The sequence below is a fragment of the Azospirillum sp. TSH58 genome (assembly GCF_003119115.1).
Classification (GTDB): Bacteria; Pseudomonadota; Alphaproteobacteria; order Azospirillales; family Azospirillaceae; genus Azospirillum.
In genome coordinates, this window is record NZ_CP022364.1 from 111,238 (window position 1) to 221,120 (window position 109,883).

114 protein-coding genes, 4 tRNA genes and 1 pseudogene (2 of these 119 only partly in view) are annotated in these 109,883 nt (G+C 67.4%); 64 read left to right on the forward strand and 55 right to left on the reverse strand.

The features are described from left to right. On the forward strand, positions 1-73 hold the 3' end of the coding sequence (locus TSH58p_RS04015; protein WP_247874140.1) for an ATP-binding protein. It extends 1,406 nt beyond the left edge of the window; the window shows 73 of its 1,479 coding nt (coding positions 1,407-1,479); its start codon lies beyond the left edge, outside the window; the stop codon is at positions 71-73. A 95-nt stretch (positions 74-168) separates the two neighbouring features. Here the strand turns inward: TSH58p_RS04015 and TSH58p_RS33560 are convergent, their stop codons facing one another. Next, positions 169-339 carry a hypothetical protein gene (locus tag TSH58p_RS33560; protein ID WP_199230171.1) on the reverse strand — a complete coding sequence of 57 codons (171 nt, stop codon included), beginning with the start codon at positions 337-339 and terminating at the stop codon, positions 169-171. Positions 340-841: 502 nt separating this feature from the next. Here TSH58p_RS33560 and TSH58p_RS04020 point away from each other — a divergent pair. Next, positions 842-1,534 carry a response regulator transcription factor gene (locus TSH58p_RS04020; RefSeq protein ID WP_109071138.1) on the forward strand — a complete coding sequence of 231 codons (693 nt, stop codon included), beginning with the start codon at positions 842-844 and terminating at the stop codon, positions 1,532-1,534. Positions 1,535-1,728: 194 nt separating this feature from the next. Here TSH58p_RS04020 and TSH58p_RS04025 read toward each other — a convergent pair whose 3' ends face one another. Then, a complete protein-coding gene (locus TSH58p_RS04025) occupies positions 1,729-2,472 on the reverse strand; it encodes a LuxR C-terminal-related transcriptional regulator (RefSeq protein ID WP_247874139.1) in 744 nt (247 codons plus the stop codon). A gap of 780 nt (positions 2,473-3,252) precedes the next feature. Here TSH58p_RS04025 and TSH58p_RS04030 point away from each other — a divergent pair. The 5 genes from TSH58p_RS04030 (at position 3,253) to der (ending at position 8,283) form a co-directional block, all read left to right on the forward strand. Then, positions 3,253-3,900 carry a response regulator transcription factor gene (locus TSH58p_RS04030; RefSeq protein ID WP_109071137.1) on the forward strand — a complete coding sequence of 216 codons (648 nt, stop codon included), beginning with the start codon at positions 3,253-3,255 and terminating at the stop codon, positions 3,898-3,900. A gap of 190 nt (positions 3,901-4,090) precedes the next feature. Beyond that, positions 4,091-4,645 (forward strand): thioredoxin family protein, encoded by a 555-nt coding sequence (locus tag TSH58p_RS04035; RefSeq protein ID WP_109071136.1) that lies wholly within the window; start codon positions 4,091-4,093, stop codon positions 4,643-4,645. Positions 4,646-4,816: 171 nt separating this feature from the next. Next, the gene (locus tag TSH58p_RS04040; RefSeq protein WP_109071135.1) at positions 4,817-5,461 is read left to right on the forward strand and encodes a tetratricopeptide repeat protein; all 645 of its coding nucleotides are present in this window, start codon (positions 4,817-4,819) and stop codon (positions 5,459-5,461) included. Further along, on the forward strand, positions 5,461-6,843 hold the full coding sequence (locus tag TSH58p_RS04045) for a PQQ-like beta-propeller repeat protein (protein WP_247874138.1): 1,383 nt from the start codon (positions 5,461-5,463) through the stop codon (positions 6,841-6,843). The genes TSH58p_RS04040 and TSH58p_RS04045 overlap by 1 nt, the downstream gene beginning before the upstream one ends. Positions 6,844-6,879: 36 nt before the next feature. Further along, a complete protein-coding gene (gene der, locus TSH58p_RS04050) occupies positions 6,880-8,283 on the forward strand; it encodes a ribosome biogenesis GTPase Der (protein WP_109071134.1) in 1,404 nt (467 codons plus the stop codon). 48 nt (positions 8,284-8,331) lie between these two features. On the opposite strand, the gene TSH58p_RS04055 is transcribed toward der, so the two are convergent. From TSH58p_RS04055 to radA, 4 genes are all read right to left on the reverse strand, one after another. Next, the gene (locus TSH58p_RS04055) at positions 8,332-9,042 is read right to left on the reverse strand and encodes an SDR family NAD(P)-dependent oxidoreductase (RefSeq protein WP_109071133.1); all 711 of its coding nucleotides are present in this window, start codon (positions 9,040-9,042) and stop codon (positions 8,332-8,334) included. Between the two features lie 90 nt (positions 9,043-9,132). Next, positions 9,133-10,581 (reverse strand): amidophosphoribosyltransferase, encoded by a 1,449-nt coding sequence (purF, locus tag TSH58p_RS04060; protein ID WP_109071132.1) that lies wholly within the window; start codon positions 10,579-10,581, stop codon positions 9,133-9,135. Between the two features lie 99 nt (positions 10,582-10,680). Then, positions 10,681-11,367: a CvpA family protein gene (locus TSH58p_RS04065; protein WP_109071131.1), complete on the reverse strand. Its 687-nt coding sequence runs from the start codon at positions 11,365-11,367 to the stop codon at positions 10,681-10,683. A gap of 42 nt (positions 11,368-11,409) precedes the next feature. After that, positions 11,410-12,810, reverse strand: coding sequence for a DNA repair protein RadA (gene radA / locus TSH58p_RS04070; RefSeq protein ID WP_109071130.1), 1,401 nt, complete (start codon positions 12,808-12,810; stop codon positions 11,410-11,412). A 158-nt stretch (positions 12,811-12,968) separates the two neighbouring features. Here radA and map point away from each other — a divergent pair, with 158 nt between their 5' ends. After that, positions 12,969-13,796, forward strand: a complete 828-nt coding sequence (gene map / locus TSH58p_RS04075) for a type I methionyl aminopeptidase (RefSeq protein WP_109071129.1) — start codon at positions 12,969-12,971, stop codon at positions 13,794-13,796. After that, positions 13,793-14,383: an NUDIX hydrolase gene (locus TSH58p_RS04080; protein ID WP_109071128.1), complete on the forward strand. Its 591-nt coding sequence runs from the start codon at positions 13,793-13,795 to the stop codon at positions 14,381-14,383. Before map ends, TSH58p_RS04080 begins: the two co-directional genes overlap by 4 nt. 3 nt (positions 14,384-14,386) lie before the next feature. On the opposite strand, the gene TSH58p_RS04085 is transcribed toward TSH58p_RS04080, so the two are convergent. From TSH58p_RS04085 to rpsF, 10 genes are all read right to left on the reverse strand, one after another. Further along, entirely contained in the window at positions 14,387-14,605 is a 219-nt protein-coding gene (locus TSH58p_RS04085; RefSeq protein WP_109071127.1) for a hypothetical protein, read from the reverse strand. A gap of 103 nt (positions 14,606-14,708) precedes the next feature. Next, positions 14,709-15,500: an ABC transporter ATP-binding protein gene (locus TSH58p_RS04090; RefSeq protein WP_109071166.1), complete on the reverse strand. Its 792-nt coding sequence runs from the start codon at positions 15,498-15,500 to the stop codon at positions 14,709-14,711. 8 nt (positions 15,501-15,508) lie between these two features. After that, positions 15,509-16,285, reverse strand: a complete 777-nt coding sequence (locus tag TSH58p_RS04095; RefSeq protein WP_014240372.1) for an ABC transporter permease — start codon at positions 16,283-16,285, stop codon at positions 15,509-15,511. Beyond that, positions 16,285-17,421 (reverse strand): alanine racemase, encoded by a 1,137-nt coding sequence (alr, locus tag TSH58p_RS04100; RefSeq protein ID WP_109071126.1) that lies wholly within the window; start codon positions 17,419-17,421, stop codon positions 16,285-16,287. The genes TSH58p_RS04095 and alr overlap by 1 nt, the downstream gene beginning before the upstream one ends. After that, complete coding sequence (locus TSH58p_RS04105) at positions 17,399-18,931, reverse strand: replicative DNA helicase (RefSeq protein ID WP_109071125.1); 1,533 nt, start codon at positions 18,929-18,931, stop codon at positions 17,399-17,401. The genes alr and TSH58p_RS04105 overlap by 23 nt, the downstream gene beginning before the upstream one ends. 182 nt (positions 18,932-19,113) lie before the next feature. Further along, complete coding sequence (locus TSH58p_RS04110) at positions 19,114-20,367, reverse strand: cyclopropane-fatty-acyl-phospholipid synthase family protein (protein WP_109071124.1); 1,254 nt, start codon at positions 20,365-20,367, stop codon at positions 19,114-19,116. 242 nt (positions 20,368-20,609) lie between these two features. Continuing rightward, positions 20,610-21,176, reverse strand: a complete 567-nt coding sequence (gene rplI, locus TSH58p_RS04115) for a 50S ribosomal protein L9 (protein WP_109071123.1) — start codon at positions 21,174-21,176, stop codon at positions 20,610-20,612. Then, complete coding sequence (locus TSH58p_RS04120) at positions 21,176-22,132, reverse strand: DUF2232 domain-containing protein (RefSeq protein WP_109071122.1); 957 nt, start codon at positions 22,130-22,132, stop codon at positions 21,176-21,178. The genes rplI and TSH58p_RS04120 overlap by 1 nt, the downstream gene beginning before the upstream one ends. 34 nt (positions 22,133-22,166) lie before the next feature. Continuing rightward, positions 22,167-22,439: a 30S ribosomal protein S18 gene (rpsR, locus tag TSH58p_RS04125; protein WP_014240379.1), complete on the reverse strand. Its 273-nt coding sequence runs from the start codon at positions 22,437-22,439 to the stop codon at positions 22,167-22,169. Beyond that, positions 22,440-22,877, reverse strand: a complete 438-nt coding sequence (rpsF, locus tag TSH58p_RS04130) for a 30S ribosomal protein S6 (protein WP_014240380.1) — start codon at positions 22,875-22,877, stop codon at positions 22,440-22,442. Positions 22,878-23,270: 393 nt separating this feature from the next. On the opposite strand from rpsF, the gene fabD reads away from it, so the two are divergent. The 5 genes from fabD (at position 23,271) to mltG (ending at position 27,759) form a co-directional block, all read left to right on the forward strand. Beyond that, entirely contained in the window at positions 23,271-24,227 is a 957-nt protein-coding gene (fabD, locus tag TSH58p_RS04135; protein ID WP_109071121.1) for an ACP S-malonyltransferase, read from the forward strand. Between the two features lie 8 nt (positions 24,228-24,235). Beyond that, positions 24,236-24,973 carry a 3-oxoacyl-[acyl-carrier-protein] reductase gene (gene fabG / locus TSH58p_RS04140; protein WP_109071120.1) on the forward strand — a complete coding sequence of 246 codons (738 nt, stop codon included), beginning with the start codon at positions 24,236-24,238 and terminating at the stop codon, positions 24,971-24,973. Positions 24,974-25,142: 169 nt separating this feature from the next. Further along, entirely contained in the window at positions 25,143-25,382 is a 240-nt protein-coding gene (locus tag TSH58p_RS04145; protein WP_014240383.1) for an acyl carrier protein, read from the forward strand. An 86-nt stretch (positions 25,383-25,468) separates the two neighbouring features. After that, entirely contained in the window at positions 25,469-26,731 is a 1,263-nt protein-coding gene (gene fabF / locus TSH58p_RS04150; RefSeq protein ID WP_109071119.1) for a beta-ketoacyl-ACP synthase II, read from the forward strand. Between the two features lie 26 nt (positions 26,732-26,757). After that, complete coding sequence (mltG, locus tag TSH58p_RS04155) at positions 26,758-27,759, forward strand: endolytic transglycosylase MltG (RefSeq protein WP_109071118.1); 1,002 nt, start codon at positions 26,758-26,760, stop codon at positions 27,757-27,759. 33 nt (positions 27,760-27,792) lie between these two features. Here the strand turns inward: mltG and TSH58p_RS04160 are convergent, their stop codons facing one another. Both TSH58p_RS04160 and TSH58p_RS04165 read right to left on the reverse strand, forming a co-directional pair. Further along, entirely contained in the window at positions 27,793-28,020 is a 228-nt protein-coding gene (locus TSH58p_RS04160) for a hypothetical protein (protein ID WP_109071117.1), read from the reverse strand. Between the two features lie 263 nt (positions 28,021-28,283). Beyond that, entirely contained in the window at positions 28,284-30,260 is a 1,977-nt protein-coding gene (locus tag TSH58p_RS04165) for a lytic transglycosylase domain-containing protein (RefSeq protein ID WP_109071116.1), read from the reverse strand. Positions 30,261-30,338: 78 nt separating this feature from the next. On the opposite strand from TSH58p_RS04165, the gene dapA reads away from it, so the two are divergent. The 3 genes from dapA to TSH58p_RS04180 all read left to right on the forward strand — a co-directional run bounded on the left by dapA (position 30,339) and on the right by TSH58p_RS04180 (position 32,784). Continuing rightward, entirely contained in the window at positions 30,339-31,214 is an 876-nt protein-coding gene (gene dapA / locus TSH58p_RS04170) for a 4-hydroxy-tetrahydrodipicolinate synthase (RefSeq protein ID WP_109071115.1), read from the forward strand. Positions 31,215-31,280: 66 nt separating this feature from the next. Beyond that, positions 31,281-31,727, forward strand: coding sequence for an SsrA-binding protein SmpB (smpB, locus tag TSH58p_RS04175; protein WP_035673712.1), 447 nt, complete (start codon positions 31,281-31,283; stop codon positions 31,725-31,727). 28 nt (positions 31,728-31,755) lie between these two features. Beyond that, positions 31,756-32,784, forward strand: coding sequence for a methyltransferase (locus TSH58p_RS04180; protein WP_109071114.1), 1,029 nt, complete (start codon positions 31,756-31,758; stop codon positions 32,782-32,784). A 49-nt stretch (positions 32,785-32,833) separates the two neighbouring features. Here the strand turns inward: TSH58p_RS04180 and hemB are convergent, their stop codons facing one another. The 3 genes from hemB to TSH58p_RS04195 form a co-directional block, all read right to left on the reverse strand. Continuing rightward, positions 32,834-33,847 (reverse strand): porphobilinogen synthase, encoded by a 1,014-nt coding sequence (hemB, locus tag TSH58p_RS04185; RefSeq protein WP_109071113.1) that lies wholly within the window; start codon positions 33,845-33,847, stop codon positions 32,834-32,836. A gap of 62 nt (positions 33,848-33,909) precedes the next feature. Next, positions 33,910-34,758: a metallophosphoesterase gene (locus TSH58p_RS04190; RefSeq protein ID WP_109071112.1), complete on the reverse strand. Its 849-nt coding sequence runs from the start codon at positions 34,756-34,758 to the stop codon at positions 33,910-33,912. A gap of 25 nt (positions 34,759-34,783) precedes the next feature. Further along, positions 34,784-35,764: a diacylglycerol kinase family protein gene (locus TSH58p_RS04195; protein ID WP_109071111.1), complete on the reverse strand. Its 981-nt coding sequence runs from the start codon at positions 35,762-35,764 to the stop codon at positions 34,784-34,786. 167 nt (positions 35,765-35,931) lie between these two features. Between TSH58p_RS04195 and TSH58p_RS04200 the strand changes: the two genes are divergently transcribed. From TSH58p_RS04200 to TSH58p_RS04235, 8 genes are all read left to right on the forward strand, one after another. Next, on the forward strand, positions 35,932-37,008 hold the full coding sequence (locus TSH58p_RS04200) for an enoyl-CoA hydratase/isomerase family protein (RefSeq protein ID WP_109071165.1): 1,077 nt from the start codon (positions 35,932-35,934) through the stop codon (positions 37,006-37,008). Between the two features lie 405 nt (positions 37,009-37,413). Next, positions 37,414-37,887: a MarR family winged helix-turn-helix transcriptional regulator gene (locus tag TSH58p_RS04205; RefSeq protein WP_014240398.1), complete on the forward strand. Its 474-nt coding sequence runs from the start codon at positions 37,414-37,416 to the stop codon at positions 37,885-37,887. A 345-nt stretch (positions 37,888-38,232) separates the two neighbouring features. After that, positions 38,233-38,988, forward strand: coding sequence for an ABC transporter ATP-binding protein (locus TSH58p_RS04210; protein WP_109071110.1), 756 nt, complete (start codon positions 38,233-38,235; stop codon positions 38,986-38,988). Beyond that, positions 38,981-39,703, forward strand: coding sequence for an ABC transporter ATP-binding protein (locus TSH58p_RS04215; protein WP_109071109.1), 723 nt, complete (start codon positions 38,981-38,983; stop codon positions 39,701-39,703). Before TSH58p_RS04210 ends, TSH58p_RS04215 begins: the two co-directional genes overlap by 8 nt. Positions 39,704-39,746: 43 nt before the next feature. After that, a complete protein-coding gene (locus TSH58p_RS04220) occupies positions 39,747-40,961 on the forward strand; it encodes an ABC transporter substrate-binding protein (protein ID WP_038527750.1) in 1,215 nt (404 codons plus the stop codon). Positions 40,962-41,068: 107 nt separating this feature from the next. Further along, positions 41,069-41,956, forward strand: a complete 888-nt coding sequence (locus TSH58p_RS04225; protein WP_038527753.1) for a branched-chain amino acid ABC transporter permease — start codon at positions 41,069-41,071, stop codon at positions 41,954-41,956. A gap of 3 nt (positions 41,957-41,959) precedes the next feature. Further along, positions 41,960-42,943, forward strand: coding sequence for a branched-chain amino acid ABC transporter permease (locus tag TSH58p_RS04230; protein ID WP_109469134.1), 984 nt, complete (start codon positions 41,960-41,962; stop codon positions 42,941-42,943). 39 nt (positions 42,944-42,982) lie between these two features. Next, complete coding sequence (locus TSH58p_RS04235; RefSeq protein ID WP_109067834.1) at positions 42,983-43,675, forward strand: L-2-amino-thiazoline-4-carboxylic acid hydrolase; 693 nt, start codon at positions 42,983-42,985, stop codon at positions 43,673-43,675. Here the strand turns inward: TSH58p_RS04235 and ald are convergent. Then, entirely contained in the window at positions 43,672-44,790 is a 1,119-nt protein-coding gene (gene ald, locus TSH58p_RS04240) for an alanine dehydrogenase (protein ID WP_109067833.1), read from the reverse strand. The two genes, TSH58p_RS04235 and ald, sit on opposite strands and share 4 nt — an antisense overlap. A 365-nt stretch (positions 44,791-45,155) precedes the next feature. Between ald and TSH58p_RS04245 the strand changes: the two genes are divergently transcribed. Then, the gene (locus tag TSH58p_RS04245) at positions 45,156-45,722 is read left to right on the forward strand and encodes a phasin family protein (RefSeq protein ID WP_109067832.1); all 567 of its coding nucleotides are present in this window, start codon (positions 45,156-45,158) and stop codon (positions 45,720-45,722) included. Between the two features lie 78 nt (positions 45,723-45,800). Here the strand turns inward: TSH58p_RS04245 and TSH58p_RS04250 are convergent, their stop codons facing one another. Then, positions 45,801-47,318 carry a bifunctional UDP-sugar hydrolase/5'-nucleotidase gene (locus tag TSH58p_RS04250; RefSeq protein ID WP_109067831.1) on the reverse strand — a complete coding sequence of 506 codons (1,518 nt, stop codon included), beginning with the start codon at positions 47,316-47,318 and terminating at the stop codon, positions 45,801-45,803. Positions 47,319-47,487: 169 nt separating this feature from the next. Here TSH58p_RS04250 and TSH58p_RS04255 point away from each other — a divergent pair, with 169 nt between their 5' ends. Then, positions 47,488-48,201, forward strand: a complete 714-nt coding sequence (locus TSH58p_RS04255; protein WP_109067830.1) for a type 1 glutamine amidotransferase — start codon at positions 47,488-47,490, stop codon at positions 48,199-48,201. Positions 48,202-48,204: 3 nt separating this feature from the next. Here TSH58p_RS04255 and TSH58p_RS04260 read toward each other — a convergent pair whose 3' ends face one another. From TSH58p_RS04260 to TSH58p_RS04295, 8 genes are all read right to left on the reverse strand, one after another. Further along, the gene (locus tag TSH58p_RS04260; protein WP_109067829.1) at positions 48,205-49,815 is read right to left on the reverse strand and encodes an NTP transferase domain-containing protein; all 1,611 of its coding nucleotides are present in this window, start codon (positions 49,813-49,815) and stop codon (positions 48,205-48,207) included. Positions 49,816-49,830: 15 nt separating this feature from the next. Continuing rightward, positions 49,831-50,547: an XdhC family protein gene (locus tag TSH58p_RS04265; protein ID WP_109067828.1), complete on the reverse strand. Its 717-nt coding sequence runs from the start codon at positions 50,545-50,547 to the stop codon at positions 49,831-49,833. Further along, positions 50,544-50,858, reverse strand: a complete 315-nt coding sequence (locus tag TSH58p_RS04270) for an XdhC family protein (protein ID WP_035673760.1) — start codon at positions 50,856-50,858, stop codon at positions 50,544-50,546. Before TSH58p_RS04270 ends, TSH58p_RS04265 begins: the two co-directional genes overlap by 4 nt. Beyond that, complete coding sequence (locus TSH58p_RS04275; RefSeq protein ID WP_109067827.1) at positions 50,855-52,054, reverse strand: VWA domain-containing protein; 1,200 nt, start codon at positions 52,052-52,054, stop codon at positions 50,855-50,857. Before TSH58p_RS04275 ends, TSH58p_RS04270 begins: the two co-directional genes overlap by 4 nt. Positions 52,055-52,061: 7 nt before the next feature. After that, positions 52,062-52,985: a MoxR family ATPase gene (locus tag TSH58p_RS04280; RefSeq protein ID WP_109067826.1), complete on the reverse strand. Its 924-nt coding sequence runs from the start codon at positions 52,983-52,985 to the stop codon at positions 52,062-52,064. 251 nt (positions 52,986-53,236) lie between these two features. Then, positions 53,237-54,031 carry a xanthine dehydrogenase family protein subunit M gene (locus TSH58p_RS04285; RefSeq protein ID WP_109067825.1) on the reverse strand — a complete coding sequence of 265 codons (795 nt, stop codon included), beginning with the start codon at positions 54,029-54,031 and terminating at the stop codon, positions 53,237-53,239. Positions 54,032-54,046: 15 nt separating this feature from the next. Next, entirely contained in the window at positions 54,047-56,437 is a 2,391-nt protein-coding gene (locus TSH58p_RS04290; RefSeq protein ID WP_109067824.1) for a xanthine dehydrogenase family protein molybdopterin-binding subunit, read from the reverse strand. Between the two features lie 37 nt (positions 56,438-56,474). After that, the gene (locus TSH58p_RS04295) at positions 56,475-56,972 is read right to left on the reverse strand and encodes a (2Fe-2S)-binding protein (RefSeq protein ID WP_109067823.1); all 498 of its coding nucleotides are present in this window, start codon (positions 56,970-56,972) and stop codon (positions 56,475-56,477) included. Positions 56,973-57,292: 320 nt separating this feature from the next. On the opposite strand from TSH58p_RS04295, the gene TSH58p_RS04300 reads away from it, so the two are divergent. The 4 genes from TSH58p_RS04300 to TSH58p_RS04315 all read left to right on the forward strand — a co-directional run bounded on the left by TSH58p_RS04300 (position 57,293) and on the right by TSH58p_RS04315 (position 62,345). Beyond that, the gene (locus TSH58p_RS04300) at positions 57,293-58,231 is read left to right on the forward strand and encodes a TAXI family TRAP transporter solute-binding subunit (RefSeq protein WP_109067822.1); all 939 of its coding nucleotides are present in this window, start codon (positions 57,293-57,295) and stop codon (positions 58,229-58,231) included. Between the two features lie 31 nt (positions 58,232-58,262). Continuing rightward, positions 58,263-60,368 (forward strand): TRAP transporter permease, encoded by a 2,106-nt coding sequence (locus tag TSH58p_RS04305; protein WP_109067821.1) that lies wholly within the window; start codon positions 58,263-58,265, stop codon positions 60,366-60,368. Positions 60,369-60,392: 24 nt separating this feature from the next. Then, entirely contained in the window at positions 60,393-60,773 is a 381-nt protein-coding gene (locus tag TSH58p_RS04310) for a DUF1850 domain-containing protein (RefSeq protein ID WP_109067820.1), read from the forward strand. A 111-nt stretch (positions 60,774-60,884) separates the two neighbouring features. Next, positions 60,885-62,345: a sodium:proton antiporter gene (locus tag TSH58p_RS04315; RefSeq protein WP_109067819.1), complete on the forward strand. Its 1,461-nt coding sequence runs from the start codon at positions 60,885-60,887 to the stop codon at positions 62,343-62,345. 9 nt (positions 62,346-62,354) lie between these two features. Here TSH58p_RS04315 and TSH58p_RS04320 read toward each other — a convergent pair. The 3 genes and pseudogenes from TSH58p_RS04320 to TSH58p_RS04330 all read right to left on the reverse strand — a co-directional run bounded on the left by TSH58p_RS04320 (position 62,355) and on the right by TSH58p_RS04330 (position 64,929). Continuing rightward, positions 62,355-63,163, reverse strand: a pseudogene (locus TSH58p_RS04320) (IS5 family transposase). A 103-nt stretch (positions 63,164-63,266) separates the two neighbouring features. Continuing rightward, positions 63,267-64,091, reverse strand: coding sequence for a universal stress protein (locus TSH58p_RS04325; protein WP_109469135.1), 825 nt, complete (start codon positions 64,089-64,091; stop codon positions 63,267-63,269). Between the two features lie 79 nt (positions 64,092-64,170). Continuing rightward, entirely contained in the window at positions 64,171-64,929 is a 759-nt protein-coding gene (locus TSH58p_RS04330) for a DUF1194 domain-containing protein (RefSeq protein ID WP_109469136.1), read from the reverse strand. A gap of 139 nt (positions 64,930-65,068) precedes the next feature. Between TSH58p_RS04330 and TSH58p_RS04335 the strand changes: the two genes are divergently transcribed. From TSH58p_RS04335 to TSH58p_RS04350, 4 genes are all read left to right on the forward strand, one after another. Continuing rightward, positions 65,069-66,220 (forward strand): acetoin utilization protein AcuC, encoded by a 1,152-nt coding sequence (locus TSH58p_RS04335; RefSeq protein WP_199230263.1) that lies wholly within the window; start codon positions 65,069-65,071, stop codon positions 66,218-66,220. 160 nt (positions 66,221-66,380) lie between these two features. Next, a complete protein-coding gene (locus tag TSH58p_RS04340; RefSeq protein WP_109469138.1) occupies positions 66,381-66,938 on the forward strand; it encodes a hypothetical protein in 558 nt (185 codons plus the stop codon). After that, positions 66,935-67,489: a hypothetical protein gene (locus TSH58p_RS04345; RefSeq protein WP_109469139.1), complete on the forward strand. Its 555-nt coding sequence runs from the start codon at positions 66,935-66,937 to the stop codon at positions 67,487-67,489. Before TSH58p_RS04340 ends, TSH58p_RS04345 begins: the two co-directional genes overlap by 4 nt. A gap of 127 nt (positions 67,490-67,616) precedes the next feature. Then, the gene (locus TSH58p_RS04350; protein ID WP_247874333.1) at positions 67,617-68,057 is read left to right on the forward strand and encodes a DUF192 domain-containing protein; all 441 of its coding nucleotides are present in this window, start codon (positions 67,617-67,619) and stop codon (positions 68,055-68,057) included. Between the two features lie 186 nt (positions 68,058-68,243). Here TSH58p_RS04350 and TSH58p_RS04355 read toward each other — a convergent pair whose 3' ends face one another. Continuing rightward, positions 68,244-68,729 (reverse strand): hypothetical protein, encoded by a 486-nt coding sequence (locus tag TSH58p_RS04355; RefSeq protein WP_109469141.1) that lies wholly within the window; start codon positions 68,727-68,729, stop codon positions 68,244-68,246. A 131-nt stretch (positions 68,730-68,860) separates the two neighbouring features. On the opposite strand from TSH58p_RS04355, the gene TSH58p_RS04360 reads away from it, so the two are divergent. The 4 genes from TSH58p_RS04360 (at position 68,861) to TSH58p_RS04375 (ending at position 70,059) form a co-directional block, all read left to right on the forward strand. Beyond that, positions 68,861-68,938, forward strand: a tRNA-Pro gene (locus tag TSH58p_RS04360). A gap of 49 nt (positions 68,939-68,987) precedes the next feature. Next, positions 68,988-69,284: an ETC complex I subunit gene (locus TSH58p_RS04365; protein WP_014240426.1), complete on the forward strand. Its 297-nt coding sequence runs from the start codon at positions 68,988-68,990 to the stop codon at positions 69,282-69,284. 10 nt (positions 69,285-69,294) lie between these two features. Continuing rightward, a tRNA-Arg gene (locus TSH58p_RS04370) sits at positions 69,295-69,371 on the forward strand. A gap of 445 nt (positions 69,372-69,816) precedes the next feature. Further along, entirely contained in the window at positions 69,817-70,059 is a 243-nt protein-coding gene (locus TSH58p_RS04375) for a DUF6460 domain-containing protein (protein ID WP_237903589.1), read from the forward strand. Positions 70,060-70,390: 331 nt separating this feature from the next. On the opposite strand, the gene hisI is transcribed toward TSH58p_RS04375, so the two are convergent. Both hisI and metC read right to left on the reverse strand, forming a co-directional pair. After that, a complete protein-coding gene (gene hisI, locus TSH58p_RS04380; protein WP_109469293.1) occupies positions 70,391-70,825 on the reverse strand; it encodes a phosphoribosyl-AMP cyclohydrolase in 435 nt (144 codons plus the stop codon). A gap of 44 nt (positions 70,826-70,869) precedes the next feature. Next, positions 70,870-72,048 carry a cystathionine beta-lyase gene (gene metC / locus TSH58p_RS04385; protein ID WP_109469143.1) on the reverse strand — a complete coding sequence of 393 codons (1,179 nt, stop codon included), beginning with the start codon at positions 72,046-72,048 and terminating at the stop codon, positions 70,870-70,872. A gap of 240 nt (positions 72,049-72,288) precedes the next feature. Between metC and TSH58p_RS04390 the strand changes: the two genes are divergently transcribed. From TSH58p_RS04390 to TSH58p_RS04410, 5 genes are all read left to right on the forward strand, one after another. Continuing rightward, on the forward strand, positions 72,289-73,311 hold the full coding sequence (locus tag TSH58p_RS04390) for an amino acid ABC transporter substrate-binding protein (protein WP_109469144.1): 1,023 nt from the start codon (positions 72,289-72,291) through the stop codon (positions 73,309-73,311). Between the two features lie 199 nt (positions 73,312-73,510). Then, entirely contained in the window at positions 73,511-74,710 is a 1,200-nt protein-coding gene (locus TSH58p_RS04395; protein WP_109469145.1) for an amino acid ABC transporter permease, read from the forward strand. A 5-nt stretch (positions 74,711-74,715) separates the two neighbouring features. Further along, positions 74,716-75,834 (forward strand): amino acid ABC transporter permease, encoded by a 1,119-nt coding sequence (locus TSH58p_RS04400; RefSeq protein WP_109469146.1) that lies wholly within the window; start codon positions 74,716-74,718, stop codon positions 75,832-75,834. 22 nt (positions 75,835-75,856) lie between these two features. After that, a complete protein-coding gene (locus tag TSH58p_RS04405; protein WP_109469294.1) occupies positions 75,857-76,633 on the forward strand; it encodes an amino acid ABC transporter ATP-binding protein in 777 nt (258 codons plus the stop codon). A 142-nt stretch (positions 76,634-76,775) separates the two neighbouring features. After that, entirely contained in the window at positions 76,776-77,861 is a 1,086-nt protein-coding gene (locus tag TSH58p_RS04410) for a histidinol-phosphate transaminase (RefSeq protein WP_109072500.1), read from the forward strand. On the opposite strand, the gene TSH58p_RS04415 is transcribed toward TSH58p_RS04410, so the two are convergent. The 8 genes from TSH58p_RS04415 to TSH58p_RS04450 all read right to left on the reverse strand — a co-directional run bounded on the left by TSH58p_RS04415 (position 77,797) and on the right by TSH58p_RS04450 (position 84,313). Beyond that, positions 77,797-78,750, reverse strand: a complete 954-nt coding sequence (locus TSH58p_RS04415; RefSeq protein ID WP_109072501.1) for an EamA family transporter — start codon at positions 78,748-78,750, stop codon at positions 77,797-77,799. The genes TSH58p_RS04410 and TSH58p_RS04415 overlap by 65 nt on opposite strands. 52 nt (positions 78,751-78,802) lie before the next feature. Then, positions 78,803-79,444, reverse strand: coding sequence for a GNAT family N-acetyltransferase (locus TSH58p_RS04420; RefSeq protein ID WP_109072502.1), 642 nt, complete (start codon positions 79,442-79,444; stop codon positions 78,803-78,805). Then, positions 79,420-79,854 carry a GNAT family acetyltransferase gene (locus tag TSH58p_RS04425; RefSeq protein WP_109072503.1) on the reverse strand — a complete coding sequence of 145 codons (435 nt, stop codon included), beginning with the start codon at positions 79,852-79,854 and terminating at the stop codon, positions 79,420-79,422. Before TSH58p_RS04425 ends, TSH58p_RS04420 begins: the two co-directional genes overlap by 25 nt. Further along, positions 79,851-80,738 (reverse strand): 3-mercaptopyruvate sulfurtransferase, encoded by an 888-nt coding sequence (sseA, locus tag TSH58p_RS04430; protein ID WP_109072504.1) that lies wholly within the window; start codon positions 80,736-80,738, stop codon positions 79,851-79,853. The genes TSH58p_RS04425 and sseA overlap by 4 nt, the downstream gene beginning before the upstream one ends. A gap of 15 nt (positions 80,739-80,753) precedes the next feature. Next, positions 80,754-81,461 (reverse strand): alanyl-tRNA editing protein, encoded by a 708-nt coding sequence (locus tag TSH58p_RS04435; RefSeq protein WP_109072505.1) that lies wholly within the window; start codon positions 81,459-81,461, stop codon positions 80,754-80,756. 16 nt (positions 81,462-81,477) lie between these two features. After that, positions 81,478-82,482 carry a cysteine synthase A gene (locus TSH58p_RS04440; RefSeq protein WP_109072506.1) on the reverse strand — a complete coding sequence of 335 codons (1,005 nt, stop codon included), beginning with the start codon at positions 82,480-82,482 and terminating at the stop codon, positions 81,478-81,480. A 111-nt stretch (positions 82,483-82,593) separates the two neighbouring features. Continuing rightward, positions 82,594-83,202: an NUDIX domain-containing protein gene (locus TSH58p_RS04445; RefSeq protein WP_109072507.1), complete on the reverse strand. Its 609-nt coding sequence runs from the start codon at positions 83,200-83,202 to the stop codon at positions 82,594-82,596. Positions 83,203-83,290: 88 nt separating this feature from the next. Beyond that, entirely contained in the window at positions 83,291-84,313 is a 1,023-nt protein-coding gene (locus TSH58p_RS04450; RefSeq protein ID WP_109072508.1) for a S1C family serine protease, read from the reverse strand. A gap of 191 nt (positions 84,314-84,504) precedes the next feature. Here TSH58p_RS04450 and TSH58p_RS33565 point away from each other — a divergent pair, with 191 nt between their 5' ends. Continuing rightward, a complete protein-coding gene (locus TSH58p_RS33565) occupies positions 84,505-84,681 on the forward strand; it encodes a hypothetical protein (protein WP_199230238.1) in 177 nt (58 codons plus the stop codon). Positions 84,682-84,810: 129 nt separating this feature from the next. After that, positions 84,811-85,050, forward strand: a complete 240-nt coding sequence (locus TSH58p_RS04455) for a hypothetical protein (RefSeq protein ID WP_014240444.1) — start codon at positions 84,811-84,813, stop codon at positions 85,048-85,050. Positions 85,051-85,101: 51 nt separating this feature from the next. Here the strand turns inward: TSH58p_RS04455 and TSH58p_RS33000 are convergent, their stop codons facing one another. The 3 genes from TSH58p_RS33000 to TSH58p_RS04465 form a co-directional block, all read right to left on the reverse strand. Further along, positions 85,102-85,332 carry a hypothetical protein gene (locus tag TSH58p_RS33000; protein ID WP_146205968.1) on the reverse strand — a complete coding sequence of 77 codons (231 nt, stop codon included), beginning with the start codon at positions 85,330-85,332 and terminating at the stop codon, positions 85,102-85,104. Between the two features lie 196 nt (positions 85,333-85,528). Then, positions 85,529-85,604: transfer RNA gene (locus tag TSH58p_RS04460), tRNA-Asn, on the reverse strand. A 329-nt stretch (positions 85,605-85,933) separates the two neighbouring features. After that, positions 85,934-87,046, reverse strand: coding sequence for a site-specific integrase (locus TSH58p_RS04465; RefSeq protein WP_109072509.1), 1,113 nt, complete (start codon positions 87,044-87,046; stop codon positions 85,934-85,936). 136 nt (positions 87,047-87,182) lie between these two features. Here TSH58p_RS04465 and TSH58p_RS33005 point away from each other — a divergent pair, with 136 nt between their 5' ends. The 6 genes from TSH58p_RS33005 to TSH58p_RS04495 all read left to right on the forward strand — a co-directional run bounded on the left by TSH58p_RS33005 (position 87,183) and on the right by TSH58p_RS04495 (position 90,995). Continuing rightward, entirely contained in the window at positions 87,183-87,731 is a 549-nt protein-coding gene (locus TSH58p_RS33005) for a MerR family transcriptional regulator (RefSeq protein ID WP_146205969.1), read from the forward strand. Between the two features lie 80 nt (positions 87,732-87,811). Next, positions 87,812-88,078 (forward strand): hypothetical protein, encoded by a 267-nt coding sequence (locus TSH58p_RS04470; protein ID WP_199230239.1) that lies wholly within the window; start codon positions 87,812-87,814, stop codon positions 88,076-88,078. Positions 88,079-88,167: 89 nt separating this feature from the next. Further along, positions 88,168-88,368, forward strand: coding sequence for an AlpA family transcriptional regulator (locus tag TSH58p_RS04475; RefSeq protein ID WP_109072510.1), 201 nt, complete (start codon positions 88,168-88,170; stop codon positions 88,366-88,368). Beyond that, a complete protein-coding gene (locus TSH58p_RS04480; protein WP_109072511.1) occupies positions 88,368-88,601 on the forward strand; it encodes a hypothetical protein in 234 nt (77 codons plus the stop codon). The genes TSH58p_RS04475 and TSH58p_RS04480 overlap by 1 nt, the downstream gene beginning before the upstream one ends. 244 nt (positions 88,602-88,845) lie before the next feature. After that, positions 88,846-89,802 carry a toprim domain-containing protein gene (locus tag TSH58p_RS04490; RefSeq protein ID WP_109072513.1) on the forward strand — a complete coding sequence of 319 codons (957 nt, stop codon included), beginning with the start codon at positions 88,846-88,848 and terminating at the stop codon, positions 89,800-89,802. Then, entirely contained in the window at positions 89,799-90,995 is a 1,197-nt protein-coding gene (locus tag TSH58p_RS04495; protein ID WP_158282663.1) for an AAA family ATPase, read from the forward strand. Before TSH58p_RS04490 ends, TSH58p_RS04495 begins: the two co-directional genes overlap by 4 nt. Positions 90,996-91,767: 772 nt before the next feature. Here the strand turns inward: TSH58p_RS04495 and TSH58p_RS04500 are convergent. Together TSH58p_RS04500 and TSH58p_RS04505 are read right to left on the reverse strand one after the other, a co-directional pair. Next, positions 91,768-92,262, reverse strand: coding sequence for a hypothetical protein (locus tag TSH58p_RS04500; protein WP_109072515.1), 495 nt, complete (start codon positions 92,260-92,262; stop codon positions 91,768-91,770). Further along, complete coding sequence (locus TSH58p_RS04505) at positions 92,249-92,662, reverse strand: hypothetical protein (RefSeq protein ID WP_146205970.1); 414 nt, start codon at positions 92,660-92,662, stop codon at positions 92,249-92,251. The genes TSH58p_RS04500 and TSH58p_RS04505 overlap by 14 nt, the downstream gene beginning before the upstream one ends. Before the next feature lie 114 nt (positions 92,663-92,776). Here TSH58p_RS04505 and TSH58p_RS04510 point away from each other — a divergent pair, with 114 nt between their 5' ends. From TSH58p_RS04510 to TSH58p_RS04530, 5 genes are read left to right on the forward strand one after another with little or no spacing between them, the layout of a single operon-like run. Continuing rightward, positions 92,777-93,436 carry a hypothetical protein gene (locus tag TSH58p_RS04510; protein WP_109072517.1) on the forward strand — a complete coding sequence of 220 codons (660 nt, stop codon included), beginning with the start codon at positions 92,777-92,779 and terminating at the stop codon, positions 93,434-93,436. Positions 93,437-93,449: 13 nt separating this feature from the next. Continuing rightward, positions 93,450-94,118: a hypothetical protein gene (locus TSH58p_RS04515; RefSeq protein ID WP_109072518.1), complete on the forward strand. Its 669-nt coding sequence runs from the start codon at positions 93,450-93,452 to the stop codon at positions 94,116-94,118. A 6-nt stretch (positions 94,119-94,124) separates the two neighbouring features. Next, complete coding sequence (locus TSH58p_RS04520; RefSeq protein WP_109072519.1) at positions 94,125-94,361, forward strand: hypothetical protein; 237 nt, start codon at positions 94,125-94,127, stop codon at positions 94,359-94,361. Then, positions 94,358-96,550, forward strand: coding sequence for a hypothetical protein (locus tag TSH58p_RS04525; RefSeq protein ID WP_146205971.1), 2,193 nt, complete (start codon positions 94,358-94,360; stop codon positions 96,548-96,550). The genes TSH58p_RS04520 and TSH58p_RS04525 overlap by 4 nt, the downstream gene beginning before the upstream one ends. 2 nt (positions 96,551-96,552) lie before the next feature. After that, entirely contained in the window at positions 96,553-99,942 is a 3,390-nt protein-coding gene (locus tag TSH58p_RS04530) for a hypothetical protein (protein WP_109072521.1), read from the forward strand. 109 nt (positions 99,943-100,051) lie between these two features. On the opposite strand, the gene TSH58p_RS04535 is transcribed toward TSH58p_RS04530, so the two are convergent. The 3 genes from TSH58p_RS04535 to TSH58p_RS04540 all read right to left on the reverse strand — a co-directional run bounded on the left by TSH58p_RS04535 (position 100,052) and on the right by TSH58p_RS04540 (position 101,543). Beyond that, positions 100,052-100,888 carry a DUF2971 domain-containing protein gene (locus TSH58p_RS04535; RefSeq protein WP_109072522.1) on the reverse strand — a complete coding sequence of 279 codons (837 nt, stop codon included), beginning with the start codon at positions 100,886-100,888 and terminating at the stop codon, positions 100,052-100,054. Between the two features lie 144 nt (positions 100,889-101,032). Next, on the reverse strand, positions 101,033-101,239 hold the full coding sequence (locus tag TSH58p_RS33010; RefSeq protein WP_146205972.1) for a hypothetical protein: 207 nt from the start codon (positions 101,237-101,239) through the stop codon (positions 101,033-101,035). A 31-nt stretch (positions 101,240-101,270) separates the two neighbouring features. Next, positions 101,271-101,543, reverse strand: a complete 273-nt coding sequence (locus TSH58p_RS04540; RefSeq protein WP_247874284.1) for a helix-turn-helix transcriptional regulator — start codon at positions 101,541-101,543, stop codon at positions 101,271-101,273. A 384-nt stretch (positions 101,544-101,927) separates the two neighbouring features. On the opposite strand from TSH58p_RS04540, the gene TSH58p_RS33570 reads away from it, so the two are divergent. Both TSH58p_RS33570 and TSH58p_RS04550 read left to right on the forward strand, forming a co-directional pair. Next, positions 101,928-102,266 (forward strand): hypothetical protein, encoded by a 339-nt coding sequence (locus TSH58p_RS33570; RefSeq protein ID WP_199230240.1) that lies wholly within the window; start codon positions 101,928-101,930, stop codon positions 102,264-102,266. Continuing rightward, positions 102,266-102,706, forward strand: coding sequence for a hypothetical protein (locus TSH58p_RS04550; protein ID WP_109072523.1), 441 nt, complete (start codon positions 102,266-102,268; stop codon positions 102,704-102,706). The genes TSH58p_RS33570 and TSH58p_RS04550 overlap by 1 nt, the downstream gene beginning before the upstream one ends. A 280-nt stretch (positions 102,707-102,986) precedes the next feature. On the opposite strand, the gene TSH58p_RS04555 is transcribed toward TSH58p_RS04550, so the two are convergent. Next, positions 102,987-103,060 (reverse strand) — tRNA-Cys (locus TSH58p_RS04555). A 218-nt stretch (positions 103,061-103,278) separates the two neighbouring features. Here TSH58p_RS04555 and TSH58p_RS04560 point away from each other — a divergent pair. From TSH58p_RS04560 to TSH58p_RS04580, 5 genes are all read left to right on the forward strand, one after another. Beyond that, complete coding sequence (locus TSH58p_RS04560; protein ID WP_109072524.1) at positions 103,279-103,935, forward strand: protein-L-isoaspartate O-methyltransferase; 657 nt, start codon at positions 103,279-103,281, stop codon at positions 103,933-103,935. Between the two features lie 110 nt (positions 103,936-104,045). After that, positions 104,046-104,372: a rhodanese-like domain-containing protein gene (locus tag TSH58p_RS04565; protein WP_094302098.1), complete on the forward strand. Its 327-nt coding sequence runs from the start codon at positions 104,046-104,048 to the stop codon at positions 104,370-104,372. A 35-nt stretch (positions 104,373-104,407) separates the two neighbouring features. Further along, positions 104,408-105,766: a TolC family outer membrane protein gene (locus tag TSH58p_RS04570; protein ID WP_247874285.1), complete on the forward strand. Its 1,359-nt coding sequence runs from the start codon at positions 104,408-104,410 to the stop codon at positions 105,764-105,766. Positions 105,767-105,907: 141 nt separating this feature from the next. Further along, entirely contained in the window at positions 105,908-106,594 is a 687-nt protein-coding gene (locus TSH58p_RS34520) for a DUF2497 domain-containing protein (protein ID WP_109469148.1), read from the forward strand. Positions 106,595-106,650: 56 nt separating this feature from the next. Further along, positions 106,651-109,302 (forward strand): valine--tRNA ligase, encoded by a 2,652-nt coding sequence (locus TSH58p_RS04580; RefSeq protein ID WP_199230179.1) that lies wholly within the window; start codon positions 106,651-106,653, stop codon positions 109,300-109,302. A 92-nt stretch (positions 109,303-109,394) separates the two neighbouring features. Here the strand turns inward: TSH58p_RS04580 and TSH58p_RS04585 are convergent, their stop codons facing one another. Then, positions 109,395-109,883 carry the final stretch of a methyl-accepting chemotaxis protein gene (locus TSH58p_RS04585; protein WP_109071209.1) on the reverse strand. Its footprint extends 1,470 nt past the window's final position, so 489 of the gene's 1,959 nt are visible here — the last part of the coding sequence; its start codon lies off the right edge, out of view — the gene reads right to left on this strand; the stop codon is at positions 109,395-109,397.

A 109,883-nucleotide genomic window follows, 5' to 3' on the forward strand; every position in this document is an offset into this window, starting at 1 on the left:
CTACCGCTTCCGCAACCAGATGATGCGCCAGTATGTGCTGATGCGGCAGGCCCACGAGCGCGGCCAGATCTGACCGTCCATCCACGGGCAGACCGGTCCGGGGAGGCCCCTTTCCGCCGTCACGCGGGGAGGGGCCTTCGTGCGTTCAGGCCTCCGGTCTCCCTGCGGTCAGCGCGAATCGAGCAGCATCGCGGCGAGGACCGCGCCGGCGACCAGCCCGCACAGGGCCGCCACGATGGCGAGGCTGCGCAGGAACTGGCGCATCTCCCCCTGTTTCCAGGCGCTTCGGGCGAGAAGCAGCAGATAGCCGGCCGCCGCCGCACCGATCATCGTCCACATTGAACCGTGCACCGCATCTGTCGAGAACGCTCCCTCCGCATGGTGTTATGACCTACGGTGAAGGGTCGACTGCGATCATAGGACGCGGTCGGCAAGGGGTGGATGCGCTTCTTCGGCATGAGTGCCTCCTGACCGTTTGGGGTCGGGAACTTTCGGCAACCCACATGAATCGGGAACTATCCCTCCGCATCCAAAACGTGCGCTTCCGTGCAAGAAAGTGGTAGAAAAGACGGAAAGTATCCATTCGATTGGGGATGGTAAGTACTTTAAAAGAGAAGCAGTAATCCATGATTAAAAGTAGCTTTGCGCATATGCCTAATGCGTTCTTCTTTTAATCCCACAGAGTGGTACCGTGTTGCACGACACAGGGGTAAGGTCATCCAAAATATCGGCACGTCAATGCCATCGGTGGGGCACGGGTGGGGAAACCTCGGGTGATTGGTAGCCTACAAGATTGCCCAGGGAGTCAGAGCAATTTTCCAAAAATCGCGGGAGCTGACCAATGGAACCAGTGCGTGCTTTTCTGATCGACTCCAATAAGCTGTTCCGCGAAGGCCTGAAGAGGCTTCTCGACGATTCACCCTTTCAGATCGCCGCCGAGGCGGGGAACCTGCGCGAGGCGCTGAACTCCGTCGACAACGGCTTGCGTCCGCAGCTCATCCTGCTCGATCTGGTGAATGGGGGCGAGGAGGAGGCCGACGGCATGCGGCGCCTGCGCGCCCAGCTTCCCGAGGCGCGCATGGTCATCCTGACCAGCGACCTGTGCACGCGCCGCCTTGCCAACGCGTTGGAGGCCGGGGCCGACGGCTACCTGATGAAGGACCTGTCGTCCGACGCGCTGGCCCAGTCGCTGCGCCTCGTGATGATGGGCGAGAAGGTGTTTCCGACCCACCTCGCCGCCCTGCTGATCTCCGGCCGCGTGAACGGGAACGGCACCGACATGCCGGTGTCGCGCAAGGGTCTGTCGCAGCGGGAGGTGCAGATCCTGCGCTGCCTGCTGAACGGCGACAGCAACAAGATGATCGCCAACCACCTGAACATCACCGAGGCGACGGTGAAGGTTCACCTGAAGAGCCTGCTGCGCAAGATCAACGCCTCCAACCGCACCCAGGCGGCGATCTGGGCGCTGAACAACGGCATCGGCGGAGAGTTGGCCGGAGCCGGGGCGGTGACCGCGGCGGCGGCCCACCAGTAACCGCTCTCCCGCGATCATCCCACCGGTGCAGACGCCGGACCGGCCGGCCACACCCCTTTAAGGTGTGGCCGGCCGGTCCGGCGTTTCCGCATGTGGCTTCCGATGGGAAGCTGGTGCGCAAACGAAAATATCCCGGCACGGTGGCCGGGATTCTTTCGGTTGGTTGATCAGGGGTGAAGGGCGTCCGACAGACGTCAGGACGTGCCGGTCCGGTGGGCCGGGGCCGCGTGCATGTGCGGCGGCACCATGCCTTCCCGGGCGGACTGCAACGCGCCCTGCTGTCGCGCGGCGAAGACGCCGGCTTCCGTTCTGTTGCGGAAGTGCAGCTTGGACAGGACGCTTCGCACCATCGACTTGATGACCGCCTCGGACAGATCGAGCTGGTTGGCGATCGTCCGGTTGTTCAATCCCTGGCCAAGCAGGCGCAGGGTTTCGAACTCCGGTTCCGACAGCCGCGGCAGCAGGGTCAGCCGGATCTCATCGACGCCCAGCCGGGACAGGAACTGCTTGGGCATCAGACAGTGCCCCTCCAGCCCCAGGTCCAGCAGTTCGTTGATGCGGTCCACGTTGATGTCCTCGAACACCCACGCATCGGCGAAGGCCAGGATGTGTGCGGCGTCCAGCAATTCCCGCGACGACAGCACCACGACGATCCGCGACCGGCGTGACAGCCGCAGATACACCATCGGTTCGTTCTCGCGCAGCGCGGTGAACTGCTGAAGGCCGATCAGGATCGCGTCGGGCGTCAGCGTGCTCTGCGTCAGTTCCGATATGTCGTGGAAGACGGTCACACGATGGCGACCGGCCCGGTCGAGCGCCTGCACCACGGTGTCGGTCAGGGAATTGTTGTCGAGAATCAGGCAGACGTGCATGGGGGTCACCGCGTTGCGGGTCGAGTGCGATGCTTTCTCTTGGGCGTACTCATGGTTCATGTGCATGGGTCAGCTCTGTTTGGAGGAGGCATCCACGGCAGGCCCTTGTCGGGCGTTATCGCCGCCTGTGTTTTAGACTTGTCTCGTGCTCTCTATCCGTCGGCGCTCTGTGTCTTCGCTTAAGTGTTTTCATTTAAAGACTGCATCGAATTTCAGGCATATATCCATCAAACCTGGAAAAAAACTTGACACTGTGACAAACAGTTTATAAATTGGACGTGTAACACGTAAATCAAACGATAGATGATCACTCAAGATCGTCAAGCGCATCTGAATGGTGACAGGGGCACTCCAAGCGATAACTCTTTTGTGACCGTCTGCTCTGAAAGGCCAGGACAGGTATGTGCCGCAAAGAGGGAGATTCGTTTAGGAAAAGCACTGGCCATCCGGTCAAGCCGCCGAACCGATGGGATAGGTTTTTCACGCATTTCGATCATCGGCTCTAATCCTTTGCGCGCATGGGATGTTTTATGTGCGAGCGACGGCGCCGTCATCATCCAGAACAACCAAACATGGAGATAATCCCGCTGCCGCTTTCTTTCGTGCAGAGGCATAGGCGGAAGGTTTTAGTTCTTGTTTTGTTCAGTCGGCCTTCGCCGTAGGGGACGGTCGTTCCGCGCCGCAAATGACCTATGGCCCTTGTCCGGATATTGCCCCTCTTCCGAATGTGGTAGCAGTTCTTCAAGCCACAGGGCGAAAGGGTAGATGGATCGCCAACGGGAGTGGCCCGGTTGGTCCTGGGAGGGCTGATCTTAAGCAACGGGATAAACGAAGGCGGACGGGGCCATGAAAATTCTGATCGGTGACGACCATCTCCTTTTTCGTGAAGGCCTGCGCCGTCTTCTGGAGCAGCTTCACGGTGACGCGATCTTCATCGAGGCGGGCACCTTCGACGAGGTGCTTCAGCAATGCCGCGTGGGCGGCGGGTTCGACGTCGTGCTGATGGATCTGCACATGCCGAACTGGCCGGGCTTCGACGGCCTGCGCGAGGTGCAGAGCCTCCAGCCGGGCGTTCCGGTGGTGGTGATCTCGGCCTCCGAGGCGCTGAGCGACATCCGCGGCGCGCTCGACCACGGGGCCACCGGCTACATTCCGAAGTCCAGCAGCGTCAAGGTGATGATGGGCGCGCTGAACCTCGTCTTCTCCGGCGGCATCTATGTGCCGCCCGGCGCGCTCACCGCCGCGACGGCGGCCTCCGACGCCGCGCCGCGCCGCGGTCGCCTGGACGGTGCGGACCGCAGCGCCTACGGCCTGACCCAGCGCCAGCGGGAAGTCCTGGATTGCCTGCGGGCGGGCAAGTCGAACAAGCAGATCGCCTACGAACTCGGCCTGTCCGAGGGCACGGTGAAGATCCACGTCACGGCGATCTTCAAGTCGCTAGGCGTCAAGAACCGCACCCAGGCGGTGATCGCCGCCGCCGCCATGGCCTCGTAAGGGGGCAGGGCCAAGGCACGGGGCAGGGCGGGAAGCAAGAAACCGGGTTGGAGACCGACAGGGCCGCGAGCAGGCACGAACAAGGTGCCGCCGCGGCCTTTTCGATTCCGGCTTTCGCCTCACCTCATATACTCATGCCCGAACCCGCGCCGGCGGCGCGTTCATGGGGCCAGAAGGAGGAAAGACAGCGATGGCGGCGGAAACCCCGGTGTGCGACTTCGGACGGAAGGCGGAGGATTTCAGCCTGAAGGGAACCGATGGAAAGACCTACAGCCTGGCCGACGTCCAGGGACCGAGCGGCACGCTGGTCATGTTCATCTGCAACCACTGCCCCTACGTGAAGGCGGTGATCGGGCGGATCGTCGAGGAGGTCGACGCGCTGAAGGCCCACGGCATCGGCGCCGTCGCCATCATGTCCAACGACACCGACGCCTACCCCGACGACAGCTTCGACAACATGAAGCGCTTCGCGGCGGAGCACGGCTTCACCTTCCCCTACCTGCTCGACGAGACGCAGGAGGTGGCGCGGGCCTACGGCGCGGTCTGCACGCCCGACTTCTTCGGCTTCAACGCCGACCTTTGCCTGCAGTACCGCGGCCGGCTGGACGCCTCCAAGCGCGAGCCGATCCCGGACGCCCCGCGCGAGCTGTTCCACGCGATGGTCCGCGTCGCCCAGACGGGGCAGGGGCCGACCGACCAGATCCCCAGCATGGGCTGCTCCATCAAATGGCGGAATCCCGCCTGATTCCGCCCGAAGCGTGGCCTTAATACCTGGATGGGCGCCGTTGCGCCTTGACCGCGTGCGGCGCCCAATGCTATCCGGCCCTTTGAACCATCAGAACCGCCCGCCGCAGCCGCGCGCGGGCGCAATCCCCGCTGTAACGGTTTTCGTGCCGTAGGATGCCGCTGTAGAGCCATGAGCGATATTTTCCGCGAAGTCGACGAGGATCTGCGCCGCGACCGCATGGAGCGCGTGTTCAAGCGCTACGGCGGCATCATGCTGGCGGCCGCGCTGGCGGTCGTCGCCGCGACGGGCGGCACGGTCGCCTGGCGCAACTGGCAGCAGTCGCAGAAGGAGAGCGGAACGACGGCCCTGGCCGCCGCCCTTTCCCAGGCCGCCCAGGGGCCGGACAAGGGCGTCGAGGCGCTGGCCGCCTTCGCCACCAAGGCCGACCCCGGCATGGCCGCGCTGGCCCAGCTGAACGCCGCCGCCCTGCTGGCCCGCGAGGGCAAGACGGCGGAGGCCGTGGCCGTCTACGACACGCTGTCCAACAACGCCGGCGCCGCCGCGGTCTACCGCGAGCTGGCGGCCCTGCTGTCGGTGATGCACCAGCTCGAATCCGGCGATCCGGCGCAGCTCCAGGCGCGGCTCCAGCCGCTGACGGCGGACGCCAATCCCTGGCGCTTCTCCGCCCGCGAGATGAGCGCCGTGCTCGCCGCCCGCGCCGGGGACAAGGAGCGCGCGCGCACCCTGTTCCAGCAATTGGCCGACGACTCGCAGGCTCCGGCCGGCGTCCGGTCGCGCGCCGCCGATCTCGCCACCCTCTACGGCAAGAGCTGATGACCCGCATTCCCATGGCCGCCCCGACCGCGCACCCGACCGCGAAGCGCCGCTCCCTGCGCACCGCCCTGCTTTCCGCCCCGCTGCTGGCCGTGCTGCTCAGCGGCTGCGACACCGTCAGCGGGTGGTTCGGCAAGACCCCCGATCCGCCCCTGCCGGGCGAGCGGGTGTCCGTCCTGACCCGCGAGCGCAAGGTGGAGGTCGACCAGCGGCTGGTCGGCACGCCGGTCGCTCTGCCGACCGCCGTGGCCAACCCGGCCTGGGCGCAGCCCGGCGGCACGCCGGAACACTCCGGCGGCAACCTCGCTCTGTCGGCCACGCCGGCCGAGGCGTGGCGCGGCGACGTCGGCACGGGGGCGAGCAGCTCCCGCTCGCTGCTGGCCACGCCGGTCATCGCCGACGGGCGCATCTTCGCCATGGACGCCGACTCGCACGTCGCCGCGCTGGACGAGCGCACCGGGCGCCAGCTCTGGCGCGTCGACACCAAGCCGGAGAAGGAGCGCGGCGGCGCCAGCGGCGGCGGCGTCGCCTACGCCGACGGGCGTGTCTTCGCGGCCACCGGCTTCGGCGAGGTGGTGGCGCTCGATCCCGCCAACGGCTCGATCGTCTGGCGCAAGCGCGTGCCGGGTCCGGTGCGCGGCGCCCCGACGGTGGAGGGCGGGCGTGTCCTCGTCCTGACGCTGGACAACCAGCTCACCGCCCTGTCGGCGTCCGACGGCGCCGTCCAGTGGTCGCATCAGGGCATCCTGGAGACGGCAGGCCTGCTGGGCGCCGTCAGCCCGGCCGCCTCGCCGACCCTGATCGTCGCCCCTTACTCCTCCGGCGAGCTGTACGGCCTGCGTCCGGAGAACGGGCGCGTGGCGTGGCAGGAGAGCCTGGCGGCCATCCGCCGCAGCGGCGCCCTGAGCAGCCTCGCCGACATCCGCGGCCTGCCGGTGATCGACCGCGGCGTCGTCTACGCGATCGGCCATTCCGGCCGCATGGTCGCCATCGACGAGCGCATCGGCATCCGCCTGTGGGAGGCGGAGATCGGCGGCACCCAGACTCCCTGGCTCGCCGGCGACCACCTCTTCGTGGTCACCAACGATTCGGAGCTGGTCGCCCTGACCCGTCAGGCCGGCCACGCCCGCTGGGTCACCCAGCTGGCGCCGTTCACCGATCCGGAGGACAAGAAGGGGCCGATCACCTGGTCGGGTCCGGTCCTGGCCGGCGGCAAGCTCTACGTCACCGGGTCGAACGGGCAGATGCTGGCCCTGTCGCCCGCCGACGGGCAGGTGCTGACCCGCTATTCTCTGCCGGCCTCCACCTATTTGCCTCCGGTCGTGGCGAACAACACCCTATATGTCCTGGGCGAGAACGGTACGCTGGTGGCGTACCGCTGATCGCCACCCTTGGTTCTTTATAAGGCCCCCGGCCCGATGTCCTTCACCGTCGCTCTCGTCGGTCGGCCGAATGTCGGCAAATCGACTCTGTTCAACCGTTTGGCCGGCAAGAAGCTGGCGCTGGTCGACGACACGCCCGGCGTGACGCGCGACTGGCGCTCGGCGCCCGCCCATGTGGGCGGGCTGTCCTTCACCGTGGTCGATACCGCGGGCCTGGAGGACGTCACCGACGACAGCCTGGAGGCGCGCATGCGCCGCCAGACCGAACGCGCCCTGGAACGCGCCGACGTGGCGCTGTTCATCGTGGACGCCCGTGCCGGCATCACGCCGCTGGACCGCCACTTCGCGGCCCTGCTGCGCAAGGGCAAGACCCCCGTCGTCCTCGTCGCCAACAAGGCGGAAGGCAAGGTGGGGATGACCGGCCTCTATGAGGCCTTCGAGCTTGGTCTCGGCGAGCCCCTCGCGCTGTCGGCGGAGCATGGCGAGGGCATGGCCGATCTGGTCCAGGCCCTGATGCCCTACGCGCCGCCGGAACCGGAGGCGGTCGAAAAGACCACGGCCCCCCTCAAGGGGGAGGATGGAGAGGAACTTCCCGTCGGCGACCAGCCGGAAACCGACGAGGAGCGCGCCCGCCCGATCCAGATCGCCATCGTCGGGCGGCCGAACGTCGGCAAGTCCACCCTGCTCAACGCCCTGATCGGCGAGGAGCGGGTTCTGACCGGCCCCGAGGCCGGGATGACCCGCGACGCCATCAGCGTCGATTGGGAGTGGCGGGGCCGCAAGTTCCGTCTGGTCGACACCGCCGGCATGCGCCGGCGCGCCCGCGTCGACGCCAAGGTGGAGAAGCTGGCCGTCGCCGACGCCCTGCGCGTCGTCCGCATGGCCCAGGTCGTCCTCCTCGTGGTCGACGCCAACCAGATCCTCGACAAGCAGGACCTGACCATCGCCCGCATGGTGGTGGAGGAAGGCCGCGCCCTGGTCATCGCGCTGAACAAGTGGGACGCCGTGGACGACCGTGCCATGGCCCTGCGTCAGGTCGAGGACAAGCTGCAGGCCGCGCTGGCCCAGATCAAGGGCGTGGAGGTCGTGACCATCTCCGCCCTGCAGGGCAAGAAGCTGGACACGCTGCTGGATTCGATCCTGTCGACCTACGGGCAATGGAACCGCCGCATCCCGACCGCCCAGCTCAACCGCTGGATCGAGGGTGTGCTGGATCACCACCCGCCGCCCCTGGTCGAGGGCCGCCGTGTGAAGATCCGTTACGCCACGCAGGTGAAGACCCGCCCGCCGACCGTGGCGCTGTTCGTGAACAAGCCGCTGGATCTGCCGGAAAGCTACCAGCGCTATCTGATCGGGCATCTGCGCGAGACGTTCGACCTGCCGGGCGTGCCGGTGCGGCTGCTCCTGCGCAAGCAGAAGAATCCCTACGCGGACGATTGATCCGACAGGAGGGGTGGAGGCTCGGTGCCACCACCCTTCCTTGTCTTCTTACCCTTGCGCCGACACGACCTCGCCGTGGCGGGTGCAGGACGCCTCCGCCAGAGCCACGAAGGCCTCGGCCACGTCGTCCGGTTGGGCCAGCTTGGTCTGGTCCTCGCCGGGGAAGGCCTGCATGCGCAGTTTGGTCGCCACGATGCCGGGATCGACCAGATTGACGCGCAGGTTCGACGCGGCGATTTCCATCGCGTAGGTCTTCACCATCATCTCCAGCGCCGCCTTGCTGGCCCCGTACGGGCTCCAGTAGGGGTAGGGCGCGTTCGCGGCGCCCGACGTCACGAAGATGGCGCGTCCCGCGTCGGACGCGCGCAGCAGGCGGTCGAAGGAGCGGATCAGGCGGAAGTTGGCCGTGACGTTCACGTCCATCACGCGCTGCCACAGCTTCGGATCGTAATGGGCGACCGGCCCCAGAGCCTCCAGGACGCCGGCGTTGCTGACCAGGATGTCGAGCTTCCCGAAGCGCTCGAAGATCGAGTAGCCGAGCTGGTCGATCTTGTCGAACTGGCGCAGATCCAGCGGGACCAGCGTGGCGTTGCGGCCGGTGGCCTGGAAGATCGCGTCGTCGGTTTCCTCCAGCCCGCCGACGGTGCGGGCGGCGAGGATGACGTGGGCGCCTTCGGCGGCGAAGCGCTTGGCGACGGCGGCGCCGATGCCGCGCGAGGCGCCGGTGATGAGGGCGGTGCGGCCGGAAAGACGGGACATGGCGGCGACTCGACGATGTTCGGTAGCGGGATTGGCAAACGGGCCGGTCCGCTGGGTTGCGGCCGGCCCGTCGCGGCGGTGGTCAGGCGGTCAGGCGCGGATGCGGACGTTCGCCTCGACCGGCGGGTGGTCCAGCGCGTCGGTCAGCGCGATGGGGTAGTCGCCGGTGAAACAGGCGTCGCAGAAGGTCAGGTTCTGCGGGTCGCGCCGCTCCGCGCCCATGGCCCGGTAGAGGCCGTCCAGCGAGATGAAGGCGAGGCTGTCGGCCTGGATGAACTCGCGCATCTCCTCCACCGACATGCGGTGGGCGAGCAGCTTGCTCTGCTCCGGCGTGTCGATGCCGTAGAAGCAGGGGTGCGAGGTCGGCGGGCTGGAAATGCGCATGTGCACTTCCTTCGCCCCGGCGGCGCGCACCATCTCGACGATCTTCTTCGAGGTCGTGCCGCGCACGATGCTGTCGTCCACCAGCACCACCCGCTTGCCCTCGATCATGGCGCGGTTGGCGTTGTGCTTCAGCTTCACGCCCAGATGGCGGATCTGGTCGGTCGGCTCGATGAAGGTGCGGCCGACATAATGGTTGCGGATGATGCCCAGCTCGAAGGGCACGCCGCTCTGCGTGGCGTAGCCGAGGGCGGCCGGCACGCCGCTGTCGGGCACCGGCACGACCACGTCAGCCTCGATCCCCGACTCGCGGGCCAGCTCGGCGCCGATCCGCTGGCGGGCGTTGTAGACGGAGGACCCCTCCATCACGCTGTCGGGACGCGCGAAGTAGATGTATTCGAAGATGCAGAAACGGCGGCCCTGCGGCTGGAAGGGGCGCAGGCTCTGCACGCCCTGCTCGTTCAGAACGACCATCTCGCCCGGCTCGACGTCGCGCACGTAATCGGCGCCGACGATGTCGAGCGCGCAGGTCTCGCTGGTCACGATGTAGGTGTCGCCCAGCTTGCCGAGGACCAGCGGGCGGACGCCCAGCGGGTCGCGCACGCCGATCACCTCGTTCGGGGTCAGCGCCACCAGGGAGAAGGCGCCCTCGACCTGCCGCACCGCCTCGATCAGCCGGTCCACCGGCGAACCGCCGCGGGCGATGGCCATCAGATGGACGATGGTCTCGGTGTCGGTGGTGGACTGGAACAGGCAGCCGCGGCGGACGAGCTGGCGGCGCAGCGTGTGCGCGTTGGTCAGGTTGCCGTTGTGGGCCAGCGCGAAGCCGCCGAACTCGAAGTCGGCGTAGAGCGGCTGGACGTTGCGGATCGTCGTGTCGCCCGTGGTGGCGTAGCGGACATGGCCGATGGCCTGCGGACCCTTCAGCTTGCCGATGATCGCTTCGGACGAGAAGTGATCGCCGACGAGGCCCAGGGTGTGCTCCAGATGGAAGCGGTCGCCGTCGTGGCTGACGATGCCGCAGGCTTCCTGGCCGCGATGCTGCAGCGCGTGCAGGCCGAGCGCGGTGATGGCTCCCGCCTGCGGATGGCTGTGGATGCCGAACACGCCGCACTCCTCGCGCAGCTTGTCGTCGTCGAACGGATGCGTCGTCAGCATCGGAAGATCCTCGTCATACACAGCATCACCAAAGGGCATTGCCCCGGCGGCCACTCGCCAGCGGGGCGTTACACACAGGCACTCTGCACCATGCGGCGTTCAGCGTGCGTTCTGGATCAGTCGCTCAAGGTCGCCGCGGTCCCGGTCCTTATAGCCGGTATCGGATGGCGACGCACCACCGGTCTTCGGCGCGCCGGGAACCGGCGTGGACAGGCGGTCCAGGGCCTCCTTGGCCTCCACCGCCTGCCGCGCGCGCTCCCGCGCCATGTCCATCTGGCCCAGCCCGTCCTTGCGCAGCGACTCCGGCATCACCTCGTAGATCATGGAGGCGCCGGAGACCAGCATCGGCCGGGTCTTGGCGCTCTGCAGCCACGCCGGATGCTCCGCCGGGTTCGGCACCAGCCAGGCGAAGAAGAGATAGGCGACGGAGGCGAGGATTGCACCCTTCAGCAGGCCGAAGACGAAGCCCAGCGAGCGGTCGAGCGCCGAAAGGCCGGAGTTCTGCACCCCGCGCGACACGACGCGGCCCAGGATTGTCAAAACCACAAGGCTGACGACGAACAGCGCCACCGCCGACGCGGCGTAGGCGGCCATCTCGACGTGGATGTAGGTCTGCGCGATGGGGAGAACGTGGGGCAGGGCGTTCAGCGTGATCAGCGCGGCACCCACCCAGGCGGCGACCGACAGCACCTCGGCCACCATGCCGCGGGTGAAGGCCAGCAGGGCCGACAGCAGAAGCACCACGATGACGGCCAGATCCGCCGGGTTGATCGGAAAAGTGTCCATTACGCCGCTACGCCTCGTGCGCTTTCGCTTCAGATGCTCGTGTCAATCCCGGCCGCGCGGCGGACGGGCTCCCGATCCGGCCTGGAACAGCGGCAGCAGTTCGCTGAGCTGCTGCAGCTCGACCGATTTCAGGCCGTTGTCGCCGCGCCCCGGCTTCTTGCCGTTCCGTCTAGCCGGAAAGATCGCCGTTGAAAACCCCAGCTTCGCGGCTTCCTTCAGCCGGGCGTCGCTCTGGCCCACGGCGCGCACCTCGCCCGACAGGCCGATCTCGCCGAAGACCACGGCGTCGGCGGGCACCGGCTCCCCGGTCAGGGAGGAGACGAGCGCCGCGGCGACCGCGAGGTCCGCCGCCGGCTCGGTGATGCGCAGCCCGCCGGCCACGTTCAGATAGACGTCGTTGGCGCCGATCTGAACGCCGCAGCGCGCCTCCAGCACCGCCAGCACCATGGCGAGCCGCGCCGAGTCCCAGCCGACCACCGCGCGCCGCGGCGTGCCGAGCGGGGAGGGGGCGACCAGGGCCTGGACCTCCACCAGAACGGGGCGGGTGCCCTCCATGCCGGCGAAGACCGCGGCGCCCGACACGTCGCCGCGCCGTTCCGCCAGGAACAGGGCGGAGGGGTTGGCGACCTCGCCCAGCCCGCCGTCGGTCATCTCGAACACGCCGATCTCGTCCGTCGCGCCGAAGCGGTTCTTGACCGCGCGCAGGATGCGGAACTGGTGGCCGCGCTCGCCTTCGAAATAGAGCACCGTGTCCACCATGTGCTCCAGCACGCGGGGGCCGGCGATGGTGCCTTCCTTGGTGACGTGGCCGACCAGCAGCAGCACGCAGCCGCGCCGCTTGGCGACGCGGATCAGTTCCTGCGCGCTCGCCCGGACCTGGGCGACGGTGCCGGGGGCGCTGTCCAGATTGTCGACATACATGGTCTGGATCGAATCGATCACGACCACCTCCGGCCCGTCCGTGCCGTCCAGCGAGGCGACGATGTCGCGCACGCTGGTCGCCGAGGCGAGCTGGACCGGCGCAGCGGCGCAGCCCAGCCGGACGGCGCGCAGCCGCACCTGATCCACCGCCTCTTCGCCGGAGACGTAGGCGCAGCGGTGTTCCTGCGACAGCCGGGCCATCGCCTGGAGGAGAAGGGTGGATTTGCCGATGCCGGGATCGCCGCCGATCAGGATCGCCGATCCGGGGACGAGGCCGCCGCCGCAGACGCGGTCGAACTCCTCGATGCGGGTCATGCGGCGCGGCGGCGCCTCGCTTGAGCCGGCCAGCCCGACGAAGTCCAGCCGGCGTCCGCGCGCCACGCCCAATCCCTTGGGGGCGGCTTCCGGGGCGGCTTCTTCGACGAGGGTGTTCCATTCGCCGCAGGCGTCGCAGCGACCCGCCCATTTCGGGAAGGACGCGCCGCAAGCCTGGCAGACGTAGCGGGTGGTTGGCTTTGCCAAAGGTCTAGCGATTGGTTGGAGCGGCAGCGCCCCACATATAGCAAGCTGACGTTCTAAATCCTATGGCAGAGGTGATAAAAAGCTGGGGCTTTTCTCGGCTGTTCCGGTGGTAGGTTCTGTCCCGGAATCACGATGAACAACGGATGTGAGGTGACACGGTGGCGGACAAGGACGCGCGGAAGATCCCGCTGCACGGCCCGGAGGAGTTCGAGGCGATCCGCAAGGCCGGGCGGCTGGCCGCGGCGACGCTCGATTACATCGCGCCCCATGTGGTGCCGGGGGTCAGCACGGGCCATCTGAACCGGCTGATCGAGGCCTTCATGCGGGACAACGGCGCCATCCCCGCGACCCTCGGCTATCACGGCTATCCGGCGGCGAGCTGCATTTCACCGAACCATGTGGTGAATCACGGCATTCCGTCCGACGACAAGACGCTGGTCGACGGCGACATCGTGAACGTCGACGTGACGGTGATCCTCGACGGCTGGTACGGCGACACCAGCCGCATGTTCTTCGTCGGCGAGAAGATCGGGGTCAAGGCGCGCAAGCTGGTGGACATCACCTACAAGGCGATGATGGCCGGCATCGCGCAGGCCAAGCCGGGCAATCATCTGGGCGACATCGGCCACGCCATCCAGACCCTGGCCGAATCCCACCGCTACGGCGTGGTGCGCGATTTCGGCGGGCACGGCATCGGGCGGGTGTTCCACGACGCGCCCCATGTCGATCATTTCGGCAAGCGCGGCACCGGGGTTCTGCTGGTTCCGGGCATGGTCTTCACCATCGAGCCGATGCTCAACGCCGGCAAGCCGGACGTGAAGATCCTGTCGGACGGCTGGACCACCGTCACCCGCGACCGCTCCCTGTCCGCCCAGTTCGAGCATCAGGTCGGCATCACCGAGACGGGCTGCGAGATCTTCACCCTGTCGCCGGCGGGCTTCACCCAGCCGCCCTATGACTCCACCGACGGGGCCGCTGCGGCATGAGCGGGGAACTGAAGCCCTGGACGGTCCTGGAGCGGCGGACCCTGCTCGACGCCGGGCCCTTCCTGAAGGTGCACGCCGAGACCGTCGAGACGCCGGACGGCCGGCGGGTGGAAAATTTCTATCAGGTCGAGCAGACGGACTTCGTCCAGATGTTCGTCGAGGACGAGGATGGGCGCGCGCTGATGCTGCGCACCTACAAGCATGGCCCGCGCCGGGTCAGCCTGACCTTTCCCGCCGGGGCCCTCAACCCCGGCGAGGAGCCGCTGGCGGCGGCGAAGCGGGAGTTGCTGGAGGAGACGGGCCACGCCGCGGACGGCTGGACCGCGCTCGGCTCCTACGTGGTCCAGGGCAACCAGCGCGGCTGCGTCTGCCATATGTTCCACGCCCGCAACGCCCGCAAGGTGACGGAGGCGGACTCCGGGGACCTTGAGGAGATGCGGCTGGAGTTGCTGACCCGCGGGGATTTGATCGCGGCGGCGGCAGAGGGCGATTACGCCCTGCTGCCGGTCATCGCCATGCTGGGCGCCGTTCTGCTGCCGGAACTGCGCGACAACCTCGCGCGGTCGGCGGCGCGCCCGGCGCCGTGACGGTTACTTCCCCTCGGTCGGGCCGGCGAAGAAATGGGCGAGCGCGTCGGCCGCTTCGAGCGACAGCTGGTTGTCGTTCTTGAGAAGCTGCTCGTGGGCGTTCTTGATGGTCTGCACCGTCTCTTCGTTGGTCAGAAGCCCCTTGGCCTGGAGCGTCTCCAGAATCTTGGCGCTCAGCATGAAGCTCGCGAAGGCCAGTCCGTTCGTGGTGATGTCCGCCATGCTCGTCTCTCCGATGGGACGCCGGCCTGTGGTGGCCGGCGCTCTTTCTGGCCGACCCTACCGGGCGGCAGGTTAATTTTGCACGAACCGGTGCTGCGACGCTTTACAGCGCGCGCACCTGCATCTTGTTCGGTCCTTCGCCCCGGCCATGGACGAACTGGTCCACATAGGGATTGCCGGAGTGATCGATGTCGTTGGCGTGGCCGGTCCAGATGATCCGGCCCTGGTAGATCATCGCGACCCGGTCGGCGATCTTGCGGGCCGAGGCCATGTCGTGGGTGATGGTCACGGCGGTGGCGCCCAGATCCTTCACGCACTTCACGATCAGCTCGTTGATCACGTCGGCCATGATCGGGTCGAGGCCGGTCGTCGGCTCGTCGAAGAAGATGATCTCCGGCTCGTCGGCGATGGCGCGGGCGAGGCCGACGCGCTTCTGCATGCCGCCCGACAGCTCCGACGGGAACAGCTCGCCCACCTCCGGGCCGAGGCCGACCGCGCCCATCTTGGCGATGGCGATGTCCTTGGCCTTGGCGCGCGGCATGTGCTCGCCCTGGATCAGGCCGAAGGCGACGTTCTCCCAGACCTTCAGGCTGTCGAACAGGGCGGCGCCCTGGAACAGCATGCCGAACTTGTGCAGCAGCTTCTCCCGCTCGCGCGGGCGCAGCTTCGTCGTCTCCTCGCCGTCGACGCGGATGGAGCCGCTGTCCGGCGATAGCAGGCCGAGGATGCATTTCAGCATGACCGACTTGCCGGTGCCCGACCCGCCGATGACGACCAGCGACTCGCCGCGCCCGACCTCCAGGTCGATGCCGTTCAGAACGACCTTCGGGCCGAAGGCCTTGTGCACGTTCTTCAGCGAAATCTTCGGCGGATGAGCGGGGGGAACCTGGGACATGGATTCGCTCACTTCGTCGAGAAGAAGATGCCGGTGATGAGGTAGTTCCACACCAGGATGAGGATGGAGGCCGACACCACCGCGTTGGTCGTCGCCGCACCCACGCCCTGGGCGCCGCCGCGCGAATGGTAGCCGTGGTAGCAGCCCATCAGCGACACCATGAACCCGAACACCGCCGCCTTGACGAGGCCGGAGATCACGTCGACCGGCTCCAGGAACTCCCAGGTCCGGCCGATGTAGGAGGCCGGGTTGAAGTCCAGCCGGTAGACGCCGACCAGGAAGCCGCCGAACACGCCGATGATGTCCGCCACCAGCACCAGCAGCGGCAGCATGGCCAGCCCGGCGATCAGGCGGGGCGCCACCAGATACTTGAAGGGGTTGGTCGACAGGGTGGACAGCGCGTCGATCTGCTCGGTCACGCGCATGGTGCCGATCTCGGCGGCCATCGCGGCGCCGATGCGCCCGGCGACCATCAGGCCGCCCAGCACCGGCCCCAGTTCGCGCGTCACCGACAGGGCGACCACCGTGGCGATGGCGCCCTCCGCCTGGAAGCGGGAGAAGCCTGAATAGCTCTGCAGCGCCAGCACCATGCCGGTGAACAGCGCGGTCAGCCCGACCACCGGGAGCGAGTAATAGCCGATGTCGATCATCTGGCGCAGGATCTGCCGTGGATAGAACGGCGGACGCACGCAGTGCGACAGGGCGGCACCGGTGAACATGGCGAGCTTTCCGGTGGCTTCCAGAAAGATCAGGAAGGCCCGTCCGGTGGCGGCAAGGAAACCCATCAAGCGACCTCAGGCGGCGGCGGGTCGCGGTAGACCCTGTGGTAACGCGCGCCCAGCGAGGTCAGGATCTCGTAGCCGATGGTGCCGCCCTCGCTCGCCACGGTGTCAACCGGGCGGTTCGGGCCGATCAGTTCCACCAGCCCGCCGGGCGTCACCGCCTCGTCGGGAAGGTGGCTGACATCCACCGTCACCAGATCCATCGAAACGCGCCCAACCACCGGAGCGGCCACGCCATTGACAAAGACATGGCCGCGCCCGCTGAGCGAGCGCAGATATCCGTCGGCATAACCCACTGCGATGGTTGCGATTTTTCCTCTCGCCGCAACGCGGTGCGTTGCACCGTAGCCAACGGTCATAGGGCTGTCAACGTTGCGCACCTGAAGCAGCCGGGCGTCGAGCCGGATGGTGTCCCGCATCGGGTTCACGGCACCCGGCGTCGGATTGACGCCGTAGAGCGCGCAGCCGGGCCGCACGAGGTCGAAATGGAAGGCCGTTCCGTGGAAGATCCCGGCGGAATTGGCGAAGCTCGCCTTGGCCGCGGGCAGGCGCCCGACCGCCGAACGGAAGCGCCCGAGCTGCTGGCTGTTCATCACCGAATCCTCGTCGGCGCAGGCGAGGTGGGTCATCCAGACCTGGACATCCACCCCCTCCAGCCGGGAGAGGTCGCCGACGAGCGCGTCCAGCTCGTCCGGGCCGAGCCCGAGTCGGTTCATCCCCGTGTCGATGTGGACAACGGCGGGCAGGGCCGCTCCCTGCGCCTTGGCGTGGGTCTGCCACGCGGCGATGTCGCCCAGATGGTTCAGCACCGGCAGGATGCGGTGGGCCGTGAAGTCCGGGGCGGTGCCGGCGGGCAGGCCGCCCAGCGACAGCACGCGGGCGTCGGGCGGCGCCACGGCGCGGACGGCCAGCGCCTCCTCGAACTGGGCGACCACGAAGGTCCGGCAGCCGGCGGCGGCGAGCGCCGGAACGACGCGCTCCACCCCCAGGCCATAGGCGTTCGCCTTGACCACCGCCGCGCATTCGGCGGGCGCCACCCGGTCGCGGAGCTGCGTCCAGTTGGCGACCACGGCGCCGAGGTCGATGGTCAGAACGGCGCCGGCGCGGGCCAGCGGATCACTCAGTAGGGCCGAAGTCATGGGTCGTGTCGAGGTCGCCGAATTTCGTGAACTGCCCGTCGAAGAACATGCGGACGCTGCCGATCGGGCCGTGACGCTGCTTGGCGATGATCGCCTCCGCGGTGTTGTGCACCTCGGCGTAGCGCCTCTGCCAGTTGGCGTAGCGGTCGTTGTACTTGTCCTCCGACTCTTCGGGCCGGCGGGCCGGCTCGCCGCGCTCAAGATAGTACTGTTCGCGGTAAACGAACATCACGACGTCGGCGTCCTGCTCGATGGAGCCCGATTCGCGCAGGTCGGCGAGCTGCGGCCGTTTGTCCTCGCGCATTTCAACGGCGCGGCTGAGCTGCGACAGCGCCAGCACCGGCACTTCCAGCTCCTTGGCGATGGCCTTCAGGCCACGGGTGATCTCCGAGATCTCCTGCACGCGGTTCTCGTTGCCCTTGGTCGAGCTGCCGCGCAGGAGCTGGAGATAGTCCACCACCACCATGCCCAGCCCGTGGGTGCGCTTCAGCCGGCGGCAGCGCGTGCGCACCGCGGCGATGGTCAGGGCCGGCGTGTCGTCCACGAAGAAGGGCACGCGGCTGAGTTCCTGGCTGGCCGCCACGAACTTGGGGAAGTCGCTGTCCTTGATCTCGCCGCGGCGGATCTTGTCACCCGACACCTCGGCCTCGCCGGCCAGGATACGGGTGGCGAGCTGCTCCGCCGACATTTCCAACGAGAAGAATCCGACCGGCGCGCCCTCGCCGCCGTTGGTGCGCATGTGCGCCTTGGCCGCGTTGAAGGCGATGTTGGTCGCCAGCGCCGTCTTGCCCATGGAGGGGCGTCCGGCCAGGATGATGAGGTCCGACGGGTGCAGGCCGCCCAGCTTGCGGTCCATGTCGCGCAGGCCGGTGGTCACGCCGGTGACGTGGCTCGACCGCCGGAAGGCCGTCTCCGCGGTGGCGATGGCCGCCTTCAGCGACTCGGAGAAGGCGATGAAGCCGCCGCGCACGTCGCCGGTCGAGGCGAGGTCGAAGAGCTGCTTTTCCGCCGTCTCGATCTGGTCCATGGCGTCGATGTCGAGGTCGTGCTGGTACGCCTCGTTCACCATGTCGGTGCCGACCTCGATCAACTGCCGGCGCAGGAAGAGGTCGTGGATCGTCTTGCCGTAATCGCCCGCGTTGACCACCGTCACGACGTTGGCCGCCAACTGCGCGAGATAGCCGGCGCCGCCGTCCGGCGCCAGCTCGGCGTCGTTGTCGAAATAGGCCTTCAGCGTCACCGGGTTGGCGATCTGGCCGCGCTCCACCATCTTGGCGATGGCCGAGAAGATGCGCTGGTGCGCCGGGTCGTAGAAATGCTCGGCGCGCAGGAACTCGCCGACCTTCTCGTACGCCTTGTTGTTCACCAGGATGGCGCCGAGGAGCGCCTGTTCCGCCTCCTCGTTGTGCGGCGGCGTGCGGTATTCCGCCGTCGGCTTCGCGGCACCGGCACGGGACAGCCCGCCGTCGAGGGGGCGCGGCTCGAAAAGCTGGGTGGTCTTGTCATCCATGGCGGCACTTTAGCAAAGGGCGGGGCGCAAAGCTGTGCGATCGGGGTAAATCTACCCACATTCCTGTGAGTAACTTTTGCCCACAGCTGGTGAAAGCTGGGGATAGCCGGGAAATATAATTATATATCAAAGCTTTGGCGCTTTGCCAAACCTGTGGGTCGATATGGCGCGGACACCGCTTGTCAAGCGTTGTTGGCGCCGATGGTCCGGCCGGTCCGCAAGGGCTGCGGCGGGGCGTCGGCCAAGGCCGTCTCGGCGCGATGCAGGTAGTCGCGGACGAGCGGAACGGCGCCCAGCGAGCGGGCGAGCTGCATCTGGAAAACCATGTGTCCCTGGTAGCGGAAGCTGATCTCCGCCCCCGCCAGATAGAACTCCCACATCCGGCAAAAGCGTTCGTCGTGCATCGCGCGGGCCTCCTCCCGCCGGGCCGCGAAGCGTTCCCGCCAGTGGCGCAGCGTTTCGGCGTAGTGCAGGCGGAGAATCTCGACGTCGGTGTTCCACAGCCCGGCCTTCTCCACCGCCGGGATCACCTCCGACAGGGCGGGCGAGTAGCCGCCTGGAAAGATGTATTTGCGGAACCACGGGTTGGTGGAGCCCGGCCCGTCCGACCGGCCGATGGAATGCAGCAGCGCCACCCCGTCCTCGGCCAGCAGGTCGCGCAGCTTGGCGAAGAAGGCGGGATAATGGGGCACACCGACATGTTCGAACATGCCGACCGAGACGATGCGGTCGAAGCGTCCCTCCATCTCCCGGTAGTCGCGCAGTTCGAAGCGGACCTGGCCGGCCAGCCCGGCATGGGCCGCCCGCTCGCGCGCCACGGAGAGCTGCTCGCGGGACAGGGTGATCCCGGTGACCTGGGCGCCGGTCATGCGGGCAAGATAGAGCGCCATGCCGCCCCAGCCGCAGCCGATGTCCAGCACCCTCATGCCCGGCTGAAGCAGCAGCTTCGCCGCGATGTGCCGCTTCTTGGCCTCCTGCGCCTCGTCCAGCCCGATGCCGGGTGTGGGGAAATAGGCGCAGGAGTATTGCAGGTCGCGATCGAGGAACAGCTCGAAGAAGGCCAGCGACAGGTCGTAGTGATGGGCGATGTTGCGCCGCGCCCGCCGCAGGGGATTGCTCTGCTGGACCAGCCGCAGCGCGGGGGAAAGGGCTTCCCGGAGATTGCCAAGGACGCCCTGGACATTGTCCGTCCCGGCGCTCAGCAGCGCCAGGAAGTCATAGACCGAGCCGCCCTCGATGGACAGGCGTCCGTCCATGTAGGCTTCGCCGAAGCGCAGCCGCGGATTCACCACGAGGTCGCGGTGCAGCGCCTTGTCGTGCAGGCGCAGCGTGAGGGACGGGGTGCCGACCCCCACCCGGTGCCTGCGCCCATCGGCGCCGACGATGTCCAGGGCACCGGCGGTCAGGGCCGGTCTGAGCAGGCGGGCAAGCAGCATCGCGCATCTCCACATCCGTCGCGCACGACCCGGTCTGGTTCCTTCGCCGCAGGCGAATCACCGGACACCAGAGTCGGGGTTTGGCGCGGAGGGAGGCAACCCGCCGGACGGGGCAGGGGGCGGGGCGTCCGGCGCATCCGGAAGGGGGGAGGCGGGGCCGTAAAAGCGGAAAAGCCGCCTCGCCCCCTTTGCGGAGGGCGGGCGGCTTCCGGACGAGCGGACTGGTCTCGTTGAGTGGGCGATCAGCCCTCCTCGGAAACCTCGGCCTCGGCGGCCTCGGGGGCCTCCTCGATCTCGTCCTCGTCGTCGCGCAGGTCGGCCGCGGTGACCATGCCACCACGCGAGAGCTGCAGCTCGGCCTCTTCCTGCGAGCGGGCGACGTTCACCGTGACGGAGACGCTCACCTCGGGGTGCAGGACGACGCGCAGCTTGAACAGGCCCAGCGTCTTGATCGGGGTCTCGATCGACACCTGCTTGCGGTCGACCTTGTAGCCGGCGGCGTCAAGGGCGTCCGCGACGTCGCGCGGGGTCACCGAACCGTACAGCACGCCGGTCTCGCCGGCCTGACGGATCACGACGACCGTCACGTCGTTCATCTTGGTGGCCACCTGCTCGGCGTCCTTGCGGCGCTCGAGGTTGACGGCCTCCAGGTGGGCCTTCTGCTTCTCGAAGAACGCCATGTTCGCCTTGGTGGCGCGCATGGCCTTCTTCTGCGGCAGCAGATAGTTGCGGGCGAAGCCGGGACGCACCTTCACGACCTGGCCCATCTGGCCGAGCTTCTCGACCCGCTCCAGCAGAATAACTTCCATCACTCGTCCTCCTGATCGGGGCCGGCGGGCCGGAGACGGCGACGCAGCCCAATCCATTGCTCGATCATGCCCAGACCGACCATCAGCACGATCGGCCAACCGAAAAGAAACAGGAACATGTAGAACCCGATGAGGATCGGCAGCTTGGCCGATCGGCTTCGGGCGAACACATGCACCACCGAAAGCCCGGCAAAGGCGAATGGCAAGGCCAGGATCAGCGCGGCGTTGACCGCGAGGAACCCGACCGGGTCGGGCGCCAGCGAGGCCGCGACCATGGCCAGCAGGAACGCGGTGGCGAGCCACCGTGGCAGTTCCAGATCGTCCAGCCGCATGGCGGGGCGCCGGTTGCGGCCGAACCGCATCAGGACGCCCTGCGCCAGGGCTCCGTTGACGATCGTCATGACGAGCCATGAGATCACCGCGAAGCCCGGCAACACCTCGGCCATCCAGATGTCCTGCGGGTCCGGGGCCTGATGGCCCTGCGCGGAGAACATCTGGTCCGCCATGCGGCCCAGCGTTTCCCGCACCGCGCCCTCCAGCCCGCCGGGCTGATCGAGCGTCAGAACCGCGGCGCCCAGAAGGCCCGCCAGTCCCATTCCGGTCAGCGCCATCAGGAGCCGGCCCGGAGGATACCATTCCACACTCCCGTCGGGAGCCGCCCGCGCCAGCAGCGCCTGCCGCACCACCAGGATGACCGGGACAGCCGCGGTCACCAGATAGGCGAGAGACACCAGGACGCTGGACGACACCGCCAGGACCGCCACCGTTCCCGCCGCACCGGCGAGAAGGGAGGCGGTGGAGCCGAGCCACAGTCCCGCGAGGAACAGCGGCAGCGGCGCCAGATAGCCCAGGATCAGCGCCCCGAACCCGCCGAACAGAACGGCAAGGTAGAAGAAAGCGCTGACCACGCCGACACCGATGGCAGCCGCCAGAGGGGCGGCCAGGGGCGAGGCCATGGGATTGCCTTTGCCTGTTGTCCGCTTCGGGTCCTTACTTCACCACGTAGGGAAGCAGGGCCAGGAAACGGGCGCGCTTGATGGCGCGGGCGAGTTCGCGCTGCTTCTTCGCGGAAACCGCGGTGATGCGGCTCGGCACGATCTTGCCACGCTCGGAGATGAAGCGGGACAGGAGCTTGACGTCCTTGTAGTCGATCGCCGGGGCGTTCGCGCCCGAGAACGGGCAGGTCTTGCGGCGGCGGAAGAACGGACGGCGGGGACCGCCACCGGTGCGGGCCGGAGCGCCCGAGGTCTGCTTGTCGGACATTTAGGCGTTCTCCCCTTCGGCAACGGTGGGCTCCTGGCGGCGCGGCGGGCGCGGGCCACGATCCTCGAAGCGGCGCGGGCCGCGGTCGCCGCGATCGCCGCGGTCACCACGCTCGCCGCGGCTCTGCATCATCACCGACGGGTTGGCGTCCAGCGCGTCGACGCGGACGGTCATGAAGCGCAGCACGTCCTCGTTGATGCCCATGTTGCGCTCCATCTCGAGGACGGCGGCGGCGGGGGCGTCAAGGTTGAACAGGGTGTAGTGACCCTTGCGGTTCTTCTTGATCTTGTAGGTGAGCGTCTTCAGACCCCAGTATTCGGTCTTGGCGACCTGGCCGCCGTTGTCGCGAATGATCTGGGCGAACTGCTCGCCGAGCTGCTCGGCCTGGGCGGCCGAGATGTCCTGGCGCGCGATCAGCACGCACTCGTAAAGAGCCATTGTACTCCCCATGGCTGTTCATGGTCCGGCGCTGCGCCCCATCCCCTATGGACAGGATCAGCCGCCCGGGCCTAGCCGACGGCACGCGGGCCACCGGCAAGGAGTTATGAAGCGGCGCAGTATGCACAAAAGCCCTATCCCGACAAGCGGAAACACGAGCCGGCCGGCGATTCCGGCGCCGCTGCCTTCGGAAGGCCTTGGAAAGGCCCTTTTCTCCGTTCGCCTTTGCGTCGCAGCAATGAAAAAAAGCCGGAAAAGCAACAGAAAGGCACCAATTCCAGGCCTTCAACGTTGAGCATCGCTTGACTTGCCCGAAAGGCCGGGTATGACTGTCGCCGAATTCAACGGCAGCGCCGCGGGTGGCGCGCCTTTTTACTAGGGTTCCCAGACAGCATGACCAGGGCGTTCGTCTTTCCGGGCCAGGGCAGCCAAGCCGTCGGCATGGGCCGCGAGCTGGCCGAGGCGTTCGAGGTCGCGCGGCTCACCTTTGAAGAGGTGGACGACGCGCTGAACCAGCGCCTGTCCCGCCTGATGTTCGAAGGCCCCGAGGCCGACCTGACGCTGACCGAGAACGCCCAGCCGGCCCTGATGGCCGTCAGCGTCGCGGTCATGCGGGTGCTGAAGGACCAGGGCGGGCTCGACCTGGGCAAGCACGCGACCTTCGTCGCCGGCCATTCGCTCGGCGAGTACTCGGCCCTGTGCGCCGCCGGCGCCTTCACGCTGGCCGACACCGCGCGCCTGCTGAAGCTGCGCGGCCAGGCCATGCAGAAGGCCGTGCCGGTCGGGCAGGGCGCCATGGCCGCGCTGCTGGGCGCCGAGCTGGAGCAGGCCCAGGCCATCGCCGCCGACGCCGCCAAGACCCCGGCGGGCCAGACCGAGGTCTGCACCGTCGCCAACGACAACTCGTCGGGGCAGGTGGTGATCTCCGGCCACGCCGAGGCCATCGAGCGCGCCATCGTGATCGCGGCGGAGCGCGGGCTGAAGCGCACCGTGCGCCTGCCGGTCAGCGCGCCCTTCCACTGCCCGCTGATGCAGCCCGCCGCCGACGCCATGGCCGAGGCCCTGGCCAACGTGACGATCAACGCGCCGGCGGTTCCGGTGGTCGCCAACGTGACCGCCGCCGCCGTGTCGGACCCCAACGAGATCCGCCGCCTTCTGGTGGAGCAGGTGACCGGCATGGTTCGCTGGCGCGAGTGCGTGCTCTATATGAAGGAGCAGGGCGTCGACACGCTGGTCGAACTCGGCTCCGGCAAGGTGCTGTCGGGTCTCGCCAAGCGCATCGACAAGGAGTTGGCCGGAACCTCCGTCCAGGGCCCGGCCGACGTCGAATCGTTCCTGAAGACCCTGTGAGGCATTCCATGTTCGACCTGACCGGAAAGAAGGCGCTGGTCACCGGCGCCTCGGGTGGCATCGGGGCGCAGATCGCCCGCGCGCTGCACGCGCAGGGCGCCACCGTCGCCCTGTCCGGCACCCGCGTCGCCCCGCTGGAGGCGCTCGCCGCCGAACTGGGCGAGCGCGCCCTGGTGGTGCCCGGCAATCTCGCCGACGCCGCCGGGACCGAACAGCTCGCCAAGGACGCGGAGGCCGCCCTCGGCCAGATCGACATACTGGTGAACAACGCCGGCCTGACCCGCGACCAGCTGGCCATGCGCATGAAGGACGACGACTGGCAGTCGGTGCTGGACGTCAACCTGACCGCCGCCTTCCGCCTGTCGCGCGCCGTGCTGCGCGGCATGATGAAGCGCCGCTGGGGCCGCATCATCGGCATCACCTCGATCGTCGGCGTCACCGGCAACCCCGGCCAGGCCAACTACGCCGCCTCCAAGGCCGGCATGATCGGCATGTCGAAGTCGTTGGCCGCGGAGGTCGCGTCGCGCGGCATCACCGTGAACTGCGTCGCGCCGGGTTTCATCACCACGGCGATGACCGACGCCCTGAGTTCCGAGCAGAAGGACAAGCTGCTCACCGCCATTCCTTCCGGCCGCATGGGCGAGCCGGGGGAAATCGCCGCCGGAGTCGTGTACCTGGCGAGCGATGAGGCCGCCTATGTCACCGGCCAGACGCTGCACATCAACGGCGGCATGGCCATGATCTGAGGCGGATTCGCTGCCTGAACCACAGGTTCGGACCGGCTCCCGCGGGCGCTGGTCAAGGCTGTAAAAATGTGTTATCGGACGGGGCTTTTTGTGGCAGGAAGGCACGCAGCCGCGTGTTGAGCCGGCCGAATTCGCCCGAGCGGTCTCAAGGATTGGAAGGTCTTAAAAAATGAGCGATGTCGCCGAGCGCGTTAAGAAGATCGTTGTGGACCACCTCGGGGTCGAGGAGTCGAAGGTGACGGAGAACGCCTCCTTCATCGACGATCTCGGCGCCGACAGCCTCGACACGGTCGAGCTGGTTATGGCTTTCGAGGAAGAGTTCGGCTGCGAGATTCCGGACGACGCCGCCGAGAAGATTCTGACGGTGAAGGACGCCATCGACTTCATCAAGGCGAACGCCGCCGCCTGATCAGGCGTGGCGCAAGAAGGCCAGGCAGCTTTTCAAAGTGGCCTGGCCGTCGCTGAGTTTTCCGAGGAAAGGTCAAGGAATACCCCATGAGACGTGTCGTCGTTACCGGCCTTGGTCTGGTCACGCCGCTCGGTGTCGGCCACAAGCTCAACTGGGAGCGTCTGACCGCCAGCCAATCGGGCATCCGCGCCATCACGGGTTTTGACGCCTCCGATCTGGCCTCGAAAGTTGCCGGGCAGGTTCCGCGCGGGGATGGTGACGGGTTGTTCAACCCCGATGCCTTCGTGCCGCCGAAGGACCAGCGGAAGATGGATGATTTCATCATCTTCGCCATCGCCGCCGCCCACGAAGCGATCAAGGATTCCGGCTGGGTTCCCCAGACCGAGGAAGAGCGCGAACTCACCGGCGTCATGGTGGGCTCGGGCATCGGCGGCCTGCCGGGCATCGCCGACGGTGCGGTCACCCTGGCCGAAAAAGGCCCGCGCCGCATCTCCCCCTTCTTCATTCCGGCCTGCCTCATCAATCTGGCGTCCGGCCACATCTCCATCCAGCACGGCTTCAAGGGCCCGAACCACGCGGTGGTCACGGCCTGCTCGACCGGCGCGCACGCCATCGGCGACGCCTCGCGCCTGATCATGCTGGGTGACGCGGACGTGATGGTCGCCGGCGGCACGGAAGCGGCGGTCAGCCGCCTGGGCGTCGGCGGTTTCGCCGCCATGCGCGCCCTGTCCACGAATTTCAACGACACGCCGGAGAAGGCGTCGCGTCCCTACGACAAGGACCGTGACGGCTTCGTGATCGGCGAGGGCGCCGGTGTCGTCGTCCTCGAGGAGCTGGAGCACGCCAAGAAGCGCGGCGCCCACATCTACGCCGAAGTGGTCGGCTACGGCATGTCCGGCGACGCCTACCACATCTCCGCCCCGGCGGAGGACGGCAACGGTGGTTTCCGCGCCATGCGCAACGCGCTGAAGCGGGCCGGGCTGGAGCCGTCGGACATCGACTACGTCAACGCGCACGGCACCTCGACGCCGCTGGGCGACGAGATCGAGCTGGGCGCGGTGAAGCGTCTGTTCGGCGCGGCGATGGACAACGTCGCCATGTCCTCCACCAAGTCGGCCATCGGCCACCTGTTGGGGGCCGCCGGCGCGGTCGAGGCCATCTACTCGATCAAGGCGATCAACCACAGCCTGGTTCCGCCGACGCTGAACCTTGAGAACCCCTCGGAGAGCTGCCTCGGCGTCAACCTCGTTCCGAAGGTTGCGCAGGAGCGCCGCGTGCGGGCCGCGCTGTCGAACTCCTTCGGCTTCGGCGGCACCAACGCCTCCCTGGTCTTCAAGGAATTCGCCTGAGCGGCGAAGCATCGCGGAGACCGCCGATGGGTTGGGGCCTCCGAATCGCGGCGGGGGCGTTGACCGTCCTCACCGCGGGCAGCGGCTTGGTGTTCTGGGGTGCCCTCCGCGTGATGGCCCCCGGACCGCTCGAACATGCCGAGACGGTCGTCATTCCGCGCGGCAGCGGTCTGGAAGCGATCGCGCTGACCCTGGAGGATGCGGGGGTCGTCGAGTCCCCGATCCTCTTCCTGTTCGCCGCGAAGCTCCAGGGACCGCTGAAGGCGGGCGAGTACGCCTTCCCGGCCGGGATCAGCGTCGACGGCGTGCTGGAGATGCTGCGCCAGGGCAAGACCGTGGTCCGCCGCTTCACGGTGCCGGAGGGGCTGACCTCCGCCCAGGTGGTGGCGCTGCTCGACGCCGAGCCGGCGCTGACCGGCGAGGTGAAGGCGGTCCCGAAGAACGGAACCGTACTGCCTGAGACCTATCACTATTCCTACGGCGATTCGCGCTCGGCCCTGGTCGAGCGGATGCAGCACGCCATGACCCAGGCTTTGAACGAGGCCTGGAAGAACCGCGGTCCGGATCTGCCTTACGAGACTCCCCAGCAGGCGCTGACCATGGCGTCCATCGTGGAGAAGGAAACCGGCGTTGCGGCGGAGCGGGCCAAGGTGGCGGGCGTCTTCGTCAACCGCCTGGAGACCGGCATGAAGCTCCAGTCGGACCCGACGGTGATCTACGCGCTGACCGATGGCAGCGGGGAGTTGGGGCGGGCCTTGACCCGGAATGACTGGAAGTTCGAGTCGCCCTACAACACCTACGTCGCGGCTGGGCTTCCGCCGGGGCCGATCGCCAATCCGGGGCGGGCGTCCATCCAGGCGGCGCTGCACCCGGAGAAGCACGACTTCCTGTATTTTGTCGCCGACGGCAGTGGTGGGCACGTCTTCGCCAAGACCTTGCCGGATCACAACCGGAACGTCGCCAAATGGCGCGAGGTGCAGCGTCGGCAGTCCGGCGGCGCGGGCAACGGGGACTCGCCGCAGGATTAGCGGTCCCCTGTTCCCGAATGGAAGGCCCGTCGGTCAGGCGGCGTTCGACGCCACCACCTCCAGGGCGACGACGCCGCCCAGGGCGCCGTAGCTCTTGCGGGCGGCCCGCATCTTCTCCAGCGATTCCATGAGGCTTTCCTCGGCGAAACCAGGGGCGAGCTGCGCCAGTTCCTGTTCCGTCAAGGCGATGAAGGCGTCTAAAAGGCGCGCGTGGATGCGGCACGCCTGGCGGACTTCATCGGCGACCATCGGTGCTGGCATGGTAGGCTCCCAATCACGGAATAAAGAGAAACACGGTCCGTCCGTGCGTGGGAATTCTCTCGGGTTGTGGTTAATAGAGCATTAAATGCAATTCATCTTCCGGGTAGGAAGAAGAGTTACCACTTCGGACGAAAGCGGCGAAAATTGGACGATTTCGATTTCGGTATGTGACAGAGATAAGCCGGCTTTTGAGACTTTCGAATATTCGTCTTTGATCATCGCGGCGGTCCCTCGTCCGGCACGGGCGAAGGACCGCCGGGAATTCACCGGCGAATTTCCTTGTCGAGGTTCAGCTCCGCCTTGGCGCCCTGGATGCGCGCCCGGTAGACCAGCATGGCCTCCATGACCCGCTGCACGTAGTTGCGGGTCTCGTAGATCGGGATCAGCTCCAGCCAGTCCACGGCGTCGATGGCTTCGCCGCGCGGGTCGCCGTAGGTGTCGATCCATTGGCGCACGCGGGTCGGGCCGGCGTTGTAGGCGGCGATGGCCATGATGTAGGAGCCGTTGAAGCGGTCGATCATGTCCGCCAGATAGGTCGAGCCGAGCCGCACGTTGTAGTCCGGGTCGGTGATCAGCTTGGCGGTATCGTGCTTGACGCCCAGCTTGCCGGCGACCAGCTGCGCCGTTCCGGGCATGAGCTGCATCAGGCCGCGCGCCCCGGCCGACGACACCACGCGGGTGTTGAAGGTGCTCTCCTGCCGGATGATGGCGTGCACCAGGGCGATTTCCGGAGCGGACGGGCGGCTTTCGATCATCGGATAGCCGGCCTCCACCAGGAACACGTCGTTCTGCGCGGCGTCCTTCGCGGCGGCGACGGCGAGGTCGCGGCGTCCGACCTCGCGGGCCAGCTTGGCGGCCAGCACGTAATCCGCCGGCTCCTTGGCGTCGAGGCTGATGCGGCGCAGGAAGGCGGTCACCCGCTCGTCGGTGTTGCCGCCGATCTCCGCCAGCAGCTTGGTCACGCGCACCACCTCCCGCCGCTCGAAGGCGGTGGCGTCGGCGTTGGACACGCGCGGTTCGGCGGGCAGGGCGATGCGCCCGTTCCCGGCGTGGCGGGCGGCGAGCTGGCCGTAGAAGGTCGTCCCATACTGGGCGGCCTTGGCGTACCAGTCCTTGGCCTGTGCCGTCTGGCCCAGCGCCTCCGCCGCGCGCCCGCACCAATAGGCGCCGCGCGCCTTGCTGATCGGCGCGCCGACCGAGCGGTAGAGCTTGTGGAAGTGGTTGAAGGCGCTCGACGGATCGTCGAGGAAGCGCAGCGCCAGGAAGCCGGCGAGGAACTCCGCCTCCGCGGCGCCGCTGCCCTCGGTCTGGCCATGCGCCGTCACAAGGCGGTAGGCGAGGTTGTGGTCGCCGTTCACCATGGCGCGGCGGGCCAGGATGTGACGCTCCGTCCACCAGGCCTGCGGCCGGCCCATGTCCTTGGGCGCCTGCGCGATGATCTCCAGCGCCCCCGCGTCGTCGCCCTTGCGGCGGCGGTAGCGGGCGCGGTCGAACAGCAGGCCGGGATCGTTGCGCAGGGAGGCGGGGACACGGGCCAGCGCCGCGTCGGCGTTCTTGGCGTCGCTGTCCAGCGCGATCCGCGCCTCGATCAGCAGGTCGTAGGCTTCGTCGAAGAAGGGCAGCATGCGGCGCACGGCGGCTTCCTGACGCTCCCACAGCAGCCGGTCGATGCGCGCCTTGTGCTCCGGCGGGCGCAGGTGGGAGCGGTAGCGGGCCAGGAACTGCTCCTCGTCCGCGGCGGTGAAGTTCGCCTCCACCCAGCGGTCGCGCACCATCCGCACCGCCCGCTCGGCGTTGCCGGTCGCCAGGAGCGTGTCGGCGTAGCGCATGAAGCCTTCGTTGGACAGCGGCGGATACTGCTTGAACCAGGCCAGCACCCGGTCCTCGTCCAGGTCGATGGGCATCGCCTTTTCCGCCTGACGGCGGAGCTGCGCCTGGTTGGGCCAGTCGCCGTTCTCGCGGATGAAGGCGGCGATCTCGTCGAAGCTGCCGCCGCCGGGAGTCGCCAGGGCCATCCAGCGGATCACCTTGGCCGGCAGCTTGTTGGACGCCTGGGCGGCGATGCGCAGCGCCTCGTCATGGCGGTCGTTGTCGGCGGCCTTGAAGGCCTGCCGGTAGACGGCGAGGTCCTGCGCCGTCAGGCTGGCCGCCCCGGCGGGCTGGGCCAGCACGATCAGCCCCAGCAGGGCGGCGGCAATGGCGGAACGGGTGGCGGAACGGGTGGCATGTCGGATGATCATCCGGGCGCTCTTGCTCGGGGGAACGGGTGCGGCTAAGGTGCGCGACACTTTTCTTGTAGTCCGTCGGAGGTGGCAGGCATGTTGTACGGTTCCATCGTCGCTCTTTTGACCCCGTTTAAAAACGGGAAAGTGGACGAGGCCGCCTTCCAGTCCTTCGTCGAGTGGCAGGTTGCGCAGGGCACCCACGGTCTCGTGCCGTGCGGCACCACGGGTGAGTCGCCGACCCTCTCCCACGAGGAGCACAACCGGGTCGTCGAGCTGTGCATCGAGGCCGCGGGCGGGAAGGTTCCGGTCATCGCCGGCACCGGGTCGAACTCCACCGAGGAGGCGATCTCGCTGACCCAGCACGCCAAGAAGGCCGGCGCCACCGCGGCGCTGGTGGTCACGCCCTATTACAACAAGCCGACGCAAGAAGGTCTGTACCAGCATTTCAAAGCGATCCATGACGCAGCGGATTTGCCGATCGTTATCTACAACATTCCCGGCCGCAGTGTCGTGGATATGTCGGTGGCAACGATGGCCCGCCTCGCCAGGCTGCCGAACATCATCGGCGTGAAGGACGCCACGGCCGATCTGGCCCGCCCGGTCCGCCTGCTGCAGGAGGTCGGTCCCGACTTCATCCAGCTCTCGGGCGAGGACGCGACGGCGCTCGCCTTCAACGCGCAGGGCGGCGTCGGCTGCATCTCGGTGACGGCGAACATCGCGCCGGCCCAGTGCGCCGCCATGCAGGACGCCTGGCGGAAGGGCGATCTCGCCACCGCCTACAAGTACCGCGACCTGCTGACCCCGCTGCACGATTCCATGTTCGTGGAGACGAGCCCGGCGCCGGTGAAATACGCCGCCAGCCTGCTCGGCAAGTCCTCGGACGAGGTTCGCCTGCCGCTGGTCGCCGCGTCGGAAAGCACGCGGACCACCGTCCGCGACGCGATGAAGAAGGCCGGGCTGCTGTCCTAAGGGACGGCAGCACCCCGCCCCAGGGAAGGAGGATACGTGGCCGCCCGCGAGCCCGAACCAAGGCGCATGGCGGCACAGAACCGCCGCGCACGCTTCGACTATTTCATCGAAGACACCCTGGAGGCCGGTCTGATCCTGACCGGCACCGAGGTGAAGTCGTTGCGCGGCGGCCGTGCCAGCATCAACGAGGCGTACGCCGGCCTCAAGAACGGGGAACTGTACCTGTTCAACGCCTACATCCCGGAATACGGGCAGGCGGGCCGCTGGCTTCAGCACGAGACCAAGCGCCCGCGCAAGATGCTGGTGCACCGCCGCGAGCTGAGCAAGCTCATGGGCGCCATCAAGCAGAAGGGGATCACGCTGATCCCGATGACCGTCTATTTCAACGACCGCGGCATCGCCAAGGTCGAGGTCGGCCTCGCCACAGGCAAGAAGAAGCACGACAAGCGCGAATCCGAGAAGGAACGGTCGTGGCAGCGCGACAAGGCGCGCCTGATGCGCGACAAGGGTTGAGAAATCAGGAAATAAAGGGAAAGAGCCTGTGAGCCGACTGTCCAACCGCGCGACCGACCGCGATTCCACCGTGGCCGGCGTCGCCGCGGAGGCCCTGGCCGAGCGCCGCCCGCAGGGCCGCATCCTGGTGGCCGGCGACACCGACGGCGCCATGGAAGAGGCCCTGGCGGAGGGCGGGGCGGAGGTCGTCTCCTGGCACCGTCTGGGGCTGGACGGCAAGGCCGCCACGCCCTGGCCGGCCGACGGCGCCTTCGACGGCGCGGTGCTGCGCCTGCCGCGCGGCTGGGCCGCCTTCGAAATGGCGCTGCACGCCCTGGCCGCCCGCCTGCCGGCGGGGGCGCCGCTGTGGATCGCCGGCAGCAACGACGAGGGCATCACCTCCGCGCCGAAGCGCTTCGACGGGCTGGCGGAGGGCGTGGAGACGCTGACCATCAAGCGCCGCGCCCGCCTGCTGGAAACCCGCCGGACCAACGATTCGGCCAGGGGCAATCTGGAGGATTGGCGGGAGACCGTCGCCCTGCCGCTGCCGGGGCGCGACGGCGCGCTCGATCTGGTGTCCTACCCCGGCCTGTTCGCCCACGGACGGCTCGACACCGGCACGGAATGCCTGCTCCAGGTCCTGCCGGAGATCGCGGCGGGCACCGCCGTCCTGGATTTCGGCTGCGGCGCCGGGGTGATCGCCCGGGCGGTGCGGGAGCGCACGCCGGACGCCCGGCTGACCCTGCTCGACATCGACGCGGTGGCGCTGCACGCCGCCCGCCAGAACGTGCCGGACGCGGAATGCGTGCTGAGCGACGGGCTGGCCGGGCTCGGCGCGCGGGAGCGCTTCGGGCTGATCGTCTCGAATCCGCCGCTCCACCGCGGCAAGGACGAGGATTTCGGGATGCTGGAGGCGCTGGTCGCCGGCACCAAGCAGTATCTGAAGCTGCGCGGGTCGCTGGTCGCGGTGACCCAGCGGACGGCGGGGGTGGGCAAGCTGTTCAAGACGGCCTTCGGCCACGCCGACCTGCTGCTGGAAACGCCGCAGTTCCAGGTGTGGAAGGGCACGCCGAAGTAACGGAAGAGCGAGCGGAGGCCGCGCCGCAGCGCGGCCCCGCAGGAAAGGGTCAGCCCTCTTGCAGCCGCCGCGCCGCGTCCACGGCGCCGTAGGTCAGGATGGCGTCGCAGCCGGCGCGCTTGAAGCCGGTCAGGGTCTCCAGCAACGCCTTGTCGTAATCCAGCCAGCCGTTCTGCGCGGCGGCGCGCAGCATCGCGTACTCGCCGGACACGTGGTAGGCGAAGGTCGGGACGGCGAAGGTGTCCTTCACCCGGCGGATGACGTCCAGATAGGGCAGGCCCGGCTTCACCATCACCATGTCCGCCCCTTCCTGCAGGTCGAGGGCGACCTCGTGCAGGGCCTCGTCGGTGTTGGCGGGGTTCATCTGGTAGGTCTTCTTGTCGCCCTTCAGGAAGCCGCCGGAATTCACCGCGTCGCGGAAGGGGCCGTAGAAGGCCGAGGCGTATTTGGCGGCGTAGGAGCAGAGCCGCACCAGCTCGTGGCCGTGGCTGTCCAGCCGGTCGCGGATCAGGCCGATGCGCCCGTCCATCATGTCCGACGGGGCGACGATGTCCACGCCGGCATCGGCCTGCGACAGCGCCTGCCGGGCCAGCACCTCGACCGTCTCGTCGTTCTGGATGTAGCCGTCGCGCAGCAGGCCGTCGTGGCCGTGGCTGGTGTAGGGGTCGAGCGCCACATCGCCCAGGATGCCGACATGCGGCACCGCGGCCTTCAGCGCACGGATGGCGCGGTTCATCAGGTTGTCGGGACGGTAGGCCTCCGCCGCGTCCTCCGACTTGCCCTCGGCGCCGACGACCGGGAACAGCGCGACGCAGGGGATGCCGAGATCGCCGGCCCCGGCCACCGCCTCGACCAGCAGGTCGATGGTCAGCCGCTCCACGCCGGGCATCGAGGCCACGGGCACCCGCTGGTTCTGCCCCTCGATGACGAAGACCGGCCAGATCAGGTCGTCCACGGTCAGGCGGTTTTCGGCGACGAGGCGGCGGGTCCAGGCGTCGGCGCGGTTGCGGCGCAGCCGGGTGCGCGGGAAGGACGCCGGGGACCGGAAGTGCGAAGCGGACATGCGGGGGCCTGATGTGCTCTTAAAACTTGCGGCGCGATCCTACGCCGCATGGCCGCCGTGACTCAAGCCGCACCGCTCACAGGTCTGAATCCCGAGTCCTGCATCTCCATGACCCAGCGGTGGCCGTCCTTGCGCCATTGCGAGACGAGACCGCCGGTGAAGGCCGCCCCCTCCCAGGACCGTACCTCGAAGGTGACGTGCGGCGGTTCGATGGCGATGAGGTTGTAGGCGTTGGCCTCGTTGCGCAGCCGCGTGGAGGTCGCGGTGGAGGCCTGGGCGACCAGGATGGAACGGGCAACCTGGGTGTGGTGGGTCATGATGTCGCCCGAATAGGCGCGGTGCAGGTGCCCGGCCAGCAGCAGGTCCACCCCGCAGCTTTCCAGCGCCGGCAGGGCCAGCTTGTGCCGCCCGACCAGCTTGGTCTTCGGCGCGTCCGGCGGCGGCAGGAAGGGGTGATGGGTGAACAGCACCTTGAAGACGGTGTCGGGCACCTCGCAGAACACCTCGCGCACGCGCTTGATCTGGGCCTTGTTCATGCGCCCTTCGGAAAAATCCGTGATGACCGAGCGCGCCGTGTTGATCCCCAGCACGGCGATTTCCGAATCGATGTGGAAGGGGCTGAGGTCGGTGGTGATGTAGCGCTTGTAGTTGCCGAACGGATCGAGGAAGCGGCGCACCACATTGTAGACCGGGATGTCGTGGTTGCCCGGCACGACCAGATAGGGGAAGGGCAGCTTCTCCAGGAAGGCCCGCGCCTCCAGGAAATGGCGGGCCTTGGCGCGCTGGACCAGATCGCCGGAGATGACGATCAGGTCGGGCCGCGCCGCCGTCAGGTCGGCCAGCAGGCCGTGGACCACCAGCGGGTCGATCCGCCCGAAATGCAGGTCCGAGATGTGGGCAAGCTTCTTCACGACACCTCCCTGACGATCTCTCCGGTCACGCGCCGTCCGCCGTTTTATCCCCTTCGGCGACCGCCTTGGGCATCAGGACCTTCAGCGCCTTGTGACGGATGCGGTAGTTCAGCGGCGGCTCCATCTGCAGGATTTCGCCGTCGTTGACCATCTTCAGCCGGCGGCGCCGGCTGTGCACCGTCAGTTGCGTGGCCGTCAGCGTTTCCAACTCCTCATCCTGCTGCCAGGTTCCGAGCATGGTGCGCCCCATCAGCCGCAGAAGCCCCCAGGGGTCGCGCTGCCGCGCCACATAGACGCCGAGCTTGCCGGAATCGAGCCGGTCGCGGCGCAGGAGCATGCTGCCCGCCTCGCCATCGAAGGGGTTGTTGGAGACGACGAGAATCGGGGTGCGCACCCGGCGCGGCCCGTCGCCCCAGTCGATCCGCACGTCAAGCAGGGGCAGGCGGCGGAAGGTGCGGACCATGGCGAGCGCCATCGCCGGCCATTTCAGCAGGCGGTGCCGCTTGCGCTTCTCCTCGCGCTCCTGCACCACCTGGGGGTAGAAGCCGAGGACGGAGCTGTTCAGGTAGACCTCGCCGTTCACCTCCGCCACGTCGATGCTGCTCACATCGCCGGCGGCCAGGGCCTCGTACGCCTCGTCGAGGTCCAGCGGCGTCTTCAGGTCGCGCGCCAGCAGGTTCATCGTGCCGAGCGGCAGGATGCCCAGGATCTTGCCGGTGGGCAGGATCATGTTGACCGCGGTGTGGATGGTCCCGTCGCCGCCGCCCACGATGACCAGCTCCGCGTCGGAGTCGATCGCCTTGCGGATTTCCGACGCGCAGTCGGCCGGCTCCACCGCGGTCAGCGACACCTCCGCCCCGTGCCGCTCGAAGGCGTTGCGGATCGCCGCCACCGTGTCGTCGATCGGCTGGCCGGCCAGCGTTCCCGCGGACCGGTTGAGGATGATGGCCGTCTTGCGGCCCGGTCCCTCCTGACGTGACGCTTGCGCTGCTGAGGCTGCCATCATCGAACTGTCCCGCTCATGACTGTGGGTGCGGCAACGGCTGAGGCCGGGGCGGTGTTCCGCGACGCTGCGCTGCGAAACCGCGGTTTGACACGCCGCCCGCCACCCGTATCATCGCTCGAAACCGATAAATTCGCCCAACAAACGAACAAATGGAAACGACCGGAACCATGAGCGACCCCGCCGAGATCCAGTTCGCCGAGATCCTGTTCGAACGCCGCGGCTCCATCGGGCTGGTGACGCTGAACCGCCCGAAGGCGCTGAACGCCCTGACGCTTGGCATGATCCGCCTGTTCGATCCGCAGCTGCGCGCCTGGATCGCCGATCCGGAGATCAAGGCCATCGTCGTGCAGGGCGCGGGGGAGAAAGCCTTCTGCGCCGGCGGCGACGTGGTGAACCTGTACGAGACGGGCAAGGCCGCCAAGGCGGGGCAGGGCGACGGCGCCTCCATCCGCGCCTTCTTCAGCGAGGAGTACGCCCTCAACCGCCTGATCCACACCTGCCCGAAGCCCTATGTGGCGCTGATCGACGGCATCAGCATGGGCGGCGGCGTCGGCCTGTCGGTGCACGGCTCCCATCGCATCGTCACGGAACGGACGATGTTCGCCATGCCGGAGACGGGCATCGGCCTCTATCCGGACGTCGGCGGCACCTACTTCCTGCCGCGCCTGCCCGGACAGATCGGAATCTGGCTGGGCCTGACCGGCGACCGGCTGAAGGCGGCGGACATGATCGAGGTCGGCGCCGCCGACGCCTTCGTTCCGAGCGCCAGGCTGGACTCCCTGATCGCCGAGCTGGCCGACGGGGTGCCAGCCGACGAGGCGGTCGCGCGCCATCGCGAGGAGGCCGGCGAACCGCCGGTCGCCGCCAACCGCGCGGCCATCGACCGCTGCTACGCCCATGACGGCGTGGAAGCCATCGTCGCCGCCCTGGAGGCCGAAGGCACGGAATGGGCCGCCGGCCAGCTCGCCACGCTGAAGCGGGTGTCTCCGACCAGCCTGAAGGTGACTCTGGAGGCGCTGCGCCGCGGCGCCACGCTCGACTTTGACGGCTGCATGATCCAGGAGCTTCGCCTCAGCCTCGCTTTCCTCGCCCGCCATGATTTCTACGAAGGCATCCGCGCGGCGCTGGTCGACAAGGACCGGAATCCGCGCTGGTCGCCGGGTTCGCTGGCCGAAGTGACGGCCGAAGAGGTCGCCGGTTACTTCGCCGAACCCGTTGGCGGGGATTTGCGCTTTACCGAATGAAGAGGCTCGCTCTCCTTTATTGCACTCAGAACGTGCAAGGATGCGGGCACATTCCGCGCGTTTCTGCGTTAGTATCGGGGAAATCCTTGCGGGACTTGTCTCAAACCTGACCGTTGTTGCAGAAGGTCGGGTGGGATGGGTCGGCTTGCCGCCCGGTTCGCCGGGCGGGAATGCCGCCGGGCCTCTTCGGAATCCGGGCTGGATTCCGGGCACATCCTGGCACGCGACGGGGCTTGGCGCGGCAGGACGGGGGTATTCCGCAGGGCCAGGCTGTTCTACAACCAGGGCTGTGCTTTTGGGGCATTATTGAGGTGATTGCCGGACAATGATCGGTTAATCTCCCCTTAAGGACCCCGGAAAGGCCACAGGTCGGCCCATGTCCGGTACGAGCCAAAGGAGACCGCGGTGCGCAAACCCTATTATGAAAGCATCCTCTTGATCGAACGGCTTCACCGCCACTTTCTCGAGGTGCTGAAGACCGAGCTTGATCGGCTGGGTATCCAGGACATCAACAACGTCCAGAGCCTGATCCTGTACAACATCGGCGAAGACGAGATGACCGTGGGCGAGCTGACGGCGCGCGGCTACTATCTCGGCTCCAACGTGTCCTACAACGTGAAGAAGATGGTCGAGAACGGCTATCTCGGGCAGGAGCGCTCGCCGCACGACCGCCGGTCGGTGCGCGTCCGCCTGTCGGAGAAGGGCCTCGATCTCCGCGAGAAGATCAGCCGCATGTTCGAGCGCCACCTGACGGCGCTGGAAAAGGCCGGCTTCAGCGACGAGGAGCTGGTCAAGGCGAACGAGACCCTGCGCAAGCTCGAACGCTTCTGGTCCGCGTCGCTCGACTACAGCGGCTTTCCGCTGACCTCGGCCGCCTGATCCGGGGTAGCCTGAGTCGTATCGGTACCGCGGTTTCCGGCTCCTGCGTCGAAAGAGAAAGGCGCGCCTCCGGCATTGAGTCCGGGGGCGTGCCGCGAGTCGGTGTGCGGCCCTGCGTGGCCGCTTTTTTCATGCGCGCGTTCCGATCTCCCCCAGCCCCTTTTTGCCGGCGGTTCCGTCGTCCGGCCGGGCTTTGTCACGCCTTCGATGCTTCCGGATGGACGGGATTAAGTTCTTTCCGTAAGCTGTACGTGTGACAGATTGCTGATAACCTGAACCAAACAACAGGCGGTCCCGCGGCAGGCAGTCCACGGAGATCCGCTGAAAACAGGGAATGGGGAGGATATGGCAAGTGACGTCATTCTGGAGACGCGCGGACTGACCAAGGAATTCCGGGGCTTCGTCGCCGTCCGCGACGTCAGCCTGCGGGTGAGGCGGGGGTCCATCCATGCGCTGATCGGTCCCAACGGGGCCGGAAAAACGACCGTTTTCAATCTGCTCACCAAGTTCCTTCAACCCAGCAACGGAAACATCCTGTTCAACGGGCGCGACATCACCGCGGTGAAGCCGGCGGATGTGGCGCGGCTGGGCATCATCCGCTCCTTCCAGATCTCGGCGGTGTTCCCGCATCTGTCGGTTCTGGAGAATGTGCGCGTCGGCCTGCAGCGGCCGCTCGGCAACTCCTTCCATTTCTGGAAATCGGAATCGGTGCTCGACCGGCTGAACGGGCGGGCGATGGAACTGCTGGAGGATGTCGGGCTGTCCGGCTACGCCCACCGCCCGGCGGCCGAGCTTCCCTACGGCCGCAAGCGCGCGCTGGAGATCGCCACGACGCTGGCCCTGGAACCGGAGATGCTGCTGCTCGACGAGCCGATGGCCGGCATGGGGCACGAGGACATCGACCGCATCGCCGCGCTGATCAAGCGGGTGTCGGCCAACCGCACGATCCTGATGGTGGAGCACAACCTGTCGGTGGTCGCCAATCTGTCGGACTGGATCACCGTGCTGGCCCGCGGCGAGGTGCTGGCCGAAGGCCCCTACGCCGAGGTGTCGCGCCACCCGAAGGTCCGTGAAGCCTATATGGGGAGCGGTCATGCCTGACGGCGCTGCTGTGAGGACCGCGATGCTGGAGGTCGCCGATCTCCAGGCCTTCTACGGCGAAAGCCACGTCCTGCACGGCGTGAACCTGGAGGTCCGCCAGGGGGAGGTGGTGACCCTGCTGGGCCGCAACGGCGCCGGCAAGACGACCACCATGCGCTCCATCATGGGCATCGTCGGCAAGCGCACCGGCTCCATCCGCTTCCAGGGGCAGGAACTGATCGGCATGGCGCCGCACAGGATCCCGCGCCTCGGCATCGGCTACGTGCCGGAGGAGCGCGGGATCTTCGCCTCGCTCAACGTCGACGAAAACCTGACGCTGCCGCCCGTCGTCAAGGACGGCGGCATGACGGTCCAGCAGATTTACGAACTGTTCCCCAACCTGCAGGGCCGGGGTTCGACCCAGGGCACCCGCCTGTCGGGCGGGGAGCAGCAGATGCTGGCCATCGCGCGCATCCTGCGCACCGGCGCCACCATGATCCTTCTCGACGAGCCGACGGAAGGGCTGGCTCCGGTGATCATCGAACAGATCGGGGTGGCCGTCCGCAAGCTGAAGCAGCGCGGCTTCACCATCCTGCTGGTGGAGCAGAACTTCCGCTTCGCCGCCACCATCGCCGACCGCCATTACATGATGGAGGAGGGGCACGTGGTGGACATGATCCCGAACAACCAGCTCGCCGCCAACATGGAGAAGCTGCACACGTATCTGGGTGTCTGAATCAACAAGCAGAAACGTTCGAATTCGAACCGGGAGGAATGGAATGATTGCACGTCTGCTTGCCGGAGCGGCGCTCGCCGCGCTGGCCGTCGGTTCCGCGCAGGCCCAGCAGGGCAAGATCTCCGGCGACGTCGTGAAGATCGGCGTCCTCAACGACCGCTCCGGCCTCTACGCCGACCTGGGCGGCGAAGGCTCGGTGGTCGCCGTCCGCATGGCGGTCGAGGAGGTGGGCGGCAAGATTCTGGGCAAGCCCATCGAGGTCATCGCGGCCGACCACCAGAACAAGCCGGACATCGGCTCCAACCTCTCCCGTGAATGGATCGACCGCGACGGGGTGGACGTCATCGTCGACGTGCCGAACTCCGGCGTCGCCCTGGCGGTGCAGGAGGTGACGCGCGAGAAGAAGACGATCTTCCTGATGCAGGGGCCGGCGACCTCGCGCCTGACCGGCGACGCCTGCTCGCCCACCGGCTTCCACTGGGCCTACGACACCCGCGCGCTGGCCGTCGGCACCGGGCAGGCCATCGTGAAGGAGGGCGGCAAGAGCTGGTTCTTCCTGACCGCCGACTACGCCTTCGGCCACCAGCTCGAAACCGACACGGCGGCGCAGGTCAAGAAGGCCGGGGGCACGGTCGTGGGCGCGGTGCGCGCGCCGCTGAACACGGCGGACTTCTCCTCCTTCCTGCTGCAGGCGCAGTCGTCGGGCGCGCAGGTGATCGGCCTCGCCAACGCCGGCGGCGACACCATCACCTCGATCAAGCAGGCGTCGGAATTCGGCCTGACCCAGAGCGGGCAGCAGAAGCTGGCCGGGCTGCTCATCTTCCTGTCGGACGTGCACGCGCTCGGGCTCCAGGTCGCCCAGGATCTCGTCCTGACCACCGGCTTCTACTGGGACATGGACGACGAGAAGCGCGCTTGGTCGGAGAAGTACAAGGCGAAGACCGGCAAGATGCCGACGATGGTGCAGGCCGGCAGCTACTCCTCGGTCAAGCACTACCTGAAGGCCATCGAGGCGGCGGGGACCGACGACGGGCCGACCGTCGCCGCCAAGATGAAGGAGATGCCGGTCAACGACATGTTCGCCAAGAACGGCAAGATCCTGCCGAACGGGCGCATGGTCCACGACATGTATCTGGCCCGCGTGAAGAAGCCCAGCGAGTCCAAGGGGCCGTGGGATTATTACGAGATCATCCGCACCATCCCCGGCGACGAGGCCTTCGCCACGATGGCGGAAAGCGGCTGCAAGCTGCCGGGCTGATCCCCGCCCGCCCCGGAATCCGGTTTCCCGCCATCGCGTGGGGACCGGGACCGGGGCGATCACCCGCCGTGCAAAACGGTCGGCGAACGGCCGGAGGCGAACCACACATGTCCACCATCTTCGGCATCCCGCCCCAGGCGCTGTTCGGGCAGCTTCTGCTGGGGCTGATCAACGGATCCTTCTACGCGCTGCTCAGCCTCGGGCTGGCGGTCATCTTCGGCATGCTGAACGTCATCAACTTCGCCCACGGCGCCCTCTACATGCTGGGGGCCTTCGTGGCGTGGCTGCTGCTGACCACGGCGGGGATCGGCTACTGGTGGGCGCTGCTGCTGGCGCCGCTGGTCGTCGGCGCCTTCGGCGTGGTGCTGGAGAAGACGCTGCTCAGCCGCCTCTACAAGCTCGACCATCTCTACGGCCTGCTGCTGACCTTCGGCCTCGCGCTGATCGTGGAGGGGGCGTTCCGCCATTTCTACGGCGTGTCGGGCCAGCCCTATCCCATTCCCGACCTGCTGCGCGGCGGACAGAATCTGGGCTTCATGTTCCTGCCCAACTACCGCGGCTGGGTCGTCGTCGCCTCGCTGGTCGTCTGCCTCGCCACCTGGTACGCCATCGAGCGGACGAAGCTCGGCGCCTACCTGCGCGCCGCCACCGAGAATCCGGTTCTGGTCCAGGCCTTCGGCATCAATGTGCCGTTGATGATCACGGCGACCTACGGCTTCGGCGTGGCGCTGGCCGGGCTGGCCGGCGTTCTGGCCGCCCCGATCTATCAGGTGTCGCCGCTGATGGGCTCCAACCTCATCATCGTCGTCTTCGCCGTGGTGGTGATCGGCGGCATGGGATCGATTCTGGGGGCGGTGCTGACCGGATACGGGCTGGGCCTGTTGGAAGGTCTGACGAAGGTGTTCTACCCGGAGGCGTCCAACATCGTCGTCTTCGTCATCATGGCCGTGGTGCTGCTGATCAAGCCCGCCGGCCTGTTCGGGCGGGAGAGGTGACCCATGGCGACCGAGATCGACGCCGTCCGCCGCGACACAGCGGCCCCCGCCACCGGCAGGCCGGCCATGCCGGGCCTTCTCGCCCTGGCCGCGCTGCTGCTGGTCCTGATCGCCGCGCCGTATGTGCTGTACCCCGTCTTCGTGATGAAGGTGCTGTGCTTCGCGCTGTTCGCCTGCGCCTTCAACCTGCTGATCGGCTTCGCCGGCCTCCTGAGCTTCGGTCACGCCGCCTTCTTCGGCGGGGCGGCCTACATCACCGCCCACACGGTGAAGGTCTGGGGTTTGCCGCCGGAACTCGGCATCCTGCTGGGCACCGCCTTTTCCGCGACGCTCGGGCTGGCCTTCGGGGCGCTGGCGATCCGCCGGCAGGGCATCTACTTCGCCATGATCACGCTGGCGCTGTCGCAGATGGTCTTCTTCATGGCGCTGCAGCTCAAGTTCACCGGCGGCGAGGACGGCATCCAGGCCGTGCCGCGCGGGCATCTCTTCGGGATGATCGACCTCGGCCAGCCGATGGCGATGTACTACACGGTGCTGGCGGTCTTCCTGTTCGGCTTCGTGGTGATCTGGCGCACCGTCCATTCGCCCTTCGGTCAGGTCCTCAAGGCGATCCGCGAGAACGAGCCGCGCGCCATCTCGCTCGGCTACCGCACCGACCATTACAAGCTGATGGCCTTCGTCCTGTCCGCCGCCCTGGCGGGTCTGGCCGGAGGCACCAAGGCCATCGTCTTCCAACTCGCCACCCTGACCGACGTGCAGTGGCAGATGTCCGGCGCGGTGGTGCTGATGACCCTGCTCGGCGGCATCGGGACGCTGTTCGGGCCGGTGGTCGGGGCGGCGCTGGTGGTGACGCTGGAGAATTATCTGGCGGCGAGCAACCTGCCGGTGCCGGTGGTGATCGGCGTGATCTTCGTCGCCTGCGTGCTGCTGTTCCGCCGCGGCATCGTCGGGGAGATCGCCGCGCGTTTCAGCGGGAAACGCCCGTAAGCCAGGAGAGGATTGCAGTTATTTATTTGGGAGCACCGAATGGTTGAGACCATCCATCCATTCTACGAGGACCATCGCGGCGCGATGGAGGACGCCATGCGCCAGCGCCTTGATCTTGCCGAAGCGATGTTGGGCGAGCATGTTCATCCCTCCGGTATTGACGGGATCAAGCAGGAGGTGATGGCCGAGTTCGGCATCGTGCTCACCCAGATGCCCTATGTCGGTGGCGCCGACAGCCGAATGAGCGACTTCTTCATGCGTCTGCTGGGTTTCATGGCGATCAGCCGGGTGCTCCGACGTCACGGCGTGGCGTTGTCCGTGATCGGCGATATCGAGCGGGAAACCTACAAGGCCCAGCTGCTCACCGTGCCCGAAGCCGAACGTCTCGCCTCGGGGCGTCACTTCATGTCCGTGGAGAATCAGGCTTTTCTGCGCAAACAGGCGGAGAAAAGCCATCAGGAGCAGTTTCCGGAAGATTTCGTCTATGATTTTGTCGAACCGGGGCCGGACGACACCTTCGAGTTCGGCATCAACTACAAAGCCTGCGGGTTTTGCAAGTTCGCCGCACGCCATGGCGATAAGGACATTCTGCCGAACATTTGCGGCCTTGATTTCGATGCCTATGCAACCCGCGGCATCCACCTGGACAGGACGCAAACGCTGGCGGGCGGTGCGGCCCACTGCGATTTCCGATTTTCGCGGCTCCCGTCGGGGAACGGGAACGGCGTCTAAAGCCGCAACGCCTCCTCCGCCGGCTGATGGGCCAGCCCCTGGGCGTCGGCCACCGCCTTGCAGGTGACGGCGCCGGCGTGGATGTTCAGCCCGGCCCGCAGATGCGGGTCGCGCGCCAGCGCCGCGCGGTAGCCCCGGTCGGCCAGCGCCAGCGTGAAGGGCAGGGTGGCGTTGTTCAGCGCGAAGGTCGAGGTGCGGGCGACCGCCCCCGGCATGTTGGCGACGCAGTAATGGACCACCCCGTCCACCAGATAGGTCGGCTCGGCGTGGGTGGTGGGGTGCGAGGTCTCGAAGCAGCCGCCCTGGTCAATGGCGACGTCCACCACCACGGCGCCCCGCCGCATCCGCTCCACCATCGCCTTGGTCACCAGCATCGGCGCTTCGGCGCCCGGCACCAGAACCGCGCCGATGACGAGGTCGGCGTCGAGCACATGCTCCTCGATGGTGTCGACGGTCGAATAGAGCGTCTGGAGCTTGGCGCCGAACTGCAGATCCAGTTCCTTCAGGCGGGGCAGGGACTTGTCGATGACGACGACCTTCGCTTCCAGCCCCATGGCCATGCGGGCGGCGTTGGTGCCGACCACGCCGCCGCCCAGCACCACCACCTTGGCCGCCGGAACGCCCGGCACCCCGCCGAGCAGGACGCCGCGGCCGCCCTGCGCCTTCTCCAGGCAATGGGCGCCGGCCTGCACCGACATGCGGCCCGCCACCTCGCTCATCGGCGCCAGGAGCGGCAGGCCGCCGCGGGGATCGGTCACCGTCTCGTAGGCGATGGCGACCGCGCCGGAGTCCAGCAGCAGCTTCGTCTGTTTCGGATCGGGGGCGAGGTGCAGATAGGTGAACAGAACCTGCCCGCGGCGCAGCATCGCGCATTCCTGCGGCTGGGGTTCCTTGACCTTCACCACCAACTCCGCGCGGGCGAAGACGGTCGCGGCGTCCGGCGCGATCTCCGCACCGGCGGCCTCGTACTGATCGTCGTCCAGCCCGATGGCCGCACCGGCCCCGGTCTGCACCAGCACGCCGTGCCCGTGGTGAACCAGTTCACGGACCGAGGCCGGAGTCAGCCCGACGCGGTATTCGTGGTTTTTGATTTCCGTCGGCACGCCGATGAGCATGGGCATCCTCCGCGGTTGGGCCGGTGTCGGGCCAGGACGGGCGGCGCACCGGCTCAGGGTTGCTTACCTCAGAATTTGGGGAGTGCGCAGACCGTCCGCATCTCTCTTATGGCGGCGCCTGGTGGATTTCTTCGGATCAATCAAACCATTTCATAGAATTTAATAAAAAATCCTCCGCAATAAATCCTGGTAGAGACTTGTCGATATCCACAAAAAAGGTGAGACGGCTATTTTTTAGAGTTGTGGAACCATTCTTCGCCATCATGGTATATGGATGCTTGTGTCGCACTGCACAAAATTCGCGGCATCCAAGAAAAATGGGGGGAGCGTCCGAATCGGACGGAACGAAACCAGGAGCAAGGCAGATGGCTTCAGAGAAGGACGCGCAGACCATCGCGCGCGACACCGCCGCCAAGGGCCGGAATGTTGCCGAGGACACCACCCGCCGAATGGCGGAGACCGCTGCGGAGGCGACCCAGCGCGGCGCCGACACGGCAAGCGACATGATGGGTAAGGCGACCCAGGTTGCCGGCCAGGTCGCCGGCCAGACCTCCGATCAACTCAACCGCATGATGGGCCTGTCCGCGGAAGCTCAGGGCGAAGTGGCCCAGCAGGCCCGCGAGAACATGGACGTCATGACGCAGTGCGGGTCCGTGCTGATGGACGGGATGCAGTCCATCATGCGCGAATGGATGGGCTTCGCGCAGGAAGCCATGGCCCGCAACGCCGAAGGCATCAACGCGATGATGCGCAGCCGGTCCGTCCAGGACCTCTACGCCGCGCAGAGCAGCATGGTCAAAGACGAGATGGAACTTCTGCTGAACCGCAGCGTGAAGATTTCGGAGCTGTCGGCGAAAACCGCGAACGACGCGGTGCGGCGGCTGAACGCGCGGGCCGAAGGGGCCGCGCGCCAGGTCCGCCGCAGCGCCTGACGCTTCACCAACGATCCATCCTGGCCTTGCGCCCCCGGACCGGCCGGTCCAGGGGCGTTTTTTTTGCCCGCGCTCCGGTCACTTCGCGACGATGCGGCCTTCCACCTTCGGAGCCACCGTCTTCCTCGCCTCCACATAGTCCATGACCATGGTCGCCATCAGCACGGCGCCGGAGGCGTCCACCACCGTCCGGCCGCGGGTCAGCGCGGCGTAGCCGTCGCCGCCCTTCAGCATGTAGTCGTTGGTCGCCACGCGGTAGGTCCTGGCGGGGTCGAGCGGCTGGCCGCCCACCGTCACGCCGGTCACGCGGGTGCCGGAGGGCAGCTTCGGGTCGTAGGTGAAGGTCAGGCCCGACACCTGCGGGAAGCGCCCGGCCTTGTCCTCCACCTTCGACACGCCATGCTCCAGCGCGGCGAGCAGGTCAGCGCCGGACAGCTGCGTCAGCACGGCGACGTTGCCGAAGGGCATCTCCGCGAAGATGTCCTTGCGGGTCAGCGAACTGCCGGCCGGGTGCAGCGTGTCGGCGCGGATGCCGCCGCCGTTGGTGATGGCGACGTCGGCCTTCAGCCCGTCGCGCAGCGCGTCGGCGATCAGGTTGCCCATCGTCGTCTCCTGCGAGCGGACGACGTCCTTGCGGCTGTCCAGGTCGGTCTCCGTCCGCCCGATCACCCCGGCCAGCGTGGCGTCGAGCTGGTCGGTGTAGCGCTTGACCAGAGCGCCGACCTCCGCGTCCGAAGCCACCCCGGCGGTTGTGACGAAGCGCCAGCCGGCGGGCGACACGGTGGTCGCCGGCCCCTTGTCGGTGGCTTTGGTGCTGACCGCCAGATCGATGACGCCGAGATAGTGGCCGTCCGCCCCGGCCTTCAGGATCAGGGTCGATCCCTCGTAGAAGCTGATCGGATCGTGGTCGTGGCCGCCCAGCACGAGGTCGATGCCCTTCACCTTGACGGCCAGATCGCGGTCTTCCGTGATGGTCTGGTGGGTGAGCGCGACGACGACGTTCGCCCCCTCGTCGCGCAGCGCCTTCACCGCCAGGGCCGCGGCGGCCTGCACGTTGGTGAAGGTCGCCTCCGCCCCGCCGCCGGACAGATGCGCGGTTTCCGGAGTGAGGACGCCGAGGAAGCCGACCTTGACGTCGCCGACCGTCTTCGTCCAGGTGGCGACCGAGCCGGGGAGCGGCTGACCGTCCGGCCCGGCGATGTTGGTGCCGACCCAGGGGAACTTCGATTCGGCGATGCGGGCCTTCAGCACCTCCGTCCCGAAGTCGAACTCGTGATTCCCGAAGCCGACGACGTCCACGCCCATGGCGTTGAACAGGGCGGGCATCTGCGCGCCCCGCGTCGTTCCCGACAGAAGGGACGGAGAAAGGAAGTCGCCGCCGACCGTCGTCAGCGCGCCGGCGTTGCGCTCGCGCTCCGCCTTCAGCACCGTCATCAGGGGGGCGAAGCCGCCGCGGCCCTTCACCGGGGAAATCTCGTAGATGTCGTTGAAATGCAGGAAGGTCAGCGTGCCGTTCTGCGCCACGGCCAGAGCAGGGAAAAGCAGGGTGCCGGCGAGGGCGGCGGCCCCCGCCAGCGTGCGAATCCGGGTCAGCATCGATCTCGTCTCCCTGGGGAAGTTGAAAGGCTTCCTTCGCGTCTTCGCACTCTACGCTGTCCCGCGGCGCGGCGCATAGCCGCCTTGCACCGCTTGATTTCGCCGCCACCGCCGCTCATGAACGGAGCATCCGCCCCGCGGACTCCGCTCCAACCGACATGGCCCCTCCATGCGCATCCTGGTCGTCCAGAACAACCGAAACGCCCCCGCCGGACTCGTCGGGAACGCGCTGGCCGAGTTCGGCGCGACGCTGGTCACCGTCGCCGCGGACGAGGGGGAGGCGCTGCCCGCCACGCCGGAGGGTTATCACGGGCTGCTGGTTCTCGGCGGACCGCAGGACGCCTGGAACGACGCGCAGGGGCCGCACTTTTCGCGGGTCATGGAACTGATCCGCGCCTTCGCGGCGGAGGAGCGCCCGGTGATGGGCATCTGCCTTGGGGCGCAGTTGGCTGCCCGTGCCTTCGGCGCCCGCGTCTACCGCCATTCGGTGGCGGAGATCGGCGTGGGCGCGGTCCGGCTGTTCGACGCCGCTTCGGACGATCCGCTGCTCGGCGGGCTGGCGCCGGAACTGCACATGGTGCAGTGGCACTACGACACCTTCGAGTTTCCCGAAGGCGCCGTGCCGCTGGCCTGGAGCGACGCCTGCATGCGTCAGGCCTTCCGGCTCGGCCGCAACCTCTACGCCTTCCAGTTCCACCCGGAGGCCGACGCCGCCATCGTCCGCGGCTGGGCGGAGAAGTTCGGCGTCGACTCGCGGGAGCGCAACCGGGCCGTCCTCGACGGGCTGGACGCCGCGCTGGAGCGGCATCTGCCCGCCGCCGGGACGGTCGCCCGGACGATCTCCCGCCGCTGGCTGGATCTGGTGATCGAACGGGCCGCCTGAGCCTTACCCGCGCAGTTCCGCCAGAAGCTCCGGCGTGTCCACGTCATAGAGGATGCCGCCGTCCTCCACCGGCACCTCCACCACCTGATCGGCGTGGGTGGTCAGCAGGGTCTTGGCGCCGGCATCGCCGGTCAGCTTCGCCATCTCCGCGAAAAAGCCGCGGTCCCACAGGACCGGGTTGCCGCGCTTGCCCTGGACGGTCGGGACGCAGACGGTCCGGCCCTCCAGCGGGTTGTAGGCGGCGATCAGCCGGTCGATGGCCTGCGGCGTGACGCGCGGCATGTCGCCGAGGCACACCACCACCCCATCCACATCCGCCGGCAGGGCGGCCAGCCCGGCGCGCAGCGAGGCGCTGAGCCCGTCGGCGAAGGACGGGTTGTGGACGATGGTCAGCGGGCGTCCGGCCAGCGGCGCGGACACCGCCTCCGCCATGTGGCCGGTCACCACCACCACCGGCTTGGCCTGCGAGGCCAGCACCGCTTCGACCGTGCGGACGACCAGCGGCTCCCCGCCGACATCGGCCAGCAGCTTGTTGCTGCCGCCCATCCGGCTCGACCGTCCGGCGGCCAGCACCAGCGCGGCGATGCGCGGCGCCCGCGGCGGCTCCACCGCGACGGCGCCGGCGCGGGGCAGGGGGCGGCTGGGAATCTCGGCCAGCAGGCCGCCCACGCCCATGCGCATGACGTCGGCCCGCGGCACCGGAATGCCCGCGGCGATGCGCTGAAGCACCCAGTCGAAGCCGTTCAGCTTGGGCGACCGCGCGCAGCCGGGCAGGCCGAGCACCGGCGTCTCGCCGATGCGGGCCAGCAGCAGCAGGTTGCCGGGATCGACCGGCATGCCGAAATGCTCGATCACGCCGCCCGCCCGCTCGATGCCCGCCGGCAGCACGTCGCGCCGGTCGGTGATGGCGGAGGCCCCGGCGATCAGCAGCAGATCGACGCGCCCCGCCGCCGCGATGGCGTCGGCCAGAGCCGCCTCCCCATGGTAGCAGCGCGAATCGCGGACCAGCCGCCCGCCCATCGCCTCCAGACGGTTCCGCGTCACGGCCACGGTCTTGTCGAGGACGCTGTCCTTCACGCCGGGCAGGCGGGTCTGGATCAGCGCGGCGGTCAGCGGACGGAAGGGGGCGACGCGCAGCGCCGGCATCCCGGCGGACGCTTCGACCTCCGCCCCCTCCACGGCGCCGCGGGGGGCGGCGAAGGGGATGATCTTGACCGTGGCGACCATCTGGCCGGGCTCGACCGGCGCGAAGGCGGGCAGGGTGGCGACCGTTACGCTTTCGTCGATGAGGTTCAGCGCGTTGATCCGTTCGACATCCGGAACGAACAGGCCGCGCGATTCCGCGAACAGATTGACGCGGCCGGTGAAGGCGGCGCCGACGGTGATCTCCTGCCCCTTCAGGGCGGCGGCGATGCGGGCCGCCGCCGCGTCCTCCCCCACATCGTCGGGGCCGGGCTTGGCGGCGGTCACCGTCGTGAGGCCGGCGTCGCGCAGCGCCGTCACGTCCTCGGCGCTGAGGATGCGGCCCTTCTTGAAGCTGACGGAGCCGCGGCGGACCGAATGCGCCAGGATGGCGCCCTCCAGCTCCCGCAAGGGCAGCGGGCCGAAAAACATGGCGATGAACTCCTGTCAGGCCGCGCCGGCCTTGCGCCGCACGGCGGTGATCTGGGCCATGACCGACAGGGCGATCTCCGCCGGGGTCACGGCGCCGATGTCCAGCCCGACCGGGGCGTGGATGCGCGCCAGCTCCGCGTCGGTCACGCCCTGCTCCATCAGCCGCTCCAGCCGCTTGGCGTGGGTGCGCCGGCTGCCGAGCGAGCCGACGTAGAAGGCCGGGGAGCGCAGGGCCACCAACAGGGCCGGGTCGTCCAGCTTGGGGTCGTGGGTCAGGGTCACCACGGCGGTCCGATTGTCGATCTTCAGATCCGTCAAGGCTTCGTCCGGCCAGGAATCGTGCAGGGAGACGCCGGGAAAGCGCGATTCCGTGGCGAAGGAGCCGCGCGGGTCGATGACCGTGACGGCGTAGCCGGTCAGCGCGGCGAGGGGGGCCAGCGCCTGGGCGATGTGCACGGCGCCGACCACCAGCAGGCGAAGCGGCGGGTTGTGGGTCTGAACGAACAGCTGGGCGCCGTCCTCCTCGTCCTCCGGATCGGTGATGAGGCCGGAACGATCCTGGCGCAGCCGTTCCCGGACCTCCGCCAGACGGTCGGCCTCCAGCCCGAAGCCGCCGTGGACGGCGTCCTCGTAGACCAGCGTCTGCAGGCCGGTGCCGAGGTCGGTGACCAGGGCCACGGGACGCCCGGCCTTGCGGGCGGCCAGCAGCCGTTCGGTGATGTCGCGCTTCATTCCACGGCCTCGACATAGACCTGCACCCGCCCGCCGCAGGCCAGCCCGACCTCCCAGGCCATTTCGTTGCTGACCCCGAAGGAGATCATCCGGGGCTCGCCGTCCTCCATGGTCTTGCGCGCCTCGTGCACCACGGCCCCCTCGATGCAGCCGCCGGAGACCGAGCCGATCATCGAACCGGCGTCGTCCACCGCCATCTGGCTGCCCACCGGGCGGGGGGAGGACCCCCAGGTGGCGACCACCGTCGCCAGGGCCACCTTGCGGCCCTCCGCGCGCCAGCCCGCGGCCTGCTCCAGAATATCGTCTTTCATGCGGCCTCCTTCAGCCACTTGCGCAGGCTTTCGGCCCGTCGCGGCCCGTCGCGGTTCAGCGCGTCGGCGAGCCCGGCCAGACTGTTCAGGTTGTGGACCGGGCGGAAGTCGTCCACATGCGGCAACAAGGCCCGGATACCGCTGGATTTTGGTGCGAACCCCTCCCACCGCAAGAGCGGGTTCAGCCAGACCAGACGGCGGCAGCTCTTGTGCAGGCGTTCGGCCTCCACCGCAAGCCCCTCGCCGGCATCCCTGTCCAGCCCGTCGGTGATGAGCAGAACCACCGCCCCCTGGCCGAGGACCCGGCGCGCCCAGATCCGGTTGAAGGCATGCAGCGCCGTGCCGATGCGCGTTCCGCCCGACCAGTCGGCCACCGCCGCCGACACGGCGTCCAGCGCCACGTCCACGTCCTTGTGCCGCAGATGGCGGGTGATGTTGGTCAGGCGGGTGCCGAAGACGAAGCTGTGCACCCGGTCGCGGTCGTTGCTGACCGCGTGCATGAAATGCAGCAGCATCCGCGAATAGCGCGTCATGGAGCCGGAGATGTCGCACAGCACCACCAGCGGCGGCGGCCGCGTGCGGCGGCTGCGCCGCGCCAGATCGGCCAAGTCCCCGCCGGAGCGCAGCATCCGCCGCAGCGTCGCCCGCGGGTCCACGCGCGGCCCCTGCGGGTCGGGGCGATGGCGGCGGGTCGTCACCTCGGCCACCGGCAGGGCGATGCGGGCGAGCATGCGCTTGGCCTCGGCCATTTCCGCCGCCGACATTTTCTCGAAGTCCTTCTCCTGCAACCGTTCCTGGGCTGAAACGGTGAAGGCGGCGTCCACCTCGATCTCCGACTTCTCCGGCCCCTCGGCCTCCGGCGCGGTGCCGCGCAGCGCGTCGGCGACGCGGCGGGACAGCGGGTCCTGGCTGTCCGGCGACTCCGTGCGGATGGTCGGCAGCATCAGCCCCATCATCCGCTTCAGGATGTCCGGGTTGCGCCAGAAGACGTGGAAGGCCTGGTCGAAGACCTCCCGCTGGTCGCGCCGGTTCACGAAGACGGCGTGCAGCGCCCAATAGAAATCCGCCCGGTTGCCGATCCCCACCGCCTCCACCGCCTCGACGGCCTGGAGCAGTTTGCCCGGTCCGACCGGCAGACCCGCCGCCCGCAGCGCGCGGGCGAAATGCATCAGGTTGATGGCGAGGCCGCCTTGCATCGTCTGCTCACCGCGCCGTGGAGGCGGCGAGTTCCGTCTTGACCTGGGCCAGGATGCGCGCGGCCTCGCTGCCCTGGATGCGGGCGATGTCGTCCTGGTACTTCAGCAGCGTGCCCAGCGTGTCGTTGATGACGGAGGGTTCCAGTTCCAGCTGGTTCAGTTCGACCAGCGCCTGCGCCCAGTCCAGAGTCTCCGCGACGCCCGGCGCCTTGTAGAGGTCCATCCCGCGCAGGCTCTGCACGACGCCGACGACCTGGGCGGCCAGCCGCGCGTCGGCCTCCGGCGCCTTCACCGCCAGGATGGCGCGTTCGCGTTCGGCGTTGGGGTAATCGACCCAGTGGTAGAAGCAGCGCCGCTTCAGCGCGTCGTGAATCTCGCGGGTGCGGTTGGAGGTCAGGATGACGATGGGCGGCTCCGGCGCCGTGACCGTGCCGAACTCCGGGATCGAGACCTGGAAGTCGGAAAGGATTTCGAGGAGATAGGCTTCGAACGGCTCGTCGGTGCGGTCCAGCTCGTCGATCAGCAGGACGGGCGCCCCGGCCGGATCTGGCTCAAGCGCCTGGAGCAGCGGACGTTTGATGAGGAAGCGCTCGGAAAAGAGGTCGGCGGCGAGCGCGTCCCGGTCGCGGTCGCCCGACGCCTCGGCCAGCCGGATCTCCATCATCTGCCGGGCGTAGTTCCACTCATAGACCGCCGCGGCGACGTCCAGCCCCTCGTAGCATTGCAGCCGCAGCAGGCGCCGGCCCAGCGTGGCGGACAGCACCTTGGCGATCTCGGTCTTGCCGACCCCGGCCTCGCCCTCCAGGAACAGCGGGCGCCGCAGCTTCAGCGCGAGGTACAGCGCCGTCGCCAGGGACCGGTCGGCGACGTAGTTCCCCCGCCGCAGCAGGTCCAGCGTGGCATCGACGGAAGCGGGGAGGGTGTTGGACATGGTGGGCGGAGTGCCTTGCAAGGTGCGGTAGCCCTCTCACCTCCGGGGAGAGGGTGGCCCGGAGGGCCATTCGCGCTGGCCGAAGGCCAGCGCTGACGGCGGCAGACGGATGTCTACGGCATCCGCTGAGAGCCGGTGAGGGGGATGTGCTTATGGGAAGTCTGGCAAGAATGGGAAGTCTGGCAAAAGCACACCCCCCTCACCCTGACCCTCTCCCCAGAGGGGAGAGGGAACTTTAGAGGTTAAGGGCCTTACCCACACGCCTCCACCGCGCGCCGGGCCATCACCCGCACCAGATGGGCGCGGTAGTCGGCGCTGGCGTGGATGTCGGCGTTCAGCCCGTCCGCCGACACCGACGCGCCGTTCAGGGCGTCGGCGCGGAAGTCCTGGGCCAGCGCCGCCTCCATGTCGTCCGCCCGGAAGACGGACGGGCCGGCGCCGGTCACCGCCACGCGCACCTCGCTGCCGAACACGGCCACGAAGACGCCGACGATGGCGTAGCGGCTGGCCGGGTTGCGGAATTTGGCGTAGGCGGCCTTGTCGGGCTTCTGGAAATGCACGGCGGTGACGATCTCACCGGGCTCCAGCGCCGTCTCGAACATGCCGGTGAAGAAGTCGTCGCCGGCGATCTCCCGCCGGTCGGTCCGCACCGTCGCCTTCAGCGCGACGACCGCGGCCGGGTAGTCGGCGGAGGGGTCGGCGTTGCAGATCGACCCGCCGAGCGTGCCCATGTTGCGCACCTGCCGGTCGCCGATGCCTTCGGCGAGGCTGGCCAGCGCCGGGATGACGCGCTGCACGACGTCGGAATGGGCCACCTGGGCGTGGCGGGTGAAGGCGCCGACGGTCAGGCCGCCGGCCTCCTCCCGGATGCCCTGAAGCTCCGGGATCTGGCCGAGGTCGATCAGGTCGCTCGGCCGGGCGAGGCGCTGCTTGAGAGTCGGCAGGAGCGTCTGCCCGCCGCCCAGCAGCTTGGGGTCCTCGAACTGGCCCTGCAGGGCGACGGCGTCGGCGACGCTCTTGGGGCGGTGATAGGTGAAGGCGTACATGATGTCTCCTCCCTCTTACTCGGCCGCCTGGGCGGGGGTGTGGCGCCGGATCGCCTGCCAGACCCGCTCCGGGGTCGCCGGCATGTCGAGATGGGTGACGCCGTACTCGGACAGGGCGTGCACCACCGCGTTCATCACGGCGGCCGAGGCGCCGATGGTCCCGGCCTCGCCGCAGCCCTTCACGCCCAGCGGGTTGTGGGTGCAGGGCTGGTCCTCGTGGTAGCGCACCGTGAAGGACGGCACATCGTCCGCCCGCGGCATGCAGTAGTCCATGTAGGACCCGGTGATGAGCTGGCCCGAATCCTCGTCGTAGACGCAGTTCTCGTACAGCGCCTGCCCGATGCCCTGGACCAGCCCGCCATGGACCTGCCCCTCGACGATCAGCGGGTTGATGACCCGCCCGAAATCGTCCACGGCGGCGAAGCTGACCACCTGGACCACGCCGGTGTCGGGGTCGATCTCCACCTCGCAGACGTGGCAGCCGTTGGGGTAGGTGAAGTTCTTCGGGTCGTAGAAGGCCTGCTCGTCCAGCCCCGGCTCCAGCTCGTCGAGCGGGAAGTTGTGCGGGACGTAGGCCTGCAGGGCGATGTCGCCGATGGTCAGGGCCTTGTCGGTGCCGGCCACGACGAAGCGTCCGTCCTTCACCTCGATGTCGGTCTCGGCGGCCTCGAGCATGTGGGCGGCGATCTTCTTGGCCTTGCGCTCCACCTTGTCCATCGCCTTGACGATGGCCGACCCGCCGACCGCCAGCGAGCGCGAGCCGTAGGTGCCCATGCCGAAGGGGATCTTGCTGGTGTCGCCGTGGACGATCTCGACATTGTCGATCGGCACGCCGAAGCGCTCGGAGACGAGCTGCGCGAAGGTCGTCTCGTGCCCCTGGCCATGGCTGTGGGAGCCGGTGAAGACCGTCACCGAGCCGGTCGGGTGGAAGCGCACCTCCGCCGATTCATACAGCCCCGCCCGCGCGCCCAGCGCCCCCGCGACGTTGCTCGGCGCGATGCCGCAGGCCTCGATGTAGGTGGCGAAGCCGATGCCGCGCAGCTTGCCGCGCCGGGCGGACTCGGCCTTGCGCGCCGCGAAGCCGTCGTAATCGACCAGGGGCAGGGCGATGTCGAGATTCTTGGCGAAGTCGCCCGTGTCGTACTGCAGCGCCACCGGGGTCTGGTAGGGCATGGCGCTGGCCGGCACGAAGTTGCGGCGGCGCAGCTCCGTCTTGTCGATGCCCGTCTCGGCGGCGGCGACCTCGACCAGCCGCTCGATCAGGTAGCAGGCCTCGGGACGGCCGGCGCCGCGGTAGGCGTCCACCGGCACGGTGTTGGTGAAGACCGCCTTCACCTCGGCGTAGATCGCCGGGGTCTTGTACTGGCCGGCCAGCAGCGTGGCGTAGAGGTAGGTCGGGATCGACGGCGCGAAGGTCGACAGATAGGCGCCCATGTTGGCGATGGTCGCGACGCGCAGAGCCAGGAAATTGCCGTCCTGGTCCATCGCCAGCTCGGCGTGGCTGACATGGTCGCGGCCATGGGCATCGGTCAGGAAGCTCTCGGAGCGTTCGGCGGTCCATTTCACCGGGCGTCCGACCTTCTTCGCCGCCCAGGTGACGACGGCCTCCTCCCCGTAATGGAAGATCTTGGAGCCGAAGCCGCCGCCGACGTCGGGGGCGACGACGCGCAGCTTGTGCTCCGGGATGCCCAGCACGAAGGCGCCCATCAGCAGACGGATGACGTGCGGATTCTGGCTGGTGGTGGTCAGCGTGTGCTCGCCGGTCGCCCGGTCGTACTCGCCGAGGGCCGCCCGCGGCTCCATCGCGTTGGGGATGAGCCGCTGGTTGACCAGATCGAGCTTGGCGACATGGGCCGCCTGTGCGAAGGCCGCGTCCACCGCCGCCGCGTCGCCCAGATGCCAGTCGAAGCAGAGGTTGCCGCCGACGTCGTCATGGACCAGCGGCGCGCCGCCCTCCAGCGCCTTCAGCGAGGTCACCGCCGCCGGCAGCTCCTCGTAATCGACCATCACCAGCTCGGCGGCGTCCTTCGCCTGCTCGCGCGTCTCGGCGATCACCACGGCGACGGCGTCGCCGACGTAGCGCGCCCGGTCGCGGGCGATGGGGAAGTGCGGCGGCTCCTTCATCGGGGAACCGTCCTTGGAATGGATCTGCCAGCCGCAGGGCAGGCTGCCGACCTTGTCGGCCTCCATGTCGGCGCCGGTCAGCACGGCGATCACGCCGGGGGCCTGCATGGCCTCGGCCGCGTCGATGCCGGTGATGCGGGCGTGGGCGTAGGGGGACCGGACGAAGACCGCGTGGGTCTGGCCGGGCCGGTTGATGTCGTCGGTGTAGGTGCCGCGCCCGGTCAGGAAGCGCGCGTCCTCGCGCCGGCGCACGGAAGCGCCGATGCCGGTGGGGTTCGCCATCTTCGTGTTCCTCCCATGTGAGCCTTGCTTCCGCCCGTTATTCGGCGGCGGCCTTCATCGTGCCGCCCTGCATCGCTTCCGCCCCGGCCATCACCGCCTTGACGATGTTGTGGTAGCCGGTGCAGCGACAGATGTTGCCCTCCAGCCCCTCGCGGACCTCGTGCTCGCTGGGAGAGGGGTTGGCCGTCACCAGATCGACGGCGCTCATCACCATGCCCGGCGTGCAGAAGCCGCACTGCAGGCCATGATGCTCGCGGAAGGCGGCCTGCATCGGGTGCAGCGTGCCGTCCGCCGCCGCCAGCCCCTCGATGGTGGTGACCGCGGCGCCGTCGGCCTGGGCGGCCAGCATGGTGCAGGACTTCACTGACCGCCCGTCCACATGGACGACGCAGGCACCGCACTGGCTGGTGTCGCAGCCGACATGGGTGCCGGTCAGGCCGATCTGGTCGCGGAGGAAGGTGACCAGCAGGGTCCGCTCCTCCACCTCGCGCGAGACCGCCTTTCCGTTGACGGTCATGGAAACGGTACACGGCATCCGCTGTCCTCCCATTGTTTGGTGACGTTTTGCAGCCCCGGACCTTCGCGACGCTTCTTTCGACGGTTCTTCCAACTCTGCGGGATAAAGTGTGGCGCAGGACCAACCGGAACAAGGATAGGGGGTCGTCGTCCTTTCCGGTCAAGACACCGTTCGGCCTCCTCCGAAGGGAGAGTGCTCGTGCCGAACCGCCGCGCGTCTATCGGTTCCTACGGACTGGCGGACCCACCGCCCACAAGTTAGGATAGCCAACAATCCGGCGCAAACCAAAGCGTCTTACGAACGATCCGCAACGGACAGCCTTTTGGGAGGGAAGTCGAATGAAGCGTTTTCTGGCCGCGGTCGGCGTCTGCATGCTCACCGCGCTGCCGGCCCAGGCCGAGCAGTTCGTCACCGTCCTGACCGGCGGCACCAGCGGCGTCTACTACCCGCTGGGCGTGGCGCTGTCCGGCATCTACGGCAAGGCCATTCCGGGGGCCAAGGTCACGGTCCAGGCGACCAAGGCCTCGGTCGAGAACCTGAACCTCCTCCAGTCGGAGCGCGGCGAGATTGCCTTCTCGCTCGGCGATTCGCTGAGCGGCGCCTGGAAGGGCGACGAGGAGGCCGGCTTCAAGACCAAGCTGACCAAGCTGCGCACCGTCGCCGCCATCTACCCGAACTACATCCAGATCGTCGCCAGCAAGGATTCCGGCGTGAAGACGCTGGCCGACCTGAAGGGCAAGCGCGTGTCGGTCGGCGCGCCGAAATCGGGGACGGAGCTGAACGCCCGCGCGATCTTCGCCGCCGCCGGGCTGGGCTACAAGGACTTCGCCAAGACCGAGTATCTGCCCTTCGCCGAATCGGTGGACCTGATCAAGAACCGGCAGCTCGACGCGACGCTGATCTCCGCGGGCCTCGGCGTGGCGGCGATCAAGGATCTGGCGACCTCGCAGGAGATCACCATCGTGTCGATCCCGGCCGACGTGATCCAGAAGGTCGGCGACCCCGCCTACATCGCGGAGACCATCCCGCCCAACAGCTACAGCGGCCAGGGCGATCCGGTGCCGACCGCGGCGGTGCGCAACCTGCTGGTCACCCACGCCGGCGTGTCGGACGACGCGGTCTATGCGATGACCAAGGCGATGTTCGAGAATCTCGACGCGATGGGTGCGGCCCACGCCGCCGCCAAGCAGATCAAGCTCGACGCCACCACCCTCCAGTCGCCGGTGCCGCTGCATCCGGGAGCCGAGAAGTTCTACAAGGAAAAAGGCCTGATGTAAGCGCGCCGCGTCGTCCCGGAACCCCCGTGCGATGAGCGCTTCACCCCAACCGGCGGACGATAAAATCCGCCAGGCCATCGACCGCGAGAATCCCTCCACGGTCGTGGCCTTCGAAGGCGTGGCGGGCAAGGCCGTCTTCGCCATCGCCGTCGCCTTCTCGCTGTTCCAGATCTGGACGGCGGCCTTCAACCCGCTGTCCAGCATGGTCGTGCGGTCGGTCCATGTCGGCTTCCTGCTGTTGATGACCTTCACCCTGTTCGGCTTCCGGCAGGAGGCGGAACGGCGCAGCGTGCCCTGGTACGATTGGCTGCTCGGCCTGGGCGCCTTCGCACTGGGCCTCTACCATTACGTTTTCGAGGTCGATCTCATCCAGCGGGCGGGCGACCCGAACACCACGGACCTCATCGTCGGCGCGCTGACCATCGCGCTGGTGTTCGAGGGGGCGCGGCGGATCATGGGGTGGGCGCTGCCGATCATGTGCGGCGTCTTCATCCCCTACGCGCTGTTCGGGCGCCATCTTCCCTTCGGGCTGGCCCACCGCGGCTACGACATCGATCAGGTCATCGACAACCTGTACCTCTCGACCGAGGGCATCTACGGCACGCCCACCTTCGTGTCGGCGACCTTCATCTTCCTGTTCATCCTGTTCGGCGCCTTCCTGGAGCGCGCCGGCATGATCAAGCTGTTCAACGACGTGTCGCTCGGCCTCGTCGGCCATGCCAAGGGCGGCCCGGCGAAGGTGGCGGTCATCTCCTCCGGCTTCATGGGGACGATCAACGGCTCGGGCGTCGCGAACGTGCTGACCACCGGCCAGTTCACCATCCCCCTGATGATGCGCTTCGGCTACCGCCCGGCCTTCGCCGGGGCGGTGGAGGCGACGGCCAGCATGGGCGGGCAGATCATGCCCCCGGTCATGGGGGCGGCGGCCTTCATCATGGCGGAGACCATCGGCGTCCCCTTCAGCGACATCGCCATCGCCGCGGCGATCCCGGCCATCCTCTATTTCGGCAGCGCCTTCTGGATGGTCCATCTGGAGGCCGGCAAGCACAACCTCGTCGGCCTGCCGAAGGACCAGTGCCCCAGCGTCCTCCGCGCGCTGAAGGAAAGCTGGTACCTGATCCTGCCGCTGGCGGCGCTGGTCTATCTGCTGTTCTCCGGCTTCACGCCGCTGTTCGCCGGGGTGATCGGCATCGCCCTGACCGTCGCGCTGATCCTCGGCACGCGGATCGTCGGCTTCATCGGCCCGACGGTCCTGCGCGTCGGCTTCTGGGTCGTTCTCGGCCTGATCGCCGCGGCGCTGTGGCGGATGGGGCTGCGGACGGAGCATCTGGCCTTCGCCATCGTCGGTCTGCTGATCCTGCCCTGCCTGGTGCTGAAGGGCGGGCGGGAGACGCTGGCGCTGCTGGTGCAGAGCCTCGCCGACGGCGCCAAGAACGCCGTCGGGGTGGGCGTGGCCTGCGCGCTGGTCGGCGTGCTGATCGGCATCCTCACCCTGACCGGATTGGCCTCCAGCTTCGCCTCGACCATCATGGATCTGTCGGGCGGCAATCTGCTGATCGCGCTGCTGCTGACCATGCTGGCCTGCATCGTCCTGGGCACCGGCCTGCCGACCACGGCGAACTACATCATCACCGCGGCCATCGCGGCGCCGGCCCTGCTGCAGATGGGCGTTCCGCTGATCGTCTCGCACATGTTCGTCTTCTACTTCGGCATCATGGCGGACCTGACCCCGCCGGTGGCGCTGGCGGCGCTGGCCGCCTCGTCGATCTGCCGGGCGGGGCACATGGAGATCGGCTGGATCGCCACCCGCGTCGCCATGGCGGGCTATGTCGTGCCCTTCATGGCGGTGTACGACCCGGCGCTGATGCTCCAGACCGACGACCCGCTGGCCGTGGCCTACGTCCTGTTCAAGGCGCTGATTTCCGTCGGCCTCTGGGGGGCGGCGACCATCGGCTATTTCTGGACGCCGATGAACTGGGCGGAGCGGGTGTTCGCGGCGGCGGCGGCTTTCCTGTTCGTCCTGTCCCTGCCGGTGACGGACGAGGCCGGATTCGTCATGACGGCGGCCTTCCTGCTGTGGCAGCGCCACCGCCTGCGCCGCCTGCGCCGCCTGGGGCGGACCAGCGCCCCGGCATGAAGGAAGCGGCATGAGCAGGACGGCATGAGCGTGGCCTTGTGCCTGTCGGCGCTCGGCGGGGCGGTTCTCGCCGCCCTGCCGGGTCCGGCCTTTACCCTGTCCTGGACCCATTCGGTGGAAAAGACCGAGTGGCGGGAGGACTGGCGCATCGAGGGCGGGCGTCTCGTTTTGACCGAAGCCCGCGTGAAGGGCACGGGCGCCGGGATGGAGCCGCCGGTGGGCGCCCGCCTGGACGATGGCTGGTGGGTCTGGGTGCCGGCGGTGCCGCCGCTGGAACTGCTGGTCCTGGCCGCCTCGTCCTTCACGCCGGACCACAGGCTTTGCGCGGGCGGGGCGTGCCGCCCGCTTCACGGCTGGATCGCCGGCCCGGTCCCGAGTCCCCTGGAATTCAAACCCTGCGGCTGAAGCCACGTTAATCCCGCAAGGCGGTCGCGGGAATTCCGAAGGGCCGTTCCGGCTTGGCTTAAGCCATTGAGGGACGCATAATCCCGCAACTGATATTACAGCCGAATGCGTATGATGACCGACGCCCGACCGACCCGACATCTCACCCGCTCCCTGGCCGCCCTGGCGGGCCTCGCCGTCGCCGGACTGCCGGGGCTGGCCCTGGCGGCTGAGGCGGCGGGCGCCCCGCATCTCGACGGGCGCGACCTGAACGTCTTCTGGGTGATTCCCTTCGTCGGGATTCTGCTGTCCATCGCCCTGATGCCGCTGCTGGCGCCGTCCTTCTGGCACCATCATTTCGGCAAGGTCGCCGCCGGCTGGGCCATCGCCTTCCTGCTGCCCTTCGCGCTGACCTTCGGAGCGGGGCTCGCCACCTACGAGCTGCTGCACACGCTGCTTCTCGAATACATCCCCTTCATCGTGCTGCTGACCGCCCTGTTCACCGTGGCGGGCGGCGTGCGGATCGCCGGCACCCTGGTGGGAACGCCGCTGGCGAACACGCTGGGTCTCGGGCTGGGCACGCTGCTGGCGAGCCTGATGGGAACGACCGGCGCCTCGATGCTGCTGATCCGCCCGCTGATCCGCGCCAACGAGCACCGGCGGCACAAGGTGCACACCGTCGTCTTCTTCATCTTCCTGGTGTCGAACGTCGGCGGTTCCCTGACGCCGCTGGGTGATCCGCCGCTGTTCCTGGGCTTCCTGAAGGGGGTCAGCTTCTTCTGGCCGACCGTCCACCTGTTCTGGCCGATGATCCTGGTGGCCGGCTGCCTGCTGGCGATCTACTTCGTGGTCGACCTCTATCTGCACACCAAGGACCCCGGCAAGCACCCGCTGATCGAGGGCGTGCACGAGCGCGAGCCGGTGCGGATCGAGGGGGCGGTGAACCTGCTCCTGCTCGTCGCCATCGTCGGCGCCGTCCTGCTGAGCGGCGTCTGGCATCCGGGGGTGGGGGTGGAGATCCACCACATCCACGTGCCGCTGGAGACGATCGTCAGCAACCTGCTGCTTCTCGGCATCACCGGCCTGTCGCTGATGCTGACCAGCGCGCGCAGCCGCCGCCTGAACGCCTTCACCTGGGGGCCGATCCTGGAGGTGGCGAAGCTGTTCGCGGCCATCTTCCTGACCATCATCCCGGCCATCGCCATCCTGCGGGCGGGCACGGACGGGGCTCTGGGCGCCATCATCGCGGCGGTGAACCAAGACGGCCAGCCGGTGCCGGCGGCCTATTTCTGGGCGGCGGGCATCCTGTCGAGCTTCCTCGACAACGCGCCGACCTATCTGATCTTCTTCAACACCGCGGGCGGCGACGCGCAGGTGCTGATGACCGACCTCGCCGTGACCCTGGCGGCCATTTCGGCGGGCGCGGTGTTCATGGGCGCCAACACCTACATCGGCAACGCGCCGAACTTCATGGTCAAGGCCATCGCGGAGGAGCGCGGCGTGGCGATGCCGAGCTTCTTCGGCTACATGCTGTGGTCCTGCGGCATCCTGGTGCCGCTGTTCGTTCTGGTGACCTGGGTGTTCTTCCTCTAGGTCCTGTTCTCAAACCCTGAGCCATAGTCGGATAGCCCCGATGTGGACCATGGCGAGGTAGTTGGCGGCGAGTTTCTCGTATCGGGTGGCGATGCGACGGAACTGTTTGAGGCGGTTGATCAGGCGCTCGATGGCGTTGCGGGAGCGATAGGCGGCCCAATCCACCAGAGCACAGGGCTTCTGGCTGGAGGGCTGTGGGATCACCGCCCCGATCCCGCGCCGACGCAGGTAGCGGCGGATGGCTTGGCTGGAGTAGGCGCGGTCAGCGACCACGCGCTCGGGTCTTTCCCGCGGTCGTCCACCTGCCACTCGGCGCACTGCGACCGCCTCCATCAGCACCGTCAACGCGCTCTGGTCGGCGGCTTGACCGGGGCTCAGCACGAAAGCGAGCGGTTGGCCGTGGCGGTCGGCGCGCAGGTGGATCTTGGTTGAGAAGCCGCCGCGCGAGCGGCCAAGCGCTTGGTTCAACTGCCCCCTTTTGCGCCGGCGGCGTGCTGGTGGGCGCGGACCACTGTGCTGTCGACTTGGTGCAGGCTCCAGTCCAACTTGCCGGCCTCATCCGCCTCGGCCTGAACCAGTTCCAACACGCGCTCCCATACCCCGGCCTTGCGCCAGCGGTAGAAGCGGTTGGCCGCCGTCTGCCAGGGACCGTACTCGGCCGGAAGATCGCGCCAGGGCGAGCCGGTGCGGTTCACCCACAGGATCGCCCGCACGGTGCGCTCCAGGTCCCGCGCCGGCCGGCCCGTCCACGGGCGTTCCGGCGGAAGCAACTCCAGCAAATGCTGAAGCTGCTCATCGCTCAGTTCAGATCGTGCCATCCCCCTTCAACAGGGCACAGCCAAACCCTCACAGCCTTTGAGAACAGAACCTAGCTCCAGGTCCGATCCGCCGGGCGGCCCGTCGCCGCCCGGCGTTTCCCCGTCAGTGCGACATCAGCACCGGCACCTCCAGCTTCGCCAGAACCGTGCGGGTGGCGCCGCCAAGGACCATCTCGCGCAGGCGGGAGTGGCCGTAGGACCCCATCACCAGCAGATCGCCGCCCAACTCGCGGCAGGAGCTGATCAGGACGTCGCCGACATCGCCGCCCCGGAAGATGTTGGCCTGATGCTGGCTGCGCACGCCGTGGCGCTCCAGCCAGACCATCAGATCGCGCCCGCTGTCCAGCGTATGGCCCGGCGGGTCGATGGTGACCACGGTGACCTTCTCCGCCTCCTTCAGGAACGGCATGGCGTTGCGCACGGCGCGACCGGCCTCCCGCGTGTTCTTCCAGGCCACCACCGCGTGACGTCCGATCGCCAGGGCAGGCGGCGCGGCGTGGGGAAGGACCAGCGTGGGGCAGGGGCTGGTCAGCGGCAGCCGGTCCGGCACCTGGAGCGTCACCCGGTCGCCGCGCTCGTCATCGTGGCTCTGCGTGACCAGCGCCAGATCGGCATAGGCGGCGCGGGCGGCCAGCAGCTCCACATGGTCGCCTTCCTCGATCGTCCAGGAGTAGGAGCAGTCCTTGAGGGTCTGCCGCACCTCCTGCTCGATCTGCTCCGCCTTCTCGTGGGCGATGGCCGTGGCCTCCGCGATGTAGGCGTAGGAGGCGGCGCGGCCGGTCACCGCGGCGGGCATGGACACCGGCGTGGCGACGAACAGCACCTCCACGAAGGCCGAGAAGCGCTTGGCCAGAGCGGCGGCGACCTCCAGCCGCTGGGAATGGCGGTCGTCGTTCGACATGTGCAGCAGGATCGTCTTGATCGGCATGGTCTCGCTCGCAGGTTTCGAACCGGATGACCGGCCATCCATAGGTAATGTTTGTTGAGCCAATCTGGCAACGGCCCGGCTAGCGGCTGGCGAGGCCGGTGGGACGGCCCGCTCCGGGGTCGGGAGGAAGGCCGGAGATTTCCAGCAGCAGCTTGCTCAGGATGGCGTCGGCGAAGGCTTCGAAGCTGACGGCGGGCACCAGGAAGGCACCGGGGCCGCCGATCACATTCTCCTCGTAATAGCCGTCGAGGTTCGTCGGCGCCGCCCCGCCCCAGGGATTGGGCCGGTCGTTGAGGATCGGCAGGCCGTTGATGGTGATCCCGGCGGCCACCGCCTCGTCGCGCGCCCATTGCACCGGGCGCCCGCGGTTGTTGACCCCGTCGCCCGACACGTCGATGACCCGCCGCGTCCCCTCGAAACCGTTGCCGTTGAACAGGCGGGCGCTGAAGTCGATGGCCGCGCTGATCGAGGTCCACTGCGCGCTCAGCGTGGGCGATTCGGCGATGGAGGAGGCGAAGGCCTCGACGCTGCCGTGGTCGCTCAGCAGGGTCCAGGGCACGGTGATGCGCTGGAAGCTGTCGCCGGCCCATTCGACGTAGGTGACGGCGATGCGGCCATAGGGACCGCCGCGGATCGCCGCCTGGATCTTCGGGTCGGTGAGGGCGGCGACGTAGCCCTCGCGCTGGAGGCGGCCTTCCTCCGCGTCCACGCTGCCGGACACGTCCACGGCCAGCACCAGCTCCAGATCGACCGGCGTGTCGGCCAGGGCCGGCGCGCCCACGCCACCGACCAGAAGAACCGCGACGGCCACCCCCGCCAGACGCCACGCACCGTCCATGCCGTGCCTCCCCCGCGGATGTCCCGGACCCCCACAAGGCCCATACCCCTCAAGAAAAGAGATCGCCACGCGGCCACGACAAGGGGCCTCTTGCACGAGACGTTGACGGATGGCCGCCGCCGCGCCACCTCTCCACCCCATGCCGAACGATTTTCCGAACGAATTTCCCGCCCGCCCGCTGTTCCTGGGCAGCGAGATCTACCGGGGCTCCAGCTACGGCGCGAAGCACCCGCTGGCCATCCCGCGGGTGTCCACCGCCATCGACCTCAGCCGCGCCATGGGCTGGCTGCCCGATGCGGTCTACCGCGACAGCCCCCAGGCGTCGCCGCAGGAGCTGGGCCGCTTCCACAGCCCGGACTACATCGCCGCCCTCCACCGCGCGGAGGCCGACCAGCGCGTGGATGCCGACACCGGGGAGCGCTACAACCTCGGCCGGTTGGAGAATCCCGTCTTTCCCGAGATGTACCGCCGCCCCGCCATCAGCACCGGTGCCGCCATCCTGGCCGGGCGCCTGCTGGCGGAGGTGCCCGCCGGCATCGTCTACAGCCCGGCGAGCGGCACCCACCACGCCCGTCCGGGGCGGGCCAGCGGCTTCTGCTACCTCAACGCCCCGGTGCTGGGTATCCTGGCTCTGCTCGATTCCGGAATCGATCGGGTGCTGTACGTTGATCTCGACGCCCACCACGGCGACGGGGTGGAGGACGCCTTCGCCGACGACGACCGGGTGCTGACCCTGTCGGTCCATGAGGACGGGCGCTGGCCTTTCACCGGCAAGGCGGAGGACCGGCCCGGCGCCCTGGCCTTCAATCTGCCGGTCCCGCCGGGGTTCAACGACACGGAGATGGATCACCTTCTGGAGACGGCGATCCTGCCGCTGGGGCGGGGGTTCCGCCCCCAGGCGCTGGTCATCCAGACCGGAGCCGACGCGCTGGCCGAAGACCCGCTGAGCCGGCTGGAGCTGTCGAACGGCGCGCTGTGGCGGGCGGTGAGGGCGCTGATGGGGCTGGCGCCGCGCCTGATGGTGGTTGGCGGCGGCGGCTACAATCCCTGGTCCGTCGGACGCTGCTGGGCGGGAGTGTGGGCGGTGCTGAACGGCATCGACCCGGCGGTGCCGCCGACGCCGGAGGCGGAGGGCGTGCTGCGGGCGCTCTCCTGGTCGCGCGCCGCCGGGCGCAACCCGCCCGAGCATTGGTTCACCACGCTTGCCGACGCGCCGCGTCCCGGCCCGCTGCGCGAGGAGGTGCGTCGCGTTGCCGCTGCGGCAATTGCGAAGATGGTCCGCACTGGATAATCTTTGGAAAGTTTTTCATTCACGTATGTCACGCAGTTGACGTATTGGGACGAATCGGCCAGCCTGATTCGCGCGACTCGCGCTGTCCGCAGGCCGATCCGACCAGCCGCGTCATGCTGGAACCCGGACGCTGGAGAGAGGGAGAGGGGGCCGGCCGCCGATGTCCAACACCACCTTGCTCCTGCTGACCATCGCCGCGATGATGCTGGCCGCCGTTCCGGTCGCCATGATGCTGAAGCGTTTCCTCCCCGAGTTCCTGCACCGCTCCGCGGGGATCAGCCAGCTTGAGAACCGCATCTACGTCCTTCATTCGGAAATCCACGAGATTCAGGACCGGGTGAACGGCAAGGTGCAGCGGCGCAACCAGGTGTCCGCCGAGAAGCACCGCGCGGAAACCGAAAACCGCAAGATGGAGCGGGCGATCGCGGAAATCGCCCTCCAGCCGCCGGTGTTCGTGCATGAGGTGGGCGATCCCAAGGCCGGCCTGTCGAAGTTCCTGGTGAATGTCGCCCAGGAGAAGGCCGCGTCCGGTGGGGACAAGTCCCAGGTCAACCCGATCTGGCGCTGCGCCAATGTGGCGGAGGTCTGGGCGTCCAACGCGGAGGAGGCCAGGCAGCTCGTCGAGGTGGCGTTCCCGTTCAAGATGGGCTTCACCAAGACGTTCCAGAAGACGCAGGGCCGCCCCAACCCCGGCCGGATCAGGGCGCCCGCATCATGATGATCAATTTCCTCATCATCCTGGGAATCATCGCCATCGGGGCATGGCTGGGCAACGTCCTGCTGGCGGTCGATGCCCAGATGGCGCAGAGCCGCAGCCGGATGCGCGCCACCAAGGACACCATCGGCAAGCTGGAGGCGACGATCCGCAGGCTCCAGCGCGAGGAGGAGACCCTCGTCAAGGAGATCGACGAGTGCATGGCCGACACGGTCGAGGCGCGGCGCAAACAGTCGGAGATCCAGCGACGCCTGTCCGAGGCGCAGACCAGGCAACGGCCGCAGCTCCTGATTCTGACCGACCGGCGCAATCCGACCGACAGGGAATGGCTGGTGACCGTCGTCAACACCCAGGTCGGCGAGATCGACGCGCTGCACCCGCTGGCCGTCGAATGGGCGCGCGGTCGCGACTATCTCGTCTGGGCCGAAAGCGACCGGGAGGCGGGAGAACGGACCATCCGCCGATTCAGCGCCCGTCCCGGCTACCAGATCAAGCAGGTCAAGCCGCTGACCAAGGACATCTACACCACCGCCACCGACCGGACGGCGGCGTAACGCCGCCAAGGAGACGCCGCTGGACAGGCGCGCGCCGCGGCGGCATCGTCCAAGCTCTCGAACGTCAAGGGATGGGTTGGTCGCGATGATCGGACGGGCTGTGCGTGGCCTCTTGGGCGGGCTTCTGATGGGGGCCGCGATTCTGCTGTCGGCCCTGCCGGCGACGGCGCTGGAGAGCTTCGCGCGCTCCACCCTGACCGTCGAGACGGCGGGCGGCGGCAAGTACCGATTCGACGTGGAGCTGGCGGAAACCCCGGCGCAGCAGGCGCAGGGGCTGATGTTCCGCGAGAAGATGGCTGCCGACGCCGGCATGCTGTTCACCTACGACCGCCCGCAGCCGGCCAGCTTCTGGATGAAGAACACGCTGATCCCGCTCGACATGATCTTCATCGGGGCGGACGGCCGCATCGTGAACATCCACGCCAACGCCGTACCGCAGTCGCTGGACGCGGTGAACTCCGCCGGTCCGGTGAAGGGCATCCTGGAGATCAATGGCGGCATGAGCGCGCGCCTGGGAATCCGTCCGGGCGACCGCGTGGTGCATTCGGCCTTCGGCACCACGAAGTGACGGCGCCGCGCCGCTAAAGCGGATTGCAATCCGCATTGGACCGCGATGGCGGTCCCGGCCGCACATGCGGCCGAAGACCGCCTGTCGCGGGACCATCGTCCCCGCTGGCGGCAGGCGGATGCCATCGGCATCCGCTGAGAGCCGGCGAATGAGGCGATGTGAATCTGAAGCGAACGGAAGTTCGCGCTAACGGATCGCCTCGGGAAGCCCGAAGGCGGCCAGGAGACTCCGGGCCGCCGCCTCGGGGTCCGCGCCGCCGTGCAGCACCGCGGCGGCGCGCGGGTGCAACCACCCCCGCAGGGCGCGCCGCAACACGCCGTCGGACGTCGGCGGTTCCTCCAGCACCGCCGCGGGCGTGCCCTGCCGCGCCAGCCGGACGGCGCCAAGGGCGACAAGCCCGGCATCCGATCCCACCCCGACCAGCCCGACCGGCCGCCGCTCGGCGACGATCCGCGCGAGGGCGAGGACCGAACCGGCGGTGTGGCGCTTGGCGAGGTCGATCTGGCCGATCCCGGTGTGCAGCGCCGCCCGCAACGTCCCGCCCCCCATCGGCGCCACAACATCGAGCCCGCAGCCGCGCCGCCGCAGGGCTTCGGCCAGGGCCACGGCGGCCCGGCCGGCGGGCGTGTCGTCCAGCCCGGAGACGAAGAGGGCAAGACGGGGAGGGGGCATGGACGGGCTGTTCACGGAGGATGTTCGGCGCGGTCGAAAGGGGCGGCATCATACGGAAGGTCCACCCTGCGGGATAGATGCGGCTGCGTCTTGCCGTCCGCGCGGGGTTCGTGTATTCCACTGCGCGACGTCGGGGCGTAGCGCAGTCTGGTCAGCGCGCCAGTTTTGGGTACTGGAGGCCCCCGGTTCGAATCCGGGCGCCCCGACCAACGAAATTCGAACGATGCACCACGCACGTATCAGAGGAGATGCCGCGTCATGAAGGTCCGGATCTACCAGCCGAGCAAAGCGGCCACTCAGTCCGGGCGTGCCAAGACGCATCGTTGGTTGCTCGAGTACGAGATCGAAACCCCGCGCCGTCCGGAGCCCCTGATGGGCTGGATCAGCTCCGGCGACACGCTGAACCAGGTGCGCATCGGTTTCGAGACCTCGGAGGAGGCGGTCGCCTTCGCCCAGCGCAAGGGCTGGGACTACACGGTCCAGGATGCGCCGGTGCGCCGCGTCCGCCCGCGCAACTACGCCGACAACTTCCGCATGGACCGTCCGCGCTTCTGAGCCGGACCGGGGCCCCATAGCTCAGTTGGATAGAGCAATCGCCTTCTAAGCGATAGGTCGCAGGTTCGAATCCTGCTGGGGTCGCCACCTTCCTGTTCAATTCCGCCTTGTCCCGATTGACATGCGCACTCCGCCGGTTTCCGCCGGCGGAAACGCAGTCTTTTCCCAAACGGTCAACACAGTTATCCCCATATCTCTTTTGTCGTAGACAAAGGGATCGCAAAGCCTTTGGTTGCGGTACAACGCTGACGATTTGCAGTGTATCCAATGGTTTCGCCTCACGATGACCATGCCCAATTTGGGGGCATGGCGGCAAGCGGTCGCCACTCCAACGGGCTTCGCGACTCATCCACAAAGTTATCCACAGAAAATGGGGATAACCCGGACGCGTCGGCGTGAGGCTGGACTAAGGCGTTCTCATGCGCCGCCGCCATAACCATCTACCGCAAGGAACGGGCTCCGTTCCGGTGCCGTTTCACGGGGCGCATGATCAATCCCACGCCGTTCGGCGTCAGTACGAGGTGGTGTCTTGGTGGGTTGGGTCGTTAGAACGCTTCTGCTGTGCTTCGTGGTCGGGTTGGTGCTGTCCTTCCTGGACATCAATCCGGCCAGCATCCTGACCAACAGTTGGGCGACGATCCAGGACATCGCCCGGCTCGCCGCGGACATGTTCCATTGGGCGCTGCCCTACATCCTGATCGGAGCGGTGATCGTCGTCCCGCTGTCCGTCATCGGAGCGCTCATGCGCTGGACCCGCACGCGCCACCGCCCGTAACGCAATCCCAATCTCCGCCGCCCGCAAAAGAAAAAACCGGAGATCCAGTGGATCTCCGGTTAAGTGAATACAGGGAGGGTTAGAGACAAGGACTGTTTAACTGGTCGGGCGACCCGCTTCGTTGATCTGCATCAATCTGCGATAATTTTATCAATCCGCTGCAACCGACCCTCTTTGACTTTGGACAAAAAAATAGCCGAGGGTTCCATTGGAACCCCCGGCATAGGCGAATACAGGGAGGGTTAGAGACAAGAGCTTTCTACCTCTTCCCGCCCCGGGCTACGTTGACATAGATCAAACACTTTTCGCATTGCAGCGAAGGTTTAGCGTCTTACTTATGCGTGTGTCCGTAGAGAACCGAAGGATCGGTTTCAACGTCCTGAATGATGGCGAGCTTTCCATCGCGCAGCGCGCGGTAGAAGCAGCTGCGGCGCCCGGTGTGGCAGGCCACGCCGTCCTGCTCCACGATCACCAGCACGGTGTCGCCGTCGCAGTCGACGCGGAAATCCTTCAGCCGCTGCATCTGGCCGGAGGTCTCCCCCTTGCGCCACAACCCCTTGCGGGACCGCGACCAATAGCAGACGCGGCCCGTGCGCAGCGTTTCCAGAACGGCTTCGCGGTTCATCCAGGCCATCATCAGGATCTCGCCGGTTCCTTCCGCCTGGGCGATGGCCGGGACCAGCCCGTCGGCGTTGAAGGCGATGGCGGCGATCACGTCCTCAAATGCGGCCTCGGATGCGGCCTCGGGCGCGGTGGCGTCCGTCATGGTGTCCAATCCTCGTGTTTGTGCCGCTCCTCCGGTTCCACCCGTTACAGGGCGGCCCTGAGGCGGGTGAAGGCGCCATCCAGATCCCGGATGAGATCGTCCACGTTCTCCAGGCCGGCGTGCAGGCGCAGAACGGTGCCGGGATCGGTCCAGCGGGTCGCCGTGCGGACGGCGGCGGGGCGCGCCGGCAGGATCAGGCTCTCGAACCCGCCCCAGCTGTAACCCATCCCGAACAGCTCCAGGGAATTCAGCATGGCCGACAGGGCCGGCTTCGGCACCGCGTTCATGACGATGGAGAACAGGCCGGAGGAGCGCCCGATGTCGCGCTTCCACAGTTCATGGCCCGGGCAGTCGGGGAAGGCCGGATGCAGGATGCGCGTGACCTCGGGCTGCTTCGACAGCCAGCCGGCCAGGGCGAGCGCGCTTTCCTCATGCTGCCTCAGGCGGACGGACAGGGTGCGCAGGCCGCGCAGCCCCAGATAGATGTCGTCCGGCCCGGCGCAGGTGCCCGTCCGCGTGGCGGCCTTTTTCACGGCCAGCCATTGCGCCTCGGTGGCGCAGGAGATCACGCCCAGCATCGCGTCGGCGTGGCCGACGATGTATTTGGTGGCGGAGTGGATCGACACGTCCACCCCATGCCGCAGCGGCTGGAAGAAGAGGGGGGTGGCCCAGGTGTTGTCGATCATCACCGTGGCGCCCACCGTCTTGGCCGCCTTGACGATGGCCGGGACGTCCTGCACCTCGAAGGTCAGGGAGCCCGGCGATTCGAGAAACACCACGCTGGTGTTCGGCTTCAGCAAGGCGGCGATGCCGGCGCCGACGGTGGGGTCAAAATACTCGACGTCCACGCCGTAGGGGACCAGCGTGTCGTTGGCGAATCGGCGGGTCGGGCCATAGGCGGTGTCGGCGATCAGCACATGGTCGCCCGTCTTGGTGAAGGCGAAGAACGCCGTTGCGATGGCGTTCAGGCCCGAGCCGGTGTTGACCGAGCGATAGGCGCCCTCAAGCTCCGCCACCGCCTGTTCGAAGGCCAGCGTGGTCGGAGTCCCGATGCGCCCGTAATTGATGCTGTCGAAGGGGGTGCGGTCGCTCGCCTCCAGCTCCTCCAGCGTCGGGAACAGCACCGTCGAGCAATGGTAGACCGGCGGATTCACGATTCCGTGATTCTCGCGCGGGCTGCGCCCGGCGTGTCCGAGGATCGTATCTTTTCGTGCGTCTTTCATGGGTCTTCCCGCAACAACAGTGATGGCGGCCGTATCCCGACATTCCAAGATGGACCCGGCCACCAAAGATTCTTTTCCCTAAGCCTCTGTAAGGGATAACCAAGCCAAATGCACGGCTTAAGGATGATTCGACAAGCCCGATGCTGTTGGTGCACTCTTGTCACACGCGCGTGTCCGCCATGCGGGGCGCGCATTGCATGAACCTAAGCGTAAAAACGCAAGAACAGGGTGGAGCTTAATATGAAATCGGGAATCCTCGCCGCTGCTGCCGCGGCCGTGGTGTTCGGCGCCGTCACCGGTGCCCAGGCTGGTCCGACGCTGGACGCCGTCAAGAGCCGCGGCTTCGTCCAGTGCGGCGTGAACGCCGGCCTTCCGGGCTTCGGCAACCCCGACAGCTCGGGCAACTGGACCGGTCTCGATGTCGATTATTGCCGCGCGGTCGCGGTTGCGCTGTTCAACGACCCGAACAAGGTCAAGTTCACCCCGCTGTCGGCCCAGCAGCGCTTCCCCGCCATCCAGTCGGGCGAGGTCGACCTGCTGTCGCGCAACACCACCGTCACGCTGACCCGCGACACCTCGGTCGGCCTGAACTTCGCCCCGGTCACCTATTATGACGGCCAGGGCTTCATGGTGAACAAGAAGCTCGGCGTGAAGAGCGCCAAGGAGCTGAACGGCGCCACCGTCTGCGTCCAGGCCGGCACCACGACCGAACTGAATCTGGCGGACTACTTCCGCACCAACAACATGTCCTACAACCCGGTCGTCATCGAGTCGAACGACGAGGTGAACGCCGCCTACTTCGCCGGCCGCTGCGACGTGCTGACCACGGACGCCTCCGGTCTGGCCGGCACCCGCGCCGGTGTGGCCCCGGTTCCGGACGACCACGTCATTCTCCCGGAGATCATCTCCAAAGAGCCGCTGGCACCCGCCGTCCGCCACGGTGACGACCAGTGGTTCGATGTGGTGAAGTGGACCGTCTACGCCACCATCCAGGCCGAAGAGATGGGCATCACGTCCAAGAACGTCGACGAGTTCGTGAACAGCAAGAACCCGGAGATCCAGCGCATCCTCGGCACCTCGCCGGGCATGGGCAAGGCTTTGGGCCTGGACGAGAAGTGGGCCTACAACGTCATCAAGACCGTGGGCAACTATGGTGAGATCTTCGAGCGCAACGTCGGCCTGAAGACCCCGCTGAAGCTGGAGCGCGGCCTGAACGCGCTGTGGACCAACGGCGGTCTGCAGTACGCGATGCCGATCCGCTAAGGACGGAAAGGAGGACCGCGGACCACAGGGAGGCCCGCGGTCCTTCCTTTTTTGACGACGGGCGTGGCGGTCACAGGGCGACAAGAATCAATGCCCGCGCCGCAGGCCCGTTTGGGAGACGATATACGTGGCGCAGGATGCGGCGGACGTTCGGGAGGCGGCCGGCGCTCTTATGCCATGCTGGTGAGGGGAGAGAACCGTGGCCAGCGAGACCCGGGACACCGCGCGCCCAAGCGCGCCTGGCGGTGTTTCATTTTCCCTCAGCGACCCGACGGTCCGTGCCGTGTTCTACCAGGTTCTGGTGGTCGGCATCGTCATCGCGGTCGGCTGGTTCCTTATCCACAACACGCTCGACAACCTGTCGAAGCGGTCCATCGCGACGGGATTTGGTTTCCTGGAGCGCGAGGCCTCCTTCGGCATCGGTGAGAGCCTGATCGACTACCATCCGCGGGACAGCTACGGCCGGGCCTTCCTGGTCGGCGTGCTGAACACGCTGAAGGTGTCGATCATCGGCGTCGTCCTGGCGACCGTGCTGGGCACGCTGATCGGCGTCGCCCGCCTGTCGAGCAACTGGCTGATCGCCAAGCTGGCCTCCACCTATGTGGAGATCGTCCGCAATATTCCGCCGCTGCTCCAGCTCTTCTTCTGGTACGCGCTGGTCTCGGAAAGCATGCCGCCGGTGCGGCAGGCGCTGAATCCGATCCCCGGCGTGTTCCTGTCGCAGCGCGGCCTGTTCGTGCCGGTGCCCTCCGCCGACCCGGTGTGGGGCACGATGGGCTTCGCGCTCGCCATCGCGGTGATCGCCGTGATCTTCCTGCGGCGCTGGGCCAAGGCCCGGCAGGAGCGGACGGGGCAGCCCTTCCCGATCGGATCGGCGACCCTGGGCCTGCTCGTCGGTCTCCCGCTGATCGCCTACATCGCCGGCGGCGCGCCGACAGCGCTGGACGTGCCGAAGCTGCAGGGCTTCAACTTCGTCGGCGGCGTGGTCCTCACCCCGGAATTCTTCGCGATCCTGGTCGGGTTGGTCGTCTACACCGCCGCCTTCATCGCCGAGGTGGTGCGCAGCGGCATCCTCGCGGTCAACTGGGGCCAGACGGAAGCCGCAAGGGCGCTCGGCATCGACAGCGGCAAGACGCTGCGGCTCGTCGTCCTGCCGCAGGCGCTGCGGGTGATCGTGCCGCCACTGACCAGCCAGTATCTGAACCTGACCAAGAACAGCTCCCTGGCGCTCGCCATCGGCTACCCGGATCTGGTGTCGATCGCCAACACGACGCTGAACCAGACCGGTCAGGCGATCGAAGGCGTGGCGATGATCATGGGCACCTATCTGGTCATCAGCCTGGGCATCTCGATCTTCATGAACTGGTACAACAAGCGCATCGCGCTGGTGGAGCGCTGACGGCCATGACAGACAACGTCCATACCGGCAACGTCCCAACCGGAAGCATCCCCGACGAGCGTCCGCCGCCCAACACGGTCGGCCCCGTGGCGTGGCTGCGCAACAACCTGTTCAACACCTGGTACAACGCGCTCCTGACGATCCTGATCGCCTGGCTGCTGTTCAAGGCGATCCCGCCGCTTCTCGACTGGCTGATCTTCAGCGCCAACAGCTTCGGCACGCCGCCCCAGGTGTGCCGGCAGGAGGGCGGCGCCTGCTGGACCTTCGTCAGCGAGAAGCTGCGCTTCGTCATGTTCGGCACCTTCCCGTACGACGAGCAGTGGCGACCGCTGATCACCATCGTGATCATCATCGCGCTGGTGCTGGCGAGCTGCGACCGGCGCTTCTGGAAGCCCTGGCTGGCCCTCGTCTGGATCGCCGGCCTGACCGCGGTGGGCGTGCTGATGTGGGGCGGCGTTCTTGGCCTGACCTATGTCGAGAACACGCTGTGGGGCGGCCTGCCGCTGACGCTGATGCTCTCGGTGGTCGGCCTGTCCGTGGCCTTCCCGGCGTCGGTCCTGCTGGCGCTCGGCCGGCGGTCGCAGCTTCCGGCCATCCGCGTCATCTCGGTGACCTACATCGAGCTGATCCGCGGCGTGCCGCTGATCAGCCTGCTGTTCATGGCATCGGTGATGTTCCCGCTGTTCCTGCCGACCGGCGTGAACTTCGACAAGCTGCTGCGCGCCCAGATCGCCTTCATCATGTTCGCCGCCGCCTACATGGCGGAAGCGATCCGCGGCGGTCTCCAGGCCATCCCGAAGGGCCAGTACGAGGCGGCGGACGCGCTCGGCCTGAACTACTGGCAGGCGATGGGCAAGATCATCCTGCCGCAGGCGCTCGCCATCTCCATCCCGCCGCTGGTGAACACCTTCATCAGCTTCTTCAAGGACACGTCGCTGGTCATCATCATCGGCCTCTACGACCTGCTGGGCACGGCCAAGGCGGCGCTCTCCGACCCGGCCTGGCGCGGCTTCTACCGCGAGGCGTACCTGTTCATCGGCGTAATCTACTGGGTGTTCTGCTACTCCATGTCCAAATACAGCCAAAAGCTCGAACGCGACCTGCGTCGCGGTCATCGTCGCTGAGGGAGAGGGAAAAGAGATGACCATGACCCAAACCGCCGGCGCCGCGCGCACCTTCGCCCAGGGGGAGCCGATCATCCAGTGCCAGGGCGTGCACAAGTGGTACGGCGAGTTCCACGTTCTGAAGAACATCGACCTGTCGGTCGCCAAGGGGGAGCGGATCGTGATCTGCGGCCCCTCGGGCTCCGGCAAGTCGACGATGATCCGCTGCCTGAACCGGCTTGAGGAGCACCAGAAGGGCTCCATCATCGTCGACGGCATCGAGCTGACCGGCAACCTGAAGAACATCGAGCTGGTCCGCCGCGAAGTCGGCATGGTGTTCCAGCACTTCAACCTGTTCCCGCACCTGACCGTGTTGGAGAACTGCACGCTCGCCCCCATCTGGGTCCGCAAGAAGCCGAAGGCTGAGGCGGAAGAGATGGCGATGCGCTACCTGAAGCGGGTGCGCATCGCCGAGCAGGCGCACAAGTATCCCGGCCAGCTCTCCGGCGGCCAGCAGCAGCGCGTGGCGATCGCCCGCTCGCTGTGCATGAGCCCGAAGGTCATGCTGTTCGACGAGCCGACCTCCGCTCTCGACCCCGAGATGGTCAAGGAGGTGCTGGACGTCATGATCGGTCTGGCCGAGGACGGCATGACCATGCTCTGCGTCACGCACGAGATGGGCTTCGCCAAGTCGGTCGCCGACCGCGTCATCTTCATGGACCGCGGCGAGATCGTCGAGCAGAACACGCCCAACGAGTTCTTCAACAGCCCGCAGTCAGATCGGACGAAGCTGTTCCTCAGCCAGATCCTGAACCACTGATGCGCCCCGACCGCGCCGGAACGGCTTGTTCCGGCGCGGTAAACCAGCGCAACCCGCAAGGAACGCTGGCGGGTTGTGCCGGTTTCGGGTTGAATGCAGTCCGTTCGTGCTGTTTGCCGCTGTGCACAACGGAGCCTGCCTGATGGAGCTGCTGAGTCCCCGTCCCGGAATTGGCCAGATCAAGCCCTACCGTCCCGCCAGACCACCGGAGGACGGCGCCGCCTGGGTCGATCTGTCGCTGACGGTCAATCCGCTGGGACCCGGCAAGAAGGCGCTCACCGCCTACCGCCACATGGCGGCGCAGATCCACCGCTATCCCGACTGGTCGCAGGACCGCCTGCGCCACGCCATCGCCCGGCGCTACGATCTGGACGCCGGCCACATCACCTGCGCCAACGGCTCCGACGAGATGATCCACCTCGTCACCCAGGCCTTCGCCGGGCCGGGGGACGAGGTGCTGTGTCACGAGCACGGCTACCGCGGCTTCATGAAGGCGATCCGCGCCGCCGGCGCGACTCCGGTCATCGCCGCGGAGCGCGATCTGGTCGTCGATGTGGAGGCGATGATCGACCGGGCGAACGAGAAGACGAAGCTCTGCTTCCTCGCCAACCCGAACAATCCCACCGGCACCTACATCCCCTCGGATCTGGTCCTGCGGCTGCGCGCCGGCCTGCCGTCGCATACGCTGCTGGTTCTGGACTCGGCCTACGCCGATTACTGCCGCCGCGACAACTACAGCGACGGGACGGAGATCGTCGAGACCTCGGACAACGTGCTGATGGTGCGCACCTTCTCCAAGCTGCACGGGCTGGCCGGGCTGCGCGTCGGCTGGGCCTACGGACCGGCGGGGGTGATTGAGGCGGTCAACCAGACGCGCGGCCCCTTCAACGTCGGGATCGCCGCGCAGGCCGCGGCGGAGGCCGCCGTCGGCGACACCGAGCATGAGGAGGCGACCTTCGCCCACAACAGCGCGTGGCTGCCCTGGCTGAGCCACGAGTTGGAACAGCTCGGCGTGCGCGTCTATCCCAGCGTCTGCAACTTCATCCTGGCGCGCATCCCGACCGATCCGTCGCTCGGCGTCCAGGCGGTGCTGGACCATCTGGCGCGCCGCGGCATCCTGGTGAAGCCCACCCAGGATTACGGGCTGGCCGACTGCCTGCGCATCACGGTCGGGCGGGAGGACGAAAACCGGGCTCTGGTTGCGGCTCTGGGAGAGATTCTGAGCTGATATCCGGCTCCTCGCCGGGAACCGGCTCGGGAATCGGGTCCGGGTGGCGGCTGTGCTCGCGGGCGAAGATGAACAGCCCGGAGCCCACCACAATGACGATGCCGACCAGCGACAGCAGGTCCGGCCACTCGTCGAAGAAGATCGCCCCGATGGCCAGCGCCCACAGGATCTGGCTGTACTGGGCCGCCCCGACCCGGTCGGCCGGGGCGAAGGCGGCGGCCAGGGTGAACAGCGCCTGGGCGGCGAAGGTCGTGGTGGCGAAGCCCACCGTCAGAATCCATTGCTCCCGCGTCGGCCATTCGAAGCCGGGGATCATCAGCAGGCCGGACGCGACGGCGGTGGACAGGAAGACGGTCCCGATCAGGGTGAAGCGCTTCTCCGAATGCCCGATCATCCGCCCGGTGATGACGACGACGGCGGAGCTGAAGGCACAGCCGAGCGCCGCGAAATGGCCGGGCAGCAGTTCGCGGAAGCCGGGGCGGGCGACGATCAGCACGCCGATGAAGGCCGCCCCGATGGCCAGCCGGCGACGCCAGCGCACCGGCTCCTTCAGCACGAAGATCGACAGCAGCGTCACCAGGCTGGGCATCAGGAAGATCATCGCGAAAGCTTCCGCGAAGGGAAGGCTGCGGAACGACATGACGCTGAGCGGGGTGGAGGCCGCGACGAAGACCAGCCGCACCGTCATCAGCCAGGGCCGGTTCCAGCGCAGAAGGTCGCCGAGCCGATCCCCCCTGGTCATGAAGACCGGGGAGAGCAGCAGCGGCAGGATGTAGGCGAAGAAGGTGACCTCGAACGGGTCCAGCCCATGCCCGATCGCCTTCACCAGCGCGTCGCCCCAGGCGAAGAAGGCGAAGGCCAGGAAGGCGAACAGAATGCCCTTCATCATGGCGTCGGTGTCCCGGCGTTCGAAGCGGCGTGGAGTGGACCCGGGCGAGGGGTCACTCGTTGATCGGAATGTGCGGCGCCGAGGTCCGCGGCAGCCAGCCGAGGAGACGGGGATCGCGAATCTCGCGGGTCACATGCCGGTAGGGCACGAAGCCCATCGACTGGTAGAGCGGCAGCGCCTTCGGATGGTCGAAGGTGCAGGTGTTGACGAGAAGCCGCCTCGTCCCGCCCTGCCAGGCCAGACGGATCGCCGTGTCGAGCAGCCAGGGGCCGAGCTTCAGCCCGATGAAATCGGGGATCAGCCCGAAATAGGCGAGATCGGTGTCTTCCTCCCGCCGGTCGATCTCGGCGTAGCCGGCCGGGGTGCCGTTCACGTAGAGGACCCAGATCTCGATGCGCGGGTCGGTGACGATGCGCCCCAGTTCCGGCATCGGCATCCGCCGCCGCTCGTGCCACAGCCAGGGCTCGCCCACCGTGTCGTAGAGATAGCGGTAGTAGGAGGCGGTCGGCGGGTTGGCCCGCACCAGCGCCACGTCACCCGCCGGACGGGGCAGGGGCGCGTGGGACGGCGGGGCCGTCATCTCCAGATAGGTGACGATGACGGACAGGCAGCCGGGCGGCACCGGTGCCGCGATCCGGGAGGGCGACAGCGACGTCCGGGGAGGCGGAGTCAGGGAGAATCGGTCTTCAGCCATTTCTGCATCACGGTAACGGGACCGGTGGCATAGCCCAGCCGCTCATAGAACGCCACCACGGCGTGGTTCGTCGCGCGCACCATGAGTTGCGCCTTGGGCATGCCTGCCTCCACCAGCCAGCCCTCCGCCGCCTCGACCATCGCGCGGCCGTGCCCGTGCCCGCGGCTGGCGGGATCGACCGCCAGATAATAGAACCAGCCGCGGTGCCCGTCATGACCGACCATGACCGACGCCACGGTCCGCTCGCCCGCGCGGCCGATCAGGATCGTGGCGTTCGGCTTCGACACCGCGAGCGCGATGTCGGCCACCGGGTCGTTCCACGGCACCACGAGGTTGCAGGCGGTCCACAGCGCCACCACGTCGTCGCGGTCCGCCGCCTTGTAGGGACGGATGCCCAGCGCTCCGGTCACCGCTTCACCGGTCCGGTCTCCAGCGGCAGATCGCTGCGCAGCCCCCATTCCGCCCAGGACCCGTCATAGACGGCCACGTCCTCCTTGCCGGCCGCGGCCAGCCCGAGCGCGAGCACGCAGGCGGTCACGCCGCTGCCGCAGGAGGCGACGATGGGCCGCTCCAGGTCGAGCCCGGCGCCCTTCGCCCGCTCCGCGATGACTTGGGGCGGCAGCAGGGTCTTGCTGTCCGCATCGATCAGCTCGTTGAAGGGCAGGTTCAGGCTGCCGGGAATGCGCCCGCTGCGGCGGCCCGGCCAGGGTTCGACGACGGCGCCCTCGTAGCGGTTGGCGGCCCGGGCGTCCACCACCTGATCCGCCCGCGAGTCGATGTTGGCGAGCACGTCATCGGCCCGGCGCAGCAGGCCGGGGCGCAGCGCCGCCGTGAAGGCCGCAGGGGCCGGATCGGCCGGACCGGATTCCAGGGGGCGGCCCTCCGCGATCCATTTCGGCAGGCCGCCGTCCAGGACGGCGACGCGGCCATGCCCGAACAGGCGGAACATCCACCAGACGCGGGCGGCGGCGGTGGCCATGCCGGCGCTGTCATAGACAACCACCGTGTCGTCGCCGCCGACTCCGAGTGCACCGACCTTGGCCGCGAAGGCCGCCTCGTCCGGCACCATGTGCGGCAGAGGATGGGTGTCCGGCTGCGCCACCTCGTCGATGTCGATGCGCACGGCGCCGGGAATGTGCCGCTCCAGGAACTCGGCGTTTGGATCACGGTCGGAACCGGGCATGAACCAGGAGGCGTCGAGAACGCGCAGGCCCGGCTGGCCGAGGCGGTCCGCCAGCCAGCCCGTCGGAACGATCGGGCCGGGGAGGGTGAGCGTGGTGTGCGAATCGGTCATGGAAGGTTTCCCCGTTCAATCACGCAGCGCGACGATCACGCGCCGGTTCTGCTTGCCCTTGTTCTCGATCTTCACGACGTCGAGTCCGCCGATCTCGCCCAGCCGCTTCACATGGGTGCCGCCGCAGGGCTGGCGGTCCACCCCGGCGATGTCCACCAGCCGGACGCGGCCATGGCCGCGCGGCGGCTTGACCGTCAGGGTGCGGATCAGTTCGGGGTTGGCGTCCAGCTCCGCGTCGGTGATCCACAGCGAGCCGACGGGCGTGTCCGCGGCGACCAGCCGGTTCAGGGCCGCCGCGATGGCTTCCTTGTCGAGCCCCTCGGTCGGCACGTTGAAATCGACCCGGCTGCGCTCCGCCCCGACCTGGGCGCCGGTGATCGAGGCGCCGGGAAGCACCGCGCAGATGAGATGCAGCGCCGTGTGCATCCGCATGTGCCGGTGCCGGCGGTCCCAGTCGATCTCCGCCTCCACCGGCGTGCCGGGGGCGGGCAGGGACGCGCCGGGCTCGGGCACATGGATGACGTCGTCCGGCCCGTCGCCCTTCACCGTGTCCACGACGCGCAGCGTGGCGCCGGCGACGCGCAACAGCCCGGTGTCGCCGGGCTGGCCGCCGCCGTTGGGGTAGAAGACCGTCCGGTCCAGCCGGATGCCCCGCTCGTCCGCGGATGTCACGGTGGCGGTGCAGGAGGTGGCGTAGGCGTCCTCGCGGAAGATCAGCTCCATGGAACCTCGGGTGCGTTTACGAATCCAGCCAATCGGGCACAGGCAGATTCTTCTCACGCAGGAAGGCCGGATTGAAGAGTTTCGATTGGTAGCGCTGCCCTCCATCGCAGAGAATCGTCACGATGGTGTGGCCCGGCCCCATTTCCCTGGCGATGCGGATGGCCGCCGCGACGTTGATGCCCGACGAGCCGCCCAGCACCAGACCCTGCGACTTGATCAGGTCGAAGATGACCGGCAGGGCCTCCTCGTCGGTGATCTGCAGCGCCTGATCGACCGGGGCGCCCTCCAGATTGGCGGTGATCCGGCCCTGGCCGATGCCCTCGGTGATCGAGCTGCCTTCGGCCTTCAGCGTCCCATGGGCGTAGTGATGGTAAAGGGAGGCGCCCATCGGGTCGGCCAGAACGATGCGGACGCCCGGATCGCGCTCCTTCAGCGCCAGCCCGACGCCGGCCAGCGTGCCGCCGCTGCCCACCGCGCAGGTGAAGGCGTCGATCCGGCCTTCGGTCTGGTTCCAGATTTCCGGACCGGTGGTCAGGCGGTGGCCCTCGCGGTTCGCCACATTGTCGAACTGGTTGGCCCAGACGGCGCCGTTCGGCTCGGTCTTCGCCAGTTCCTCGGCCAGCCGGCCCGAATAGCGGACGTAGTTGTCGGGGTTGGAGTAGGGCACCGCCGGCACCAGACGAAGGTCGGCGCCGATCAGGCGCAGCATGTCCTTCTTCTCCTGGCTCTGCGTCTCCGGCATCACGATGACGGTGCGGTAGCCGAGCGCGTTGCCGACCAGCGCCAGCCCGATGCCGGTGTTGCCCGCCGTGCCCTCCACGATGGTGCCGCCGGGGCGCAGCAGGCCCCGGCGTTCGGCGTCGCGGACGATGGCCAGGGCGGCGCGGTCCTTCACCGAGCCGCCGGGATTGAGGAACTCCGCCTTGCCCAGGATCTCGCATCCCGTGGCCTTCGACGGCCCTTCCAGCCGAATCAGCGGCGTGTTGCCGATGGAGCCGATGAAGCCGGTGCGGATGTCCACGGACTGTCTCCCGAATCGAATGATGAACCGGGCAACACTATCGGATTGCGCACCAGGGAATTCAAGATCGGCTTGTGAAATGCAGCATTGAACGAGACGGTCTCGTTCTTTCTATTTCCCAATCCACTCGGCGCGCAGCCGGTCGCGGTTCCGCGCGAACCAGCCGAGCGCGATGATGGCGATGGAGTTGTTCAGACGGTTCTCGTCGAGCAGCCGAATCGCCTCGTCGGTCGGGACGACCATGATGCGGATGTCCTCGTGCTCATCCGCGCAGCCGCCGGTCGCGGCGAGGCCCCGGCTGTCCACCCGCCCGCAGAAGACGGTGACGTGCTCGTCGTACGCGCCCGGGCTGGGATAGTAGTCGCAGATCGTCTCGATTTCCTGGATGGCGCAGCCGGCCTCCTCCATGGCCTCGCGCCGCGCCACCTGCTCGGGCGTCTCGCCCTCGTCCAGCAGGCCGGCGACGATTTCGGTCAGCCACCCCGGCCCGCCTGCGGACGCCGAGCCGACCCGGAACTGTTCGATCAGCACCACGCTGTCGCGGTCCGGGTCGTAGAGCAGCACGCCCACGGCTTGGCCGCGCACGCAGACCTCGCGCGGCGGCAGGACGCCGGTCCAGGAACCGTCGAACTTCTTGTGGCGCAGGCGGTAGACGTCGACCTTGAGGTAGCCGTTGTAGGCTCTCTTCTTCTCTTGGACCTCGATGTCCGGATGATCCACGGGCGGGGCTCCCTGGCTTGCGGTGCGTTCACGGTCCAAGGATGTAGCGCATCCGCCGGTCCGGGGCGAGGCGACCGGATGTCTGCCTTCAGAAGGTCGGGTTCAGCTTCAGCGTGCTGTAGCGGTCGGCGGACGGGACGGCGACCGGCTCCAGCTTGGGACCGCGCAGCAGTTCCAGCGGCACGGTGACGCCGGCGGGGCCGAGATCCCAGACCTTGCGGTAGAAGTCCGCCAGTCCTTTCGGCCTCTGGCCGGCGACGCCGACGATCATGTCGCCCGGCTGGATTCCGACGGTCGCGGCGGGGCTCTGCGGGGTGACCCGCTCGACCATCAGGCGGCCCTGCTCCTCGCGCAGCGTGACGCCCAGCCAGGGGCGCGCCGGCTCCTGCCGCCGCCCGAAGGCCAGCAGATCGGCCAGGATCGGCTTCAGCGCGGAGACCGGAACGAACATGTTGCCGGGAATGCCGCCGTGGGCCGGCACCGCGTCGCGCACGATCAGCGAGCCGATCCCGACCAGCTCGCCCTTGCGGTCGATCAGGGCGGCGCCGTTGAAGCCCATGATCGGCGGCGTCGTGAAGATCGCCTCGTCCAGCAGATACTCCCAATAGCCGGCGAACTCGCGCTTCGCGGCGATCAGCACCGGCTGCACCCCGGTGGACCCCTGGCGGGTGAGCACCATGGCACGCTCCCCCTCCTTGATCGCGTCGGAGTCGCCGAGGCGGACGGGGGCGGCGCTGAAGCCCATGCCGGCGCGCAGCAACCCGAATCCGCTGGCCTGATCGTAAGCCACGAACTCCGCGGGATAGCCGCGCCCCTCGCCGGTGGTCACCTGAAGCTGGGATGCCTCCAGAATCGTGTAGCCGATGGTCAGGATCAATCCGGACCCGTCGATGACGACGCCGGTCCCCTCGCGCTCCGTGCCGAGCGAGCGGGCGCTCTGGCTGTCGGGGAGGATGGTTGCGGAAATGCGGACCAGGGCCCCCGCCAGCTTGGCCGCGTCGAGCTGGTCCGCCCGCGCGGCGGTGGTGGGAAGGGTCACGGAAAGGACGGCTGCAAGGCAGACCATGGAGAGGGTCATCGTCCAGGGGATGCGGCGCCAGCGACCCGTCATGCTTCCCTCCCTTGCCGGAGTCGAGTCGGGCGGGACGCCGGATTGCTCGATCCCCGGACTAAACATGAGCGCCAGGGCGCATCCATCAAGGGGTTCCCTGATTCGACGGGGGAACACCTGTGCGGGCCATGAAACCTCCGCCCGCCGCGCAGCGTTACCCGTGGCAGCGACACCAGGAAGGAAACGGCACGATGCCCATCAACAGCGAACACGAACTCGAACAGGCGGTGGCGGAGTTTCAGCGTCTGGCCGACGAGCCTGCCGGGTCGTCCGGCGAGCGCCGGAAGCTCGAACTGGATGCGGATATCAAGGCCTTTTATGCCCAGCATTCCGACGACATGCGCAAAGGCAAGCCGCGTCACGAGTGACGCTCCGCCCTCCGGCGGACGCATTTCTTCATCGACGCGGAGGGGGCGGCTGACCGACACTGCCGCCGCTCCCGGGCCGGGTTTGCCGGGCCGGGACGCCGCCGTTGAAGGAAGGAGCGCGTCCCCACGATGAAGCGAATCGACAACTGCTACACCTGCCTGTTCTGGGAAGGGCAGGGCATCCGCCAGAGGGGACCGAAGGGCCTGTGCCGCCGCTTTCCGCCGCAGGTGACGCCGCGCGACACGGAAGGGCGCTTTCCGATCACCTTGTCCACCGACTGGTGCGGCGAATGGAAACGCGACATCGGCGATCCCGCCGGCGAGGCGGCGGACAACCGCCTGATCTACGACGACCCGCAACCCCGATAGAGGGACGCGTGGCCGTGGTCCGACCGGTCATCGGACCACCGGGCCTCCGGCTCAGCGGGGCATCGGCGCGACCACCATGGACCGCTGGTTTTCCGGAAGCACCGAATCTCCGCGGACCAGCATCCGATGCCAGTCGATGCCGAGCAGGGCGACCGCCAAGGCCATGGACAGGGCGATGACGGCCACCGCGCCGATCCATCCCCCGCCGTCCTGCGGGCCGCCGGACCGTGAAGGGTCGTTCTGGGAGGTGAGTGGTCGCGTGGGGAGTGGAAGAATCGTCATGGGTCGCCTCCACCGCTGAACAGGCGCAATCCCGAGTCGAAGGGTTTCCTGAAAAAAGTGTAACGCCGGCGGGCGGGCGGACGCATCAGGCCTTCGGTCGGAACGGCCATTCCTTCGGATGATGCCGGAAGCGGTGTGGCGGAATTCCGCTATGAGAAAAGGCCGAGCCCGCGAGGACTCGGCCTTTTCTTCGAAGTGGCTCCCGGTGCTGGACTCGAACCAGCGACACGCGGATTAACAGTCCGCTGCTCTACCGACTGAGCTAACCGGGATCAGTCTGACCGGCCTTGCGAGGCGCAACGTCCGGCGTGGGCGGCTATATAGCGGACCCTCCGACGCTTGCCAAGCCTTTTGATGGCAAAAAATGACGGTCGGCGCAGGGCAGGGGGCCTGCACGTCCCACGACGCGAAAACGCAGAAAAGCACCGGGCCGTTCGGGCGCGGTACTTATCAAACGCTTTGATTTTGCTGATGTCTCAGCCGGATCAAGGATGGAGGCACGGGCGGGAATCGAACCCACGTACACGGATTTGCAGTCGGATAAAAATCAGGCCAAAACAATAACTTATAGTTCTTATGTTGCAGGCGTGTTGCGTCGCTGTCAGCCGAAAATCTCACGCTCCGCCGCGGTGACCAGGGCTTGGTCAGCCTCGGGGTTCTTCCAGAGCTTGCCATAGACGTCGAAGGTGACGTTGATGCTGCTGTGCCCCATGAACTCCTGGATGCGCTTTGGCGAGGCTCCCTGTTCGATCAGCAGACTTGCCGCAACGTGGCGCAGGTCATGGAAGCGATAGCGCGGCTTGGCTGTCTTGCCGGACCCGATCACCAACCCGCACTCCTTCATGAGCGGGTGCCAGCACCGCCGCAGCGCGTCCGTCATGTGCATCATGGTGCCCAGGTCATTGGGGAAGACGAGTTCGGCTGGCCCCTTCGGGCAAGCGAGCTTCCACTCCTTCAGCACCAGCACCACCATCGGCGACATAGGCACCTCGCGCCGGCCAGCCGCGCTCTTGGGCGAACCGATTCGCTGGTACCGGTCCGCCCGCTGGCTGACGATGATCGTCTTGGACCGAAAATCGACGTTGCTCCAGGTGAGGCCGCGCAGCTCGGAGATGCGAAGGCCGCACAGGGCCGCCGTGACCAGGAGCGGTTTCCATCGGGCGCCAACCTTCTCGAACATGAGCTTCAGCTCTTCCTTGGTGGGGAAGTGCAGATCCTCCTCATCGCGGGCCGGCGCATCGATCTTCGTCGCGAGGGCGACATTCTGCGCGACCAAGCCGCGGCGCTGGGCATCGCGCATGAGCGATTTGAACGAGACCAGCACCTTGCGCGCCGTTGCCCGCGTGCATCGCTCGATGAGCTGTTCGGCGAAGGTCTCGACCAGCGGCGCGGTCAGCTTGGATAGCTTCTGACCGCCGATCAGCGGGACGATGTGCCCGTCGACGTGGCCGCGGTACTGGGCAACGGTACTGCGCTCCCGGCGCCGCTGTTCGCAACGCTGCAGCCACAGTTCCGCCGCTTCCTTTACGGTGACCGATACCGAGTCGGGCGTGTGGATGCCCTGGGCGACTTCCGCCCGGGCCTTCGTCTCATAGGCTTCAGCCTCCTTCTTGGTCTTGAACTGCTTGTGCCGGCGCTTGCCGGCCTGATCCCTGTAGTCGAGCTGCCAGACAGCTTTGCCGCTGGGCAGGGTCCGCTTGCGAATGGATGCCATCACCACTCCTCCGTGGGCGCGTCGCCGATTTGCGACGACCTTTCCATACAGTGCCACTCGCTACGGCGGTTGCCAAGAGCGAAAGAACACGCTATGTCTCTACACATAAAGCAACTCAGTACATCGGGTTAAAAGCATGGCGAACGCTTCCACCTCCGACCGCAGTTTCCTCGACAAGCTGAACCGCCCCGTCACGCTTGCTGAAGCGAGCGAGGGATCGGGGGTAAAAGCACGCACAATTCAGTTCTGGACGCTGAATGGTGTAGTCGAATGCACACCCGAAACCCGTCACGGGGGACCGGGAGTTCGGAGAAAATATGCAATCACCGAAGTCGCCATTGCAGCAATTATTGGGAAGTTCGCTGACACGGCGGTATCAGTTGGCGGGCTGCGCGGGATAGCTTCATCTATGCGGAGTTCGTTCAAAGAAAATATGGTTCTTCCGACCAAGGAAGGTGATTTCAGCTTTTTCTTAGAGTCCATTAACGGAAATAATGTTTACATCATAATAAAGACGTATGGAGGTGAACGTTGGGATGTGAACTGGGGAATATCAGCGAATATCAATGAGTTGTCTATTGAGGAGACCGTTGATATTTCAAGCCATAATAGCTGGGGGGCAGTGTTTGCATTTAATGCATCTGAGATATTCCGCAGCATACGCAGTATTATTGGGGCCAGTTGAGGCCCCTTCGTGCTCACATAAAGACATAGAGTGTTCTTTAGTTGATTTGTGAAATGCAACCTCTAGCGATGGAAATGACAATGGGCGAACATCCCGTTTTCGACACCACCCCGGCCAACGACACGGCCTCCAACGACAACCGGATCGCCGACGACCTTCTGTTCGGAGCGGAAGAGGTCGCGGTCGAGCTGTTCGGTTCGGCCACCGCCCGGCGGAAGGTCTACCACCTGCACAGCCAAGGCGTGCTGCCGACCTTCAACATGGGCGCCACGATCTGCGGTCGGCGGAGCACGCTGCGTCGCTGGATCGCGGAGCAGGAACAAGCCGCCCAAATCGCCCGCAAGTGACCGAGGCCATGCGGCCCGCCCGCCGTGCGTTGGGCCGCTTTCCGGTGCGCGCCCATGCTCCGCCTTGCCTTTACCAGTGAGGTTTCAGCATGGCGCCCAACCAGATCGACACGCCCGCCGAGCGGGTTCTCACCATCCCGGAGTTCTGCCGTCGTGCCGCGATCAGCCGCAGATATTTCGACGTGCTGCGCCAGCGCGGCGAGGCCCCGGCCACCGTCTCCATCGGTCGGAAGCGCGGCGTGCTGGAGAGCACCGCATCGAAATGGCTCCGCTCCCGGGAGGAGGCGTGATGCAGAGTCGCCTCCCGCCCGAGATGGAGCCTCGCCTCCAGCGGCTGGTCACGCACCTGCACGGCCTGGGGCCGCGCGTCGTGGCGGAACTGCTAACGGAGTTCGCCACCGCCCACGGCGCGGAGGCGGACCTCTTCGACCGGCTGGAGCGATATGCCCGCCTCGATCCGGGCATGTCGGGAGCCTTCGGCGGCGACCGCTTCCCGCACCGCCCGCTCATGCTGGTGCGCTGATGTGGGGGCCCTGGGCGCAGGCCATCGACGGCACCGAACGGGCGGCCCGGTGCCGGTGCCTGGGCGCGTTAGTCCGCGTCTATGCCGGGCCGTCCGCGGCACCCCTGATCCGCGCCCTGCGCACGGCGGAAGGGAACGACAACGCGCTGGCCGAAGCTGCCGCGCTGCTGAACCAGTTGCCGGCCCGCCAACGGCGCGGCGTTCTGGCGACCTACAGCGCCTTGCATGACCCGCGGGGATCTCAATGAACGACTCGGACCTTGACGATCTGCGCGCCCGGCTGCGCGACCACGCCGGCCAGCTCGCCGAACACCTGCTGGGCGCACCCAACCCCGTACAGAGCAGCCGCCGCGAACTCCGCTTCGGCAGCAAGGGCGCGGTCTCCCTCGTCCTGACGGGCGACAAGGCTGGGCTGTGGTGCGATCACAGCGCGGACGCGGGCGGCGACATGCTGGCGCTGATCCAGCGGGAGCTGCGCCTCGACTTCCCCGCGGCGGCCCGGTGGGCGCTGGCGTGGCTGGGCGATCCTGGTCGGCAGGCTCCAGCGCCCAGGCGGCCAGCGAATGACCACCCGCCGATTGAGCATGCGGCCTTGTCCCCCTGGGGGCGCGACCTGTGGGCCAGCGCCCGCCCGATCACCGCCGACTGCATCGCGGGGCGCTACCTGCTGGGCCGCCTGTGCGCGCTGCCAGAGCCGCACGCCGTCCGCTGGGTTCCGGCGCTGCGTTACGGGGACGCGGAGTTCCCCGCCCTGCTGGGCCTCATCACCGACGCGCAGGACGCGGGCCGGGCGCTCAACCTGCACCGGACGTGGCTGGCGCCCGACGGCTCCGGCAAGGCGGCGGTGGACCGCCCGCGCCTCCTGCTGAAGGGGCACAGGAAAGCCGGCGGTGTGATCCGCCTGTCCGCCGATGTCGACGTGACCGACGGCCTGGGCATCGCCGAAGGGTTGGAAACCGCGGCGACGGCGCTGGCCGCCGGCTGGGGGCCGGTCTGGTGCTGCATCGACGCCGGCAACGTCGGCAACTTCCCGGTGCTCTCTGGCGTCGAGGCGCTGACCGTCTTCGCCGACCACGACCAGGCAGGCCGGGCCGCCGCCGCCAAGGTCGCGTCCCGATGGGCCGACGCCGGGCGGGAAGCGCGAATCCTCCTCCCGCCCAAGCCGGGCGACGATCTGAACGACTGGGCGCGGGCAGCATGACGCAACACCCTCACATCCTCGCCGAAATCGATAAGGCCCGACCGGTCGACCCGGCCAACGATGACGGGGAGTTGTTCCCGGCGCTGTCGCTTGCCGACTGCCTCGCCCGTCAGCAGCGCCCGGCCCGGTGGCTCATCAAAGGATGGCTACCGGAGTCCGGCTTGGCCGTCCTGTTCGGTCCGAGCAATGCTTTCAAGTCATTCGTGGCGCTGGATATGGCCTTGCACATTGCGCACGGGATCGGTTGGCACGGCCATCGCGTCGCCCAGGCGCCAACACTGTATCTGGCGCTGGAGGGATCGGACGGTGTAGTTCGCCAGCGCTTCCCGGGGTGGCATCGTCACCATGCGCTGATGGAGACGAACCCGCCGGCGCGCGTGATCGAGGTGCCCGTCGTCCTCTCCAGGCTGCCCGATGCTGAGAAGCTGATGCGAACCTCCTTGGCCGCGTTCGGGCGCCCGCCGGGTGTGATCGTGGTGGACGTCCTGAAACGCGCGATGGATGGCAGCGACAGCGACGACAAGGACGTTGCCGCGCTGCTGGAGAGCTGCCGGCGCATCTTCCCCGCCGCCCTCATCCTGTTCATCACCCACAGCGGCTGGGGCGATAACAATCGCAGCCGCGGGCACTCCGACCTGTGGGGCAGCTTCGATACCCGCCTGAAGGCGAACGGCGAGGCTGCCGCCCGCCGCGTCACATTGGAGGTGGAGCGCCACAAGGACGCCGACGGCGGTGGCGCCATTGTGTTCGAGCTGGTCACGGTGGAAACCGGTATGGCGGACGAAGAGGGGCAGCCGGTGACCACGCTTGTTCCCGTCAGGACGGACGACGCGCCGAGGCCGCAGGAGAAGCCGCCGGCCAACGACAACAGGAACAATCTCACTGGGAACAACGCTATCGCCTTGGAGGCACTGAAGGACGCTCTTGCACGAGGCGGCCAGAAGCCGCCGTTGGACCAGCACGAGAACATCCCGGCCAGCGTGATCGTGGTCACACTCGATGCGTGGCGCGAACGCTTCTACGGCCGGAAGAGGGACCCTGACGACACCGTGGAGCCTGAGGAAGCGAAGCAAGAGCCGAAGCAGGACACGCTGAAGAAGGCATTTGGTAGGGCACGCGACGCGTTGCAGGGCAAGAAGCTGGTCGGGGCGTGGGGTGACTATTGCTGGTTGGTGAAGGGCGATACGAACTAGCAATGCACCGGGACAGGGGACAGGCGGGACATGTCCCGGCAAATGTCCCTGATGTCCCTCACCGGGACACGGGACACGGGACACAGCCCCCTTTAGGGGGCGTGTCCTGGATGTCCCGTCCCGGTACCTGCACCTGAAGCCGCGAAACCGTGACGTTCAGAGGGGGGAATCGTCACGGGGGTGATTGGGCAGGAGGAGAGCAAGGCCGCGAAGGTGCTGGAGGTGAGGGAGAGCGATGGGTCACGGGGATGGTCCGCACCGCTCAAGCGAGGCCGGAAAATCTCCGCTGGGCCGGCTGTACGCTGGGGCAGGGCAGGGGCGTACACCCGACCAGGACCCAACATCGGATGCGCAATCCGTTTCACATCATTGAAAATGCTGAGCTTTCCGCCGCGTGTTGCACGCCGTGTTGCGCGCGCACCCGCGCCTGGGCAGGAGGGGGGCACCCTTCGTCCGCGCCCGCCGGACCCCCACCCCCGAAAAAACGGCCTCGACCGATAGCGGAGGGCCATCCCCTCACAAGTTTGTCCCGAAAACGCCGCCTGGAAACGCTGGCTAATAGCATCCCGTTGCCGGACCCACCTCAACCAACCTCGCCAGCTCCTGTTGATGGCTACGTAGGTTTACCGATGCCATCCGGAAGGAGAATGGCCGATGGACACTAAGGACGACCAAAGCAGACGCGTGGAAGAGGCGCTGAACCGTTTGGCGGCCTTGTTGGCGAAGTCCATGGCGAGGGCAGATCATCAACGATCCACCCAACACCAAGCCCTTACCCGCCCTGTTCGACCGGTTCGGCGTCGATGATCATGCCGCCCGCTGTGCTGTCGCCCTGCCGCTGGCCGGGGCCGTCGGCGTTGGTGCGCAGGTCGATCACCCACCCGACGTTCACGTTGGTCTGAACGGTGGTGCCCCGCTGCGGCGGCTGGAAGCCGTTCAGGCCCAGCGCCAGTTCGGTCGCGCGGAAGGCGACGTTCTCGCTGTTCGCGTCGATGAGTTGATCGAGCTTGCCGGCGGCACGGGCCAGCGTCTTGCCCTTGAGCTGCCGTTCGACCTGGAGCCGGATTTCCTCCAGCACTTCAGGCCGCTTGAGCGCGCGGGAGACCGACTCACGGGCACAGCCGGCGATGGCCGCCGCCTCCTCATGGGTTCGGGCTTTACCCGCGATCAGCGCATCGATGGCGGCCCGCACCTTCTTGGTGATCTTGCGGGGCTTGGCCAGCGGGGTGTCGCCCTTCGTGGGCGCGGGAAGGTCAGATTTGCGCAATTTTCGGAATCCTCTTCGTGTAGGCGGCTTCATCGATCAGCCGGGCGATGCGCTCCGCTTCGGCATTGTCCTGTTCCTCCAGCAGCGCCTGAACCGCCGCGGGGTCGGTGATGTCGAAGTCGTCCGGGATGACGAGAACACGGTATCCGCGGCCGGCCAACGCGGTGAACGCGAGGTCGAGCATGTCGTATCCGGCCATCCGCCCCGAAGGCGTCGCAGGGTTCAGGGCCTTCCCCGCGTAACCGTCGTTCCATCCCGCCGCGTCATCGAGTTCCCAGAGTGCCCAGCCGCGCCGCTTCAGGTGCCGCCGGATCTCTCGGCACATCGCATGATAGGCCCATGGGATTTTCCCCCAGGACCGTTGGAAACCGAGCTGCCGTTGCTGTTGATTGTCGCTCACGTCCGCCTCCGTGCAATGACGGGGCCAGCCTGAACGGCGTGCGTTGGTCGGGCCAACGCACAGCAGGCAGGGTTGATCCACCGCGCCGTGTGCGCCCCAGATCGGACCCGGATCATGATGAAGCTCGCCGCTCCTCCCTCGCCCGACACCGGCCTCGACGCCGACGCGAAGCAGCGCCTTTCGGAAATCCTCGCCAGCCGCAACGCGCTGGCTCTGGATCTGGCCGAAGCCCGCACCATCCTTCCCGGCCTCGCCGCCCAGGCCCGTCAGCTCGCCGCCCTGACGCAGGCCGATCCCGCCCTTGAAGGCGAGCGCGCCGAAGCGCAGCGCCGTCACGACCTGATGGACGTGCGCGTGGCGACGCTGGAGGAGCAGGATCGCCAGCTCGCTGCGGACGAACTCCGCACCCGCGCCGAGGTGGACGGGGAGGAAAGCGCTTTGGAACGGCAGGCCATCCTGGGGTCGGCGCGGCTCGTTCTCCACCGCGCCCGCGAAGCACGCCTCGCCGCGGAGCAGGCGGTTTGCCCGGAGGGGATGCCCTCTCAGATCTTCCTGCTGAACCGCGTGAGTGCCCTCGATCCCCATATCGTGGCGCTGTCCGCGAAGAAGCGGGAAATCGGGCGCGAAAGCCCCTCACGCACCGCCGAGGATCTGGCGCTGCTCTCGGAACTGGCGGAGGAGCAAACGCTTCTGGAACACGCCCGCAAGCTGGCCCAGGGCGGCCTGATCAACACCAGCTCGAATGCGTGGTTCGCGCATCCGGTCGCGTCCTGATTGGAGAACCCACATGACCGACCAGACGAAATCGATGGACTCGAAGAGCATCCAAGCCGCCATCGCCAAAGCCGAAGGCGACCTGGAGACGCTGACGACCCTGATGGGCGACCTTCAGGCCGAACAGCGCAAGCTCGCCGCGCTTGCCACTCTTGGGCTGCTGGAGGGCGCCAAAGCTGGCCGCCAGAAGGAGGTGGCCGAGGAAATCGCCTTGGTGCAGGCGCGCCAAGCCGAGTTGCGCACCGGTATCGACGGCGCTCGCGAATTGCTGGAGCGGACGCTCACGGAAGAGGCCGCTGCCCAGGCCAAGGCGGATTGGGAAGAGGCCGAAGCGCTGCTGAAGCAGGCCGGTGAAGTGGCACGGGCGGCGCAGGAAGCGTTGGAAAAGGCCGGCTCCAAATACTCGGAGTTGAGCAATCTGATCGAACGGGCCGTATCGCTGGGCTGCCAGCACGTCCCCGCGCATCGCCGATATGCAATGGCCGATCTGGGGCGGAGCCTGCAACTGGCCGAACTGTTCGCCCTTGCGTTGCGCAATGCTGGTGGCCCGGATCACAAGATCCTTCCGACCTATGTCTGCGCCACGCAACCGCACGTCGCCCCGACAATTGAAACGGCGCTCGCCGGCTGCGTTCGGAAGTTCATCGAGGCGCGCGACCACGCCGAAGCCAACGACCGGTAACCCTTCATGGGCACCGTGTCCGAACAGACGGCGGCGCGCCTGCGCGAGACGCATGGCGCCGCCGCCGACGAGATGATCGGGCAGGCGGTAGGGATGATCGAGCGGGCGGCCAAGCGCTGGCCGGCGGTCCACGACTTCCTCGCCGCTTCCGGGTTGCGCGACAGCCCGCACCTGATCGAACAGCTTGCGGCACGCGCCGCGCACCGGGCGCTTCTGATCGACGGCGATAGGAACCGGCAATGACGATGGACCTGTGGGCCACGCTGGGCCAAGTCGGCAACCAGATCACCGACACGGCGACGCGCTTTGCCGTTCAGGAGCAAAAGCGCCACTACATTACCTTCGCCGGCAACGCCGAGGTGGACGCGCGGACGAATCTGCTGGTGCTTCAGGACAAGCACCGGGAGAACCCCGATGGTTTCCGCGCCGAGTGGGACGCCTACCGCAAGGGCGTCATCAAGGGGACGCCGGCACCCTTCGCCCAGCAGATTGACCTCATGCTGCGCGAGGAGGGGAATCGGGGTCTTGGGGTGGTGCTGAACGCGCGCCGCGCCAAGGACGAGAAGCTCGCGGATCAGGCCATCGCGGCGCGCCTGGAAATGGGCGAGGCCGATGTTCTCACCGCGGCGTCGTCCGGCGACGATGGGCGGTTCGCAACCGCCCTGGGCACCTATCGCGCCATCATCGATGCCGGCGCGAGTTCCGGGCTTCTCGCGCCCGAGCGTGGCGCCCTGCTCTACAGCAACCTGGAAGGCCGCGCCCGGCAGGAACTCGTCACGAACGCCGTCCGCAACACCTTCTGGGCCGATGGCGCCGACGCCGCGCGCGGGCTTCTGGATCATGTGGTGGTGCCCTACGCGGCGAAGGTGATCGGGGCGGAGTGGTCGCCTACCGGTCCGGACAAGAACCCGAACAGCAGCGCCGCCGGGCCGGGCCAGTTCCGCAACAGCACGTGGGTGTCCACGCTGCGCAAGCACGCGCCGGAGCTGGCCGCCGGCAAGACGGATGAACAGGTGCTGGCCCTCCGCGACAGCGGCACGCCGCACGAACGCCGCGCACTGCATGTCCGCATGGTGGACGGCTACGGCAACGCCAACGAAACCTTCCTCAAGGCGAACGGCGTGGAGAAGGTCGGGGATGCCGAGAAGTACCTCGCACACTTCGCCGGGCCAGCGGGCGCGCTGGCCGTCCTGCAGGCGGACCCGAGCACGCCGGTGCGCAAGCTGCTGGGCGCCGATGCCATCACCGCCAACGCCGGCATGCGGCGCGACGGCAAGGGCTTCGCAGATTGGACGGCTGGAGACCTGCGCGCCTGGGCCAACGGCAAGATGGACGAGGGCGCAACACCGCCCGGGCAGGATTACGGCCTGACCCCGGAGCTGCGCGACCGGCTGAAGAAGGGAATGACCGGCCTGATTCGCGACCTCGAGCAACAGGCGTCGGGCGTCGTGCTGCAATGGGCCGCCGGTGAGGACCCGCTGAGCGCCTACGGCATGCTGATGTCCGGCCAAGCCGACCCCAAGGCGACCGCGGCTTACCGGCTGCTGTCGGGCGAAGGCAAGATGGCGCTGCGCAAGGAGCTTCTGTCCGCCGCCAGCGGGGCCGCCGGCCTTGCGGATCGGGAGGAGCGGCTTGACGAGAAGCGGCGAACCGCCAGCTCCAACAGGGCGCTGTACGAGCTGGCCTCGCTCGATCCGGCTGCGCCCGACTATCTGGCCCGTCGGAGCGAACTCATTGGGCAGGTGCGCGCCCTGGGCGTGGTCAACCCCGAAGCCTTCGCGAAGCTGAACGAGCAGAGCCGCAACGCCGGCCCCGACAATCCGGAGCTGCTGTTCGTCCTTGAGGGCCAGATCGAACGCGGCGTGATCAGCAACGGTGAAGCGCTCACCACGTTCATGGGGCGCGGCCTGTCCTACGACACCGGGCGGCGCCTCCTCGACAAGCTCAACCGCGTGGGTGACGAACGCTACAAAACCGGCCTCGCCCGCATCCGCGCCGCGGCGGGCCTTGTCGAAGGCGGGTTGTTCCAGGCCAACAGCGCGGAGGCGAAGGCCGCCTCGCGCATGCGCATCGCCTTCGATGATGCTGTCGACACCGCGCGGCAGGCCGGCACGCCCTTCGACCCGGTTGAGGTCGCAAAGCGGGTGATCGACGGCGACCGGGCGCAACAGCAGACGCGCGACGCCAGCCCGCTCGTTCAGCAGTACCGGGCGGAGCTGAAGGCCGCCGCCGACAAGGTGCGGGCGGCTGGTCTCCGCGACGCGCAGGGCAACGTCATCGCCCTCGATTTCAACAGCGTCGATGACCTGGAGGCGGCCCGCCGGCTGTCCGATCCCAAGTCGGGCGTCTTCGGCGTGTTCAAGCGCGACCTCTTCAACGAACGCGAGCTGACGCAACTGCGCACCGCCATCCAGCAGGTTCACGGGGAATGACCATGAGCACCATTGACGACGCCTTCATCGAATCCCGCATCGGTGCCCGCGTTCGCCTGGAACCGGCGCCGCCCCCGGAGACCAAGCCGGACACGTCCGGCGGCTTCACCGACTTCGAGGACATTCCCGACAGGCAGAACCCCGGCCATATCCTGCGGTACGGCAACGGGCCGGGCTTCACGACGCTGGTCTATCGCGGCCCGGCGGAGAACGCGCCGCCGCTGGCCCAGGCCGGCGACAAGACTCCAGCGCCGGGCGACGGTGGGGACGCTGCGCCCCCCTCCGCCGGCACCTCGTTCATCGACGCCCTGGGCGGCACCGCGCGCCGGATGGCCGAAGACCTGGGCCTCGCCCTCTCGGGGCAGCGCGCCCCGGCTGATGCTGCCGAAGGTCAGCAGCTCGCGCCCGATCATGCCCAGGCCCTCTGGGAAGAAGCCCGCGTGAACCCGAACGAGCTGCTGTACGCGATCCAGCGCGACCCGGCGGACGGCCAGTTGAAGCCCTTCGTGCGGCCCAAGCCCCTCGACCAGCGGGACAGCGCCCAGACGGCGGAGGATGCGCTCGCGGACGCCGGACGCGTGGTCGGCGCCGCCTTCATGGACCCGCTGAAGGGAGCGGCCACCGGCGCCGCGGCGGCGGCCCGGCTGATCACTGGGGTGGAGGACGCGGGCGCCACCGTCAGCAGCGGCCCGGCGGGCGCCATGCTGCGCCGGATGGGCACCACCGCCCGCCGGGTGGACGAGCCGATCCTCGACGATGGCAAGCTGTCTGGCCCGGTGGGCGATTACGTCGCCGTGCGCGAGGCCACCGAAGCGGAAACGCTGGCGTTCCAGCACAGCACCGGCAGCACCGCCGGGAAGCCCCCGGCCCTGACCTTCAACCTGGACCGCATCGCCGGCCCCGACGACGTGAAGGCCGCCATCGACCGGGCCGGGCAACTGTTCACCACCCCGCAGAAGATCACCTTCACCGAAATCCAGCAGCAGGCCCAGGCGGCGGGCATCGATGAGAAGTTCATCGCCCGCGTGCTGAACCGCGGCGAGGGCGGCGAGCTGCTGAACGGGAAGGACATGCTGAACGCGCTGCGCCTGCTGACGGCCAGCGGCGGGGAACTCGACCGGCTGGCGAAATCCGTGGTGTTGCCCACGGCGACCGACCTCGACAAGCTGAAGTTCCGCCAGCAACTGGCCTTCCATGGCGCCCTGGCGAAGTCCGTGAAGGGCATCCAGAGCGACGTGGCGCGCACGCTGGCGGTGTTCCGCATCCCGCGCGACGCGGGCGACGTGGCCGCCGGGGAGGCGGTGCGCCGGGTGCTGGATGAATACGGTGGCGAGGCGTCGGTGCGCGATCTGGCGACGAAGTACCTCAGCCTGTCCACCCAGGGCGCCCGCAACAAGCTGGCCGAAGCCGGCATGCTGGCGAAGCTGTCCGACGCCTTCCTGGCGCAGTTCATCAACGGCTTGCTCTCCAGCCCCAAGACGCACCTCGTCAACGTCGCCAGCAATGGCGTCTTCGGGGGCATGCAGATCCTGGAGCGCCAGCTCGCCGCGGTGATCGGAGCGGGGCGCGCACGCCTTCCCGGCGCCGACCCGGAGCGGGCCGCCATGGGCGAGGCGTTGGCGATGACCACGGGCGCCCTGCGCGGCTTCCTCGACGGCTGGTCCATCGCCCGCCGGGCGTGGCGGGAGAACATGCCCATCCAGGACATCGCGTCCCGCGTCGAAATCGCCCGCGGCGACCGGCTGAACCCGATCAGCGCGGAGGCGTTCAACCTGACCGGCCCCGTCGGGCAGGCGGTGGACCTCTATGGGAAGTTCGTCACGCTCCCGAGTCGGGCCATGCTGACGGAGGACGAGTTCTTCAAGGCCGTGGGCTACCGGATGGAGCTGCACGCCCAGGCTTACCGGCAGGGCGGCGCGATGTTCGATGACCTGATCGAACAGGGCACGGACCCGGCCACGGCCCGCCGACAGGTCGCGGACTTCGTGGCGACCTTCATCGAGAACCCGCCCCCGTCGGTGAAGGCGGACGCCGCGTCCTTCGCCCGCACCATGACCTTCCAGCGCGATCTGGAGTCGCCGCTGCTGGCCGCCGTTCAGCAGACGCTGGCGATGTCCCCAGCAACGAAGGTCATCTTCCCGTTCTTCCGCACGCCGATGAACATCATGCTGGAGGTGATCCAGCGCTCTCCCCTGGCGCCGCTGTCCGCCCAGGCCCGCGAAGACTTCATGGCCGGCGGCGCGCGGCGCGATCTGGCGATTGCCAAGTTCACCCTGGGCAGCCTCGCCATGGCGGCGGCTTCCAGCTACGCCCTGGATGGCCGGATCACCGGCAGTGGCCCGAGCCGGCCCGAACTGCGGCAGGCGCTGGAGCGGCAGGGCTGGCAGCCCTACAGCTTCGTGTTCAACGCCGGGGAGCTGACGCCCGAGTCCATCGCCCAGCTTTCCAAGGTCGGCGCGGTGAAGGTCACGCCCGAGAAAGTCTATGTCTCCTACGAGCGGTTCGACCCGCTGTCGCCGCTGCTGGCGATGGCCGCCGACATGACCGGCCACGCCCTGACCGCGGAAGACGGCGCGGGGCTGGACGAGCTGGCAGCCGGCGCGGCCCTGGCCTTCTACGGCTACATGGGTGACCAGCCGTTCTTCACCGGCTTCGCCAAGATCGCCCGCGTGTTCCAGAGCATGTACGACGAGCCGGAGGAGCGCTTCGGCGCGCTGATGCAGGGACTGACGGACACCTACGGGGGCGTGCTCCTCGACGGCATGCTGCCCTACAGCTCCCTGCGCGGCACCATCGAGCGGTACGTGAACCCCGACGCCTCCAACACGATGGTGGAGGACTTCGACCCGCAGCTCTCGCCAGCGGTGCGGGGCTGGTACCAGGCGCTCCAACGGTTCAAGGCCCGCACGCCCGGCCTGTCCGACGATCTGGAGCCGTCTCTCGACCTGTTCGGACGGGTGCGTGACCAGGGCGACGGCCAGCTGTGGGAGATGGTGCTCCCGCTGAAGATCAGCCGGGGCAAGCCGGCGCCGGCGGATCAGGTGCTGATCGACGCCGGGATGCCGCTGAAGATGCCGCCGCGGAAGATGGACGGCGTGGCCCTGTCGGCGCACCAGTACAACCGATTCGTCCACCTCATGAACACCCTGCCGGCCATCGACGGGCGGACCTTCCCGGATTACGTGGCGTGGCTGGGCGACCAGCCGGAATACCAGGGCCTGCCCCGCGGCGAGGGCGGCGCGGAGTTCGGGTTCACCGGGAAGCAGGGCGTGCTGGCGAAGGTCTTCACCACCTACAAGCAGGCCGCCAAGCAGGTGCTGATGCAGGAGGAGCCGGACCTCAAGGCCACGATCCAGGCGAAGGAGCGCGAGCGGGCGCTCTATGGGCGGTGATGTAATGAAGCACGCCTAACCCACCGACGGCCACTCTCCGGGGCGGCCGTTGTCATTTGTGCAGGGGGCGCATCTAGGAATGCCGCCGCTTCAATTGTGATAGGCTGAATCATTCCATGATTTGAACGGCAAAGCGATCTCTATCAAGAACGGATTTCTTGATTCGGACATGCGTATAATCTTGGCTGCCCCTGACCCATTCTGTGATTGAGCCAACCACAGAAGTAGCTGTTCGCGCGCCGAAAATGATCGAAGAAACACATTTGGGATCAAATGAAAATAGGTGGATATCACATTCCGCCCCCTTAATAACTTTGTCAGCATCGCAAAGTGGAGCCATTACTCTAAGTTCTTTTTCGTAACCCCATTCAACACTCTTCGTAAGAAGAAGAATGGAAACGTCAATATCGATGAAATTTCTTCTTGGTCGCTCTTTTGAATAGTTTACTTCACGAAGGTGGTAGCATTCGTCATTCTCCGATCTTTTTCTATTAAAGAAGTGAGATAGTCCATCGAATTCGATTACCATTCCCTGATGATTTCCCGCATAATGTGCCCACATCAAAAGATTTTCTGGTTCTGTAGTGAGCGAAAGGACCCCAATATGCTGGTTGAGTTCTTGAACTCTTTCGTTGAGAATAGGCGTTACATGCTTTGCCATTGCTTTTACGCCATTAAGCGTGACATGCTTTCGCTGCATAGCCAGTAGCCTAAATGCATCAAATGGCATAACTAAAGAAAAGATAGGCTCAGACTCATACAGCCTCCTAATGGTTGTCTCATAATTTTCCTCAAACTCTCTCTCCAAGAAATCATCATCAGCCAAACCACCAATAATTGGCTGCATTTCGAAGGGATCATTTAGAGCAAATGGGGGTGTAAATCTTATCATTCTGTTTTGTATTACATCAATACGGTCTGCTGTTACGTATTTATACAGTTTCATAGCTGCATTCTCATTTGAGAAACGGAACTAATTACGCACTTAAATTGATTTCCGATGCTTTCCGGAGCTTCATTGTCAAATCAGTCAGCCTTTCGGAACCGCACGCCCGGCCCGCCACCCAGCAACCCGATGAATTCGGGGTGCTCAGACTTTTCCAGAGTTTATAGCGTCTTTGATCGCTTCATTGAGATGCGGACATTCAAACTCAGACATGCTTACTGGACCATCTTTCAATCGTTCGCGCATTGGCCCGCAGTTGAGCATCAACGGCATCTTCGTGTTGAATTTGTTGTAGCCGGTGCGAGTGACCTGGAAAGGTTCACCGCATTTCAGGCAATAGAATGTCGGCACAACATCTCTCCTCAAGATAGCGGATCGCTGTTCAACCAGTCTTCCGAAAGCGTACGCCCGCCCCACCACCAAGGGACGGCGCATCCGCAGCGATGAACTCCAGTCCTTCGGCCTCGAAGGTCCGCTGGATCTTCAGCACGGTTTCCTGAAGGGCGCCGTGCCCCTTCTCCATACGGCGGATGGTGTTCACGGCCACACCTGCGCGAGCGGCTAACTCGTCCGCGGTCCAGTCCAATGCGGCGCGGGCCATGCGCAATTGCTCGCGGGTCATACCGAGAAGGTCACAGGTCAGTGTGGTCAGCACGGCACCCTCGCGTATCCGGTCTATTGCGGCAAGGTTACTCCACCTGTATGGTGTTTTCCACCAACGCATAGTTGGTTTCACCTACAAGGAACCCGAATGCCAAACCGAAGATCGCTGACGCGCGCTGTCGCGTAACGACCTGATTCGCGGGCATAGCCCGCAAACGAGACGGGCCAGCGAGCGCGGCAACGCTCAACTGGCCCTTGGATTACCGCCCAGCTAAAAGGGAGCTGTCGGCAAATGCCTTCTCATGCCCAGAGTGTACCGACGCAATCGCAGAACGCAAGACCCGTTCGCCGCGTCGGCAAGAAAGCAACCCCGCCCCTCCGTACCATTGAGCGCAGCCGGGCGCCGTCCCCCGCCCTGGCCGAAGCCCTCGACGCCGTGTCCGCGTTCGCCGCGGCCCCGGCCTACCGCCGTCGCGCGATCGAGCGCACCGTCGAGGCCTTGCTCACCATCCTCGACGCCATGGACGGCGATCCCGACCTGGAGCCGCAGGACGAGGGCGCCGACGAGTTCGAGGACATGCGCGAGGTATGGGCCTCGACGCGCGCCGAAGGCCCCGGCGATCCCAACGACGCGGAGGACAGCGGCGACCTGGAATGGTCCACCGTGCCCGCTACCGGTGGAGTGCTGGGGCTGCCCTTCGATCTCCGCGCCGAGGATGCGGAGGTGTTCGACCGGGCGCGAACCCGTCGGCGCCAGCGGACGGAGGTGCTGTGATGGGTGAGCTGATCGAGGAATGGAAGTCGCGGACACCGAACAGGGTCCCGCTTGTCCCGCTGCTGGCCGCCCCCAGGGAAGATGCCGGCCTTCGAGCGAGTCGGTACGGCAGGGACATTATCCCAGCCTTCTCCGGCGGCCTGGGTGCGCGTGCAGAGTGCAAGTTCGCTCTGGCCTATGAGGGACGCAACGCCGCTTGGCGGTTGCTCACCGACATGGTGCCGGGCGACGCGCTGATCTACCACATGGGCGACCTCGCCACCGACCGCTATCGGGACTTATTCCTGCATGGGTTTGCCGACGTACTGCAACGCGCGGCGGAGGATGGCTTGGTTCGCCTGACACAGTACCGGCAGGGTGACGAGGGCGAAGAGGTGACCGCCTATCGGGTGGAAAAGCTGGGCGCCGTCGACCGGGAGACGGAGGCTGCCGACTCGTAGGCGTTTCAGACTGTCCGCTGCCCAGGAGAAGCCCCGGCCCAGCGCCGGGGCATTCTTTTTGTGGCGGATCGGTCGCGCCAAAGGGGAGGGCAGGGAGCACAGAACACCCCGCGAACATTGCTCCTATTCGTGTCGCAGCCGTGTTGCATGGAAAATACGGCAATCCTTGGAAACCGTTGATTTTCCTAGGTTTCGCTTTGTCGGGTCTTGCAACACACCGGGCAAACAAAAAGCCCCGCCGGAGCGGGGCTAAACCATTGGCCTGATTGACTTTCAAGGATGGAGGCACGGGCGGGAATCGAACCCACGTACACGGATTTGCAGTCCGCTGCATCACCACTCTGCCACCGCGCCATCCTTGCGTCCGGCACCCCCTAGCGGGAGCGCCGCGGCGTGGGAGCGGACGTATACTGCTGTTCATGGGGGTGGTCAAGCGCCTTCGTGGCGTTTTTTCGATGATCCGGTGCGGCGTTGTGTTCGTGAGACTTTGAAGATATATACGCGACGAGGCAGCGAGGCCGCGCACCACGGCTTGGCGCCGCGCTCCGTCCACCAGATTGTAAGCGACCGCCATGTCCGAATACGCCGCCGCCCGTCTCAACATGGTCGAAGGGCAGATCCGACCGAACAAGGTGACCGACCAGCGTCTGGTCGATGCCATGCTCGACATTCCCCGTGAACAGTTCGTGCCGAAGGCGGCGCGCGGCATTGCCTATGTGGACGAGGATCTCGCCATCGGCAAAGGCCGCTACCTGATGGAGCCGATGGTCTTCGCCCGCATGCTCCAGGAAGTGAGCATCGACGCGACCGACGTCGTGCTCGACATCGGCAGCGGCTCCGGCTACTCGACCGCGGTGCTGGCCCGCCTCGCCGCGACCGTCGTCGGCATCGAGTCCGACGCCGAGCTGGCCAGGCAGGCCACGGAGTCGCTGACCGCCGTCGGCGCCGACAACGCCGTCGTCATCACCGCCCCGCTGACCGAGGGCTACCCGCAGCAGGCCCCCTACGACGTGATCGTGATTGAAGGCCTGGTGTCGGAGGTGCCGGACGGCATCCTGGCCCAGCTGGCCGAGGGCGGGCGGCTGGTCGCCGCCGTTCTGGGCGACCGTGGGGTCGGCGAGGTGAAGCTGTATCAGCGCAGCGGCGGGGTCACCTCGGCCCGCACGCTGTTCGAGGCGCACACGCACCCGCTGCCCGGTTTCGAAGCCAAGCCGAAATTCGTATTCTGATTTCGAAGTGAGTGGTATCAGGGGCTTTGGCCCCTTTTGAGCTGTCCCCCAGCCTGTCACCTTGCCTTTCACCGGCCGCGGTCCTGCGGCCCGCAGCGGAGAATCAAGGCATGCCGGCGCCGTTTGACATGGAGGTCGAGGACCTGGACCGCATCCGGACATCGGGTGGCGATCCGCTGGTGCTTGACGTACGGGAACCGGGGGAGGTGGCCATCTGCGCCCTTCCCGACAGCCTCCACATTCCGATGGGGGCGCTGCCCGCCCGCGTCGGGGAGTTGCCGCGGGACCGCGACATCGTGGTCGTCTGCCATCACGGCGGGCGCAGCGCGCAGGTGACCATGTGGTTGCGCTCCCAGGGATTTTCCCGCGCCACCAATCTGAATGGCGGGGTGGATGCCTGGGCGCGCCGAATCGACCCGAACATGAAGGTCTATTGAACATGACTGTGCGAAGCCGTTTCGCGCGCCATTTGATGGCGACCGCCCTCACGCTGGGGGTTGCCTTCGTCGGGGGTATCGACACCGCGTCGGCCCAATCCCTCGAAGACGCGCTAGCGCAGGCCTATTCCAACAACCCGGCGCTCGCCGCCCAGCGCGCCCGTCAGCGCGCCGTGGACGAGAGCGTTCCGCAGGCCCTGTCCGGCTACCGTCCGACGGTGCGGGCGACGGCGGGCATCACCCGCAACGCCAGCAACAGCACCTTTCAGGGCGGCGAAACCGGCTCCGAGAACAACGCCAAGAGCGTTGGCGTCTCCGCCACCCAGCCGCTCTACGACGCGACCGTAGGTCCCGCCGTCCGCCGTGCCGAGCGCACCGTCGAGGCGCAGCGCGCCACGGTGCTCGCCAACGAGCAGCAGATCCTGCTGAACGCCGCGGCGGCCTATCTGGACGTCGTGCAGAACCAGGCGGTGCTGGAGCTTCAGGCCAACAACGAGCAGGTTCTCCGCCGCCAGCTCGACGCCGCCCGCGACCGCTTCCGCGTCGGCGAATACACCCGCACCGACGTCAGCCAGTCCGAATCGCGTCTGGCCGCCTCCATCGCCGCCCGCATCTCCGCGGAAGGCACGCTCCAGGCCTCGCGAGCGACCTACGAGCGCGTCGTCGGTTCGATGCCGGGCAAGCTGAAGGCGCCGAAGCCGAAGTTCAAGCTGCCGGGGACGCTCGACGAGGTCGTCGAGATGGCCCGCTCCAACAACCCGTCGGTGCTGTCGGCAACCTACACGGAAGCGGCGCAGCGCGAGGCGGTGGACCAGCAGTTCGGCCGCCTGCTCCCGTCGGCCAACCTGTCGGCCCAGGCCAACCGCACCATCGATGCCGGCCGTTCGTCGGGCATCGACATCAAGCGGCAGGACGGGGCCCAGCTCACCGCCCAGATCACCATCCCGCTCTATCAGGCCGGCCTGCCGGAAGCGCTGACCCGCGAGGCGAAGCACACGGCGAATCAGGCGCGCCTGCAGATCGACGACACCCGCCGCCAAGCGGTCGAGGCGGCGATCAGCGCGTGGCAGGGCCTGCAGGCCGCACGGGCGAGCATCGAGTCCTACAACTCCCAGATCCGGGCCGCCGAGATCGCGCTGGAAGGCGTGCGGCAGGAGGCCCAGGTCGGCTCGCGCACCGTGCTCGACGTTCTGAACCAGGAGCAGGAGCTGCTGAACGCCCGAGTCAACCTCGTCCGCGCCCAGCGGACGGAGATGGTCCAGGCCTTCACGGTCCTCGGCGCCATCGGCCAGTTGACGGCGCGGCAGCTCAACCTGCCGGTCCAGTATTACGACGCCGACACGCACTACAAGCAGGTGCGGAACAAGTGGATCGGAACCGGCGTGCCGGAGTGATCGCACTTGAAGTCCCCTTCCTGGGTGATCCTCCCCGGATGATCGAAACGGCCCGCCTCGGCGGGCCGTTTTTGTCTGGTGGCTTTTTACCCAGTCCTGCCCTAGTGTCCGCGTCAGGATGACGTCCCCGGGTTTGCCACGATGAGCGATAAAGGCCAGCAAGAACCGTCGATGGAGGAGATCCTCGCCTCCATCCGCCGCATCATCTCGGAGGACGGCGAACCCGCGAAGGCGGAAGCGGCGCCCCCTCCGCCGCCCCCACCACCACCTCCACCGCCGCCCCCTCCGCCGCCGCCGCCGCCACCTCCCATGGAGGATGACGACGACGACGTTCTGGAGCTCACCCAGATGCTCCAGGACGAGGGGCGGAGCGAGCCCGACGAGCCGGAGCCCGATCCTTGGCGCGACGAGCCGGTCTTCGGTGGAATGGCCGACCCGGAACCCGCGTTCCACGATCCGGACCCCGAACCGCCGCCCCCGCCGCCGCGGCCGGCGGTGAAGCGTCCGGCGCCGGCCTTCGACGATTTCGACGACGACGAGCCGCCGCCGCCGCGGCCGCGCATCCGTCCGTCGGATCTCGACGACGGGCTGATCTCCCGCCGGGTGGCCGAGGAATCGTCCCACCACTTCACGCATCTGGCGCGCCAGCTCGGCGATGACCTGTCCATTGGCCCGATGCCCGTCGGCATCCGCACCGTGGAGGAGGTGGTCCGCGAGCTGTTGAAGCCGCTGCTGAAGGAGTGGCTGGACGAGAACCTGCCGACCATCGTCGAACGGCTGGTGCAGCAGGAAATCGACCGGATGATCCGGCGCTCCCAGAAATTCTGAGCGGCGTCACGCCCGCCACGCATTCCGTTTGAATTCGTAAGCGAAAGTTCCTGGTGATGTTGGAAAAGACGTACCGGCCCGCCGAGGTCGAGGAAAAGCACTACCGGCTGTGGGAAGAGACGGGCGCGTTCGCGGCGAAGACCGAGTCGAACGGCAAGCCCTACACCATCATGATGCCGCCGCCGAACGTGACCGGCAGCCTGCACATGGGCCACGCGCTGACCTTCACGCTCCAGGACGTTCTGACCCGCTACAACCGGATGCGCGGGCGCGACGCCCTGTGGCAGCCCGGCACCGACCACGCCGGCATCGCGACCCAGATGGTCGTCGAACGGAATCTCGCCAAGGAAGGCAAGACGCGCCACGACTTCGGCCGCGATGCCTTCATCGACAAGGTGTGGGAGTGGAAGGCCGAATCGGGCGGCACCATCACCCGCCAGCTCCGCCGGCTGGGCGCCTCGCCCGACTGGCCGCGCGAGCGCTTCACCATGGACGAGGGGCTGAGCCGCGCCGTCCGCAAGGTGTTCGTGGAGCTGCACAAGCAGGGCCTGATCTACAAGGACAAGCGGCTGGTCAACTGGGACCCCAAGCTGCACACCGCCATCTCCGACCTGGAGGTCGAGCAGAAGGAGATCAAGGGCAACCTCTGGCACTTCCGCTACCCGATTGAAGGCGAGGCGGACCGCTTCATCGTGGTCGCCACCACGCGCCCCGAGACGATGCTGGGCGACACCGGCGTCGCCGTTCATCCGGAGGATGAGCGCTACAAGGACCTGATCGGCAAGAACGTCGTCCTGCCGCTGGTCGGCCGTTTGATCCCGATCGTCGGCGACGAGTACGCCGATCCGGAGACCGGCTCGGGTGCCGTGAAGATCACCCCGGCCCACGACTTCAACGACTTCGAGGTCGGACGGCGCAACAACCTCGCGGCCATCAACATCATGGACCGCGACGCCCGCATCACCGGCGACGAGGTCCCCGAGGCCTACCGCGGGCTCGACCGCTACGAGGCGCGCAAGAAGGTCGTGGCCGAGCTGGAGGCACTGGGCCTTCTTGAGAAGATCGAGCCGCACACCCACATGGTGCCGCACGGCGACCGCTCCGGCGTCGCCATCGAGCCCTGGCTGACCGACCAGTGGTACGTGGACGCCGCCACGCTCGCCAAGCCGGCCATCGAGGCCGTGGAAACCGGCAAGACCGTGTTCGTTCCCAAGCAGTGGGAGAACACCTATTTCGAGTGGATGCGCAACATCCAGCCCTGGTGCATCAGCCGCCAGATCTGGTGGGGCCATCAGATTCCCGCCTGGTACGGCCCGGACGGCCATTTCTTCGTCGAGGAGACCGAGGAGGCGGCCATCGCCGCGGCCAAGGCCCACTACGGCGAGGATGTGGCGCTGACCCGCGACCAGGACGTGCTGGACACCTGGTTCTCGTCGGCCCTGTGGCCCTTCTCCACGCTGGGCTGGCCGGACGAGACGCCGGAGCTGGCGCGCTATTACCCGACCGACGTGCTGGTGACGGGCTTCGACATCATCTTCTTCTGGGTCGCCCGGATGATGATGATGGGTCTGCACTTCATGAAGGACGTGCCCTTCCGGACGGTCTACATCCACGCCCTGGTCCGCGACGAGAAGGGCCAGAAGATGTCGAAGTCCAAGGGCAACGTCATCGACCCGCTGGAACTGATCGACCAGTACGGCACCGACGCCCTGCGCTTCACCCTGACGGCCATGGCCGCCCAGGGCCGCGACATCAAGCTGGCGGTCAGCCGCGTCGAGGGTTATCGCAACTTCGCGACGAAGCTGTGGAACGCCGCACGCTACACCCAGATGAACGGGGTGGCCCCGGTCCCCGGCTTCAAGCCGGTGGGATTGACCCAGACGGTGAACCGCTGGATCGTCGGCGCCCTGGCGGAGGCCGCGAAGAAGGTCGGCGAGTCCATCGAGGCCTACAAGTTCAACGAGGCCGCCAACACCGCCTACGCCTTCACCTGGGGCACCTTCTGCGACTGGTACCTGGAGTTCACCAAGCCGATCCTGAACGGCGCGGACGAGGCCGCCATCGCCGAGACGCGGGCGACCACCGCCTGGGTGCTGGACGAGATCCTGCACATGCTCCACCCGCTGATGCCCTTCATCACCGAGGAGCTGTGGGAGCAGCTGTCCACCGACCGGGCCAACCGCCTGATCTCCGCCCACTGGCCGGATCATGGCGCGGAGCTGGTCGATCCGGCCGCCCGCGACGAGATGGATTGGGTGGTGCGGGCGATCTCCTCGGTCCGCTCCATGCGGTCGGAGATGAACGTGCCGCCCGCGGCGCAGATCGAGCTGAAGCTGAAGGACGCCGGTCCGGAGAGCCTGAGGCGGCTGGACACGCACCGCGACCTGATCCTGCGCATGGGCCGTCTGGCCAGCGCCGAGCCGCTGTCCGGTCCGGTGCCGAAGAGCGCCGTTCAGGCCGTGCTCGACGAGGCCACGCTGATCCTGCCGCTGGAAGGCATCGTCGACCTCGACAAGGAGCGGGCGCGCCTGACCAAGGAGATCGAGAAACTGTCCGGCGAGATCAAGAAGATCGACGCCAAGCTGTCGAACGAGCAGTTCGTCGCCAAGGCGCCGGAAGAGGTGATCGAAGAGCAGCGCGACCGCCGCGACACCGCGGAGCAGGCCCGCGACAAACTGCAGAAGGCGCTGGAGATGCTGGCCGCGTAAGGCCGGTCATCCAGACCAAAAAGTGAGAAAGGGCAGGGGCTTCGGCTCCTGCCCTTTTGTTTTGTCTGAAGAACGCCCGATAGCCTGATGCCTTAAATCTTGATGGAAGAGACGAAACGGTCAGCGTCGGCTTCGAGCTGCCGGAGTTCGTCCGCCAACTGCGCGGCGGAGTAGATCATCTCGATGGCCGACTTGCCGGTTTCCGCGGCGGTGATCGCCATGGTGCTGACGCTCTCGGTCACCTCGTGGGTGTTGTCGTTGGCCCGGCCCACCGCGCCGACGATCTCCTCGGTCTGTTCGAGCTGGTTGCGCACGGCGGCGGACACGTCCTCCGACAGGTGGGCGACCTCTTCCACGGTGGTCCGGATGGCCCGGATCGCCTCGACGACCGAGCCGGTGGCCTCCTGGATGGCGCCGACCTGACCCGCTATGTCCTCGGTCGCCTTGGCGGTCTGGTTGGCCAGCACCTTCACCTCCGACGCGACGACGGCGAAGCCCTTGCCGGCCTCTCCGGCGCGGGCGGCCTCGATGGTTGCGTTCAGCGCCAGGAGGTTCGTCTGTCCGGCGATGTCGTTGATCAA

What these genes read in the sequence shown, in the direction of transcription:
- TSH58p_RS33560 (WP_199230171.1), bottom strand. Translation starts at nt 339, where the DNA reads ATGTGGACGATGATCGGTGCGGCGGCGGCCGGCTATCTGCTGCTTCTC.
- TSH58p_RS04020 (WP_109071138.1), top strand. Translation starts at nt 842, where the DNA reads ATGGAACCAGTGCGTGCTTTTCTGATCGACTCCAATAAGCTGTTCCGC.
- TSH58p_RS04025 (WP_247874139.1), bottom strand. Translation starts at nt 2,472, where the DNA reads ATGCACATGAACCATGAGTACGCCCAAGAGAAAGCATCGCACTCGACC.
- TSH58p_RS04030 (WP_109071137.1), top strand. Translation starts at nt 3,253, where the DNA reads ATGAAAATTCTGATCGGTGACGACCATCTCCTTTTTCGTGAAGGCCTG.
- TSH58p_RS04035 (WP_109071136.1), top strand. Translation starts at nt 4,091, where the DNA reads ATGGCGGCGGAAACCCCGGTGTGCGACTTCGGACGGAAGGCGGAGGAT.
- TSH58p_RS04040 (WP_109071135.1), top strand. Translation starts at nt 4,817, where the DNA reads ATGAGCGATATTTTCCGCGAAGTCGACGAGGATCTGCGCCGCGACCGC.
- TSH58p_RS04045 (WP_247874138.1), top strand. Translation starts at nt 5,461, where the DNA reads ATGACCCGCATTCCCATGGCCGCCCCGACCGCGCACCCGACCGCGAAG.
- der (WP_109071134.1), top strand. Translation starts at nt 6,880, where the DNA reads ATGTCCTTCACCGTCGCTCTCGTCGGTCGGCCGAATGTCGGCAAATCG.
- TSH58p_RS04055 (WP_109071133.1), bottom strand. Translation starts at nt 9,042, where the DNA reads ATGTCCCGTCTTTCCGGCCGCACCGCCCTCATCACCGGCGCCTCGCGC.
- purF (WP_109071132.1), bottom strand. Translation starts at nt 10,581, where the DNA reads ATGCTGACGACGCATCCGTTCGACGACGACAAGCTGCGCGAGGAGTGC.
- TSH58p_RS04065 (WP_109071131.1), bottom strand. Translation starts at nt 11,367, where the DNA reads ATGGACACTTTTCCGATCAACCCGGCGGATCTGGCCGTCATCGTGGTG.
- TSH58p_RS04080 (WP_109071128.1), top strand. Translation starts at nt 13,793, where the DNA reads ATGAGCGGGGAACTGAAGCCCTGGACGGTCCTGGAGCGGCGGACCCTG.
- TSH58p_RS04085 (WP_109071127.1), bottom strand. Translation starts at nt 14,605, where the DNA reads ATGGCGGACATCACCACGAACGGACTGGCCTTCGCGAGCTTCATGCTG.
- TSH58p_RS04090 (WP_109071166.1), bottom strand. Translation starts at nt 15,500, where the DNA reads ATGTCCCAGGTTCCCCCCGCTCATCCGCCGAAGATTTCGCTGAAGAAC.
- TSH58p_RS04095 (WP_014240372.1), bottom strand. Translation starts at nt 16,285, where the DNA reads ATGGGTTTCCTTGCCGCCACCGGACGGGCCTTCCTGATCTTTCTGGAA.
- alr (WP_109071126.1), bottom strand. Translation starts at nt 17,421, where the DNA reads ATGACTTCGGCCCTACTGAGTGATCCGCTGGCCCGCGCCGGCGCCGTT.
- TSH58p_RS04105 (WP_109071125.1), bottom strand. Translation starts at nt 18,931, where the DNA reads ATGGATGACAAGACCACCCAGCTTTTCGAGCCGCGCCCCCTCGACGGC.
- TSH58p_RS04110 (WP_109071124.1), bottom strand. Translation starts at nt 20,367, where the DNA reads ATGCTGCTTGCCCGCCTGCTCAGACCGGCCCTGACCGCCGGTGCCCTG.
- rplI (WP_109071123.1), bottom strand. Translation starts at nt 21,176, where the DNA reads ATGGAAGTTATTCTGCTGGAGCGGGTCGAGAAGCTCGGCCAGATGGGC.
- TSH58p_RS04120 (WP_109071122.1), bottom strand. Translation starts at nt 22,132, where the DNA reads ATGGCCTCGCCCCTGGCCGCCCCTCTGGCGGCTGCCATCGGTGTCGGC.
- rpsR (WP_014240379.1), bottom strand. Translation starts at nt 22,439, where the DNA reads ATGTCCGACAAGCAGACCTCGGGCGCTCCGGCCCGCACCGGTGGCGGT.
- rpsF (WP_014240380.1), bottom strand. Translation starts at nt 22,877, where the DNA reads ATGGCTCTTTACGAGTGCGTGCTGATCGCGCGCCAGGACATCTCGGCC.
- fabD (WP_109071121.1), top strand. Translation starts at nt 23,271, where the DNA reads ATGACCAGGGCGTTCGTCTTTCCGGGCCAGGGCAGCCAAGCCGTCGGC.
- fabG (WP_109071120.1), top strand. Translation starts at nt 24,236, where the DNA reads ATGTTCGACCTGACCGGAAAGAAGGCGCTGGTCACCGGCGCCTCGGGT.
- TSH58p_RS04145 (WP_014240383.1), top strand. Translation starts at nt 25,143, where the DNA reads ATGAGCGATGTCGCCGAGCGCGTTAAGAAGATCGTTGTGGACCACCTC.
- fabF (WP_109071119.1), top strand. Translation starts at nt 25,469, where the DNA reads ATGAGACGTGTCGTCGTTACCGGCCTTGGTCTGGTCACGCCGCTCGGT.
- mltG (WP_109071118.1), top strand. Translation starts at nt 26,758, where the DNA reads ATGGGTTGGGGCCTCCGAATCGCGGCGGGGGCGTTGACCGTCCTCACC.
- TSH58p_RS04160 (WP_109071117.1), bottom strand. Translation starts at nt 28,020, where the DNA reads ATGCCAGCACCGATGGTCGCCGATGAAGTCCGCCAGGCGTGCCGCATC.
- TSH58p_RS04165 (WP_109071116.1), bottom strand. Translation starts at nt 30,260, where the DNA reads ATGATCATCCGACATGCCACCCGTTCCGCCACCCGTTCCGCCATTGCC.
- dapA (WP_109071115.1), top strand. Translation starts at nt 30,339, where the DNA reads ATGTTGTACGGTTCCATCGTCGCTCTTTTGACCCCGTTTAAAAACGGG.
- smpB (WP_035673712.1), top strand. Translation starts at nt 31,281, where the DNA reads ATGGCGGCACAGAACCGCCGCGCACGCTTCGACTATTTCATCGAAGAC.
- hemB (WP_109071113.1), bottom strand. Translation starts at nt 33,847, where the DNA reads ATGTCCGCTTCGCACTTCCGGTCCCCGGCGTCCTTCCCGCGCACCCGG.
- TSH58p_RS04195 (WP_109071111.1), bottom strand. Translation starts at nt 35,764, where the DNA reads ATGATGGCAGCCTCAGCAGCGCAAGCGTCACGTCAGGAGGGACCGGGC.
- TSH58p_RS04200 (WP_109071165.1), top strand. Translation starts at nt 35,932, where the DNA reads ATGAGCGACCCCGCCGAGATCCAGTTCGCCGAGATCCTGTTCGAACGC.
- TSH58p_RS04210 (WP_109071110.1), top strand. Translation starts at nt 38,233, where the DNA reads ATGGCAAGTGACGTCATTCTGGAGACGCGCGGACTGACCAAGGAATTC.
- TSH58p_RS04215 (WP_109071109.1), top strand. Translation starts at nt 38,981, where the DNA reads ATGCCTGACGGCGCTGCTGTGAGGACCGCGATGCTGGAGGTCGCCGAT.
- TSH58p_RS04220 (WP_038527750.1), top strand. Translation starts at nt 39,747, where the DNA reads ATGATTGCACGTCTGCTTGCCGGAGCGGCGCTCGCCGCGCTGGCCGTC.
- TSH58p_RS04225 (WP_038527753.1), top strand. Translation starts at nt 41,069, where the DNA reads ATGTCCACCATCTTCGGCATCCCGCCCCAGGCGCTGTTCGGGCAGCTT.
- TSH58p_RS04230 (WP_109469134.1), top strand. Translation starts at nt 41,960, where the DNA reads ATGGCGACCGAGATCGACGCCGTCCGCCGCGACACAGCGGCCCCCGCC.
- TSH58p_RS04235 (WP_109067834.1), top strand. Translation starts at nt 42,983, where the DNA reads ATGGTTGAGACCATCCATCCATTCTACGAGGACCATCGCGGCGCGATG.
- ald (WP_109067833.1), bottom strand. Translation starts at nt 44,790, where the DNA reads ATGCTCATCGGCGTGCCGACGGAAATCAAAAACCACGAATACCGCGTC.
- TSH58p_RS04245 (WP_109067832.1), top strand. Translation starts at nt 45,156, where the DNA reads ATGGCTTCAGAGAAGGACGCGCAGACCATCGCGCGCGACACCGCCGCC.
- TSH58p_RS04250 (WP_109067831.1), bottom strand. Translation starts at nt 47,318, where the DNA reads ATGCTGACCCGGATTCGCACGCTGGCGGGGGCCGCCGCCCTCGCCGGC.
- TSH58p_RS04255 (WP_109067830.1), top strand. Translation starts at nt 47,488, where the DNA reads ATGCGCATCCTGGTCGTCCAGAACAACCGAAACGCCCCCGCCGGACTC.
- TSH58p_RS04260 (WP_109067829.1), bottom strand. Translation starts at nt 49,815, where the DNA reads ATGTTTTTCGGCCCGCTGCCCTTGCGGGAGCTGGAGGGCGCCATCCTG.
- TSH58p_RS04265 (WP_109067828.1), bottom strand. Translation starts at nt 50,547, where the DNA reads ATGAAGCGCGACATCACCGAACGGCTGCTGGCCGCCCGCAAGGCCGGG.
- TSH58p_RS04270 (WP_035673760.1), bottom strand. Translation starts at nt 50,858, where the DNA reads ATGAAAGACGATATTCTGGAGCAGGCCGCGGGCTGGCGCGCGGAGGGC.
- TSH58p_RS04275 (WP_109067827.1), bottom strand. Translation starts at nt 52,054, where the DNA reads ATGCAAGGCGGCCTCGCCATCAACCTGATGCATTTCGCCCGCGCGCTG.
- TSH58p_RS04280 (WP_109067826.1), bottom strand. Translation starts at nt 52,985, where the DNA reads ATGTCCAACACCCTCCCCGCTTCCGTCGATGCCACGCTGGACCTGCTG.
- TSH58p_RS04285 (WP_109067825.1), bottom strand. Translation starts at nt 54,031, where the DNA reads ATGTACGCCTTCACCTATCACCGCCCCAAGAGCGTCGCCGACGCCGTC.
- TSH58p_RS04290 (WP_109067824.1), bottom strand. Translation starts at nt 56,437, where the DNA reads ATGGCGAACCCCACCGGCATCGGCGCTTCCGTGCGCCGGCGCGAGGAC.
- TSH58p_RS04295 (WP_109067823.1), bottom strand. Translation starts at nt 56,972, where the DNA reads ATGCCGTGTACCGTTTCCATGACCGTCAACGGAAAGGCGGTCTCGCGC.
- TSH58p_RS04300 (WP_109067822.1), top strand. Translation starts at nt 57,293, where the DNA reads ATGAAGCGTTTTCTGGCCGCGGTCGGCGTCTGCATGCTCACCGCGCTG.
- TSH58p_RS04305 (WP_109067821.1), top strand. Translation starts at nt 58,263, where the DNA reads ATGAGCGCTTCACCCCAACCGGCGGACGATAAAATCCGCCAGGCCATC.
- TSH58p_RS04310 (WP_109067820.1), top strand. Translation starts at nt 60,393, where the DNA reads ATGAGCGTGGCCTTGTGCCTGTCGGCGCTCGGCGGGGCGGTTCTCGCC.
- TSH58p_RS04315 (WP_109067819.1), top strand. Translation starts at nt 60,885, where the DNA reads ATGATGACCGACGCCCGACCGACCCGACATCTCACCCGCTCCCTGGCC.
- TSH58p_RS04325 (WP_109469135.1), bottom strand. Translation starts at nt 64,091, where the DNA reads ATGCCGATCAAGACGATCCTGCTGCACATGTCGAACGACGACCGCCAT.
- TSH58p_RS04330 (WP_109469136.1), bottom strand. Translation starts at nt 64,929, where the DNA reads ATGGACGGTGCGTGGCGTCTGGCGGGGGTGGCCGTCGCGGTTCTTCTG.
- TSH58p_RS04335 (WP_199230263.1), top strand. Translation starts at nt 65,069, where the DNA reads ATGCCGAACGATTTTCCGAACGAATTTCCCGCCCGCCCGCTGTTCCTG.
- TSH58p_RS04340 (WP_109469138.1), top strand. Translation starts at nt 66,381, where the DNA reads ATGTCCAACACCACCTTGCTCCTGCTGACCATCGCCGCGATGATGCTG.
- TSH58p_RS04345 (WP_109469139.1), top strand. Translation starts at nt 66,935, where the DNA reads ATGATGATCAATTTCCTCATCATCCTGGGAATCATCGCCATCGGGGCA.
- TSH58p_RS04350 (WP_247874333.1), top strand. Translation starts at nt 67,617, where the DNA reads ATGGGGGCCGCGATTCTGCTGTCGGCCCTGCCGGCGACGGCGCTGGAG.
- TSH58p_RS04355 (WP_109469141.1), bottom strand. Translation starts at nt 68,729, where the DNA reads ATGCCCCCTCCCCGTCTTGCCCTCTTCGTCTCCGGGCTGGACGACACG.
- TSH58p_RS04365 (WP_014240426.1), top strand. Translation starts at nt 68,988, where the DNA reads ATGAAGGTCCGGATCTACCAGCCGAGCAAAGCGGCCACTCAGTCCGGG.
- hisI (WP_109469293.1), bottom strand. Translation starts at nt 70,825, where the DNA reads ATGACGGACGCCACCGCGCCCGAGGCCGCATCCGAGGCCGCATTTGAG.
- metC (WP_109469143.1), bottom strand. Translation starts at nt 72,048, where the DNA reads ATGAAAGACGCACGAAAAGATACGATCCTCGGACACGCCGGGCGCAGC.
- TSH58p_RS04390 (WP_109469144.1), top strand. Translation starts at nt 72,289, where the DNA reads ATGAAATCGGGAATCCTCGCCGCTGCTGCCGCGGCCGTGGTGTTCGGC.
- TSH58p_RS04400 (WP_109469146.1), top strand. Translation starts at nt 74,716, where the DNA reads ATGACAGACAACGTCCATACCGGCAACGTCCCAACCGGAAGCATCCCC.
- TSH58p_RS04405 (WP_109469294.1), top strand. Translation starts at nt 75,857, where the DNA reads ATGACCCAAACCGCCGGCGCCGCGCGCACCTTCGCCCAGGGGGAGCCG.
- TSH58p_RS04410 (WP_109072500.1), top strand. Translation starts at nt 76,776, where the DNA reads ATGGAGCTGCTGAGTCCCCGTCCCGGAATTGGCCAGATCAAGCCCTAC.
- TSH58p_RS04415 (WP_109072501.1), bottom strand. Translation starts at nt 78,750, where the DNA reads ATGATGAAGGGCATTCTGTTCGCCTTCCTGGCCTTCGCCTTCTTCGCC.
- TSH58p_RS04420 (WP_109072502.1), bottom strand. Translation starts at nt 79,444, where the DNA reads ATGGCTGAAGACCGATTCTCCCTGACTCCGCCTCCCCGGACGTCGCTG.
- sseA (WP_109072504.1), bottom strand. Translation starts at nt 80,738, where the DNA reads ATGACCGATTCGCACACCACGCTCACCCTCCCCGGCCCGATCGTTCCG.
- TSH58p_RS04435 (WP_109072505.1), bottom strand. Translation starts at nt 81,461, where the DNA reads ATGGAGCTGATCTTCCGCGAGGACGCCTACGCCACCTCCTGCACCGCC.
- TSH58p_RS04450 (WP_109072508.1), bottom strand. Translation starts at nt 84,313, where the DNA reads ATGACGGGTCGCTGGCGCCGCATCCCCTGGACGATGACCCTCTCCATG.
- TSH58p_RS33565 (WP_199230238.1), top strand. Translation starts at nt 84,505, where the DNA reads ATGCCCATCAACAGCGAACACGAACTCGAACAGGCGGTGGCGGAGTTT.
- TSH58p_RS04455 (WP_014240444.1), top strand. Translation starts at nt 84,811, where the DNA reads ATGAAGCGAATCGACAACTGCTACACCTGCCTGTTCTGGGAAGGGCAG.
- TSH58p_RS33000 (WP_146205968.1), bottom strand. Translation starts at nt 85,332, where the DNA reads ATGACGATTCTTCCACTCCCCACGCGACCACTCACCTCCCAGAACGAC.
- TSH58p_RS04465 (WP_109072509.1), bottom strand. Translation starts at nt 87,046, where the DNA reads ATGGCATCCATTCGCAAGCGGACCCTGCCCAGCGGCAAAGCTGTCTGG.
- TSH58p_RS33005 (WP_146205969.1), top strand. Translation starts at nt 87,183, where the DNA reads ATGGCGAACGCTTCCACCTCCGACCGCAGTTTCCTCGACAAGCTGAAC.
- TSH58p_RS04470 (WP_199230239.1), top strand. Translation starts at nt 87,812, where the DNA reads ATGGGCGAACATCCCGTTTTCGACACCACCCCGGCCAACGACACGGCC.
- TSH58p_RS04475 (WP_109072510.1), top strand. Translation starts at nt 88,168, where the DNA reads ATGGCGCCCAACCAGATCGACACGCCCGCCGAGCGGGTTCTCACCATC.
- TSH58p_RS04480 (WP_109072511.1), top strand. Translation starts at nt 88,368, where the DNA reads ATGCAGAGTCGCCTCCCGCCCGAGATGGAGCCTCGCCTCCAGCGGCTG.
- TSH58p_RS04490 (WP_109072513.1), top strand. Translation starts at nt 88,846, where the DNA reads ATGAACGACTCGGACCTTGACGATCTGCGCGCCCGGCTGCGCGACCAC.
- TSH58p_RS04495 (WP_158282663.1), top strand. Translation starts at nt 89,799, where the DNA reads ATGACGCAACACCCTCACATCCTCGCCGAAATCGATAAGGCCCGACCG.
- TSH58p_RS04510 (WP_109072517.1), top strand. Translation starts at nt 92,777, where the DNA reads ATGATGAAGCTCGCCGCTCCTCCCTCGCCCGACACCGGCCTCGACGCC.
- TSH58p_RS04515 (WP_109072518.1), top strand. Translation starts at nt 93,450, where the DNA reads ATGACCGACCAGACGAAATCGATGGACTCGAAGAGCATCCAAGCCGCC.
- TSH58p_RS04520 (WP_109072519.1), top strand. Translation starts at nt 94,125, where the DNA reads ATGGGCACCGTGTCCGAACAGACGGCGGCGCGCCTGCGCGAGACGCAT.
- TSH58p_RS04525 (WP_146205971.1), top strand. Translation starts at nt 94,358, where the DNA reads ATGACGATGGACCTGTGGGCCACGCTGGGCCAAGTCGGCAACCAGATC.
- TSH58p_RS04530 (WP_109072521.1), top strand. Translation starts at nt 96,553, where the DNA reads ATGAGCACCATTGACGACGCCTTCATCGAATCCCGCATCGGTGCCCGC.
- TSH58p_RS04535 (WP_109072522.1), bottom strand. Translation starts at nt 100,888, where the DNA reads ATGAAACTGTATAAATACGTAACAGCAGACCGTATTGATGTAATACAA.
- TSH58p_RS04550 (WP_109072523.1), top strand. Translation starts at nt 102,266, where the DNA reads ATGGGTGAGCTGATCGAGGAATGGAAGTCGCGGACACCGAACAGGGTC.
- TSH58p_RS04560 (WP_109072524.1), top strand. Translation starts at nt 103,279, where the DNA reads ATGTCCGAATACGCCGCCGCCCGTCTCAACATGGTCGAAGGGCAGATC.
- TSH58p_RS04565 (WP_094302098.1), top strand. Translation starts at nt 104,046, where the DNA reads ATGCCGGCGCCGTTTGACATGGAGGTCGAGGACCTGGACCGCATCCGG.
- TSH58p_RS04570 (WP_247874285.1), top strand. Translation starts at nt 104,408, where the DNA reads ATGGCGACCGCCCTCACGCTGGGGGTTGCCTTCGTCGGGGGTATCGAC.
- TSH58p_RS34520 (WP_109469148.1), top strand. Translation starts at nt 105,908, where the DNA reads ATGAGCGATAAAGGCCAGCAAGAACCGTCGATGGAGGAGATCCTCGCC.
- TSH58p_RS04580 (WP_199230179.1), top strand. Translation starts at nt 106,651, where the DNA reads ATGTTGGAAAAGACGTACCGGCCCGCCGAGGTCGAGGAAAAGCACTAC.